We start from the raw sequence: 115,343 nt of genomic DNA, 5'->3' as shown, positions 1-115,343 counted from the left end.
GGGGAATGATGCCGGAAGATGTTCCGGTAAAGGAGCTGTACTCCGGATGTATCTGCTGCAGTCTGGCGATCGATTTCCGAAAGGGAATCCGGGAGATTGCGGAAACGTTTCGGCCGGACCGGATTGTGATTGAGCCGTCGGGAGTAGGACGGCTGTCAGATATCGTAAATGCATGTATGCAGGCAAAGGAAAAAGATGGAGTGGATCTTACGATTACGAAGCTGATTACGGTAGTTGATCTGGCAGGATTGGAAGAATATGCAGACGGGTTTGGTGCATTTTATCAGGATCAGATTAGGAATGCGGGACTTTTGCTGCTGAGTCATCTGGAGACTGTATCCCTAAAAGAGAAGAAATGTCTGATTGAAAGGATTCGGCAGATGAATCCAAAGGCAATCATATATGGCGAAGACTGGAGAGTGATGCATCCCGATGCTTTGCTGGAGCTTGTTGAGATGACGGGAGATCATGAGAGGAACAGAAAAGTGGGCATGATTCTTCCAAGGTCTGAAAAACAGGTGTTTTCCAGCATTTCTATACAGGGTACCAGGGCAATATCCGAATCGGATCTTATGAGGATCTTGCGGGAATTAAAGGCAGAACGTTATGGAAAGGTGATACGGGCAAAAGGAATCATTGAAGACACAGACGGAAGAAGGATGCATTTTGATTATACGCCGTCAGCGGTATCGATTAAGGAGATGGATACTGCGGCCGGAGATAAGAAGGATACAGTTGCCGTCGTGATTGGATGTGAATTGAAAGAACAGGCAATCCGAACGTTATTTTTATAAAAAAGGAGGTTGAGAGAAGAGAATGGGAGAAATCAAAGATTTTTATTGTACCTATGGAAATTCCGTCGGAATCAGTGAAGAGGTGACGAAAGGGTTGGAACTAACATTCCCGGAGGCATATCTGCACTGTGATTCCATGGTGAGACTTTCAAAGGCTTTGAAGGAGCATGACGGTGCATCGTTTTGTGAATTGCCGTTCTGCCATACGGTTGAGGCGGAAGCTATGGGAGGAATCATCAATTATGGAAATGCGGTGACCGGTCCACGGGCAAAAGAATATATCTGCACTTCCGTGGAAGAGCTTCTGGAACTTCCGGAGATGGACTTTTCAAAGGGAAGGATTCACGAGGTACTGCTGGCATGTAAGGAACTGAGAAATCAGGGAGAGCATGTGGTTCTTCAGGTGTCAGGTCCGTTTACGATCCTGAATGTGTTGATTGATGCAAAATATGTATTTAAGGGATGGCGCAAAAAACCGGAAGTTATGAAGGAAGTTTTCTGGAAACTGGGAGATCAGATCTTAAGATTCATGGAAGAAGCAAAGAAGTATGATGTGGATCTGATCAGTTATGCAGATTCTTCCGGCGGCGTAAGTATTCTGGGACCGAAGATGGCAGAACAGGTGGTCAGTGAGTTTACGTATGAATTTCTGAAGAAGGTGGAAATACTTGCTGATGATAAGACATTGATGTTATTATGTCCTAAGACAACATTTGCGCTTTTGGGAACGGAAAAGGCGGAACTTAAGGACAGAAAGCTTTCCGGACCGATGAGCTATGGAGAAGGCTGTATCGAGATGATCGGAAAGGCAAAGTTTGCGGGCCAGATGTGTATCAAAAATGTAGGATATCAATTAGAAAACGGTCTTTTTAAAGAAGTGAAATTAAAATAAAGAGTGGGAGGCAGGAACATGAGCTCAAAAGAGGAATTATTAAAGAAATTATCAGACGGCGTTGTGGAGATGGAAGAAGATGATGTGGCAGAAGCTGCACAGGAATATCTGGATGCAGGTTATCCTGCATTTGACGGCATTATGGAGGGTCTGGTAGACGGTATGAACCGCGCCAGTCAGCTGTATGAGGAAGAAGAATATTTTGTAACGGATGTTCTTCTCTGCTCTGATGCGATGTATGCAGGACTTGACATTCTGCGTCCTTATCTTCCGGAGGTGGCAAACGATGATAAGATCACGGGAGTGATCGGAGTTGTGGAAGGAGATACACACGATATTGGTAAGAATCTGGTCAAGATCATGCTGGAAACAGCAGGATTCAATATGATCGATCTTGGAAGAGATGTGCCTCTTCAGCAGTTTGTAGATACAGCAAAAGAACAGAATGCTGACTTTGTGTGTATGTCAACTCTGATGACGACCACAATGGGAGGTATGGAGACGGTCATTCATCTTCTTGAAGAAGCGGGTATTCGCAACAAAGTAAAGGTTATGATCGGCGGAGGCCCGATCTCTCAGAAGTTTGCGGACAAGATCGGTGCGGACGGATATTCACAGAATGCTGTTGAAGCTGTAAAACTTGCGAAAAGATTATTAAATATTGCATAGGAGAAGGATATGTTAACACCAAAAGAGAGACTGAAACTGATCATGGAAGGAAAGAAGGCAGACCGTCCGGCATGTATTTGTCCGGGAGGCATGATGAATATGGTGACTGCCGAATTGATGGATGAGGTACAGGTCTATCTTCCGGAGGCGCATACCGATGCGCGAAAGATGGCAGATCTCGCGAAAGCGGTATATGAAAAGGGCTGTTTTGAGAATTATGGGGTTCCGTTCTGTATGACGGTAGAGGCAGAAGAAATGGGAGCCAGGGTTGATATGGGATCAAAGGTATATGAACCGCATGTGATAGAGTATGTGATAGACTCTGTAGGTGAGTTTCATAAGCTGACCCCGGTTGATGTCACAAAGGGACGTGCGAAAGTTGTGCTGGATGCGATCCGGATATTGAAGGAAGAGACGACAGGCGTGCCGATCGTAGGCAATCTGACCGGACCGATCAGTACTGCCAGTTCCGTTATGGAACCGGTGATCTTCTATAAGGAGCTTCGTAAAAAGAATAAAGAAGCACATGAATATATGGCATTTATCACCGATCAGCTGATCACGTTCGGACGTGCACAGATAGAGGCGGGAGCCGATGTGATCGCAATCTCTGATCCAAGCGGAACCGGAGAGATCCTGGGACCGAAGTTCTTTGAAGAATTTGCAGTGACTTATATTAACCGACTGCTGGATGCTCTGCAGGCGGAAAAGATGGGAACGATCGTACATATCTGTGGACAGATGCGACCGGTCTATCGTGAGGTAAACGAACTTCACAGCAATGTACTGAGCTTTGATTCGGTGGTTCCGATGAAAGAGGCAAGAGAGCACTTAAATGACAGAGTGCTGATGGGCAATGTCAGTACCTATGCACTGGAATTTGGAGATCCGGCGCGCGTTAAGATGTTAACCAGAAGCTGTCAGAAACATGGTTCTGATATTCTGTCCCCGGCCTGTGGTCTGGGAATGAAGTCTCCGCTTGTGAATGTGCAGTCTATTTTGGAGTGCCTGAAAGAGGAGGCATAAGGGATGGCAGAGATAAGAATACGACAGACCGGCCAGGTGATCCGCTGCGAGGCGGGAGCAGGTCTTTTGAATACACTTCTGGATGCCGGTGTGTTTGTGGACAATCCGTGCAGTGGAAAAGGAATCTGTGGAAAATGCAAGGTAAGGATTCTGTCCGGAGAAGTATCGGCCATGTCTGAGACGGAAGAAAAGTTACTGAAGCCGGAGGAAATTCGTACAGGAATCAGACTTTCCTGTCTGACAGAAGTAATGGGGGATATTACCGTGGAACTTCTTCAGAAAGAAAGAAAGCATGAAGTACTGACGAAGGGATATATGCCGGCGTTTGAGAAAGATCCGTATGATGGCGGATATGGAATTGTGATCGATATCGGTACGACGACTGTGGTGACTGCACTGATCGATCTTGCTTCCGGAAAAGAACTTGCCAATGCTTCTATGATCAACGCACAGAAGCACTATGGTCTGGATGTACTGACCAGGATCACATATGAGTATGAGCACCCGGAAAGTGGAATTCAGGAGCTTCAGGCGGCAATTGTCCATTCCATCAATGCAATGATTGGAGAAGCCTGTATGGAAGCTTCTGTGGACCGAAATGCGATTCGTGAGATCGATGTAGCGGCAAACTGCACCATGATGCACATGCTGCTTGGTGTGGATGCGAGATCCATCGGGAAATCGCCATATCGCCCCAAGTTCACAGAAGCACAGAAGCTTCTGGCAGTGGATATCGGGATCGAAGCGGCAGCAGATACCAGACTGTACTGTCTTCCACAGGTGTCAGCTTATATTGGTGCGGATATTGTGGCGGGAGCATACGTGTGTGAACTTCAAAAAGAAAAGGGAAATGTTCTGTTTATTGACATTGGAACCAATGGAGAGATCGTGCTTGCAAGCCAGGGAAGACTGCTCTGCTGCTCCTGTGCTGCGGGGCCGGCACTGGAAGGTATGAATATCAGCTCCGGTATGCGGGCAGCAGAAGGAGCGATCGAGGATGTCCGGATCACAGAACAGGGCATTGAGCTTAAGACGATTGGAGAGCAGGAACCGGCAGGAATCTGCGGAAGTGGAATTCTGGCAGTGGTAAAGGAGCTTCTGCGTACCGGAATCGTAAAAAAGACGGGTGTATTTGTAAAAAAGGAAAAGCTGGAAGAAGATGATTATCGGTATCCCTATATTCGCCTGAACGGGACGAAGCGGGAATTCATCCTGCATGAGAATCCGGAACTTCTGGTCACACAGGGGGATGTACGCCAGGTACAGCTTGCAAAAGGAGCGATTCTTTCCGGCTTCGTTGCCCTGTTAAATAAAGCGGGAATCCGGATGGAGGATCTGGATAAAGTTATGATCGCGGGGCAGTTTGGTGCACATCTTCCGGCAGAATCTCTGGTCGGCACCGGAATCCTTCCGGAGGAAGTGGGAGATAAGCTGATATATGTGGGAAATTCTTCCAAGACGGGTGCATATATGTCCCTGATGTCTGCAACTGTGAAGAAAGAAGTGGAAGAACTGGCATGCCGGATGGAATATATGGAACTGGCTGAAACTGAGAATTATGAAAGAATCTTTACGGAGAGTATGATCTTTCCAACATTTTAATTAAATATGGAAATAACATGTGTTCGGGCATATATGCACGAGAACGGAGGTGCCTATGGAATACGATGAACTGAAACGACTGATGAGTGAGCAGAAAGATGAGATGACGGCGGCAGAGCGAATCAAAGCCTACAATGCCGGAGAAGAAGTAGATTATCAGCCTTATACGCTTCAGGCTCCGGATCCGGCGATGGCAGACATCTTTGGATTCACAACTACACAATTTGCGAAAGACTTTGAAGTAAAAAGCGAGGTCATTCGAAGGAGAAAGGAAGAGTTCGGGCTGGATAGTTTTAACGTGGGGCTTGGACTTAAGACGATCGGAGGTGCGCTGGGATCAAAACTGCGGGCTCCGGAACACGGAATTGATTATGTGGAGGAGCATATTCTGAAGGATTATGCGGATTTTGACAGGCTTGAAGTCACAGATCCGTATAAAAATCCGGTGCTTGCACCGATCCTGGAAAGCGCAAAACGTCTGAAAGACCGTTTTCCGGATGTCAGCATGACGACCAGCGTTGCAGGACCGATCTCGACAGCGATTGCGGTACGACCGGTGGAAATGGTGCTGAAGGATACCAGAAAAAATCCCGAGATGCTGCATAAGCTTCTGGATCTGACCGTAGAGTGTTCCCTGCGGTGGTTTGACGCATTTTATCATGAATTCGGACCGGTTGGAACGAATTTTTCAGATCCGGTCACCTGTATGGATGTGATCAGCAAAAAGCAGTTTGATGAATTCTCTCTTCCATACATTAAGAAACTGATCGATGGAACGGAAAAAATCATGGGTTCCAGACCGGGAGCGCATATCTGCGGCAAGACCAGTCCGATCTGGAGTGATCTTGCGGATGCAGGACTGTTTTCCTTCAGCATTGATAACTGTGAGGATCTTGCGGTGGCAAAAGCAGCGGTCGGAGACCGGATGCGGATCGCAGGAAATGTTCCTCCGGTTGACGTTATGAAAGAAGGAACCATAGACGAAGTCATTGAAGCATGTAAAGAATGTATGATGAGATGTGCGGACAATCCGGCAGGATATATTCTGAATACCGGGTGCCAGCTGCCGATCGGAACGCCGAAAGCGAATGTAGAGGCATTTATCTATGCGGCGAGAAAGTATGGAAAAGGAGCAAAGCTGGGACAGATACCGAAAGGATTGCGGGAGTATATGTAATTATTGTAAACATTATTACTAATAGAAAGTCGGAGGCAGAGACTGAAAGCTGGTTTCTGCCTTTGATAGTTCTATATATAAATGATTTCTTACTGAATAGATATGAAAATAGTAAGATGGAAGCAAGAAAAAACAGGCGGTAGATTGTATGAAGATAGAAAGACCGAAGGCAGATCAAATGACGCCGCAGGAAAGAAAAAAAGCGATTGAAAAGGGGGATGCCGTTGATCGTGTGCCGGTCGTTCCTTTTATGGGAGAACTGAAATGTTATCTGAGTGGAATCAGTATCCGGGATTTCTGGCATGATCCGAAGAAGATTGCAGATGCAGAGATTGTGGCATTTAACAGATATGGCTATGACAGAATTGTGATCGGGCCTAATACACGGGGAATTACGGAAGCGTTGGGAGGCAGTTTTGTGTATCCGGAGAATGGATTGCCGTATGCGGATGTACCGTATTTGCAGAATTATAATCGGTTGTCTGACATGGAGCCTGCAGAAGCCGGGAAAAATCCGAGAATTCAGATGTTTTTTCAAGTAGCAGATCTTTTAGGAGAGGAAGCTATGGAGATGGTTCCGATCGAAGCAAGCATTGGCGGTCCGTTTACGATAGCGTCGAATCTGCGCGGAGTGGAGCGCCTTTTGAGAGACTGCAGAAAATATCCGGAAGAGGTTCAAAGACTATTGCGACTGATTACGGATACCCAAAGGAGCTGTATTGATGAGGCTGCATCCCGTGGACTAGGAATTGCGATGGCAGATCCGGTAGCCAATCCGGCATTAATCGGACCTAAGATGTATGAAAAGTTTATATTTCCATATACAAAGGAACTGACGGATTACGCACTGAAAAAAACCGGAAAAAAAGTATCTCTTCATATGTGCGGAAGTACCTACAGTATCTGGAAGTATATATGCCAGTATGAATTAAATGAGATCAGCCTGGATAACATCATTGATATGAACCGGGCAGTGGAAGAACTGGGGAATTATGTTCCGATTGCCGGCAATGTAGATCCTGTGGAGGTCGTTATGAACGGAACAAAAGAGGAGATTACCAGTGCAGTCTGGAATTGTATCGAGATCGGAAAAAGATCGAAGAAGGGATATACATTGGCTACGGGCTGCGATATTCCCGAGCTGGCAAGACCGGAACAGGTGGACTATTTTATGGAAGCTGTTCGAAACTATCGATGATTATGAACTTAAGAAGTGTGATATGGGAGGAAATGATGAGAAAACAGAGCGAAATCAAATATGAAATGAAATTATTAAGTTCCCTGGTAAAAGTTTTTCAGGATGAGACTCCGGTATATCGTCCGGAATGTCAGGTGTTAAGTGCGCTGTGGGGAGAGACTGTGTCCTTTCAGGCGGCATATACAGGTGACTTTTTCATGCGGGAAAGACTGGAAGTCAGGGTCGTATCTCCGATTGCAGATCATGTGCGCGTCAGAACCGTAGAGCAGGTGCCGGTCGGAAGGGCGACGAACGGAATCGTGGATGATAATTATCTGAAAACAACGTCAGGACTGTACCCGGATCTTTTGAGAGATCCAAAAGACGGGAAAGTGATCGTATGCTCGAATCAGTGGAGAAGTCTCTGGATCGATGTGGAAGTGACGGAAGAGATACCTGCCGGTGAGTATGAGATAGAGATTCAGCTGGTGAAAGAAGAAAAAACAGTATGTTCTGCAGTGCAGAAGCTTACTGTGTATGGGGTTACCCTTCCAAAGCAGGAGATTATGCATACGGAATGGATGCATGCAGATTGCCTGGCAGATTATTACCATGTTGAGGTGTTTTCTGAGGAGCACTGGAAACTTCTGGAGAATTATTTTACGGAAAGTGTAAAACGTGGTTGTAACATGATGCTTACGCCGCTTTTTACATCCCCGCTGGATACGGCTGTCGGTCTGGAACGTACGACAACTCAGCTGATTGAAGTGGAAGTAAAAGATGGGGAGTATATTTTTGGATTTGAACAGATGAAGCGCTGGATTGATCTGTGTAAAAAATGTGGAATCGAGTATTTTGAAATGTCACATCTGTTCTCCCAGTGGGGAGCAAAGTGTGCTCCAAAAGTGGTTGCAATGGTGGATGGAAAAGAAGAAAAGATCTTTGGCTGGCATACTCCGGCAGTAGGCGAATATACCAGATTTCTCCAGAGCTTTCTGCCGCAGCTGATTGAGAAACTGAAAGAGTGGCAGATTGCGGATGTAACGTATTTTCATATATCAGATGAGCCAAGAGAGGAACATCTGGAAAGCTTTCGTGCTGCAAAAGAATCTCTGGGGCATATGCTGGATGGTTTCCATACATTTGATGCGTTGTCCAGTTATGAATTCTATCGTCATGGATTAATTGACAAGCCAATCCCTGGCAACAATGAGATTGAAGAATTCCTGGAACATGGTCTGACAGAGATGTGGACGTATTATTGTACCGGACAGTTTTATGAAGTGAGCAACCGCTTTATGTCCATGCCGTCTGCAAGAAATCGAATCTATGGAATTCAACTGTATAAATATGACATTATCGGTATTCTGCATTGGGGATATAACTTCTATAACAGTCAGTTTTCCATTGAACACATCAATCCGTATGAAGTGACGGATGCAGGAAATGCTTTCCCGGCAGGAGATCCGTTTATTGTATATCCGGGAGCAGACGGATACCCGGAAGAATCTATCCGAATGATGGTGCATTATGAGGCTCTTACGGATCTTCGGGCATTAAAGCTTCTGGAATCTCTGACCAGCAAGGAATACGTCATGGAACTGATCGAAGGGGATCTGGCGGAACCGATCACTTTTAAGAAATATCCGAAATCAGATATGTATCTGATCACACTTCGCAATAAGGTGAACCGGGAAATTGCAAAGAGAGTACCGGACAGTAAATCATAATCAGTTGCGGTAACAAGGAGGAAGCATAATGGAGACGAAGATAACTCCTGCAATCTGCGGCCTGTGCGGCGGGTCATGTCTGGTGGATCTGCACCTGCAGGACGGGAAAATCGTAAAAGTGGAAGGCAATAAGACACTGCCCTTTTCTGATGGGCGTCTCTGCGTCAAGGGGGCTGCTCTGAAGCAGGCTACCTACAGCCCAGAACGGCTTCTCTATCCCATGAAGCGTGTCGGAAAACGTGGAGAAGGAAAGTTCGAACGAATCAGCTGGGAAGAGGCGCTTGATGCCATTGCTGAGAATATGAAAAAGACAAAAGAGCAACATGGTGCCAGATCCGCAATGGTGTATGTGGGACATCCCAAGTGGTTTCGTCCGTATCTTACGGATTTTGCCAATCATTACGGAACCCCGAATGTAGGATCGGAATCCAGTACCTGTGCGTATGCGTTGATGCTGGCGTGCAAGTGCTGTTTTGGATCGAATGTGTTCATGCCGCAGCCGGATCTCAGACGCTGCAAAACGCTGATGGTGTGGGGCGTGAATCCCCTTTACAGCAACTCAGTCAAAGGCGGGAAAGGGTTCTTAAGTGCGGCCAGCCAGGGGAAACATATTATCGTAGTAGATCCAAGATGTACGCCGACGACGGAACATGCTGAGATTCATCTGCGTCCGGTTCCGGGTACAGACGGAGCACTGGCGCTCGGCATGGCAAGGGTCATGATTACAGAGGATCTGTATGACAGAGAATACGTTGAAAAATATACATATGGTTTTGATTCATATAAAGAATATGTGATGGAGTTTACACCGGAAAAAGTGGAACAGATCACGGGTGTTCCGGCAGAGGATATGGAAAAAGCGGCGCGTCTGTTTGCATCGGAAGGACCGGGAGCGATCATGACGTCTGCGTCCCCGATCGTACATAATATTAACGGTGTGCAGAACGCCCGGGCAATTGAGCTGTTAAATGCATTGACCGGTAATTATGGAATGCCGGGAGGCGTGATGGCTCCGGGACCGGGACGTCCGCGTCTTTCGGGAACATTTATGAATGACTGGCTGGAGAGGGTAGATCCGGATCAGGACTTAAGTCATGAACAGTTTCCGGCATGGAGAAAATGCATATATTATGAGACACAGGTGACGCGTATTGCTGACTATTTGCAGGGAAAAGGAGAATACCCGATTCACACACTTCTGGCATTCGGTATGAATCATCATATGTGGCCGCGGCCGGATCGGATCGAGGAAGCACTTGAGAGTGTGGATTTCTTTGCAAATGTAGATATGTATATGAATGATACCTGCAGGTATGCGGATATTCTTCTTCCGGCTGCCACATCTCTGGAGCGGGCACAGGTGGAGATCCTGGGGCCTGACACACTGTATTATCAGCCGGAGGCAATCACTCCGATGGGAGAAGTGAAAAATGATATTGAGATTTTACTGGAGCTGAGTGAGCGACTGGGATTTTCTCTGGGAAATCCTGCCGTACACAGCTATGAAGAATATCTGGAATCTATTCTTGCACCAACGCAGATTACGCTTTCGGAGTTGAAAGCACATCCGGAAGGGATGGCGCCGAAAACTCCTGCAAAGATCCGAACGACAGAAGAAATTCTGAATGTGAAGACTCCGAGCGGAAAGATTGAATTTGTTTCGCAGGTTCTGAATTCTTGTCGGAAACCTGGACATGAGGGGCTTCCGGTCTATCGAGACTTCCGGGAGGAACTTCCGATGGATGAATACCCATTGATCCTTGCGACCGGCAGCCGCAAACCGCAGCTGTTTCATTCCAGAACATACAGACTTCCGTGGCTTGCGAACCTGGAAGAAGCACCGGTGATTGATATTCATCCGGAAGATGCCAAGAGGCTTTTGCTGGATAATGGGGAAGAAGTCATCTTGAAGACGCCGGTTGGTGCTATGGAGCTTCCGATAAATATCGATTCTTCCTGCCTTCCGGGTGTTGTGAACGTGTATCACGGAGCCGGAAAGAAGGATATTAATTATCTGGTGGATGACAGGTATCTGGATCCGATCTCCGGATTTCCGGGATATAAGTCTTATTGCTGCAGGATAGAGAAGAAGGTGAAGGAATATGAGTAGGGTGAAATGTAATCCGGAACTTTGCTCCGGATGTCTTGCGTGTGTAGTGGCATGTATAGATCAGCATTATCCTGAGACAGAAGAACATGCGGTATCCGCAAGAATTTATGAAAAAAGAACTTCCGGACGAACCGGACTTGTCAGTTACATTACCAGAAGCTGCCTCCACTGCGAGCATGCGAAATGCATGGAAGCCTGCAGGGTGGGAGCATTGGAAAGAGATGACAGAGGATTTGTAATTCCCATCCGGGAAAAATGTATCGGCTGCCGGGCCTGCGAGAGAGCCTGCCCATATGATGTGCCGCGTTTTGATGCGGAAGGGAAACTGGTCAAATGCGATGGCTGTTCTGAAAGAACAGGAAGAGGAGAAGAACCGGCGTGTGTAAGGATCTGTAATACGGGAGCATTATCGCTGGAATAAGATGAAAAAATGACAGAAATTAAATGTTTTAAATTAGATGAAATTATTGCATATCTGAACAAAGAAAAAACGGATAAAGCAGATAAACTGAGGTTTCAAAGAGAAGGATTCCGGTGTCTGGGAGCGGGGGAACGAGGAATGGGTGGTCTGTCACGTACGGCAAAATTCATTCCGGAATCGATACATATTTTGCTTGCACCGTTAGCCTGTATGCGACACTGTGATTTTGATCTGAAACTGAACGGGTATACGCAAGGAGTATACAGTCTTTTTTTGTCAGAAAAGGAGATTGTAAGTGGGAGTGTTGCGGACGTTTTATGGAAATGTATCCAGGAGCTGCTGGAAAAACTTAATCCTCAGCCGAAAGTGATTACGATTACAGTTACCTGTATTGATGGACTGATACATTCTGATTATACAGCCATCCGAAAGAGACTCATGAAGCAATATGGAATCCGCTTTGGTGTGGTGGAGATGTTCCCGATTCTTGCGGATAATAAGATCAAACATACGGATCTCTTTCCGGAGATGGTATACAGTCTGATTCAGGCAGATCCGCATCAGCCAAAGAAAAAGATTGTGAACCTGTTGGGACATGTGGAAATAGTTGATCCGAATACGGATTTTTATCAGGTTCTTCAAAAGGCAGGATACGAGGTTCGTGAAATCAGGCAATGTAAGACCCTTGATGAATTTGATGAGATGGGAGAGGCTTGCCTGAATATCGTGCTAAGCGCTTTTCATCTGCGAGCTGCAAAAATGATGGAAAAAAAGTATCATGTTCCATACTTTTTCTGGAATGAATCTATGGATCCAGATACGATCAGGCATAATTATGAAGAGTTAGAACGAAGACTTCATTGTACGCTGGAGACAGATGGGTTTTATCAGGCTGCAAAAAAGAAAGCAGAAAAAGTAAAAAAAATCGCAGGAGAAAAAACCTTTGCGATTGGTCAGAGACTGGATTACATACCGGTGAAAGCGGCCTGTGAGTTAACAGCGATTGGGCTGAATGTGAAATATGTATTTACAGATCAGATTCAAAGATCTGACATGGAGTATTACATATGGTTACAGCAACACAGCCCACGGACACATGTGTATCTGGCGCCTGATATCAGTATGAGAAAATTTATATCTCAACCGGAGCCGGTGGATGTGTTGATCAATGGAAGTATGATGCTAATGAAAAATGTAAAAGAATTAATGACGATTGAACTTCCGGAAGAACCATATGATTTTCAAACTTTTCTGCAGGTAATGGAGAAATTTGAAGAACAATTGCTGCAGAAACATCCACGGGAAAGCGAACAGGATAAAGAAGAAACAGATCCTGCAGGATCCATATTCGCAAGAGCATGGAAACCTTATCCGGAGGAGGTATAGATATGGCAAGGTTATTTCAAAAAACAGGTTCTTTTGCAGGAGATTATTCCGGTGCGGCTGGGGTTCTTCAGGAGATGGATGGTATGTTGATATTCTGTGATGCAGGAGCATGCATGGGTGGTTTCCTGTTTGGGGAAGATCCAAAAGGCGGCAATGAAGAGCGAAGAATTTTTTCGGCATCATTACGAGAGAAACAGATTGTTATGGGAATTGATAAAAAGCTGAAAAAAGACGCGATTCGAACATATCATGAAACTGGTGGATCGTTTGTAGGACTGATAGGAACTCCTGTAGCAGCTGTCACAGGGTTGGACCTTGAAGGACTTGGAAAAGAAATATGCAGGGGAATTTATAAACAGGGGTTTACGGACAACATTCTCCCTTCCATGGGGGTAGATACGAATGGATGGGAAACATATGATGCAGGGCAGGAAAAGGCGTATCTGGCGTTGGCAAAGATGTTGATCCGGAAAGAGGAAGATAACATCAGTGATGTAAATATTATTGGGGCGACATCTATTGATATGTGGGATTACAATCAAATGGAAGATTGTGTGAAGCTTTTGAAAAAAGCCGGGGCAAAGAATCCGGTGGTGTGGGGAGCCCGTGGGTCTATGGGGGCGATCGCCGGTGCGGCAGGAGCGAAGATGAATCTTGCGGTATCTGTGTCAGCAGTGAAAGTTGTAAAGCAATTGCATGAAAATTATGGAACGCCCTATATGATTGGTTATCCGTTCGGAGAGAAAGATACTGTCCGATGGACAGAACAGGTGAGAAATATTCTTTCTGGAAAGGAACTGGGAAATGTGGCATTTTATTCTGAAGAATCCGGAAAGAATAAGAGTGGAAAAAGCGCGTTCATTATAGGAGAACAAATGACTTCCTGTGCGATGCGAAGCCTGTTAAGAAAAGAATTTGATTATGATCAGGTAGATGTGGCTTCTTTTTTTAAGATGGACAGGATGCTTATGAAGGGAAATGACTTCTGGATGAAAGACGAAGAAGTGCTGGTGAATTTTTTAGAAGAACAGGAACAATATGATCTTGTTATCGCAGATCCATTCTGCTTTCAGTTCCTTCCGTATGTACCGAAAAAAAAGATTGCTTATCCGCATATTGCAGTATCAAGCCTTTTGTATATGGGACAAAGCGTAAATATATTTGGTGAGAAAGCCAGTATGTATTTTAAGAAAGTGTTAGAAGAATAACAGAAGAGACTGCGTAAAGCAGTCTCTTCTGTTATTCTTTCAGACCGCTGAGAGCCATGCTCTCCCGGAATTTCGATTGGAGTAACAGATAAAAGATAAAAGGCGGAAGGAAAGTGACGGTTGCACTTGCCATACTCAGACCTACATCTGTGTCATACTGTGTTTTCATCGTTGTAAGTGCAATCGGAAGTGTGCGGTGCAGATCATCAGTGGTAATGATGAGCGGCCATGTAAAGTTATTCCATGCTCCTACAAAGGTGAAGATTGCTATGGTGAGCATTGCGGATTCTACCAGAGGCAATATGACGACTCTTAAAATTTTCCATTTGGAAGCACCGTCAATTTGTGCAGATTCTACCAGCTCAATGGGGATTTCCATAATCGCATTTCGCATGATAAATACACCAAATGCGGTTGGAAGAGGCAAGATTAATGCTCGAAATGTATTTACCCAGCCGAATCCCCGGACAAGAAGATAAAGTGGCACAAGAATTGCCTGAGACGGAACCAGTAAAGTTAAAAGCAGTAAAAAGAATATTTTATCCCGTCCTTTAAATTTTAGCTTCGCAAAAGCATAACCGGCAGTACAGCTTGTGAATAAAGTTAAAAGAACACCTGCAATCGCAATAAATACACTGTTTAAAAAGTAGCGAATAAAAGTCGGATCCGAGAAAATCCTCTGGTAATGTGCAAGGGACATATCAGCAAGGTTAAAAGATATGTCATATGCATTGATCGTACTTTTAGTAGACATAAGTATCATATATAAAAATGGAAGGATGCAAACCAGGATTACAAAAATCAAAAAAATATTTATGATTATATTGTATATTTTTTTCATTTGATTCACCTCCTATATTTCCGAAGCATCACGTTTCATGAAACGTTGCTGGAATAATATGATAATCAGCAGCATCAGCATCAGTACATTAGATACAGCCATGGCATATCCGCTCTTTCCGCTTTTGAAAGTGAGCTGGTATGCATACATGACCAGAGTTGTGGTAGACATGGATGGTCCGCCGCCGGTCATGGTATAGATCAGATCAAATACTTGTACAGAGATTGTTGTTGCAAGGAATGTATTCATTACAATGGTAGGTCTTAATAAAGGCAATGTGATTTTAGTAAGCATATCCAAAGAAGTTGCTCCGTCTACTTTGGCTGCTTCATAGTAAGTGCCGGGGATGGACATCAGGGAGGAGAGGGTAATAATCATGTAGTATCCTACATCCTTCCATACAATCAGTAAAGCAACCGTGATGATTGCTGTTTTACTGCTTCCCAACAGCATGGTCGGATCTATGCCAAAAATACCAAAGATTGCTTTAACTGCAGGATTTCCGCCATTCAAAATTGCTTTCCACACAGTACCGACTACAGCACTGGAAGAAAGGTAAGGAATAAAAACGGCTGCTTTTGTGAGCTTTCCAAGCACTGTGTGCTGTCTGGAAGCAATCAGAACTGCAAATAACGTAGAGCAGATAATCTGAAGCGGCACAGAAATGACAGTAATTTTAAGCGTATTCATAATACAAAGATGTAATTTTGTATCACGAAATAATTTTTGATAGTTATAAAGTCCGTTGAATTTCGCTGGAGTAATAATATTATATTTTGTAAAACTAAAACATATCGCAATGATCAAAGATCCTGCTACAAATGTAAGCAGGATCAATGATATCGGCGCTATGTAAAGATAAGGCGTAAGAACGGACACCTTTTTCTTTTTCTTCATAGTTTCCTCGATTCTTTTATTCGTTTTCAGCGTAGTATTCACTTAATACTTCGTTACAGTATTCTGCTGATTCATCTAATGCCTCTTTGACACTCATATTTCCTTCCATGATGGACTGGATGTGTGCTGCATAGTTTTCAAGGATTTCAGTTCCGCATGGACCAGCCTGCAGTGGACGCCATTTACTGCGGTCTTCTCCAACGATTCTTTCCATTTTAGGATCACCGGTATATTCTTCGCTTACTGTAAGTGGAGCACCCGGAGCTACTTTGTGGTATTCTGTCATAAATTCAGAGCTTGTAATATATCTGATCAGATCTAACGCGAGTTCTGGATTTTCAGACGTTGTCATTACAGATAAGCAGTCTGCAGCACCAAAGGTACCATAATCAACATTCTTTAAGGATGTAACATAATCCCAGTTCTTCAGATTCGGATAGTCGCTGGCAAAGATTGTTTCATCAGCGCTGGAAGAACGGGTTACACCAAAGGCAGCTTTACCCTCTGCAAACACTGTTGCAAAAGCATCCGTTCCGGAAAGAGACATTACATTTTCCGGCATGTATGGCTGAAGGCTTTTTAAAAATTCAATTGCTTCCACACCGGCTTCATTGTTAAATGCAACTTCCTTCAGATCGTCGGTATAGATGTCGCCGCCTGCCTGCCATAACAGACTGTAAATGTAAGAGTTCAGTGCGTAAAGGTTACTCATATCACCGCTGTTAAGACCTACAGCATAGCCATACTGATCAATTACACCATCGCCGTCAGTATCCTGAGTAGCTTCTTCACAGATACGTGCAAAGTCTTCCCATGTTTCAGGTGCTGTCTCATTAAGAGAATCCAGGATATCCTGATTATAATACAGAACAAAAGGTACACCGGTTACAATCGGAACACCGTATAATCCGCCCATCATTTCGCCACGGTCAAGGAAAAGGTATTCATCATAATCTTCATCGGTAACCATATCGGTCAGATCCATAACAAGTCCGGAAGAAATATAGGTCGGGTACATTTCTACATACATATATCCGATGTCAGGAGTTTCTCCGCCTGCAACACCAGTAGACCATCTTTCTTCATAGTTTTGCCATGGAATAATTTCCATTTCAACAGTACAGTTGTTTTCTTCTTCCCATCCGGATAAAAGATTTTTAAAGTTTGTTTCTGTGTCATCATCCAATGGTGGAAGCCACATTGTGAGAGTAGTTGCCTCTGCTGAATCGGATTCTCCTCCTTCGGCGGATGAGTCCTTGCTTCCGCATCCGGCTGCGAGAGCAGAAATCATAGAAACACAGAGTAATGCGCTCAATAGTTTCTTTTTCATAAGTTGTATCCTCCTTGGTATATAAATTACGGTATAATTGTAATCCCTACATATCGAAAAAGAAAATTCATTATATTAATAAGTGAGCACTATATATAGAAAATATCTATCAAAAATCATTGGATCAGGTAGTATGCGGCAGAATATGGATTCAGAGTGAAAGTATAGAGTCCATTTTCTGCTTTTTTCGTTTTTTCCGGATATCTGTTGGTTCCGCCGTATTGTTCCATATCACTTGCAATCAGAAGCTTCAGTTCTTTGGAATCAGGTATGAGCAGGTCATAATTTTCCTGCAGCTGATCAGAAAAGTTAAATACAGCAAGAATCCGCTCCGTGGAATCTTTCCGTTCGAATGCATAGATGCAGCGCCCTTCCTGGTGGCAGTCCAGCCACCGAAAGCCATCATTTGCATAATCCAGAGAATACAGTGAAGTATGATTCAGATAGAGATGGTTCAGATCCTTTATAAAATGATGAAACGCATCATGAACCGGATAGGTCAGGATATCCCAGTCCTGTTCTCTTTTTTCATCCCATTCTCTGAGCTGACCGATCTCGTTTCCCATAAAATTCAGTTTTTTGCCCGGATGTGCATACATATACATGTAAAATGCCCGTGCCTGCGGGAATTTAATATCATAGTCCCCATACATCTTCTGAAGGATCGTAGCTTTTCCGTGAACGACTTCATCGTGAGAAAGTGGAAGCAGGAATGCATCGTTATAATAATACATCATGGAAAAGGTCAGTTTGTGGTAGTCCCGGCTTCTGTATTCCGGTCCGGTCCGGAAGTAATCCAGCGTATCATTCATCCAGCCCATATCCCATTTGTAGTCGAAGCCCAGTCCGCCTTCCTCGACCGGACGTGTCACACCCGGAAAAGAGGTGGAATCTTCTGCTGACAGGATGGCTGTCGGGTGCAGGGACTTTAATCCCCGGTTCATTTCCCGGATGAAGTCTACGGCATTGTTGTTTACTCCTCTGACCGGTTCTCCCTGCCAGTATATGATCCGGCTGATGGCATCCATACGCAGACCGTCTGCATGGTATTCACTGAGCCAGTAATTGGCGGCAGACTTAAGGAAGCTTCGCACTTCGCCGCGGGAGTGCATAAAGTTACAGCTTCCCCATTCGCTGACACCGACGTCCTGATGTGGGTATTCATAAAGAGAAGTTCCGTCATAGTTTGCAAGTGCATAATCATCTACGGCAAAATGTACCGGAACAAAATCAATGATTACACCGATGTCATTCTGATGGCAGGCATCGATGAATTCCATCAGTTCCTGTGCTGTTCCGTAACGGGAAGTGGGACTGAAGAATCCGGTATTCTGATATCCCCAGGATTCATCACAGGGATGCTCGCTCAGTGGCATGATCTCAATGTAATTGTATCCATATTCCTTCAGATACGGAATGAGGATATCGATCATCTCTGTATAGGTGTACCAGCTGTCCGGTTCATCGGAAGGTTTTCGGAAAGAGCCAAAGTGAAGTTCGTAGATGTTCAGAGGCTGATTTCTGCAGTCGGAGCGTTTCTGCAACCATTCCTGATCATGATATGTGTATGTGTTCAGATCCCGGATGATGGAGGCGCTTGCCGGCCTTAATTCCATTCCGAAGCCGTAGGGATCACAATGGTCGGTACAGGAACCATCCTGCTTATAGATCCTGTATTTATACATCATTCCGGGCCTGGCGTTTTCGACGTAGCATTCCCAGAACTGACCGCTGTAGGTCCGGTTCATTTCCCATTCCTGCCAGTGGTTGAATTCACCGATCAGAGTGATTCTGGAGGCGGCAGGAGCAAACGTGCGAAAAGTCACTCCTTTTTCTTCTACATGAGCGCCCAGATACTGATAGGCATCAAATATTTTTCCTGTATAAAACCCATAAAAATCCATCGTTTTTCTCCTTGTCTTCTTGTAAAATAAAGATAATAGACAGTAGTTGGTTTTCTGCCGTATAATTTTATTATATAGATGACAATATTATTTATCTACCAACAAAACAGACGATTGGGTGGATAAGCGACAATCTTAAAAATCTGTCGGAAAATGGATACGCTGAAAAAGGAGACGAGACATGGACTTAAGAATTGAAAAGACAGAAAAAGGGATTAAAAATGCGTTTATTGAGCTTCGTTCCAGAAAACCGCTGGAAAAGATAACGGTCAGAGAATTGTGTGAAAGTGCCAGAATTAATAAGTCGACATTTTATTCTCATTACAGAGATATCTATGATCTGTCTGATACGCTGGAGGAGGAAGTGGTGGCTTCGATCACAAACAGTGTCTCACATCCGGAATATATCGTGGATAATCTGGAAGCATTTTCCAGAGAGCTTTTAATGGCATATTTGTCGCAGACGTCTCTTACAACGATTCTCTTTTCCGGAAATCAGCGGAGCCATTTTGCAGATCGCATTGAAGAAAGTATTAAGAAACTGATCTATGAGAAGTATCCGGAGTTTGAAACCGATGAGATTATGAATATTACGATCAGTTTCTGTATTCAGGGAGGGTATCATGCATTTCAGAGAAACCGGGAGGTGGATAATGATATGCTTGTGACGGCAATCGGGAAGATGACTGCATTGATGAGCCAGTGCATTGAAAGTCGTATGAGCACAAAACAGGAGTGACAGAACCTTCGGAATGATTACAAAAGAAAATAGAGATTGACAAAACGAACAGGTGTTCTTATAATGAAAAAAGAACACCTGTTCGTTTTTGGGATTGGGGGATGCAGGAATGAGAATTCAGGAAACAAAGTCAGTTTATGATAAATTACAGATTCTTACGGATGCTGCAAAGTATGATGTGGCATGTACATCCAGTGGAACTTCCAGAAAAGGTGATGGCACAGGGATGGGGAGCTGTGAACAGTCCGGTATTTGTCACAGTTTCTCGGCAGACGGAAGATGTATCTCTCTTCTGAAGATTCTGTTCACGAATGAATGTATTTATGACTGTAAGTATTGTGTGAATCGAAGAAGCAATGATGTAGAAAGGACTTCGTTTACGCCGGATGAAGTATGTACACTTACCATGGAATTTTATCGCAGAAATTATATCGAAGGCCTGTTTTTAAGCTCCGGTATCTTAAAAAGTCCGGACTACACCATGGAGCTTCTGTATGCAACACTCTGGAAGCTTCGGAAGGAATGCAATTTCCAGGGATATATTCATGTAAAGGCAATTCCGGGGGCCAGTCAGGACCTGATTCAGAAGATCGGATTTCTTGCTGACAGAATGAGCGTGAATCTGGAACTTCCGACTGCAGAGAGTCTCAGACTTCTGGCTCCACATAAAACGAGAAAGAATATACTGACACCCATGAGGCTCGTTCAGAACCGTGCATCAGAGAACCGACAGGAGATTCAGCTGTACCGGAACGCACCAAGATTTGTTCCCGCCGGTCAGAGCACTCAGATGATCATCGGCGCGACACCGGAGACGGATTATCAGATCATTCGCGTGGCAGAATCGCTGTATCAGAAGTTCGAACTGAAGCGAGTGTTCTACTCAGCGTTTGTACCGGTCAATGAAGATGTCTGCCTCCCGGCCAGGACAGGGGAAGGGCCTCCCCTTTTACGGGAACACAGGCTATATCAGGCGGACTGGCTGCTGCGATATTACCATTTTCAGGCAGAAGAGCTTTTGTCGGAAGAGGATCCGAATTTTAATGTATTGTTTGACCCGAAGTGTAACTGGGCGTTGAAGCATCTGGAACAGTTTCCGGTCGAAGTCAACCGCGATGACTATAAGATGCTGCTTCGGGTTCCGGGAATCGGCTACAAGTCTGCAGGCAGGATCGTGAGGGCAAGAAAGCTTGGGACTCTTGATTTTGCGGATCTCAAGAAGTTCGGCGTTGTACTGAAGCGTGCACTTTACTTTATTACCTGTAACGGGAAGATGATGTATCCTACAAAGATGGAGGAAGATTATATATCCAGAAATCTGCTGAATACAGGGGAAAGACTGCCGGATTCTGTCACGCAGGCAGGGTACCGGCAACTATCATTGTTTGATGATGTGAGATTCGGAGGTGGGTTCAGATGAAGACCATATATATATGCAGTGATACGATCACCGGAATTTTCTCCGGGATCTATGATGCATGGAAGGCGGGAAAGACCGAGCAGGATTGTGGGATTACATTTCTTGGGGCGGTAGAGCAGGAGTTGTTCTGTGATTATGTGGAGGTGGAGGAATCCGAACGTAAGGCACAGGCGGTAGAGCGGCTGATCCGAAAGCATATGGGAATGCATGCTTACTGGGATATCTTCCATGCAGTGCTGTCTCCGGACCGGGACAAAGGGAATGCAGTTCTGGGAACCATGATGGCGGCAAGAAAGCTTCCGGACGGGAGAAAGATCATGGATCATCTGAGTCATCCAATGGTAGAAAAAGTATTTGAGCTGAGCAGAACCGTAGCTGGAGAGGCGCACCTACTGAAAGGATTTCTCAGATTTCAGGAGCTGGAAAGTGGAATTCTGTATGCACAGATCACTCCCAAAGCACAGGTATTAAGCTGTCTGGCTCCACATTTTGAAGACCGGCTTCCGAATGAGAACTGGATGATCCACGATAAAAGTCATCGGATGTTTGCAGTACATGAAGCGGGAAAGCACTGGGTACTGGTGCTGGATGAATATTGGAACGAAGACAGATTACTTCCGGTATCGGAAAAGGAAAAAGAGTATACGAAATTGTGGAAAAATTTTTGTCAGACCATTGCGATTCAGTCGTGGATGAATCCAAGGTGTCAGATGCAGCATCTTCCGCTTCGTTTCCGGCCGAATATGACGGAATTTCAGTAATCTTCCGATGTACGGATGTGAACTGCAACAATCATGTGCAGATATTCGTCTGCTGTGCTATAATGTTTCCAGAAATCAAGGCGGGAGGAGAGCGGAATGGATCTGGGACAGCCATTGGTCAGGATATCCGTGCGTAATCTGGTGGAGTTTATACTGCGAAGCGGAGATATTGATAACCGTGCCGGGGGTGCTGAGAAAGAAGCCATGCAGCAGGGTGGCCGGATACATCGAAAAATTCAGAAATCCATGGGATCTGACTATCACGCAGAGGTAGTGTTAAAATATGAGATTCCCTGTAAGGAATTCATTTTGTCTCTGGAGGGGCGTGCCGACGGGATCATTGAGACTCCGACGGGAGTTGTCATTGATGAGATCAAAGGGGTATTTAAAGAACTGGAAAAAATTACAGAGCCTGTACCGGTTCATCAGGCGCAGGCAATGTGTTATGCATATATCTGGGCCAGTCAGAAGAAGCTGGATGAGATAGGAGTCCAGATGACATACTGTAATCTGGATACGGAGGACATCAAAAGATTTCAGAGTGTCTATACGTATCAGGAACTGGAGAGGTGGTTCCTGGAGCTGATCGGAAAGTATGAAAAATGGGCAAGATATCAGATCCGGTGGAGAAAGACAAGGAACACATCTATCAAGGACGTTGAGTTTCCGTTTTCCTATCGGGACGGGCAGAAGGATCTGGTGACTTCTGTTTATCGGACGATACTGAGAAAGAAGAAGCTGTTTATTCAGGCGCCTACGGGTGTGGGAAAGACGATGGCGACCGTGTTCCCTGCGGTAAAGGCAGTCGGAGAAGAGCTGGGAGAGAAGATCTTCTATCTGACGGCCAAGACGATTACCAGAACGGTCGCATGGCAGGCGTTCGAGACGTTGAGAGAGCAGGCGCTTCGAATGAAGGTGATCGTGCTGACGGCGAAGGAAAAGATATGCCTGTGTGAGGAAACGAACTGTAATCCGGAGGCCTGTCCATATGCAAAAGGGCATTATGACCGGGTGAATGATGCGGTATATGAGCTGATGACAATGACAGATGCGATCAGCAGAGAGATGATTGAGATGCAGGCTCGAAAGTGGATGGTGTGTCCGTTTGAACTGAGTCTGGATGTATCTTTGTGGGTGGATGCAGTGATCTGTGATTATAATTATGTGTTTGATCCGAATGCACATCTGAGGCGCTTTTTCGGTGAAGGGACGAAAGGTGAGTACCTGTTCCTGATCGATGAGGCACATAACCTGGTGGAACGCGGAAGAGAGATGTACAGTGCGCAGATATACAAGGAAGACTTCCTGAAAGTAAAACGCCTGGTCAGATATGAAGATGGAAAACTGACAGGAAGACTGGAAGAATGTAATAAGCAGCTGCTGGCTCTGAAGAGAGAATGTGATGGCTGTCAGGTTCACAACAGTGTATCACATGTCTATCTGAAGCTGTTGTCTCTGATGACAGAGATGGAGCGCTATCTGGAAGAATGCCGGAATGAAGAAATTCGAAAAGAAGTGCTGGATCTGTATTTTCAGGTCCGGATGTTTGTATACGTTTACGAAAGGCTGGATGAGAATTACCTGATCTATTCTGAACTGGAAGAAGATGGAAGGTTCAAGCTCAGATTGTTTTGTGTAAATCCGGCGAATTGTCTCCAGGAATATCTGGACAGAGGAAACAGTACGATCTATTTTTCGGCTACGCTTCTTCCGATTCATTATTACAAAAAGCTTCTCAGTACATCCGGAGATGATTATGCGATCTATGCAGAATCTCCGTTTGATACCGGAAAGCGAAAGCTTTTTCTTGGAACGGATGTAAGTACAAAGTACACAAGAAGAGGTGAAGAGATGTATCGTAGATATGCACAGTATCTGATCCGGATCGCACAGATCAAGGTCGGCAATTACATTGCTTTTTTTCCTTCGTATCGGTTCATGGAGGAAGTGTATGATGCATTTGCCGATATGCAGGATGAAGGACAGGAAATAGATGCTGTCATGCAGTCGCAGTATATGTCGGAGGAGGCAAGAGAGATCTTTCTGGAGAATTTCGAAGAAGTCAGAGAACACAGTCTGATGGGATTCTGTGTTATGGGAGGGATTTTTTCGGAAGGAATTGATCTGGCGGAAGATAAACTGATCGGGGCAGTGATCGTTGGAACCGGGCTGCCGCAGGTCTGCAGAGAGAGGGAACTTCTGAAGAATTACTTTGACGGACAGGGGCTTCGGGGATTTGATTATGCCTATCTTTATCCCGGGATGAATAAAGTCCTGCAGTCCGCAGGAAGAGTGATCCGTACGGACGAGGACAGGGGCGTGATATTGCTTTTAGATGAACGTTTTCGAGATACAAGATACCAGGAAACATTTCCGAGGGAATGGAAAGAGTATTCCCTGTGTACGGTGGAAACAATAGAAGCAGCGGCAGAGGATTTCTGGAAACAATGGGAATCATTCCCGCAATCTCACTAAAAATAATTCAAAAATTCTCTGGCAGCATTGGAAACGGGTACCTTTCCGTTGTATGCAACGGCCAGTTCACGGGAGGGAAGTTCTTCTTCTGTCTGTACGATAAACAGATTTCCAGAGCTGTGTGGCACGCAGTAATCCGGAACAAAAGCGATTCCAAGCCCGATACTGGCAAGATCGATCAGCAGGTCATTGCTGCTGAGCTCGATTTCAGGAACCAGATCCAGCTGATGCTGCTGGAACAGAGAATGCAGAAATTCACTGGTTGTACTTTTTTTGTCCAGCATCAGGATAGGATAGTTTAAAAGCTCTTTCAAAGACAGCTTTTTCCCTTTCAGATCGGAAAAAGCTTCATTGGCAATGAATACATCATGAAATTCCTTGATCTTTTTTACATGTGAAATGTTCCCGAGAGAAGCATTCGGTGCATTTACTACAATGAGATCTACCTGATCCGTTTCCAGAAGCTCTGCACACCGGATGGATGTTGCATTGGTCACCTTAATGTGCGCGCCTGGAAAATCCCGGTGGAAACGCTCCAGATAAGGAACCAGAAAATAGCGGCAGATCGTATCGCTTGCACCGATATGGAGCTGTCCGCCACGGGTACCGTTATCCAGAAGCTGTGCCTCCCCGCGTTTGATCAAATTCATAGCGGGTTCGATATGCCGAAGCAGAATCTCACCTTCGGCAGTCAGTCGGACTTTCTTGGTACTCCTGATAAAGAGCGTCTGATTCAGTTTTTTTTCCAGAGTCTTCACGGACTGACTGACGGCAGACTGGGAGATGAAGAGCTGTTTGGATGCTTCTGAAAAACTTAAGGTTGATGCTACATAATAGAACACTTTGTATAATTCGTAATTAATATCCATTCGAAGTCCTCCTGAAAAATCTACTTTCCAGTATATATGAAAAAACGATGAATTACAACGAGGATTGTGGTAGAATAGATGCGGAGGATTGTGGTAGAATAGATGCGGAGGATTTATAACTATGAAAAAAAGAGATTATGGTTTGGCTGTGATTGCAATGATGTGTGTGATTCTGGCAGGATTGATCTTCAGCTTCTGGTTTGCAATCTATGGAGACGGTGAGTACCGTTTTTATGAAAAAGAGTATCGGAAATATTCTGTGACGGATGCGCTGGATATGGAGATGGAAGATGTGATGGATGTCACAGATCACATGATGGATTATCTGATCGGCAAAGAAGAAGAACTTTCGGTGATTACTCTGGTTGAGGGAGAGACACAGGATTTTTTCAATGAACAGGACAGACTGCACATGGCAGATGTCAAAAATCTGTTTCTTGGAGGTGTCAAGGTCGGATGGATCTGCCTGTTGACAGGGGTTGTGCTTCTGGGAATTCTGATCTGGAAAAAGATGGACTGGAAGCGGCTGTTTTTAAAAGCCTATTCGATGGCTCTTGGAGTCTGGGCGCTGATTCTGGCGTTTCTGGGGATTGCGTTTGCCATTGATTTTACCAGATGTTTTACGATCTTTCACCAGATCTTTTTTACAAACGATCTGTGGATATTTGATCCTGATACGGATTACATGATCCGTATGCTTCCGGAGGGATTTTTCTCAGATATGGTGATTCGGATCGTGACGACATTTATTGTTTTGCTGATTCTGTTGTGGGGAATGTTTTTTGTTCTGAAGAGACTGGGAAAAGAAAAGAGAACTGATAAGTAGTTCTTATAAGAAGATTAAGATATATTAATTTTATTAATAAAAATAAATGTGTTAAAATGAAACCAGTAGATCGTATATTACATTTAATGGAGGATGACTTATGAGTAATGTAAGAAGAGTGTACGTGGAGAAAAAAGAAGGATTTGGGGTGCAGGCTGCGGATCTGAAGCATGAGGTAAGGAGTTATCTCGGAATTAAAGATGTAGCCGGTGTGCGTGTACTGATTCGTTATGATGTGGAAAATATTTCTGATGAGACATTTGAAAAAGCATGCAATGGTATATTTTCCGAACCGCCGGTAGACACACTGTATCAGGAAGAATTTCCTGTATCACCGGAAAGCAGAGTCTTTTCTGTAGAATTCCTTCCGGGACAGTTTGATCAGCGTGCGGACTCTGCTGTTCAGTGTATCCAGTTTATCAAGGAAGATGAACAGCCGGTAATTAAGACGGCGATCACATATGTGATTGAAGGAAAAGATGGCGCAATCTCAGAAGAAGAATTTGAGGCGATTAAGGCTCACTGCATCAATCCGGTGGATTCCAGAGAGACTGATGAGGCAAAACCGGATACATTGATCATGAAATATGATGAGCCGGAAGATATTAAGGTATTTGACGGATTCAAGGATATGGCAGAAGAAGATCTGAAGGCATTGTATGGCTCACTTGGTCTGGCTATGACATTTAAGGATTTTCTTCATATTCAGAATTATTTTAAGACAGAAGAAGACAGAGATCCGTCCATGACAGAGATTCGTGTTCTTGACACTTACTGGTCAGATCACTGTCGTCATACAACATTCTCTACAGAGCTTACAGATGTAACATTCGGAGAAGGTGATTATAAAGCCCCGATCGAAGAGACATACAGACAGTATATCCATGACCACAGTGAGATCTTTAAAGGAAGAGAAGACAAATTTGTCTGCCTGATGGATCTTGCACTGATGGCTATGCGTAAACTGAAAAAAGAAGGAAAATTACAGGATCAGGAAGAATCTGATGAGATCAATGCATGTAGTATTGTTGTTCCGATCAAGGTTGACGGTGTGGAAGAAGAGTGGCTTGTAAACTTCAAAAATGAGACACATAATCATCCGACAGAGATTGAGCCATTTGGTGGAGCGGCTACCTGCCTTGGCGGTGCGATCCGTGACCCGTTGTCAGGACGTACTTATGTATATCAGGCAATGCGTGTAACCGGTGCTGCAGATCCGACTGTATCTGTAAAAGATACAATGAAAGGAAAGCTTCCGCAGAAGAAGCTGGTTCGGGAAGCGGCACATGGATACAGCTCTTACGGTAACCAGATCGGTCTCGCAACCGGAGCAGTTAAGGAGATCTATCATCCGAATTACGTAGCAAAGCGTATGGAGATCGGTGCCGTTCTGGGAGCAGCGCCGAGACGCGCAGTGATCCGTGAAACATCGGATCCGGGAGATATCATTATTCTGCTTGGCGGCCGTACCGGCCGTGACGGCTGTGGCGGAGCTACCGGTTCTTCCAAAGTACACACAGAGGAATCTATCGAGACCTGTGGAGCAGAGGTCCAGAAGGGAAATCCTCCGACAGAACGTAAGATTCAGCGTCTGTTCCGCAGAGAAGAAGTAAGTAAGCTGATCAAAAAATGTAACGACTTTGGTGCAGGTGGTGTATCTGTCGCAATCGGTGAGCTGGCAGACGGACTCAGAGTAGACCTTGATAAAGTGCCGAAGAAATATGCAGGTCTTGACGGAACGGAGATTGCAATCTCCGAATCTCAGGAGCGTATGGCTGTTGTTGTAGATCCAAAGGATGTAGAAGAATTCATGGGATATGCAGCAGAAGAGAATCTGGAGGCAACAAAAGTTGCAGTAGTAACTGAAGAACCGAGACTGGTTCTGTCCTGGAGAGGAAAAGAGATTGTGAATCTGTCCAGAGCATTTCTGGATACGAACGGAGCACATCAGGAGACGACGGTTGCAGTGGATATTCCGAATCGCAAGAACAGCATTCTTATAAGAGAAGAAGTCGGTGATGTGAAAGAAAAATGGATGGAGACTCTGAAAGATCTGAATGTATGCTCCCAGAAGGGACTTGTTGAGATGTTTGACGGTTCGATCGGAGCAGCATCTGTATTCATGCCGCATGGCGGAAAATATCAGATGACAGAGACACAGTCTATGGTTGCAAAACTTCCGGTATTAACGGGAGACTGCGATACGGTTACGATGATGAGTTATGGATTTGATCCATATCTGTCTACATGGAGTCCGTATCATGGAGCAATCTATGCAGTAACAGAATCGATAGCTAAGATTGTGGCGACCGGTGGAGACTATAGCAAGATCCGCTTTACGTTCCAGGAATACTTCCGCCGCATGACAGAAGATCCGCACAGATGGAGTCAGCCGTTTGCAGCACTTTTAGGTGCATACAGTGCGCAGCTCGGATATGGACTTCCGTCCATCGGTGGGAAAGACAGTATGTCAGGAACATTTGAGGATATTGATGTTCCTCCGACACTGGTATCCTTTGCTGTTGATATCGCAACCGAAAAGGATATTATTACGCCGGAGCTTAAGAAGGCAGGCGATAAATTAGTATGGCTTCGTATTGAGACGGATGAGTATGATGTTCCTGTATATGATAAAGTTATGGAACAGTATGGAAAATTTGCAGAAGACGTACACAGTGGAAAGATTGTTTCTGCATATGCGCTTGACAGACATGGTATTGCAGCGGCTGTCAGCAAGATGGCATTTGGTAACGGAATGGGTGTGAAGATCGAACACAATGTGGATGCAAGAGACCTGTTTGCACCTGCGTTTGGTGATATCATTGCAGAAGTTCCGGCTGAAAAGATATCTGATCTTACAATTACTTACACAGTTATCGGTGAAGTAACGGAAGATGCAGCAATCTCTTATGGCGATATGAAGATTGCACTTGCAGATGCAGTTTCAGCATGGGAAGAGCCACTGGAGAGGGTATTCCCGACAAACTCCGGAGCAGAAGGTCAGGAGGAAAAGGTGGAGACTGGTTTATATAATACTTCAGATATCCATATCTGCAGTCATAAGATCGCTCAGCCGACGGTATTTATTCCGGTATTCCCGGGAACAAACTGTGAATATGACAGTGCGAGAGCTTTTGAAAGAGCAGGCGCAAAGGTGATCACAAAAGTATTCAGAAATATGAGTGCTGCAGACATCATTGATTCTGTGGATGTATTTGAAAAAGCGATCAGCCAGTCCCAGATCATCATGTTCCCAGGCGGATTCAGCGCCGGTGATGAGCCGGATGGTTCCGCGAAGTTCTTTGCAACTGCATTCCAGAATGCAAAGATGAAAGAAGCAGTAGAGAAGCTTCTGAATGAACGTGACGGACTGGTACTTGGTGTATGTAATGGTTTCCAGGCACTTATCAAGCTTGGTCTTGTTCCTGGCGGTGAGATCACCGGACAGACGGCAGATTCTCCGACTCTGACTTACAATACGATCGGACGCCATATCTCCAAAATGGTTTACACGAAAGTAGTAACCAACAAGTCTCCATGGCTTCAGCAGGCAGAACTTGGCGGTGTATATACGAATCCGGCATCCCACGGAGAAGGTCGCTTCGTTGCAAGTAAAGAGTGGCTGGATAAGCTGTTTGCAAATGGACAGGTTGCAACACAGTACTGTGACCCGGATGGAAATATTACAATGAATGAAGAGTGGAATGTAAACGGTTCTTACTGTGCAATCGAGGGAATCACAAGCCCGGATGGACGTGTGTTTGGAAAGATGGCACATTCTGAAAGACGTGCGCGCTCTGTGGCAATGAACATCTACGGGGAACAGGATCTGAAGATCTTTGAATCCGGTGTTGCATATTTTAAGTAAAATGCAATTTGGAGTGCGATCTGTTTCAAAAAATGTGACAAAAGATAGACGAATCTATTGAAATAAATACATTTTTAATGCATTCGAATTGCATAATGAAGGATTCGATGAATAAAAATGCAAAAAACAAGATAAAATTTTGACAAACGTCTTGCGTTCCGGGGAGTTATCTCTTACAATAGTAATGGACAAAGACGTTGAGAAAAACGGGTGGACTTTTGTCTGCCCGTTCTTTTTCACATACCTGATTGGAAAACCGTCTTTCAGCGTCGGGCCATTCGCGAAAGATGGAGGAGGTGATATCAAAAAGACAGGATATCTGAGGTGTGCAGCGGCTTTGAAGGAAAGTATTAGGAGGTATATAGTTATGTCATATGTTGATGAAGTGCTGGAAAAGGTGGTTGCAAAGAATCCGGCTGAACCGGAATTCCACCAGGCAGTCAAAGAAGTATTGGAATCATTGAGAGTAGTGGTAGAGGCTAATGAAGAAAAATTTAGAAGAGATGCTCTTCTTGAGAGACTCGTAGAGCCGGAAAGACAGATCAAGTTCCGTGTACCATGGGTAGACGACAAAGGACAGGTTCATGTAAATACGGGCTATCGTGTACAGTTCAACAGCGCAATCGGACCATATAAGGGAGGATTACGTCTTCATCCATCCGTAAATCTTGGAATCATTAAATTCCTGGGATTTGAGCAGATCTTCAAGAATTCTCTGACAGGTCTTCCGATTGGCGGAGGAAAAGGAGGTTCTGATTTTGATCCTAAGGGAAAATCAGACAGAGAGGTCATGGCATTCTGCCAGAGCTTTATGACAGAACTTAGTAAATATATTGGTGCCGATGAAGATGTTCCTGCAGGAGATATCGGTACAGGTGCAAGAGAAATCGGATATATGTTTGGACAGTATAAGCGAATCAGAGGAACATACGAGGGTGTTCTGACGGGAAAGGGACTGAGTTACGGCGGATCTCTTGCAAGAACAGAAGCTACAGGATATGGTCTTCTGTATCTGACAGAGGAACTTCTTAAGATTAACGGAAAAGACATTAATGGTATGACGGCTGTAGTTTCCGGATCTGGTAATGTTGCGATCTATGCAGTGGAAAAAGCACAGCAGCTGGGTGCGAAGGTTGTCACAGTCAGCGATTCCAACGGCTGGGTATACGATCCGGAAGGTATTGATGTAGAGGCATTAAAGGAAATCAAGGAAGTAAACCGTGCAAGATTGACAGAGTACAGGAAATACCGTCCGAATTCCGAATATCATGAAGGACGTGGCGTGTGGTCTGTAAAAGCAGATCTCGCTCTTCCTTGCGCCACACAGAATGAACTCCATCTGGAAGACGCAAAACAGCTGGTTGCAAATGGATGCGTTGCAGTATGTGAAGGTGCCAATATGCCTACCACACTGGAAGCAACCGAATATCTTCAGGCCAATGGTGTGCTCTTTGCACCTGGAAAAGCAGCCAATGCCGGAGGTGTGGCTACATCTGCCCTTGAAATGTCTCAGAACAGTGAACGCTTAAGCTGGTCATTTGAGGAAGTGGATGAAAAACTGAAAGAGATTATGGTAAATATCTGCCATAACATGGATGATGCTGCAAAACGATATGGTATGGAAGGCAACTATGTAGCCGGTGCCAATATTGCTGGATTTGAAAAAGTAGTAGATGCCATGAACGCTCAGGGAATTGTATAATATCAGATTGTAGAATTGATAATACATGGTAAGACCCCCGAAAGATCAGTTGATCTGATGGGGGTTTTACATGAAAAAAAGAAAAATGAAAGAAAAATAAAAAAATTGAAAAAAAGTGTTGACATTTGACGAGGTTTAATAGTATAATGACGAAGTCGGTTCGAGAGAAGAACCTACAAAATATGGGATCATAGCTCAGCTGGGAGAGCATCTGCCTTACAAGCAGAGGGTCATAGGTTCGAGCCCTATTGGTCCCATATATACCAAATATGGCGGGATAGCTCAGTTGGCTAGAGCACACGGTTCATACCCGTGGTGTCGCTGGTTCAAATCCAGTTCCCGCTACTGAAGAGAGAATCACAAAAGTGGTTCTCTTTTTTTCTGTAAAAGTAAGGGAAATCTTTTGATGATTAATATATACAAATAATATAAAATCATTTATAATACAAAACATATGAAAAAAAGTGTATCGTATGCATGAAATAGATGAAAAAGGAGGATTCTATATGCCAACAAAGAATAGAATGATCATCAGAATTCTTGCAGGAGGATATCTGATGTATCTGGGATTTGATCTTTTTAAAGGAGTCCTGGAGGGAAATTCGGACAATGTCATGTTGTTTATGCTGTTCGGAATCGCTTTTATGGGAATTGGTTTGTTTCTTCTGGCAAATGCGGTTCTGGTACTTTACCGGAAGGATTATGAGGACGAGTATGAAGAAGAATCAGAAGACGACCCGGATGAGGAGAAAGTAGATAAGAACGATATAAAAGAAGTCAGTTGTGAAGATGAGAATACAAAGACAGAGGTGTGATCAATGAGAATTGGAATGGGTTATGATGTTCATCGACTGGTAGAGGACAGAGATCTGATACTGGGAGGAGTGAAAATTCCGTATGAAAAAGGCCTGCTGGGGCATTCGGATGCAGATGTGCTTCTTCATGCGATCATGGATGCTCTTCTTGGAGCAGCAGCACTTGGAGATATCGGAAAGCATTTTCCGGATACAGATTCACAGTATAAAGGGATATCCAGTATCCGGCTGCTGGAACACGTAGGACAATTGATTGAGGACAGGATGTATGTGATCGGCAATATTGATGCAACGATCATTGCACAGCGTCCGAAGATGGCACCGCATATAGAGATCATGCGTCAGAATGTTGCGAAGGCACTGCATATTGAAGTGGATCAGATCAATATTAAAGCAACTACGGAAGAAGGACTGGGATTTACCGGGAGTGGGGAAGGCATCTCTGCGCAGGCAATTGCATGTCTTGAAACCATTGCAAATTACAGTTATGCAGTCGGGCCGGGAGAAGGCGGATGTGCCGGATGCGGCGGCTGTTTGAAAAATTCATTGTAAATACAGACAGATTGACAGGTCATACAGGAGTGGTCGGATTATGAAATTAAAAAGTTTAACAGCGGAAGAAAAGAAGTTATCCAGAGCGTTGTATGAAGAAGTGTTTTCGGAAGACAGTGAAAGCTTTGTGGATTATTACTATACCGAGAAAACAGAGGATAATCAGATCTATGTAATAGAAGAAGCGGGAGAGATCAGAGCAATGCTCCATCTGAATCCATATAAGCTTCTGGTAAACGGGAGTGAAAAAGACGCCAATTATATTGTGGCTGTTGCGACACAGCAGTCTTATCGCAAGCGCGGATATATGGCAGCCCTTTTGAAAAATGCATTAAATGAGATGTATCATAACGGGGAGACATTCACGTTCTTGATGCCTGCATCTGAAAATATCTATCTTCCTTTTGATTTTCGGACGGTATACGAACAGGAACGGTCGTACTATCATAAGGAGGATATGGAAAAAGGAATTCTTATTACCACAGCTTCAGAGGAGGATTGTGAAGAACTCGCAGAATATGTATCACAATGCCTTGCAACGAGGTACCAGGTATATGCCAAAAGAGATGCTGCCTATTATAAAAGGCTGATTCATGAGTACGCCAGCGACGGAGGATGCCTGAAAGTATATCGGAAGGACGGACAGATTGTGGATGTCCGGATCGATACGGGTGAAGATGAGCCGGAGGAAAAGCCGAAGATTATGGTTCGGATTGTTGATGTCAGAAGGATGCTGATGTCTCTTCGTCTCACAAGCTTTATGGGTACCTGTTTTCAGATTACGGATCCGTTGATCGAGGAAAATAATCGCTGTGTTATGATCACGGGAACGGAGTTCTCCGGCGTGATGCTGATGGACGGAAAGCGTGAGAACAGTGAGGGTACGATTACGGTTGCAGCACTTGCGAGTCTGGTGTTCGGTGCAAAGACAGCAGATGAAATCTGTGAAGAAGACGGGGTGACCATGTCAGAAAGAATGAAAGAGGAACTGCAGAAAATGGTTCCGTTATCCCATATCTACCTGAATGAAGTCGTTTGATTTTATCTAATATGATTCTTTAGAATATCTTTAGAATTCTACCATCTCTCTCTTAAGATTTCCCCTTTATGATAAGAACATCATAACAGGGGAGGTTTTCAGAGATGCAGATTCAGATCCTTTCACAATATTTTTTACAATATGGTGCAATATTCGTATTTTTGATTGTATTGCTGGAATATATGAATCTTCCGGGATTTCCTGCGGGTGTGATCATGCCGCTTGCGGGGATCTGGGCGTCCAGAGGAGAGATCAGCTTTCTTGAAGTGCTGCTTCTGTCGGTGGCAGCCGGGATTCTGGGAAGCTGGATCCTGTATTTTCTGGGGCGGATTGGAGGGGAAGTGTTTCTTCGGTTTTATCTTCGACATTTTCCAAAGCATCGGGAAATGATTGAACGGAACATGGAGATGCTTCGGAGAAAGGGCCCGATCGGTGTGTTCATCGGAAAACTGCTTCCTATGATACGGACGTTGATCTCTATACCGGCCGGGATGATCTCGATGGGATTTGTCAGCTATACAGTCAGTTCTCTTCTTGGTGTATTCCTGTGGAATCTGGTATTTGTCGGGGCCGGTTATTATATGGGAGATGCCGTATGGAAGATATTGGGTATGTGATCAGGAGGGGATAAGATATGAAGATTGCGATGATGACCAATAATTACAAACCTTTTGTCGGAGGTGTGCCGATATCAGTGGAACGCCTGGCGCAGGGACTTCGTCTCAGGGGTCATGAAGTATGTGTGTTTGCACCGGAGTACGAAGGGTATGAGGATGATGCCGGAGAAGATATCGTAAGGTATCGTTCCTTTGCCAGGTGCATGAAAAATGGAATGGTAATTCCCAATGTGCTGGATTCTAAGATTCAGGAGGAATTTGCGTGCAGAGACTTTGACCTGATTCATACGCATCACCCGATGCTGATTGGAAATGTGGCTGTCCGGCTCAGTCAAAGGTACCAGATTCCGCTGGTGTATACCTACCATACGCGTTATGAGGAATATCTGCATTACCTGAATCCGTTTTCGAAAAAGAGGGAGAACAATGCGGAGCATTTTCTACAGAATGTGTGCAGGAGGGGGCTTCCATGTTATATGTCTGCTTATATGAGAAAATGCAGTATGATATACGCACCGTCTATGGATATGAAAGCTTTTATTGAGCGTCAGAGTGACAGTGCCATGGTTCAGATACTTCCTACCGGACTTGAAGATGCCTCCTATCAGCCGGATCAGGAACAGGCAGAGAAGATCAGGACACGTTACATCTTTTTGCGAGCGATGCATTTTTATTTGCCTCTCTTTCTGAGACACAGGGGATTGTACTGGCTGAAGCGATGGCGGCCGGACTTCCGGTAATTGCGGTAGATGCCTGTGGAGTGCACGATATTGTAAGAAATGGGAAAAACGGGTATCTCGTAGAGGAAAATGAGGATGAATTTGCGGAACAGGTATGTATGATGATGAATCACAAAGAAGGATACAGGAAGCTGAAAGACGGTGCATTACATACTGCGGATGGCTATCATATGTCCTGTATTGCCAAAAAAGCGGAGATGGATTACCGCATGATGTTGGAAAGAGAAAGGAGCAGAGAATATTATGGGTGTCAGACCGGTTGGAAAAAGGATGCTGAGTCATCACTGCCGTTTTCCAGAATCACAGTATGTTTTGATTGTTACGGAATCGTATCCTGTCACCGGCCGTCGGCGATGAAAAGATATCCGGAAGAATCCGTATGTAGTATAATAACAGAAAAAAGTCTCCCGTTGCAGAAAGGTTCGGCTTAATACAGGGAGAAAGAGAGGAATGACAGGAATGGAAATGAATCATGTTCTGGTGGTGGAAGACGATAAAGAGATCAGAGAAGGTGTAAAGATCTATCTGCGGAGTCAGGGGTATCAGGTGTACCAGGCGGCGGATGGTGTGGAAGGACTGGAAGTTATTGAAAGAGAGGAAATTCATCTGGCGATCGTGGATGTAATGATGCCAAGGATGGATGGGATTCAGATGACGATCCGGTTGCGGGAAAAGTATGATTTTCCGGTGATATTCTTATCTGCCAAATCAGAAGAGGTAGATAAGATCATGGGACTTAATATGGGAGCAGATGATTATGTAACAAAGCCATTTACTCCGATGGAGCTTCTGGCCAGGGTGAATTCCCAGCTTCGGCGTTACCGCCGGTTTATGGAACGTCTGAAAAATAACGAAAAACATGCCAATATTCATACGATCGGCGGGCTGGAGATCAATGAGGATACGATGGAAGTGACAGTGGATGGAGAAACAGTGAAACTGACACCGACAGAATATAAGATCTTACTGCTGCTGATGAAGAATCCGGGACGAATCTTTTCTGCAGAAGAGATCTATGAACGAGTGTGGAATGAACGGGCAGTAAATACGGATACGATTATGGTCCATGTGAGAAATATCCGTGAAAAAATAGAGATCGATTCAAAAAATCCAAAATATTTGAAGGTGGTGTGGGGTGTTGGATACAAAATTGAAAAACAGGCATAAACTTGCGGCAATATGGATTGCATTTACGATGATTGCCGCGACAATCATGGTGATGGCGCAGTATCACGGATGGTATCAGGAGGCGCAGAAACAGGCGGAACGTGCCAAACGGTCATCGGCTACGTCACAGAGTTTTCTGGAGCAGTTCATAGAGACTTCATACATTCTGTATAATTCAGAGAATACGGAAGAAAATGATCAGAAAGAATTAAGAAAATGGATGGGAAACTATATGCCGGAGGAACTGAATGATTTCGACTGTTTTTATCCGTATCTGGAATATCAGGTGAAGGATGAGAATGGAAAAATCATAACAAAAAGTGTTGTGGAATCCGAACAGTCTCTGTCGGAAAATAAACTGAGTTCCTATGCCATTGGAATGATTATTACATATGATGAAAATGGGACGCCTGAGGTTACCATCCGGCAGAGTGATTATAAGAAGGAGCAGACGACATATCTTCGAGAGATTCTGAATCGGTTTGACGAAAATCATGAGGAGTGGAAAGAACAACTCTCGGTTCCCCAAAATCGGACGTATCTGTTTGCTATGACAGAAGATAATATGCAGACGTATCTGGATGACTGGTATTACGAGGGAATGGATGCACCGGATCAGATGTACAGTATGATTGCAATGCTGATGGCTGTTTTGGCAATCCTGGCATGCCTTTATCCGGCGATCCCTTTCTTGCAGACCGGTAGAGAAAAGATCTTTCAGGCTCCTTTTGAGGCGGCGGCAGCTGTCTTTCTGGCAGTGACTGTCGTTGCATTCAATCAGTGCGGGTGGCTGCTCAAAAGAAGCAAGGGGATGATAGATATTCTGGATTTTGCAGTCTGGACACTTGTATTTGCGGTTACTTACTGGGCAGCATCCTGTGTGCGCCAGATCTTTGTGATGGGAGTCCGGACATATATAAGAGAACGTACATGGATCTGCCCGGTGTGGAGATACATAAAGAAGGCGGTGATATTCGTGGTCAATAAAGGAAGAGAATGGATCAGGAAAGAATATCAGGCATTTATGAGTATTGATTTCAAGGAAAAGAACAACCGGATAATCCTGAAAATAGTGTTATGGAATTTTGTGATTCTGACAGCAATCTGCTGCTTCTGGTTTTTTGGAATTATGGCACTGGTTGTGTATTCGGTTGTATTATTCCTGATTATCCGAAAGGTTTACAGAGATTTGCAGAAAAAGTATGCCGTACTGTTAAAGGCTACAGAAGAGATCGCAAAAGGCAATCTGGAAGTAGAGATCACGGAAGATCTTGGCATATTCGCACCGTTTAAAACAGAGATTGAGAAGATTCAGACAGGATTCAAAAAAGCGGTGGATGAAGAGGTAAAGAGTCAGCGCATGAAGACGGAACTGATTACGAATGTTTCACATGATCTGAAGACGCCGCTGACAGCGATTATCACATATGTGAATCTTCTGAAGGAGGAAAAGGATCCGGAAAAACAAAAGGAATATATCGATGTCCTGGATCGCAAGTCCATGCGTCTGAAGGTGCTGATCGAAGACTTGTTTGAAGTCAGCAAGGCAAGCAGCAAAAATGTGACACTGAATATCACGGATGTGGATATTGTGAATCTCTTCAAGCAGGTCAAACTGGAACTGGAGGATAAGATTACGAAAGCAGATCTCGACTTCCGGTGCAAATTCGATCCGGAGAAGATTATTGTATCGCTGGACAGTCAGAAGACATACCGCATTTTTGAAAATCTGCTGATGAACATTGTGAAGTATGCGCTGCCTCATACGAGGGTCTATGTGGATATCTGCCGGGAAGGAGAAGAAACGATAGTGCGCATGAAAAATGTTTCTGCAAAAGAGCTTGACTTTAATCCGGAGGAGATTACGGAACGTTTCGTAAGGGGAGACAGTTCCAGAAATACAGAAGGATCCGGTCTCGGCCTTGCAATCGTGAAAAGTTTTGTGGAACTTCAGAAAGGAAAGCTGAAGATTGAGACAGAGGCAGATCTGTTTAAGGTGGAGATTCGGTGGAAATAGGTTGACAAATTCTGCGTTTTCGCATAATATATAATCAATATGGCAAAGACGTAGAACGGAAAGAGTAGCAGATTATGGAGCTTTCAGAGAAAAACTGTCACCGGCTGAAAGCAGTTTTAAGCAAAGTAGCTGTGAAGTGCGTCCGGGAGTCGATCTGGTGAAAAGACTGACTGCATGTGAGTATCTGATGCGGAAGGATCATTAGCCGGATACGGGATTACACACGTTACGTGTATTGAGTGTAGAATGTTTTCGTTCGTCTTACGGGATGGTACAGAAGAGATTCTTTCATAAGAGTGGAACCGCGGATATACTTCGTCTCTTGTATTGCAGGAGACGAAGTTTTTTTACGCTATAAAAACTTATTCAGTTGAATCAAAAGGAGAGGTTGTCATGGGTATGATATCATATGTGAAAGAGGAGATTCAGGTGATCAGGGAGAGAGATCCTGCAATCAAGTCTAATATGGAGGTATTCCTGTATTCCAGTTTTAAGGCAATTCTGCATTACAGGGTTGCACATAAGCTGTATCTGAAAAAACATTATTTTTTGGCCAGATGGATCTCTCAGAGAGCAGCCAGAAAGACGGGAATCGAGATTCATCCGGGAGCAAAGATCGGAAAAGGGCTTTTTATTGATCATGGAAGTGGCGTGATCATTGGAGAGACAGCTGAGCTCGGAGACAATATTACACTGTATCAGGGAGTAACCCTTGGAGGAACCGGAAAAGAAAAGGGAAAACGTCATCCGACGCTGAAGGACAATGTTATGGTCAGTGCCGGGGCGAAGGTCCTGGGTTCATTTACCATTGGGGAGAATTCCAAGATTGGGGCCGGCAGTGTCGTTCTCAAAGAAGTGCCGCCGAACTGTACGGTTGTAGGTGTTCCGGGAAGAATTGTGAAGATGGGTGATGAGAAGATTCCGCGTCTGGATCTGGATCAGGTACATCTTCCGGATCCGATCAGCAATGATATCATGGCACTGCAGGAAGACAACCTGCGAATGCACAGACAGATCCTCGAGATGGAAAAACAGATGAAATGTAAAAACTGTAAAGAAGAGGATCATTCGAAAACATTAGAAGGAAAGGAAAAGAACGATGAAAATATTTAACACATTATCCAGACAAAAAGAAGAATTTGTACCTTTGGAAGAAGGAAAAGTTAAGATGTACGTATGCGGTCCGACTGTTTATAACTTTATCCATATCGGAAATGCAAGGCCGATGATCGTATTTGATACCGTCAGAAGATATTTTGAGTATAAAGGCTATGATGTAAATTATGTGTCTAATTTTACGGATGTAGACGATAAGATCATCAAAAAGGCGATTGAGGAAGGCGTTTCTTCTGATGAGATATCCAAGCGTTATATTGCAGAGTGCAAAAAAGATATGGATGGCATGAATATCAAGCCGGCAACCAAGAATCCTCTGGCGACAGAAGAAATCTGTGGGATGGTAGATATGATCCAGACGCTGATCGACAAGGGATATGCTTATGAGAAAAACGGTACCGTGTATTATCGTACCAGAAAGTTTAAGGATTATGGAAAGCTTTCCCATAAGAACCTGGATGATCTTCGCTCCGGTGAACGTTCTCTTCTGGTAACCGGAGAGGATGAGAAAGAGGATCCGCTGGATTTTGTACTTTGGAAGCCGAAAAAAGAAGGAGAGCCGGCATGGACTTCTCCATGGTGTGAAGGACGTCCGGGATGGCATATCGAGTGCTCTGAGATGTCAAAGAAATATCTGGGAGAGCAGATCGACATCCACGCAGGTGGGGAAGATCTGGTATTCCCACACCATGAAAATGAAATTGCTCAGAGTGAAGCAGCCAACGGCAAGGAATTTGCAAAATACTGGATGCATAATGCATTCCTGAACATTGATAACCGTAAGATGAGCAAATCTCTCGGCAACTTCCGTACGGTTCGTGAAATCAGCGAGCAGTACGATCTTCAGGTACTGAGATTCTTTATGTTGAGTGCACATTACAGAAGTCCGCTGAACTTCAGTGCCGATCTGATGGAAGCATCCAAGAATGGTCTGGAACGTATTGTCAATGCAGCTGACAACCTGAAATTCTTAATGGGTAATGCGAAAACAGAAGCCATCACGGAAGAAGAGAAAGAAGCATATGCAAAGGCAGATGAATTCGTTCAGAAGTTTGAAGCTGCGATGGACGATGACTTCAATACGGCAGATGCTGTGGCAGCAGTTTTTGATCTGGTGAAATATATCAATACAACTGTGGCAGCAGACAGTTCCAGAGAATATCTTCAGGCTATGTTTGATCTTCTGGTGAAGCTTACCGATGTTCTCGGACTGATCGTAGATAAAAAGGAAGAAATGCTGGACGAAGAGATCGAAAAACTGATCGAAGAGCGTCAGGCAGCGCGTAAGGCAAAGGATTTTGCCAGAGCGGATGCAATCAGAGATGAATTACTTGAGAAGGGTATTGTATTAAAAGATACCCGAGAAGGAGTACAATGGAAAAGAGCGTAGAGTGGCAGTTTGACACTTATATGCAGGACTTGTTTCAAATGCAGGAGGTGGATATCAGAGAATATTCACCTCTTACTTTGGCATATATCGGGGACAGCATCTATGATCTGATCATCAAATCCCTGGTGATCAATGAAGGGAATAAACAGGTACAGAAACTGCACCGAATGACCAGTTCTCTGGTACAGGCGTCTGCGCAGTCCAGAATGATGCGTACGATACAGGAACATCTGACGGAGGATGAGCATGCAGTGTATAAAAGAGGAAGAAATGCCAAAAGTATATCACCCGCCAAGAACCAGTCTATTACCGATTACCGCAGAGCGACAGGATTTGAGGCTCTGATGGGATATCTGTATCTGAAAAAAGAGTGGAAAAGAATGCTGGATCTGGTTAAAATAGGATTAGATAGTCTGGAAAGTGTATAAGGAGTCTGTATGAATAACGAAAAACATGTGAATGAAAATATGATTGAAGGGCGCAATGCCGTTCTGGAGGCATTCCGGTCGGGAAAGCCGATCGATAAGCTGTATGTACTGGACGGGTGTCAGGATGGTCCGGTACGAACGATTGTAAGAGAAGCAAGGAAGCATGATACTTTGATCCAGTTTGTGGAAAAGGAACGACTGTCACAGTTGTCCGCAACGGGAAAGAACCAGGGAGTGATTGCACTTGCGGCGGCTTATGAGTATTCAGAAGTAGAGGATATGCTGGAACTTGCCAGAGAGCGCGGGGAGGATCCATTTCTGATCCTTCTGGACAACATTGAGGATCCGCATAATCTGGGAGCGATCATCCGTACGGCAAATCTAGCAGGAGCACACGGAGTGATTATTCCGAAAAGGCGGGCTGTGGGACTTACGGCTACGGTGGCAAAGACTTCGGCAGGAGCTCTGAATTATACACCTGTGGCAAAAGTGACCAACATGACAAGGACGATGGAGGAACTGAAAGAAAAAGGCCTCTGGTTTGTCTGTGCCGATATGGGAGGCAGCTCCATGTATGATCTGAACCTGAAAGGACCGATCGGACTGGTGATCGGAAATGAAGGGGAGGGTGTCAGCAGGCTGGTAAAAGATCACTGTGATTATATTGCCAGCATTCCGATGAAAGGAGATATTGACTCTCTGAATGCATCTGTGGCAGCAGGTGTACTGGCTTATGAGATCGTCAGACAGAGATTACAGTAGAATGGGAAAGACGAATTATAATCAGATGACGGATGAGCAGCTGATCCGGATGCAAAGAAGCGGAGACAAAAAGATCATGGACTATATCATGGAGAAATATAAGTATCTGGTCCGCAAGGAGGCAAATGCCATGTATCTTCTCGGCGGAGAAAATGACGATCTGATTCAGGAAGGGATGATCGGACTGTTCAAGGCTGTGCAGGACTATGATCCAGAACAGGAGACTTCTTTTTTCAGTTTTGCCAAGCTGTGTATTACCAGACAGATGTATTCAGCGATCGAGGCTTCCAAAAGAAAGAAACACAGTCCGCTGAACAGTTATGTCTCCCTGTATGAAAAAGGAGAAGATCAGAGTTCTCTGATCGATACAGTGGAAGCTTCGAAAGAGACCAATCCGGAGGAACTGTTTGTAAGCCGGGAATTTGCAGAATTGATCGAAAGCCGTCTGGAGAAAAGTCTGAGCGATCTGGAAAACAGAGTGCTGTACCTTCATCTGCTTGGAACAGATTACCGGACGATTGCAAGACTTCTGGACCGCAGTCCAAAGACGATTGACAATGCGCTTCAGAGAATCAAGGGCAAGACAGAAAAGATATTGAAATCAGAAAATAAATAAAAGAATAAGGTTGACAAATCGACCTCTAATATTGTATATTATCAATGTTGCATATCACATATGCGTGCTGCCTTGGCTCAGTCGGTAGAGCGTCGCCTTGGTAAGGCGGAGGTCGGCGGTTCGATTCCGCTAGGCAGCTTACGGAAAACCCTTGATGATTATCAAGGGTTTTTCTTTGGTATGAAGAAAAGAGGAAAAGGATATGAAGAAGACAACAGCCATGACAGAAGGCGCTATCTGGAAAAACCTGTTGTTTTATGCAATTCCGCTGATTCTGGGGAATTTATTTCAGCAATTGTATAATACGATGGATTCGATCATTGTGGGAAATTATATTGGAAGCGAGGCTCTTGCGGCAGTTGGTTCCAGTGGATCGGTTATTAATCTTCTGATCGGATTCTGCGTGGGAGCGTCTGCAGGTGCGGGAGTCGTGATCGCACAGCTATTTGGCGCGCAGGACAGAGAAGGAGTAAGAAAAGCAGTTCATACAACACTTGCGATTGCAGTGGTGGCAGGTGCTTTTATGACGATAGCCGGAGTCCTTCTGGTTCCGGTACTTTTAAGAGTGATGGGAACACCACAGGAGGTGTTTGGACAGGCAGTTCTGTATCTTCAGATTTATTTTGGCGGTATTTTCTTTTCTGTCATCTACAATATGTCCGCGGGGATTTTGAATGCGGTAGGCAATTCCAGACGTTCACTGATCTATCTGATCATTGCGGCAGTTTCCAATATTTTACTGGATCTTCTGCTGGTTGTAGTGTTTCATATGGGAATTGTCGGAGCTGCTCTGGCAACGGATATCAGTCAGCTTTTGTCCTGCATTTTTATTCTGCGTTTTCTGATTCGCAGCAGGGAATGCTATCAGGTGAGGCTTAAGGAGATCCGGTTCTATGACCAGTTGCCGGCAAGGATTATTAAAGTCGGACTTCCGACCGGTATTCAACATGTGGTGATCTCATTTTCCAATGTAATCGTACAGTCCAGTGTGAACAGTTTTGGTGCGGATGTGATGGCGGGATTTGCGGCTTATATTAAGATTGACGGATTTAACATTCTTCCGGTTATGAGCTTCAGTACAGCAGCTACCACATTTGTCGGACAAAACACAGGAGCTGGCAGATATGACCGTGTAAAAAAAGGAATGTATGTCTCGCTGGCAATGAGCGTGATATATACGATCATAACAGGAATTCTGCTTTTGATTTTTGCACCTCAGGTGATAGGCGTATTTACGGATAACCGGGAAGTAGTGGAATATGGAGTCTATATTATGAAGTTTTTCTGTCCGTTCTACTGGTCTCTTTCGATCCTGCATGTCATGGCGGGAAGTATCCGGGGAACCGGTCATACACTTCAGCCGATGTTGATTATTCTGTTTTCCTTGTGTGTATTTCGTGTAATCTGGATTACGGTGGCGCTTCATGAGGTTCATGAATTGTTTCGACTGATGTGCGTATATCCGTTATCCTGGATTATGGGAATGATTCTGATCATTCTCTATGCATGGAAAGGAACCTGGATGACGTTAAAAAAATAAATGTAGAAAAGGAAAGAAGGAAAAAAGTATGCCGTCATTTTTAAAAGATGTGTCAAGATTTAAAGGAACAGGAGAAAAAAATGCAAATGGACAGACACTGGAGGAATTTCTGGAAGCGTATGATCCATACAGATATCGTACACCGAGCTGCACGACGGATGCGGTTATATTTGCATATACAGATCAGCTGGAGGCGTCTCTTTCGGGCCTGAAAATTCTGCTGGTGAAGAGAAAAAATCATCCAAGTATCGGATACTGGGCATTGCCGGGAGGGTTCATTAATCTGGATGAGAATCTGGATGATACGGCCAGACGGGAGCTGGAAGAAGAGACCGGGGTGAAAGGCCTCGTGATGGAGCAGATCGGGACATATGGAGATTGCGACAGGGATCCCAGAACACGTGTGATCACAACAGCATATATGGCACTGGTAGAAGAGAAACAGGTAGAGGTACAGGCGGGAGATGATGCAGCGGATGCAGCATGGTGTGATGTCCGACTGGAGTTAAAGCAGACAGAATGGACAAAGGATCGGGAGCAGGATCTCTATGTACTTCACATAGAAAATGCAGACCGTGAGCTTGACACAACGGCCGTGGTAAAACGAGATATGACGTGTGGACTGATCAGGGAAGAAAAGTATTCTGTCGAAGAGATGGGGATGCTGGCAGCAGATCATGCGGCGATCATAGTTCAGGCGCTCGTATTGCTGAAAAATCGTCTGTAGCTGGCGAAAAGGTGGAATCAACCTTGTTTCGCTATATTTTTTATGATAAGATAATGAGCATAATTGAAGTATCTACAAGGAGGAGACCTATGGGAGAAGAAACAGTTTCTAAAAATTTTATTGAACAGGAAATAGATAAGGATCTTGCAGAAGGAGTTTACAGTGAAGTATGTACCAGATTCCCGCCGGAGCCGAACGGATATCTGCATATCGGACATGCAAAGTCTATTCTTCTGAATTCAGGACTTGCAAAGAAATATAACGGTACGTTTCATCTGAGATTTGATGATACGAATCCGATGAAAGAAGATATGGAATTCGTCGAATCTATTAAGGAAGATGTAAAATGGCTTGGTGCAGACTGGAAAGAGCATCTGTATTTTGCATCCGATTACTTTGACGTCATGTATGAGTGTGCGGTCAAACTTATCAAAAAGGGAAAAGCATTTGTCTGTGATCTGACAGCTGAGGAGATCCGTGAGTATCGTGGAACATTAACGGAGCCCGGAAAGAACAGTCCGTACCGGAATCGCTCTATTGAAGAAAACTTAAGATTGTTTGAGGAGATGAAGGATGGAAAGTGCAAAGACGGGGAGAGAGTTCTTCGTGCAAAGATTGACATGGCCTCTCCGAATATCAATATGCGTGATCCGGTTATCTATCGTGTGGCGCACATGACGCATCACAATACCGGAGACAAATGGTGTATCTATCCGATGTATGATTTTGCTCATCCGATCGAGGATGCAGTGGAACATATCACACATTCCATCTGTACTTTGGAGTTTGAGGATCACAGACCACTGTATGACTGGGTGGTAAAAGAATGTGAATTTGATCCGGCACCGCGCCAGATTGAATTCTCCAAGCTGTATCTGACGAATGTGGTTACCGGAAAGAGATATATTAAGAAGCTGGTCATGGATGGTATCGTGGACGGCTGGGATGATCCGAGGCTGGTATCCATTGCGGCTCTCAGAAGAAGAGGATTTACACCGGAGTCTATTAAGATGTTCATTGAGATGTGCGGAGTATCCAAGAGCCAGAGCTCTGTAGATTATGCGATGCTGGAATACTGTATCCGGGAAGATCTGAAGCTGAAAAAGCCACGTATGATGGCAGTACTGGATCCAATCAAACTTGTGATCGATAACTATCCGGAGGGAGAAGTGGAGTATCTGGATGTGGATAATAATATGGAGAATCCGGAACTTGGTATGCGAAAAGTTCCGTTCTGTCGGGAACTTTATATTGAACGTAATGATTTTATGATCGATCCGCCGAAAAAATATTTCCGCCTTTTCCCGGGCAATGAAGTGCGTCTGATGCATGCATATTTTGTAAAATGCGAAAGTTATGAGACGGATGCTGACGGTAATGTTACAGTTGTACATTGTACCTATGATCCGGAGACAAAGTGCGGAAGCGGATTTACCGGACGTAAAGTTAAGGGGACGATTCACTGGGTAGCAGCGCCTTATGCAAAGAAGGCAGAAGTAAGACTCTATGAAAATCTCATCGATGAAGAAAAGGGCGTATACAATAAAGAAGATGGTTCTCTGAATCTGAACCCGAATTCTCTGGAAATCTTAAAAGAATGCTATGTGGAGAACAGCTTCCAGGAAGCAGGCCCGCATGACAGCTTCCAGTTTGTCAGAAATGGATATTTCTGTATTGATTCTAAGGATTCCACTCCGGAGAATCTGGTGTTTAACCGTATCGTATCACTGAAGAGTTCATTTAAACTGCCAAAATAGGCAGTGTGGATCAGCTATGAACGAACTGACGATAAATCTAAATCCTCATTCAAAAAAACCGCTGTACGAGCAGATCTATGACTATATTAAGTTGGATATTCAGAGCGGAAAGATTCCGCAGGGAGAGAAACTTCCGTCAACGAGAGCCTTGTCAAAGTATCTGGAGGTCAGTCGAAGTACGGTAGAGCTTGCTTATGAGCAGCTTTTGTCAGAGGGATATATTGAATCCGTACCTTATCGCGGCTTTTTTGTGGCACAGATCGATGAGCTGTATCATCTGCAAAAGGGACAGGACCGGATACCGATCAGGAAAAAAGATCAAAAAGTCTATCGGTATGATTTTACGCCGAATGGTGTTGATCTAAAGAGCTTTCCGTACAATGTCTGGAGAAAGCTTTCGAAAGATGTGTTGATTGATGATAAGACAGAATTATTCCGGTCCGGTGATCCACAGGGAGAGGCCGGATTCCGCAATGCAATCAGTAATTACCTGTATCAGGCCCGGGGAGTGAACTGCTCCCCGGAGCAGATCGTGATCGGGGCAGGAAGTGATTATATATTTATGCTCCTTGGAATGATCCTTGGTCCGGAACACAAAATCGCCTTTGAGGATCCCACATATAAGCAGGCATACCGGGTGGCAAACGGGATGGCCTATCAGACGGTTCCTGTATCGCTGGACAGGTATGGAATGAATGTCAGAGAGCTGGAAGAATCGGGAGCAGATATTGCCTATGTGACGCCGTCACATCAGTATCCGACCGGAATTATTATGCCGATCCGGCGGAGAATGGAGCTTTTGAAATGGTCTTATCAGAAGCCGGGAAGATATATCGTGGAAGACGATTATGACAGTGAATTCAGATATAAGGGCAAGCCGATTCCGGCACTTCAGGGTTATGATGTTCAGGATAAGGTAATCTATCTGGGAACGTTTTCAAAGTCAATCGCTCCTGCGATCCGACTCAGTTACATGGTACTTCCGTGGACACTGATGGATGCATATCGTACCAGAAGCAGTTTCGTAAATTCTACGGTTTCCAAGGTGGATCAGCAGATTGTTCAGAAGTTTATTGAGGATGGATATTATGAGAGACATCTGAATAAGACAAGAGCATTATATAAGAACCGACATGATGTGCTGATTGAGGCTCTTCGCCCGCTGGAAGATATCTGCAGTATCTCCGGAGAGCATGGAGGAGTTCATCTCCTTCTGACTTTTCATAACGGACTGTCAGAAAAGGAACTGATAGATCGGGCATTGGAAAAGGATATCCGTGTATATGGATTGTCAGATTATTGTATTGAGAAGGAGAATCAGACAGAACCGACGATTCTTCTGGGTTATGCGAACCTTGCAGAACAGGATATTAAAGATGCGGTGAAGATATTGAATCAATGCTGGAGAGCATAATTCAGCTCATAAAAAGAAAGGATTGCCGAAAATTTTTTATCATTCTTTATCTATGCAATTTTTACAAGAACGCTTCGACGCTGATGCGCTTACCTCAGCTTTTCTTGAAAAATTGCATATATCAGGCTGATAAATGGTATTTCCGGCAATCCTTTCTTATTCGTATATTATGCTTCCTCAGTCTTTTCTTCCGTCTCTTCTACAGTTGCTTCCTCGGCCTTTTCTTCCGTTTCTTCTGCGGTCATTTCCTCAGCTTCTTCCGTCTCTTCTGCAGGCACTTCTCCGGCCTCTTCTTCTGCCGTTTCATTTTCAGCAGGTTCGTCTTTTGGAGCGGTATTCAGGTTGACGTATTCGCGGTCTACCGGCTGCAGATCACTGTCAAGATCAAAGTCGTCATCTTCGAAATCATCAGAGAAGTCGTCTTCTTCACTGTTTTCTTTTTTCTTAAAATAATAGATAAGTCCTGCAATTGCACCGCCAGCAGCAGCGAGTCCTAATATTTTTTTAATCCATTTTTCCATGATCATGAACTCCTTTCGATTATTATCTCTATCATATCACATATTGTGTACTTTTTCCTATAAAAATAAAATAAAATATCTGTAAGTTGAGAAGAAAATGAAAGTGTGGTACACTGTACAATATATTCGAAGTTGAGAAAGGATTGAAAGAAGGAGAAGGAATTGAAGAAAGAAAGTGAAACGAAACGAACGGCAAAGAAAGGATTGTTCAAGATCGTATTTAGTAGAGCGGGGATTTTTGTACTCCTGATATTACTGCAAATAGGAGTATTGGTAAATGTAACGATCTCTCTGCAGGAATACGCAACTTATATCTATGGCGCGCTGACCATTCTTGGAATTGTGGTTCTGATCTACATCATTAATTCTGAAGGAAATCCGGCATTTAAGATGACGTGGATGCTGCTGGTTCTGGCATTGCCAGTGGTGGGAACTCTGTTTTATATCTACGTTCAGCTTCAGTTAGAAACGAGATATATGAAAAACCGGCACGCTGTGCTGAAAGTAGAGACAGATCTTTTTATGGAACAGGATCCGGAGATCGTAGATGCTCTGCGTGCAAGCAAATCGGCAAATGCTCAGCTGTCCTATTATCTTTCTCATCAGTTGGGATTCCCAACTTATCGCAATACAGAGATCAGATATTTCCCTTTGGGAGAGCATATGTTCAAATGTATGGTTGAGGAACTGAAAAAAGCGAGAAAATTTATTTTTATGGAATATTTTATCGTAGAAGAAGGATATATGTGGGATACGATTCTGGATATTCTGATTGAGAAAGCGCAGCAAGGTGTGGAAGTACGTTTCATGTATGATGGAATGTGCGCATTTACGCTGCTTCCGTACAATTATCCGGAGAAGCTTAAGAAGTACGATATCAAGTGCAAGATGTCGAATAAGATCCGTCCGTTTGTGTCAACCGTACAGAATAACAGAGATCACAGGAAAATCTGTGTCATTGACGGAAAGGTTGGATTTACCGGCGGTGTAAATCTTGCGGATGAGTATATTAACAGGATAAAAAGATTTGGTCACTGGAAGGATACGGCGATCATGCTTCGCGGGGACGCAGTACAGAGTCTGACAATGATCTTTCTTCAGATGTGGAATGTGGATGAGCGGGGCGTAGATACCTATGCAAGGTATCAGACCCCTAAGAGAGGGGGACTTTATCGGGAGATGGGGTATGTGATCCCGTACGCGGACAGTCCGTTTGATAATGAAAATGTGGGAGAAGAGGTGTATTTCCATATTCTGAATCATGCAAAAAAATATGTGCATATTATGACTCCCTACCTGATTCTGGATAATGAGATGCTGACAACACTGATCCGGGCAGCCAAGAGCGGAATAGAGGTCATCATAATCATGCCGCATATTCCGGATAAGTGGTATGCATTTGCAGTTGCAAAGACATACTACAAAGAACTGATACAGGGAGGTGTGCAGATCTATGAATATACGCCTGGATTCGTGCATGCAAAAGTATTTGTGTCAGATGATGACACGGCAACCGTAGGAAGCATCAATCTGGATTACCGAAGCCTGTATCTGCATTTTGAAAATGGTGTTTTCATCTATAATAATTCGGAAGTAGACAGAGTGGAAAGAGATTTCCAGCAGACTCTTGTAAGGTGTCATAAGGTGACCCTGACAGAGGTGAAAAATATGACGGCATTTACTAAAATCTCGGGTCAGGTTCTGAAACTGTTTGCTCCGCTGATGTAGCCATGAGATGTGTATATGCCAAGAGGGGATGAAAAAAGACCGAAAACAGGTGATTTATTGCAAGATATTGCAGAAACGATGTAAAATGCATTTTACATAAAAAGAAAAATATAGTATAATATGCAAGGTGGCTTTTTATGGCCGCATAAGATGAACGATGAGTTATGTTAATAACGCAGGAGGAATGGATATGGTAAAAGCAGTAGTTGGCGCCAACTGGGGCGATGAAGGAAAGGGTAAGATCACAGACATGCTTGCCCAGGAGGCGGATATCATTGTAAGATTTCAGGGAGGTGCCAATGCAGGACACACGATTATAAATGACTATGGAAAGTTTGCACTGCATACACTGCCGTCAGGTGTATTCTATAATCATACGACGAGTATTATAGGAAATGGTGTTGCGCTGGATGTTCCGGTTCTGTTTAAAGAGATTCAGTCTATCATAGATAAAGGTGTTCCGATGCCGAAGATTCTGGTATCTGACCGCGCACAGATGGTAATGTCTTATCATAAGAATTTTGATGCATATGAGGAAGAAAGACTGGGCGGAAAGTCCTTTGGCTCCACAAAGTCAGGTATTGCTCCATTTTATTCAGATAAATATGCAAAGATCGGCTTTCAGGTAAGTGAGCTTTTTGATGATGAACTGTTAAAAGAAAAAGTTGTCCGTGTTGCCGAGCAGAAGAATGTCCTGCTGGAGCATCTGTATCATAAGCCGGCAATTGATCCGGAAGAATTATATCAGGAACTGCAGGAATATAAGAAGATGGTTGAGCCATATGTATGCGACACCTCTCTTTATCTGCATAATGCAATCAAAGAAGGAAAGAATATCCTTCTGGAAGGACAGCTTGGTTCTCTGAAGGATCCGGATCACGGAATCTATCCGATGGTTACATCTTCTTCTACACTTGCAGGATACGGAGCGATCGGTGCAGGAATTCCGCCATATGAGATTCAGAAGGTTGTGACAGTATGCAAGGCTTATTCCAGTGCGGTTGGAGCCGGAGCTTTTGTTAGTGAGATTTTTGGAGAGGAAGCAGATGAACTGAGACGTCGCGGAGGCGATGGCGGAGAGTTTGGAGCAACAACGGGACGTCCGAGAAGAATGGGATGGTTTGACTGTGTTGCATCCAAGTATGGATGCAGAATGCAGGGAACAACGGATGTGGCATTTACGGTACTGGATGTACTTGGATATCTGGATGAGATTCCGGTATGTGTGGGATATGAGATTGATGGAGAAGTTACCACAGACTTCCCGACAACGCATCTTCTGGAAAAAGCAAAACCGGTTCTTAAGACTCTTCCGGGATGGAAATGTGACATCCGCGGAATTAAGAATTATGAAGATCTTCCGGAAAACTGCAGAAAATATGTAGAGTTTGTGGAAGAGCAGATCGGATATCCGATTACGATGGTTTCTAACGGACCGGGCAGAACGGATATCATCTATAGAAATGTAGAAAAATAAAAAAGTGATAACAGGAGATTGCTGCAAAATATTTGTGGCAATCTCTTCTTATTTTTATAAGAAACAATTTAGAAAATCTTCAGGGCAGAGACATAATATCGACACAAAGTATGCATATAATACAATTATGAAAAATATAATAATAAAGTCGGGAAGACAAAGGGGGATCATAAATAATAGAAACGGAGGTATTATTATGCATACAGGAGAATGGAAGACCGAAAAGAACGAAGTGATATCGATGGAAGAATATCTGGCGAAAAGAAAGAAAATAAGGGAAAAAGAAACGAGATGCATGCTGGAAGGGTCAGAACTGACCCCTCTGGAGTACTATTTTGCGTCATCTTCATCCTGGTCCTGATTCTGATGGGTCTGGCGGTAGACCAGCATATAACCATATAAAAGAACCGGAAGAATTATTGTGGAGGCAATGGATGCCCAGAGAAGATTCAGAGCATTCGGACTGCCGATCAGAGCAAAAATCAGTGTGCATGCATACATGCCAAACAGTAGAAATGCGGCAATCAGTGCCAGAATACGTTTTACATTTTTCATACGAATCATCCTTTACATCTAATCAAGACTTTAGTATATTATATAGGGAGCAATCAAAAATTGCAAATGAATATAAGCATACAAAGGAGTATAAGAATATGAGTCGTACATTATTGGAGCAGTGGCATGACATTGCATATGATGAGAAAGCGGACAGAGGACAGCTTCAGAGATTCTGGTCCACATATTTTCAGATTGAAAAAGAGATCTATGAACAGCTGCTTGCCAGTCCGGATGAGGAAGTAAAAGGAACCGTAAAGGAACTGGCTGAAAAGTATGGACAGGAAGTTCTTACTATGGTTGGATTCCTGGATGGAATCAACGACAGCCTGAAAGAAGCGAATCCGATTGAGACAATGGATGAAGATACGGTAGTAAGTCTTGCATTTGATAAAGAAAAACTGTATAAGAATATGGTGGCAGCAAAAGCAGACTGGCTGTATGAACTTCCGCAGTGGCAAGAGATTTATTCAGAAGAAGAACTGAAAAAGTTATATAAAGAACAGAAAGAGTCAGGAACGATCCGTAAAGGGAAAAAGGTCGGACGTAATGATCCGTGCCCGTGTGGATCCGGTAAAAAGTATAAGAAATGCTGTGGAAGATAGCTCTGATCTTTTTGGGAATCATCAGCATAACCTATTATGTGGTTATCTGTGCGGTTCTTAAAAAATGGGATTCTACTTTTTCAAGATTCTGGCTGATTGCAGGAATTATCTGTCTTGCCGCTACAAAAGCGGTGGATGTTGGTGGGTTTTCGTATGTCGTTAAGGTGGGAATCGCTTTCCTGGCAGGGATATTTCTGCTTACTGAAGGAATCATTGTCAGAGGGATGTTCTGCAACCGTCAGAAGGAGTGCCATTATCTGATTATTCTTGGTGCGCAGGTGAACGGCCGCAGGATTACAGATTCTTTGCAGCGCAGACTGGATTGTGCTCTGTCATATCTTTCGCGCCATCCGAAGACAAGAGTCGTTGTATCCGGAGGGCAGGGAGAGAAGGAAGAACGGACGGAAGCAGATGCGATGGAAGAATATCTGCTCTGTCATGGAATTGAGAAACATCGTATTATTCTGGAAGAACGTTCCAGAACGACAAGAGAGAATCTGCTGTACTCGATGGAGCTGATCGGGGACAGAACAGAGCCTGTGGGCATTGTTTCGAATAATTTTCATTTGTACCGTGCATGCAGTTATGCCAGGCAGCTCGGATATACAGATCCTTGTCCGGTTAAGGCAGACTGTCATCCGGTACTGTTCATGAATTACATGGTAAGGGAATGTCTGGCAGTGTGGAAGATGTGGATGATAAAATTGTTGACAAAGAATTTGACGGTGTTATAATGATAACATATGAAAACACGATGACGAGACGAGTAGGTTGGGAAAGAAACGACAGAGAGAAAGGCCACCGGCTGCAAGCCTTTTGTTTTGGAACCTTCTGAAGACTACCTCTGAGTGGCTGCAAAACAGTCCGGTGATTCCGTTACCATCAGAATGAAGTGGTTCTGACATGTACATATGTCAGTTCAAGCAGGGTGGAACCGCGAGAAAAAGTGAACTCGTCCCTTACAGCAACAGGCTGTAAGGGACTTTTTTATATCATCGGAGCTTTTCAAAGAGTCCTTTCATGCCTGTGAAAAGCAAAAGAATATTTATAGAAAAGAGAGGAAACCAATCATGAAAATTACATTAAAAGACGGATCTTTCAAAGAATATGAAGGAAGCATGTCTGTACTGGATATCGCAAAAGATATCAGTGAAGGTCTTGCAAGAGCAGCAACTGCTGCAAAGGTAAACGGTGAGATTACAGATCTCAGAACAGAGATCAGCGAGGATTGTGAACTGGAACTTCTGACATTTGATTCAGAAGATGGTAAAGGTGCATTCTGGCACACAACATCTCATATCATGGCACAGGCGATCAAACGCCTCTATCCGGAAACAAAGCTTGCAATCGGACCATCTATTGACAATGGATTCTATTATGACCTTGACAGAGAGACTCCATTTGCCGCAGAAGATCTGGAAAAGATTGAAGCAGAGATGAAGAAGATCGTAAAAGAGGCTCTTCCGATCGAGAAATTTACAAAAACGAGAGAAGAGGCAATTGCATATTTTAAAGAAAAAGATGAACCATATAAAGTAGAGCTGGTAGAAGATCTTCCGGAAGGAGAAGAAATCAGTTTTTATCAGCAGGGAGAATTTGTAGATCTGTGTGCAGGTCCGCACCTGATGTCTACCAAGACAGTAAAAGCATTTAAGCTCACAAGTCTTGCCGGTGCTTACTGGAGAGGCAGTGAGAAAAATAAAATGCTGACCAGAATCTATGGTATTTCATTCCCGAAGAAAGCAGAGCTGGAAGAATATCTGCATATGATCGAAGAGGCAAAGAAGCGTGATCACAGAAAACTGGGAAAAGAGCTTGGACTGTTCATGATGTGTGACGAAGGTCCAGGATTCCCGTTCTTCCTTCCGAAGGGAATGGTGCTTAAGAATACCCTGCTGGATTACTGGAGAGATCTGCATAAGAAGAATGGTTATGTGGAGATCTCCACACCGATCATCTTAAGCAGACATCTCTGGGAAAACTCCGGACACTGGGATCATTACAAAGATAATATGTATACAACAGTGATTGATGACGTGGATTTTGCTGTAAAACCGATGAACTGTCCGGGCGGTATGCTGGTGTACAAGTCTGAGCCGCGCTCTTATAAGGATCTTCCGCTTCGTATGGGAGAGATCGGTCTGGTACACAGACATGAAAAATCCGGTGCCCTGCATGGATTATTCCGTGTACGCTGCTTTAATCAGGATGATGCACACATCTTTATGATGCCTGAGCAGATACGTGATGAGATCAGGGGTGTTACAAAACTGATCGATGAAGTGTACAGCCTTTTCGGATTTAAATATCACGTTGAACTTTCTACTCGTCCGGAAGACAGTATGGGAAGTGATGAAGACTGGGAGATGGCTACAGAAGGTCTGAAAGGTGCTCTGGATGACATGGGACTTGAATATGTGGTAAATGAAGGAGACGGAGCATTCTACGGACCAAAGATCGATTTCCATCTGGAAGATTCCATCGGAAGAACATGGCAGTGTGGAACGATTCAGCTGGATATGCAGATGCCACAGCGTTTTGATCTTGAATATACAGGAGCGGACGGAGAAAAGCATCGTCCGATCATGATCCACAGAGTTGCGTTTGGTTCCATTGAACGTTTTATCGGTATCCTGATTGAGCACTTTGCGGGTGCGTTCCCAACCTGGCTTGCGCCGGTACAGGTAAAGGTACTTCCGATCTCTGACAAGTATATGGAGTATGGAAAGAAGGTTCTGGCAGCACTTGATCAGGCAGGAATCCGTGCCGAGATTGATGAAAGAGCTGAAAAGATCGGTTATAAGATCCGTGAGGCACAGATGAATAAGATTCCGTATATGCTGGTAGTCGGAGCAAAGGAAGAGGAGCAGGATCTGGTTTCTGTAAGAAGCCGTTTTGCAGGAGATGAAGGACAGAAATCCCTGGATGCATTTATTGCTGATATCAAAGAGGAAATTGCTTCCAAGACACAGCGTGAAACTGTAAAAGAAGATTAATTACGGATTCTGGAGCAGCTCGAATAAAAGATAAAAAATCTGGCATAATAACTTTTGAAATATGAAAACAGGAGGTAATATTATGCCAGAATTAAAATGTACCGTACAGACATGTACACATAATCAGAATTTCTATTGTAATCTGGACAGTATTGTAGTTGGAGGAAGTTCTGCAAAACGGTCCGAAGAGACTTGTTGTGACAGCTTTGAAGAACGGAAAAACGGGTCTTCATACACAGATGTGACAGGAAATGAAGCATCTTCCAGGAGCAATATTGACTGTAAAGCGACAGAATGCATGTATAATAAGGAATGTAAATGTCATGCGGGAAAGATCAGTGTAGAAGGAAGTAATGCATGTCAGTGCGAACAGACAGAATGTGCCACATTCAAGTGTGGATGTTAGAAAAAGAAAGATAAGGAAAAGAGAAGTCGCAGGACTTCTCTTTTATATTGACGCAAATTTAGAAGAAGAGTATAATTATTTTAATTGTTTGAATGAAAAGGAAGATGATAGATATGAGCAAGGATAAATCCGATGAAAATACATATTATTCGAACAGTCCCAAGATCGGACGTAAAGGACCGTCAAAGCTGCGACAGCAGTTTAACAGAGGAATGACATATTTTCTGGTGGTTCTTGTCTGTATTCTGTTCTATTTTGCAATGCTGAGGATTGAGGCAATATCTAGGGTTGTAACCATGATCATGGATGTACTGAAGCCAATTATCTATGGATGTATCATTGCCTATCTTCTGAATCCGATTGTAAAGACGGTGGACAATCTGCTGGTACCGGCTCTGGAAAAAAGGATGAACAACAAAGAACGGGTCAGATCACTTTCCAGAGGTGCCGGTATCTTTACAGCGCTGGTGCTGCTGGTCGTGTTGATTGTAGCTTTGTGTAATCTGATGATTCCGGAATTGTATTCCAGTATCCGGAATCTGATCATCACGCTTCCGGGACAGCTGAATGAACTTGTAAATCGATTCAGCAATGTGACCCTGGATGATTCAGCGATGACAACTGTTATGAAGGCAGCATTTAAGGAGGGAACAGCGACCTTTCAGAACTGGCTCAGAACAGACCTTATGGATATGGTAAATGAAGTGATGTCACAACTGACATTTGGGGTGATCAATCTGCTGAGTGAACTGGTGAATGCACTGATCGGGGTGATCGTATCCATTTATGTGCTGTACGGAAAGGAGAAGTTTGCCTGCCAGGCGAAGAAGGGTGTCTATGCACTTCTTACTTCTGAACATGCCAATATCGTACTTCATCTTGCTACGAAGACCAATGAGATATTTGGAGGGTTTATTATCGGCAAGATGATTGATTCAGCAATTATCGGAGTATTATGCTTCTTTGGTCTTTCTATTATGAATATGCCTTATACACTTCTGGTCAGCGTGATTGTAGGTGTGACGAATGTGATTCCGTTTTTTGGACCTTATATCGGTGCAGTACCGAGTGCAATTCTGATCATGTTGTCTGATCCGATCAAGGGATTATATTTTATTATCTTTGTTCTGATCCTGCAGCAGTTTGACGGAAATATTCTGGGACCAAAGATCCTTGGTAACTCTACCGGTCTGTCTGCATTCTGGGTAATTGTGGCCATTCTCCTGGGAGGAGGTCTGTTCGGATTCTTAGGTATGTTGATGGGGGTACCGACATTTGCGGTGTTGTATTACATTGTAAAACTGATTCTGGATAACCGGCTGGAAAAGAAGAAGCTTCCGGCAGATTCGGGATATTATGATACGATGAGTTATGTAGATAACAATGGAAAGTATGTTCATTTGAAGTCACAGGTCAGCTGCGATGATTATGTTCACCCGCAGCCGGGAACGGATGAAGATGAACGGGATGAAAAGAATGAAAATAATGAAGAAGAAGGGGAATAGTGATTATGCCGATCAGAGTGCAGAATGATCTTCCGGTAAAGGAAATACTTGAAAGTGAAAACATATTTGTAATGGATGAGCATAGAGCAACGCATCAGGACATCCGTCCGATCAAGATCGGGCTTTTGAATCTGATGCCACTGAAAGAGGATACAGAGCTCCAGATTCTGCGATCTTTATCGAACACGCCGCTTCAGGTGGATGTGACTTTTGTTATGGTATCAAGTCATCAGGCGAAAAACACGTCTCTCAGTCACCTGAACAAGTTTTATCAGAAATTTGAGGAAATCAGGAATCAGAAATTTGATGGATTTATTATTACAGGTGCCCCGGTGGAACAGATTCCGTTTGAAGAAGTGGATTACTGGGATGAACTTACAGAGATTATGGAGTGGACGAAGACGAATGTTACGTCAACACTTCATCTGTGCTGGGGAGCGCAGGCCGGAATCTATTATCATTATGGAATTAATAAGGTGCAGATGGATAAAAAAGTATTCGGGGTGTTCTGGCACAGGGTATTGAATCGTAAGATTCCACTCGTGAGAGGATTTGACGATGTTTTCCTGGCACCACATTCACGTCATACAGAAGTGCCTATGGATCAGATTCGTGCGGATCAGAGACTGACGGTACTTGCAGAATCAGAGGAAGCAGGACTTTTCCTTGCAATGGCAGAAGATGGACGTCAGATCTTTGTGATGGGACATCCGGAGTATGACAGAGTGACTCTGGATGGTGAGTACAAACGGGATCTGGGAAAGGGACTTCCGATAGAGATTCCGAAAAATTACTATCCGGATGATAATCCGGACAATAAACCACTGCTTACCTGGAGAGCTACAGCGAATAATCTGTATACAAACTGGCTGAATTATTATGTCTATCAGGTAACGCCTTATGATTTGATGGGAACACCTTTTTAAATCCAGAGTAACGATTAAGAAAAGGGGCATAATATATAATAGAAGTGTTGACGTACAGAATAATGTACGATATAATATGTGTACAGAAAACTGTACGTGAATAGGGGGTGCATATCGTGTTAGCGGTGAATTATACGACACTTCGTGAAAATATGAAATCTTACATGGACAAAGTTACGGATGATTATGAAACAATGATTGTTACCCGGAAGGATAATAAAAATGTGGTAATGCTTTCGGAAGAATCTTATAATAATTTGATGGAAAATGTTTATATTATGGGAAATAAAGCAAATTATGATTGGCTGATGGAATCCAAAGCACAGTTAGAGAATGGAAATATTTCAACACATCATCTTATAGAGGCAGACGCGGATGAATAAAGTATTTACTGAAAACGGTTGGAAAGATTATGTATACTGGCAGACGGAAGACAGAAAAACACTGAAAAAGATAAATATTCTTATAGAAGATATTTGTAGAAATGGGAATGAAGGAATCGGAAAGCCTGAAGTGTTATCTGGAAATTTATCTGGATTCTGGAGTAGACGGATTAATGACAAAGACCGATTGATCTATAAGATTGATGAAAATAATGTATATATCTTAGCATGCAGATATCATTATGGGGACAAGTAAAATATAAAAGCACCAACGGAAGAAAAGAATAAACTTCCGAAGGTGCTGTTTTTTTGTTCTGATGGATATCTGATATTATGATTTACTTGAATTATGTTATAGTATGATATATACTTATAACATATATGTGGATGGTCCGCTTGCGCGGACATTCAACAAGGCGGAGGGATAAAAATGAACAGCCTATACGCATCGCGGCTTGTAAGTCAAGTAATATGGCCGGATTTTACTGCACATTTTAAAAGTCATACGACAGAGGCATCTTACCGGACTGATATATCAGAGATCATGGAGTATTTTCATAAAGATTTTCTTGAAATTGAAAAGTATGAGATACAGGAATATTTTTACTTTCTGAAACATAAGGTAGAACAGAAAGAGATAAGACCCGCAACAATGTCAAAAAAGTTTCGGGAGCTTCATTCTTTTGCTGAGTATGTGTGTGAAAATCGCGAAAAATACAAAGTGAAAGAGGAATATCAGGATGAGTACTCCCCATATCTTCGGCAATTATCGAAGCAGGAAAAATATGCTAGGACAGTTCCGGTTGTGCATATGGATAAACTTTTAAAAGCAGCGGAAGATAATCTTATGGAGTACTGTGTTCTGACTTTTCTTCTTCGCATGGGTCTTACATCTACAGAAGTAATGCAACTGAAAATGGAAGATCTGGCATGGTATGCGAACGGAATGTATGCATTAGTTCAGGGAAGAAAAAGATTATGCTATATTCCGGAAGATGTGTGCAGAATTTTGGAAAGATATTTGGAAGAGCGAAATCCGGATGAAAAAATCAGATCTCAGACCTATCTGTTTTGCAACAGAAGGGGAAATCCATTGAATCCGATGTATATCAGCCGCATGATGCGAAGATATGAAGAGAAAGCAGGAATCCCGCATTATAGCGCTCAGAGTGTGCGAAACAGCTGTGCAGTTACATTATTTGCATATGGAGCATCTGAAGATCAGGTTGCAGATCGGATGGGAACAACGAAAATACAGATAAAAAGATATAAAAATCTCGCATATCAGGATCAGCTGCAGCAACATGCCGAGCAACTTGTAAAGCTCAGAGTGGAACCGCCATCTGAGCGATAAAGGAAATGCTTTGGAGAAAGTGCCGGATACATCTGTTTGAAAAGAAAGACTTGCATAATCATACATCTCTATGATAAAATATTCGTAAATTACATGTAATGAAGATAAGAAAAAAACTCCAAGGATGGAACTCCCGGGAGTTTTTTGTGTTTAAAAATAGTCTGAAAATTCCAACATAATGTCAAGTTATTTATTTAACGAGCAAATATGTGAAGAATAGTGTTGCGAAAATGGTTATAATAACGAAATATATGTTTAATTAATAACAATTATTGAAATATTCAATATATTAAGGTACAATCTAATTAGGTGATACATTAAGAGAGTACCGACAGCAGCTGCCGATACTCTTTTGTATTATTATAGCCATTGAAACAAAAAGTGCATGTACAAAGCAAAGAAAAAAAGAGAAAAGGGGGAATAGTATGCTGGAAGCTATTAATTCTGTAGTAAATGCTATTAACGGTGTTGTATGGGGATGGCCGATGATCATCCTGTTACTGGGAACACATGTATTTCTGACATTACGGACCGGGTTCATTCAAAGGTATACCATTACAAAAGGTATCAAGTTGTCTGTTACCAAGGATCCGGAAGCAGAGGGTGAAGTATCACAGTTTGGAGCCCTGGCGACTGCTCTTGCGGCAACGATCGGAACTGGTAACATCGTTGGTGTAGGTACGGCGATTGCTCTTGGAGGACCCGGAGCTGTATTGTGGTGCTGGCTGACAGGTGTATTCGGTATTGCTACGAAGTATGCAGAGTCTTATATTGCTGTAAAGTACAGAGTTAAGACAGAAGACGGCCGTATGCAGGGCGGTGCAATGTATGCGCTGGAAAGAGGGCTGAATATGAAATGGCTTGGAATGTTGTTCGCACTTTTTGCAGGACTCGCATCCTTTGGTATTGGATGTGCCACACAGGTTAATTCCATCGCAGAAGTATGTAAGACCAACTTCAATATTCCGCCGGTAGCCGTTGGTATCGTGATTGCAGTTCTTACGGCAGTCGTTATCTTTGGTGGAATTAAGTCAATTGCAGGTGTATGCGAGAAACTGGTTCCATTTATGGCGGCATTCTATGTAATCGGATGTATTATCATTTTAGGTATGAATTATGATTACATCCTTCCTGCTATTGGCGTTATCTGTAAACTGGCATTTACACCGGGCGCAGCAGCAGGTGGTCTTGTAGGAGCAGGTATTACAATGGCAATCCGGTTTGGCGTTGCAAGAGGACTGTTTTCTAATGAGTCAGGTCTTGGTTCTGCTCCAATCGCAGCAGCAGCAGCACAGACAAGAAATCCGGTTCGTCAGGCGCTGGTATCTTCTACCGGAACATTCTGGGATACGGTTGTTGTATGTCTGATGACAGGTCTTGTACTTGTAACTACGATTATGAAAAATCCTTCTATCAATGCAGATTCTGTGGATAACGGAGGACAGCTGACATCACTTGCATTTGGACAGATTCCGGTGATCGGGCCTATCATTCTGACACTTGGTATTATCTGTTTTGCATATTCTACCGTTCTTGGATGGGCATATTACGGAGAGCGTTGTATTGAATACGTATTGGGCAAGAAGGGATTGATTCCATATCGTATTCTGTATGTCATCGTTGCCGCGATTGCACCGATCGTAGCGCTGGATCTTGTATGGCTGATCGCAGATACTCTGAATGCTTTGATGGCTATTCCGAACCTTGTGGCAGTATTGCTTCTGTCAAATCAGATGGTACAGGATACAAAGAAGTATATCAATGATCTGGATGCAAAGGATGATACACCGATTCCGATCATTAAAGATTAATAATGACCAAAAAATAGTAACTTTGGATTGACAAATGCACTTTGTTGAAGTAAAGTAGTTATCATAAAAAGAATACATAAACCGTTGAGAAAGAAGAGTAGCTTACAGTGTGACATATCAGAGAGCAGCAGGTGGTGGGAGTGCTGTATGAGATCGGTAAGTGAATGGCCTTTCGAGGGCAGCTGGAAATCCGTATTAACAGGAAAGTATAGTATGTCGGGAACCGAACCCGTTATCAATCAGGAGTGTATGTTAGTACATGAGGAAAGTGGACGATTCGTCAATTTGAGTGGTACCGCGATAATTTATGATATAATTACCGCCTCAAACCTGTAGGTTTGGGGCGGTCTTTTATTTACGCGTACAATGAGCTAAAGTCTGTGCTCATCTCAACTTTCTCTCCTAACAGGTGGATGCTGGCTTATGCATTCCACAACATCAAATAGTTTAACAAAGAAAAGGAGAACGAAACAATGAAAAAAAGAGTAGTAGCAGGATTATTAACAGTAGCAATGGCAGTGGCAATGATGTCTGGATGTGGAAAATCTCAGGATACGGCAAGTGAAACAGCAGAGGAATCTTACACATTGGGAATTATTCAGTTTGCAGAACACGGTTCTCTGGATAACTGCCGGGAAGGATTCTTAAATGGCCTGGAGTCAGAAGGAATTGTAGAAGGTGAAAATCTGACGGTAGAATATAAGAATGCAACTGCTGATATGGGAAATGCAAAGCAGATCTCAGATGGTTTTGTATCTGATAAAGTGGATATGATCTGCGCGATTGCGACACCGACTGCACAAAGTGCATATAATGCAGCTATGAATGAAGGTATTCCGGTTATCTATACAGCAGTTACCGATCCTATTGCTGCAGAACTTGCAGGAAAAGATGGAAAGCCGGTTGGAGAAGTGACAGGTACTTCTGATAAGCTTCCTGTAGAAGAGCAGTTAAAAATGATCCGTGCAATGCTTCCGGATGCAAAGAAACTGGGAATCATGTATACAACAAGTGAAGCAAACTCTGTATCCGCAATAAAGGAGTATGAGGAACTGGTAGAAAAATATGGTTTTGAGCTGGTAGAAAAAGGAATCACATCTACAGCAGATGTAGCTCTTGCAGCAGATGACCTGGTAAGCCAGGTAGACTGTATCACAAACCTGACAGATAATACGGTGGTTGCATCTCTTCCAACAATTCTGGAAAAGGCAAATGAAAAGAATGTTCCTGTATTTGGAAGCGAAATTGAACAGGTAAAAATCGGATGTCTTGCAGCAGAAGGAATTGATTATCTCGCTCTCGGTGAACAGACTGGTAAGATGGCAGCACAGGTTTTAAAAGGTGCAAAGAAAGCATCAGAAATAGATTTTGAAACGATTACAACACCGGGCTTTTATGTAAACTTAAAGGTTGCAGAAAATCTTGGAATTACAGTTCCGGATGAACTGGCAGAGACAGCAGTGGAAAGCTTCAGCGAGATTACTGCAGAATAAATAGTATGTTTTGGGAGGCGCCTCATGAGTTTTATCATATCCATATTAGAGCAGGGACTGATCTATGGGATTCTTGCACTTGGTATATATATCACATATAAGATTCTGGATTTTCCGGATCTTACAGTCGATGGAAGTTTCCCGCTGGGGGCAGCGATTACAGCTGCCCTTATCACGCGTGGAATCAACCCGTACCTGACATTGCTTCTGGCATTCTTGTCAGGTGTTCTGGCAGGAATCTGTACCGGACTGATTCATATCAAATGTAAAGTCAGAGATCTGTTATCAGGAATTATCATGATGACGGCATTATGGACCATCAATCTCTACATCGCAGGAACGTCGAATGTTCCGTTGTTTTCACAGAAAACGATTTTTCATAATGACCTGCTGGATCAGATCGTACCGGAGGTATTGTCTCCATATATTACGTTGATTATTATATTGATTCTTGCTATGATATGTAAGGTATTACTTGATCTGTATCTTCAGACAAAGTCAGGATACCTTCTCAGAGCAGTCGGAGATAATGATACACTGGTTGTATCCCTTGCAAAGGATCAGGGCAATGTAAAGATCCTTGGTCTTGCGATTGCAAACGGACTGGTATCTCTGGCCGGGTGTATATTTGCGCAGGAGGAGAGGGTATTTGAAATCTCCATGGGTACCGGAGCTATGGTAATCGGGCTGGCGAGTGTAATTATAGGAACCAGCATTTTCAAAAAGTTTTCTGTCTTAAAAACGACATCTGCAGTTTTGATCGGGTCTGTGATCTATAAGGCATGTGTGGCGATTGCGCTTCGTAACTTTGAACCACAGGCAATGAAGCTGATCACTGCAGTGTTATTCCTGATCATTTTGATCATCAGCATGGAAAGAAAGACGAAGGTGAATAAGAATGCTTGAATTAAGAGGAATCCATAAGTATTATAATCCGGGCACTGTCAACGAGATGTGTCTGTTTCAGGACTTCAATCTGACAATTGAAAAGGGAGACTTTATGGCAGTTGTCGGAAGTAACGGTTCCGGAAAAACTTCCATGCTCAATATCATCTGCGGAAGCATTCCGATAGAGCAGGGACAGATACTGATTGGCGGAGAAGATATTACAAAACAAAAAGAATATAAGAGAAATACGAGAATTGGCCGGGTATACCAGAATCCGGCTATGGGAACGTGTCCGTCCATGACGATTCTGGAAAATATGTCTCTTGCTGACAATAAAGGAAAGACGTTTGGGCTTGGAAGAGGTACAAACAAAGCAAGGATCGATTACTATCGTGATCAGCTCAGACAACTGAATCTCGGACTGGAGGATAAGCTGAATGTAAAAGTAGGATCTCTGTCCGGAGGTCAGCGCCAGGCGATGGCTCTTCTCATGTCAACGATGACTCCGATTGAATTTTTGATTCTTGATGAACATACAGCGGCCCTGGATCCCAAAACTGCGGAGCTGATTATGGAGCTGACAGATCGGATCGTAAAAGAAAAGCAGCTTACGACGATCATGGTAACTCATAATCTGCGGTATGCGATTGAATACGGAAATCGTCTTGTCATGATGCATCAGGGAGAAGTAATACTCGATAAAAAAGGAGAAGAAAAGGCACAGATCGTAGTTGATGATGTACTTAAGCTGTTCAATGAGATCAGTATAGAGTGTGGCAATTAACGGGCTCTGTGTGTATGGAGAAAGGAAACAGCAAGATGGCAAAAAGAATTGCACAGTTCTATAAAGTCAGTTATGATCAGTTTAAAAAAGGGTATACTGATGCATTTGGAGAGGCGGAAGAAAAGGAGATAGAAGCAGTTTATCAGAGTATCAGGCTTCCAATGAGAGCAACGTCAGGATCTGCAGGATATGATTTCTATGCACCGGTAAAGATCGTTCTGGCTCCTAAAATGACAGCGAAGATTCCTACAGGAATACGGGTGAAGATGGAAGAAAACTGGGTGCTTCAGTGTTATCCGAGAAGCGGGCTCGGATTTAAATATCGCCTGCAGCTGAATAATACGGTTGGAATCATTGACAGCGATTATTATTATTCGGATAATGAGGGACACATATTTGCCAAGATTACCAATGATACCAATGAAGATAAGACAATAGAAATTGAGGCCGGCACAGGATTCATGCAGGGAATTTTCATGGAATATGGAATTACGATGGATGATGAAGCGACCGGTATCAGGAATGGCGGATTTGGAAGTACGACAGGAAAGTAAATCATAATATAGACAGATGTATAATAATGAGTATTCTGGACATCCTATATCCCAGAAAAAGAAGAAGGTGGGATGAATGATGGAAGGTCACAGGACACGCGAACAGTTGAATAAGAAGATAGCTGCCTCACGGGAGGAAAACGCCGCATATATGAATCAGGTGCTCCCGTTGAAGGACAGTTTTGATATGATACAGAGAGACATTGTGATTGGAGGCAGAATGTCTTCTTTTTATTTTATTGATGGTTTTACAAAAGATGAGACGATGCTCAAGATCATGGATTCATTGATGAAAGTAACCAAAGAAGATATGCCGCCGGATGCAACGCGTTTTTCAAGAGAATGCGTTCCATATGTTGAAGTAGATGTTCTGGGGAATTTTGATCAGGTGATGAAGAATGTATTATCCGGTGTAACATGTGTGTTTATTGACGGATATGAGGCGTGTATTGCGATTGACTGCAGAACTTATCCTGCTAGAAGCGTGGAGGAGCCGGATAAAGATAAGGCACTTCGTGGTTCCAGAGATGGATTTGTGGAGACGATTGTATTTAATACAGCGCTGATGAGAAGGCGGATTCGTGATCCTCATCTTGTGATGGAGATGACAGAAGTGGGAGACAGCTCCCGTACAGACGTGGCAATCTGCTATATGAGTGATCGTGTGGATCAGGAGCTTCTGAAAAATGTATCCAACCGGATTCAGGCAATTCAAACGGATGATCTGAGGATGAATCAGCAGAGCCTGGCAGAGTGCCTTTTTAAGCGGAAATGGTACAATCCGTTTCCCAAATTCAAGTTTACAGAACGGCCGGATACGGCTGCAGCCTGTCTTCTGGAAGGAAAAGTTGTCATTCTGGTGGATAATTCTCCGTCCGCAATGATATTGCCGACTTCGATCTATGATATGATTGAAGAAGCAAATGATTATTATTTCCCGACTCTGACCAGCGTGTATCTTAAGGTTTCCAGAGGACTTATCAATCTGATGACAATCTTCCTGACACCGGTATTTCTGCTTTTTATGCAGAACCTGAACTGGCTTCCACAGGTGTTTGCTTTTGTTGCGGTAAAAGATACGGTCAACATTCCTCTGATCTGGCAGCTTCTCCTTCTGGAAGTTGCGATAGATGGCCTTCGACTGGCAGCACTGAATACACCAAGTATGTTAAGTACACCGCTCAGTGTCATTGCGGGTCTGGTAATGGGAGAATTTTCGGTGGCTTCCGGCTGGTTCAACAGCGAAGTTATGCTTTATATGGCATTTGTGGCGGTGGCCAATTACACACAGCCGAATTTTGAACTTGGCTATGCATTGAAATTCATGCGTCTGGAGCTTCTGATACTTACGGCACTGTTTGACTGGATTGGATTTGCTGCCGGAAGTATTCTGATCATATGCAGCATTTGTTTTAATAAAACACTGTCTGGCAGAAGTTATCTGAATGTCAAGTTAAATTAGTGCAGAAACTGCAGAAGTTTATATTGCGTTGGACAATATAGGAACAGTGTGCTAAAATACAACGTTGAGAAATAATTTGTAAAAGAGGGATTGTAATATGATGAAAGGAAACAAAGATGAACGGCTTGGGACTGCACCTCTTGGAAAGCTGATGGTTTCCCTTGCAATGCCGGCGGTTGCGGCTCAGCTTATTAATCTGCTATATAATATTGTGGACAGGATCTACATTGGACATATTCATGGATACGGGGATGTAGCGCTGACAGGAGTTGGCGTTACATTTCCTATTATTTTGATGATATCAGCATTCAGTGCTTTTGCCGGGATGGGAGGTGCTCCACTTGCTTCTATACAGCTTGGGAAAAAACATCCGGATAAAGCGGAGGAGATTCTGGGAAATTCCGCCGGACTGCTGATATTGTTTTCTATTATTCTGACGATTGGATTTTCTGTTTTTAAAACGCCGATTTTATATGCATTTGGTGCGAGTGATACGACGATTACATATGCAAGGGATTATATCGGAATCTACCTTCTTGGCACGGTTTTTGTACAGTTTGCACTCGGACTGAATTCATTTATCAGCGGGCAGGGAGAGGCGAAGATTGCGATGCTGTCTGTCCTGATCGGCGCTGTGGTGAATATCTGCCTGGATCCGGTGCTGATATTTGTGATGGATATGGGAGTAAAGGGAGCGGCGCTTGCAACGATCATATCACAGGCAGTCAGCGCTGTCTGGGTGGTCCGTTTTCTTGTGTCGGAAAAGAGTGTTATGCGCCTGAAAGTTCAGAATCTTCGATTGCAAAAAGATGTGGTGAAGCTTATTGCCGGACTTGGTATCTCTCCGTTTATTATGCAGAGTACGGAAAGCTTCGTGACAATTACATTGAATTCCGGGCTTCAGCAGTACGGTGGGGATCTCTACGTAGGAACGATGTCGATTATGATGAGTATCATGCAGTTGATCATTATACCGATTCAGGGGATTACACAGGGAGTACAGCCGATCATCAGTTATAATTATGGTGCGGGAAAGAAAGACAGAGTGAAAGGTACCATCTGGCGTCTGATTCTGAGCTGTCTTTTGGGTACGCTGATTCTTGCAGGAATTGCTATTTTGAAGCCACATGTATATGCAATGATATTTACGAATAATAAAAAACTTGTGGAATTGACATGTACTTATATGCCTGTATATTTTCTTGTGATTTCCATTTTTGGAATACAGTCGGCATGTCAGACTGTATTTCTGGCTCTTGGCCAGGCAAAGGTATCTTTATTCATCGCGCTGCTTCGGAAAGTGTTTCTGTTGATACCACTTGCGATCATACTTCCGAAATATATGGGAGTTTTGGGAATCTATATTGCGGAACCGATTGCGGATTTTATATCCGTGACCACGACAGGAATATTGTTCGCAGTTACAATGAAAAAGGTTTTGCGTAATATGTAATGAGATGATAAGATAAGAGGGCACAAGGAGGAAAAGAGAATGAATGATTATGTGATTACGATTAACAGTACGGCTGACCTGCCGATAGATTGGATCCGGGAGAATCACATTCCGGTGATTCCATTGAGTTTTACGATGGAAGGAAAGACATACCGGGACATGTTTGACATGTCTTCCAAAGAATTTTACGGAAGGTTAAGAGCCGGCGAGATGTCAGTTACGTCTCAGGTGAATCCGGAAGCAGCGATGGAGATTCTGGAACCGATTCTGAAGGAAGGAAAGGATGTTCTGCATCTTGCTTTTTCTTCCGGTCTGAGCGGTACATATAACAGCATGCGAATTGCTGCGGAGGAACTTCGGGAAAAGTATCCGGAGAGAAAAATTATGGTAGTTGATACATTATGTGCAAGCCTTGGAGAGGGTATGATCGATTATAAAGCGTTGGAGCTCCAAAAAGAGGGAAAGACCATGGAAGAGGTTGCACAGTGGGTGGAAGATCATAAACTGAAAGTCTGCCATTTCTTTATGGTGGATGATCTGAATCATCTGCAGAAAGGCGGAAGAATCTCAAAGACTTCTGCGGTGCTGGGATCAATGGTAAAGATCAAACCAATCATCTATCTCGATAACGAAGGAAAGCTTGAAGTGATCCGTAAGGAAAGAGGAAGGAAAAAGGCGATCGGCAGGCTTGTAGATATGGCAATGGAAGCCTCAGAAGGTGTTGAGAATGACATTGTAATGATTCCTCATGGAGACTGTCTGGAAGATGCAGAGTATCTTGCAGATCTGGTGAGAGAAAAGATGGGAGTAGAAAAGTTCATCATCAATAATGTCGGAACGGTAATCGGCGGTCACACTGGTCCGGGAATTCTGGCAGTTGTATGTATGGGCAATCACAGATAAAACCATTAAAAGTGTAATGGCAGTATGAAAAAGCATCATTTCACAAATGGATGGAATATGTAAAAGATGACAGTCAGTGTGGGAATCTGATTGTCATCTTTTTTGTGTAATATTGTATTAATCCAGCAGATATTCTCTGGCGTATTTGATAAATATCTTCATGGCCGGAGACATCGTTTTTACAGAAGAAACGGCCATTCCAAGATCCCGGTGACAGGCGGGCGTAAGCGGACGCTTTTCAAAGTTGCCGCTCAGTCCCCGAAGAACAAGAGATGGAAGAATGGTGATTCCAAGGTTATGCTCTACCATGGATATTACGGTGAAATCATTGCTGGTTGTATATTTTATGTCCGGACGTACATCTGCTTCTTTCAGGATCCGGCGTACATCGTTGCCGTATGTGTAGTCGGAGACAACGAAAGGAACATCCTGATACCATTCGATGGGAATGACGTCATATTGGGAAAATGGATGACCTTTTGGAAAAACAGCATACATGGGATCATTGAACACGTGAATGAATTCATAGGTTTTATTCAAGTGGTAGCTGGTAAATCCTATATCTACTTTATGATTCTCCAGCCAGTCAGCCAGCTCGGCTTCTCCTCCTTCCATAATATCAAAGAGAATCTCAGGATATTCTTTCTGGAATTCCTGTATAATCTCAGGGATCCAGTGGATCGAGCAGCTTACGTAAGTGCCGATTTTTAAAGTTCCTTTTTTGGCGCCTTTTAAGAAGGATATCTCCTGATTCAGACACTCATCTGCCGACAGAAGATTACGGATGGCAGGAAGCAGTTCTTCACCTGCAGCAGTGAGAGATACCCCGTGGTGTCCTTTATGGAAGAGAGGAAATCCGACTTCCTGTTCTACGGATTTCATCATCTGTGTGATACCTGACTGGGTATAACCGAGTTCTTCACCCGCTCTTGTAAAATTTCCGTGATCAACAACTGAGAGAAATATTTTCCATTTACGTAAATCCATGATGTAAGCTCCTTTATAAAGCATTTAAAGTAGTTACTTTTATATTACAGTTTCTTTTTTGTAAAAACAAGTTGTGTCTGAAAAAAAGAAACGATATAATGAAGGAAAATTTAAGGGAAGTGATAAATATGGAAAAAAAGCTTGTGATTGACAGGAATATGAAAGAACACTGGCCGGCTGTGCGGGTGGGATGCCTGCAATATAAGGTTACAGTTGAAAAAAAGAATGAAGAGATGTGGAAATATTTGAAGAAAGAGATATATAAAAGGACGAAAGATGCGATCTTTGATTACGGCGTCAATGAGATACCGAACATTAAAGAATCACGGGCAGCATATAAAGCGTTTGGAAAAGATCCAAGCAGATATCGCGTGTCTTCGGAAGCGTTGATCCGCAGGATCGGTCAGGGAAAGGGACTGTATGAGGTGAATACAGTTGTAGATGTGAATAATCTGATCTCTGTTGAATCCGGATTTTCTGTAGGTTCATACGATATCGCGCATATCGGAGATGAGCTGGTATTTCGTATCGGGGAAGAAGGAGAGACATATAAGGGAATCGGAAAAGAAGAAATTAAAATCGATCATCTTCCGGTTCTTGCGGATGAAAAGGGGGCGATCGGCAGCTCTACCAGTGATTCTGAGAGGGCAATGATAACTGAGGATGCAAAAGAGGTGCTTACGCTTATCTATTCTTTTTCGGAGAATCAGGATCTGGAAAAGGCGCTGATATCCGGCAAACAATATCTGGAGAAATACGCACTGGCAAAAGATGTAAAAAGCTGGATCGTAGAATAAAGAAAACAGGAACCGCTGCAAAATATACGTCTGTATTTTGCAGCGGTTCCTGTTTTGGGATAGATGAATTATTGTATTTTTAGATTGTAAATAATCCAAGTGCGCTTGCGATGGAGCTTGCAAGAATCAGTACCAGGAAGATCGGAGCAATCCATTTGATTACAACAGTAAACATCTTTTCTGCTCCGAATTTTGCACCGCCTTCTTTTACTTCGTCTGCAACTGTCTTTGGCTTCAGGATGAATCCAACAAAGATACAGGTGAAGAATGCAACGATCGGCATCAATACACTGTTACTTACAAAGTCCATAATATCCAGAACGGACATACCCATCCAGCTGATGAAACTCAGAGGACCGAATCCGAGGGAAGACGGAATACCCATAATCAATGCAAGAACAAAGACAAAGATACAGGTTCCACGGCGCTGCCAGTGGAGTTTGTCCATAAAGATGGAAACGATGGTCTCCATCAGGGAGATTGCGGATGTAAGTGCGGCAAAAAATACAAGAATGAAGAACAATGTTCCCACGACTCCGCCAAACTTCATGCTGTTAAATACTTTCGGAAGTGTCATAAACATCAGACCGGGACCGGCACTTAACTGACTGCGGTCGCCACCGGAAAAAGCAAATACGGCAGGAATGATCATAAGACCTGCAAGAAATGCAACACCGGTATCAAAGATCTCGATCTGACGGACAGAACTTTCAAGATTATTGTCTTTCTTCATATAAGAACCATATGTAATCATAATACCCATAGCAAGAGACATGGAGTAGAACAGCTGTCCCATAGCAGCAAGGATCGTCTTGGCGGAAACGTCTGCCATATGTGGTTTCAGATAATAAGCAAGTCCATCCATTGCACCATCTATGGTAAGACCATAGACTGCGACAAATAAGGTTAAGACTACCAGGAGCGGCATCAGGATCTTACTTACTTTTTCAATTCCCTTCTCAACACCGAATAATACGATGATGGCTGTGGCTCCAAGGAATAGTGCAAACCATCCAAGCGGTTCAAAGGCACCACTGATGAATGACGGAAAATAGTCATCTGCAGCAGATGTAGTCATGTTGCCGCTGATAAAAACTGCAAAATACTTCAATACCCATCCTCCGATAACAGAATAATATGGGAAGATGATAATTGGGACCGCGGATGCAAGAATTCCCAGAAATCCGAACCGCTTATCCAGTGACTGGAAAGCGCCGATGGCACTGAGTCCTGTTTTGCGTCCGATAGCAATCTCGGCAATCATAAGGCTGAAACCAAATGTGACTGCAAGAATCAGATAAATCAGTAAAAACGTTCCTCCGCCATATTTTGCTGCAAGATATGGAAATCTCCAGATGTTGCCAAGTCCGACAGCGGATCCGGCAGCGGCCAGAACAAATCCGAGCTTGTTGGTAAAATTACTTCTTTCTTGTTGCATGTGAAAAAAACCTCCTCAATTGATAATACGAACATTCCTCAAATAAATTGCTCTATGGAGTTGATTATGCCATGAAACAGAGTTTTTTTCAAGGAAAATTATAGACAACAATGAAACAAAGTAGTAAAATAATATAGTATATATGCATCTGAACAGGAACTGTAAAAGAATAAAAAAACAGATTGACAAACGTATTCAGATGTGTTAAATTAATAGATGCGTAAGGCAAAAAATAAAGTAGAGTATCCACTCTCACCATAGCACAATCGGGTGACTACTGGTTTGATATTGCACATAGAGATCTTTTGCAGGTCGTTTTATGGAAATATGTAAGTGGATAGTCTCAAAACTATTCACTTATTTTTTTATGATGGGGGTGCACAACAATTAGCGAATTAATGATTAACGGGCAGATTAGAGACAAAGAGATAAGAGTGATTGGAGAGAATGGAGATCAGCTGGGAATTATGTCTCCGAAAGAGGCAATGAAGCTTGCTCAGGAAGCAGATCTTGATCTTGTAAAGATAGCTCCGAAGGCTCAGCCGCCTGTCTGCAAGATTATTGACTACGGAAAGTACAGATATGAGCTTGCAAGAAAGGAGAAAGAGGCAAAGAAAAAGCAGAAGACCGTTGAAGTAAAAGAAGTGCGTCTTTCACCCAATATCGAGGCAAATGATCTGAATACGAAAGTGAATAATGCGAAAAAGTTTATTACAAAAGGAAATAAAGTAAAAGTAACTCTGCGTTTCCGCGGACGTGAGATGGCACATATGCAGCAGAGCAAGCATATTCTTGATGATTTCGCAAAGATGCTTGAGGATGTGGCTGTCGTTGAAAAGCCGGCAAAACTGGAAGGCAGAAGTATGAGCATGGTTTTAACTGAAAAACGTTAAAAATATATTACAAATTTAAGGAGGAACTTATCATGCCAAAAATTAAAACAAATAGAGCAGCTGCAAAGCGCTTCAAAAAGACAGGTACAGGAAAATTAAAAAGAAATAAAGCTTATAAGAGCCATATCTTAACTAAGAAATCTACAAAGAGAAAAAGAAATCTTAGAAAATCAACCATCGCTGATGCAACTAATGTAAAGAACATGAAGAAAGTATTACCATATCTCTAAGATAAGGTTCAGTAAATGAAGGAGGATATAAGACATGGCAAGAATTAAAGGCGGTTTAAACGCTAAAAAGAGACATAATAGAACATTAAAGTTAGCAAAGGGATACAGAGGAGCACGTTCTAAACAGTACAGAGTTGCAAAACAGTCTGTTATGAGAGCTCTTACATCTTCTTATGCAGGAAGAAAGCAGCGTAAACGTCAGATGCGTCAGTTATGGATTGCACGTATCAATGCTGCAGCAAGAATGAATGGACTTTCTTACAGCAAGTTCATGCATGGATTAAAGCTTGCAAATATCGATATCAACAGAAAGATGCTTGCAGAGATGGCAGTAAACGATGCAGAAGGATTTGCAGCGCTTGCTGAGACAGCTAAGGCTAAATTAGCTTAATTGTTTCCTGAAAGATATTAGAAGAGGATTGTTGAAAAATAGAGAGTATATCTTTATTTTACAGCAATCCTTTTTTGTTGTTTCCATTTTCATTTAAATGTAATTATGATACAATCAATTTATCTGTAGCATAAAAGGTATAACGGAAGGATAAGACAACAAGATGGTGAATCAGGATTGGGAAAAACTGGGCGAGACGATTCGAAATACAGTGCAGGATGCGATTGATTCTCAGAATTTTGAACAGTTGAATCAGACAATTACAAATACAATAAACAGCGCAGTGGATGGCTTTACCCAGGGAATGAAAACAGCCGGAAAACAGTGGACGCGGTCATGCGGGGAACAGCCGGTTGCTCAGAAATGCCAGATGAAGCCGAAGACACAGCTGTACCGGAAAACTGTCTCTTTGAAAGTGTGGGGATATGTGTCCATGATCACGGGAGGACTTCTGGGTCTGTCGTTTCTGCTGATGCTGGCAGTGATGATCATACATACTCTTTTAGCAGGGGTCGGCAATATATACAGTAGTATTCTGCTCCTTGCAGGTTTTATGGTCATCAGTGTGACAGGGGGAATCATTGCAGGAAAGGGCTTTTCAAGTATTGACAGGGCCAGCCGTTTTGAGGAATATGTTCGGAAGATCGGATGCAGGGAGTATTGCAATATCAGAGAACTTGCGGACGGAATCGGGAAAAAAAGTAAATATGTGGTAAAAGACCTGGAGTATATGATAAAGAAAGGGTGGTTCCGGGAGGGACATCTGGATGCAGACAAGGCATGCCTTATTGTTTCGGATGAGATGTATGACCAGTATACGAGACTTCGAAAGGAACGCATGCAGGCGGAACGAGAAGAAGAAGAACAGCGGATCAGAACACAAAAGCAGCAGAAGGCACAGGAGCAGGAAAGGCAAAAAGAGAAGATGGAATACGAGAAACTCGCTCCACAGATCCGGCAGGTGCTGGAAGAGGGCGATGCATATATTCGTAAAATACATGAATGTAATGACGCGATCCCGGGAGAAGAGATATCAGCAAAGATTTCCCATATGGAACTGCTGGTAGACAGGATCTTTGACAGAATCGAGCAGAGTCCGGAGTCGGTAAAGGATATCCGGAGACTGATGGAATATTATCTTCCGACGACTGTGAGGCTGTTAGAGGCGTATCAGGAACTGGATTCACAGCCTGTAAACGGCGAGAATATCCGTTCGTCCAAAGCAGAGATCGAAGCGACGCTGGATACGTTAAATCTGGCATTCGAAAAATTGCTGGATGATCTGTTTCAGGATACAGCATGGGATGTATCTTCCGATATATCTGTGCTGCGTACCATGCTGGCACAGGAAGGTCTGACTGAAAATGAATGGGGAAAATAGAGGAGAGAAGATTATGAATGATGAATTAAAGGAATTTGATGAATCCATGCTGTCTGAAAAAGAGAGACAGACGGTCGATGAATTTGCCCGCCAGATCGATCTGACTAATTCTACGGTGATTCTGCAGTATGGAGCCGGAACTCAGATGAAGATGGCAGATTTTTCTGAAAAGGCTCTGGAAAATGTAAGAACCAAAGATCTGGGAGAGGTCGGAGAGCTGCTTTCCGGTGTTGTGAAAGAATTGAAGAGTTTTGATGAGGAGGAAGAGAAAGGATTCTTCGGAATTTTTAAAAAATCATCAAACAGGCTTCAGAGTATGAAAGCGAAATACGCAAAGGCAGAAACCAATATCGATGAGATCTGTAAGATGCTGGAAAAACAGCAGGTACAGCTTTTAAAAGATATTGCGCTGCTGGACAAGATGTATGAACTGAATCTGACTTATTTTAAGGAATTGTCCATGTATATTCTGGCAGGGAAAAAGAAGCTTTATGAGATAAGAACAGAAGAGATTCCAAAACTTCTTGAAAAAGCCCGCCAGACCGGCCTTGCGGAAGATGCACAGGCTGCAAAGGATCTGGACGGCATGTGCAATCGTTTTGAGAAGAAGATTCATGATCTGGAACTGACCAGAACCGTTTCTCTGCAGACTGCCCCGCAGATCCGGCTGGTGCAGAGTAATGATACCCTTATGGTGGAAAAGATACAGTCTACAGTGGTGAATACCATCCCTCTCTGGAAGAGTCAGATCGTACTGGCTCTTGGAGTAGAGCATTCCGCACAGGCTGCCGAGGCGCAGCGTCAGGTGACTGACATGACCAACGAACTGTTGATGAAAAATGCGCAGAAGCTGCAGATGGCTACAGTAGATACTGCGAAAGAATCTGAACGGGGAGTGGTCGAGATCGAGACTTTGAAGCATACAAATGAGACATTGATCACAACCTTTGACGAGGTCATGAAGATTCAGCAGGAGGGACGTCAAAAACGGGCAGAAGCTGAGAAAGAGATGCTTCGTCTTGAGGAAGAATTGAAGAGAAAGCTCCTGCAAATTCAGAATTAAAACTTGACAATGATAATTCACTGTGGTAAAGTGTTATCAAACCGATGAGGAAGAGTAAGTACTTATGGATATTTGCTTCACAGAGAGTTGCAGACGGTGGGATTGCAGCAGGTCAAAGCTATAGGGAATGGACTTCCGAGGGCAAACTGAAATGTAGACCATGCAGAACAGAGTAAGTAAGCCGGAGAGGGTACTCCGTTAACAAAGTCCGCGTATGGCAGTACGCATGAGAGGGTATATGAACAGGATGATATACCAAGCCGGGTGGCACCGCAGGAGTTGATAATATTACTCTTGTCCCTGCAATAGTGATTGTATGGGATAAGGGTATTTTTTATTTATGGAAAAATGAATCTATAATAAAAAATCCCATGTCCCGAGAGTTTTCAATGAAAGGAGATCAAAATAATGAAAGATCAGAAAGACAAAAACATTCCTTATAAGATTTACCTCGAAGAGAACGAGATGCCAAAGGCATGGTATAATGTACGTGCAGATATGAAGAATAAGCCTGCACCGCTTTTGAATCCGGGAACATTAGAGCCGATGACAGCACAGGAACTGTCCGGAGTATTTTGTGAAGAGCTTGTTCAGCAGGAATTGAATAACGATGACAGATATATTGCTATCCCACAGGAAATTCAGGACTTTTATAAGATGTATCGTCCGGCACCGCTCGTAAGAGCATATTGTCTGGAAGAAAAATTACAGACACCTGCAAAGATTTATTACAAATTTGAAGGAAATAATACCAGTGGAAGTCATAAATTGAATTCAGCGATCGCACAGGCTTATTATGCAAAGAAGCAGGGACTGAAGGGTGTGACGACAGAAACGGGAGCCGGACAGTGGGGAACTGCACTTTCCATGGCATGTTCTTATCTGGATCTGGACTGTAAAGTGTTTATGGTGAAGTGTTCCTATGAACAGAAGCCATTCAGACGTGAAGTAATGCGAACATATGGAGCAAGCGTGACACCGTCACCTTCGACAGAGACTGAGATTGGAAAGAAGATTCTGGCAGAACATCCGGGTACAACCGGAAGTCTGGGATGTGCGATCTCGGAAGCGGTAGAGGTAGCGACCAGTACGGAAGGGTACAGATATGTTCTGGGAAGTGTATTAAATCAGGTATTACTTCACCAGTCTGTGATAGGTGCGGAAGCAAAAGCAGCAATGGATAAGTATGGAATCAAGCCGGATATCATTATCGGATGTGCAGGCGGTGGATCAAACCTCGGCGGACTGATCTCTCCGTTTATGGGAGAAAAACTGAGAGGAGAAGCAGATTATCAGTTTATCGCGGTAGAGCCGGCATCTTGTCCGAGTCTTACCAGAGGCGTATATGCATATGATTTCTGCGATACCGGTATGGTATGCCCGCTGGCTAAGATGTATACACTTGGAAGTGGGTTTATTCCGTCACCGAACCACGCAGGAGGTCTCCGGTATCATGGTATGAGTTCTATACTGTCACAGTTATATGCTGATGGATATATGGAGGCAAGAAGTGTGGAACAGACGGAAGTGTTTAAAGCGGCAGAGCAGTTTGCAAGAGTGGAAGGCATTCTTCCGGCGCCGGAAAGCAGTCATGCGATCAAGGTGGCAATTGATGAGGCTATGAAATGTAAAGAGACTGGAGAAGAGAAGACGATTCTGTTTGGTCTGACAGGTACCGGATATTTTGATATGGTTGCTTATGAAAAGTTCCATAATGGTGAGATGAAAGATTACATTCCGACAGATGCAGATCTGAAGGTCGGATTTGACGGAATTCCGAGATTTCCGGGGAATATGGAATAAATTATGAAGAAAAAGAGGCAATAGCCTCTTTTTCCATATGGAGAGGAGTATCTTATGAATGTATTGATAGTAGTTGATATGCAGAATGATTTTATCGATGGAGCACTGGGAACAAAAGAAGCAGTATCGATCGTACCAAAGGTTGTGGAAAAGATAAAAACTTTCGATGGAAGAGTGATGTATACCCGGGATACACATGGGGAAAATTATATGGATACACAGGAGGGAAGAAATCTTCCGGTAAAACATTGTATCCGGGGATCTGCAGGATGGGAAATACATCCGGAGATTGACGCACTTCGAAAAGAAGAACCGATTGATAAACCGACATTTGGGAGCAGATACCTGGGAGCATTACTGTGTGCATATGATGAAGATCTGAGAAAGCAGGGGAAGACGGGAGTAGAGTCGGTTACTCTGATCGGTCTGTGTACGGATATCTGTGTGATCTCTAACGCAATGCTCGTAAAAGCGTTTCTTCCGGAGGTGCCTGTCATGGTAGATGCGTCCTGTTGTGCCGGTGTCACGCCGCAGAGTCATGAGAATGCGTTGAATGCGATGGAAATATGTCAGATTCAGGTGCTGAACCGATAAATATCCCGTGCAGATCAGAGACTGGAGAACTGCACGGGACCGGTCCGGTAAATTCTGAGATTATTCCGGATAGATGAGCTGCTTTTCTGTGATGTGTTCCAGGACTTCGTCCAGATATTTGCGTGCAAGATATCTTGCCATCGGGAGGTTCATGTCGAGGTAATTGCCACAGTCTTTTGGGCTTGCACCAGGCACTTCATCGTCAAATTCAGCGATGAAAGTGAACATTTCAATCATAAGCGGTACAATATCTCTGGATTCATAAGATCCGGAAAGAAGCAGATAGAACCCGGTGCGGCACCCCATTGGTCCGAAGTAGATCGTTTTGTCGGCATAATCTTTATGATTGCGTAAAAATGTCGCTGCAAGATGTTCAATCGTGTGTACTTCTGCAGTATTCATAACGGGTTCATCATTAGGACTGGTCATACGCAGATCGAAAGTGGTGATCGGGTGTCCTTCCACGTAGTCAACGCGGGATACATAGACTCCCGGCACCAGACGCAGGTGGTCTATTGTAAAGCTTGTAATTTTTTCCATATTGATACACTCCTTTTTCTATTCCTGAACAATATAGTATTGTGGATGAATTGTAATTAATTATAGCATTTTTAAATTAAAATTACTATAAAAACACAGGAAGGTGTGCTATACTAACAGGGTACGTTTTAAGGAGGAGCAATATGAAGCTATATATTGTAAGACATGGAGAAACTGACTGGAATAAAAGCAGAAGAATTCAGGGACAGGTGGATATTCCTCTGAATGAATTCGGAAAAAGTCTGGCTAGAAAGACAGCAAAAGGACTGCAGAATGTCAGATTTGATTACTGTATATCAAGTCCTCTGTGCAGAGCAAGAGAAACTGCCAGATTGATACTGGAAGGAAGAGACGTTCCGATCTTAGAAGACGATAGGATCATGGAGATGGCATTTGGGGATTATGAAGGAAAAAGCCTCGAAAAATCCAGATGTGAGCTCCCGGATGAATTCCAGAAGTTTTTTACTGATCCGGAAAACTTTGTGCCGGCAAATGGAGGAGAGTCTTTTGCGGATCTGAAGAAGAGAACCGGTGAATTTCTGGGGGATCTTATTCACAAAAAAGAGTTTGAACAATGCAATATTCTGATTGCAACTCATGGTGCGGCCCTGGCGGGTATGCTTAATAATATAAAACACCTGTCGCTGAAGGAGTACTGGGGACAGGGAGTACATAAGAACTGTGCGGTGACCGAGGTACAGGTGACAGGCAATGATATGAAAATATTATCAGAAAATGTCGTATATTATGATGATGAAGTGGAAGACTGGGATGCACAGGTCCGTTAATTCAATGGTATGCAGAACGCATCATAGACTGAAGGAGGAGATTAAAAATGATAAATGATAAAAAAGTATTATTCAGTGGTATGCAGGCAACAGGTAATCTGACTCTGGGTAATTACCTCGGAGCTTTAAAGAACTGGGTTAAACTCAGTGATGAGTATGAATGTTTTTACAGTGTTGTAGACATGCATTCCATCACGGTGAGACAGGATCCGGCTACTCTGAGAAAAAGAGCCAGAGCTTTACTCACTCTGTATATTGCAGCCGGACTGGATCCGGAGAAAAACTGTATTTATTACCAGTCTCATGTGTCCGGACATGCAGAACTTGCATGGATCCTCAATTGCTTTACTTATATGGGAGAACTGAACCGTATGACACAGTTCAAAGATAAGTCAGCCAAGCATGCAGATAATATCAATGCAGGACTTTTTACCTATCCGGTACTGATGGCGGCAGATATTCTGTTATATCAGGCAGATGTTGTTCCGGTAGGAATTGATCAGATGCAGCACCTGGAGCTCACCAGAGATATTGCGGAGAGATTTAATAATATTTATGGAAATGTCTTTACGATCCCGGAAGCCTATGTGGGAAAAGTGGGGGCAAAGATCATGAGTCTTCAGGATCCAACGAAAAAAATGTCCAAATCTGATGAAAATCCGAATGCAAGTATCTATCTTATGGATGATCCGGATACGATTCTCAGAAAGTGTAAACGTGCAGTGACCGATTCTGAAGCACAGATTCTGTATCGGGATGAACAGCCGGGAGTTAAGAATCTGATTGATATCTACAGTGCATGTACCGGAAAAACGCCGGAAGATGTAGTGAAAGAATTTGACGGAAAAGGTTATGGTGACTTTAAGATGGCTGTCGGTGAGGCTGTTGTATCTGTTCTGAAACCGCTGCAGGATGAAGTGGCGAGACTGGAAAAGGATAAAGCTTATATTGACGGAATCATTAAGAACAATGCAGAGAAGGCGAATTATTATGCAACAAAGACCTTGCGTAAGGTGCAGAAAAAAGTAGGTTTCCCGGAGAAAATCCGTTAGTAGTGGAATAGGAGGTGCGCCCATGGGAATTGAAAATGCCGGTCAGCAGAAATATGCGGAATTTGTCAGTGAACGTGCAAAGAAATTACAGACTGGAATGATCGTGTGGGGAAGCTTATTGTGTCTGGCACTGATCTGTTTATTTTCCAATGTTGCCATGGCCGCTGTGTTTGCCGCAATGGGAATATTTCTGGCTGTGACAAACATAAAAGCACAGAAGCAATTTAAAGAGAAGCTTTCCGGTGTGGATGATCAGGAGGAATTTTTTCGACAGCTTGCCGCAGGGGATGCGCTTGAACTTCCGGATGAACACATCATAGTTGCAAGAGATTATGTTCTTGGGTTTCGGACGGATATCTTTATCTACCAGTTGAATGATATGGAAAAGATAGAGGTGGGAAAACAGGCAGATGTAAAAAAGGTGCTCTTCCTTACTGACAAGAATGGAAAACGTCATGAAATCATATCCTGTACCAAAGGAGACGGACGACAGGAAGATTTTGATAAAGTATATGGAGTGCTTCATGAACGTATGAAGCGCTGATGATGAAAACTGCCGCAGCATGTGGTGCGCTGTTATAGACGCTACATGCTGCGGCAGTTTTTTTAATTATCTTCTTCCTGAACGGTGTAGGTCTGTCTCTTTCTGGCCATCTCATCGCTTTCAAGATATTCGTCATAAGTAGTGATCTTGTCGATCAGTTTTCCGCCGGGAACAATTTCCATGATTCGGTTAGCGGTTGTCTGTACAATCTGGTGATCCCTGGAGGAGAAGAGAAGAACACCCGGGAATTTGATCATCCCGTTATTGAGTGCAGTAATACTTTCCATATCCAGATGGTTGGTAGGCTCATCAAGAATCAGAACATTGGCACCGCTGATCATCATCTTGGATAACAGACAGCGTACTTTTTCTCCACCGGAAAGCACACTGACTTTTTTGACACCATCATCACCGGAGAAAAGCATACGACCGAGGAAACCTCTTACATAAGTGACATCTTTTTCTTCGGAATACTGTGTGAGCCATTCTACAATGGTATAGTCGTTGTTGAATTCATTTCCACTGTCTAACGGGAAGTAAGCCTGGGATGTCGTGATTCCCCATTTATAAGTACCTTCATCCGGTTCCATCTCACCGGCAAGAATCTGGAATAATGTGGTTTTTGCAAGTTCATTGCTGCCCACAAAGGCAACCTTGTCATCGTGGTTCAGTGTAAAGGAAAGATTGTCCAGCACTTTTTCACCATCAATCGTCTTGCTCAGTCCTTCAACAGTCAATACCTCATTGCCGATTTCGCGGTTTGGACGAAAGTCAATATACGGATATTTACGGCTGGACGGCTGAATATCATCCAGCTGGATCTTCTCCAGCGCACGTTTTCTGGAGGTCGCCTGCTTGGATTTGGAAGCGTTGGCACTGAATCTGGAGATAAACTCCTGAAGTTCTTTGATCTTTTCTTCCTTCTTTTTATTTGCTTCTTTCATCTGACGGATGAGAAGCTGGCTGGATTCATACCAGAAGTCATAATTTCCGGCGTATAGTTTGATCTTACCATAATCAATATCGGCAATCTGTGTGCAGACTTTATTCAGAAAATAACGGTCATGGGATACAACGATGACTGTATTGTTAAAGTTGATCAGGAATTCTTCCAGCCATGCAATGGCATCCAGATCCAGGTGGTTGGTAGGCTCATCCAGAAGCAGAATATCCGGATTACCGAACAGTGCCTGGGCAAGAAGTACCTTTACTTTTTCCGGACCATTCAGGGTTCCCATGATGTCATAGTGCATCTCAGTCGGGATTCCCAGACCATTTAAAAGAGAAGCGGCATCTGACTCGGCTTCCCAGCCATTCATGGCTGCGAATTCAGCCTCGAGTTCACTGGCTTTCATACCGTCTTCGTCCGTGAAGTCTTCTTTTGCGTATAATACTTCTTTTTCTTTCATGATCTCGTAGAGACGTGCATTTCCCATCATGACGGTATCCAGAACCGGATACTCGTCGTATTTGAAATGATCCTGCTGCAGGAAAGACAGACGTTCTCCCGGAGTGATGATCACTTCTCCTTTCGAAGGCTCCAGCTGTCCGGACAGAATCTTGAGAAAAGTGGATTTGCCGGCACCGTTGGCACCAATCAGTCCATAGCAGTTTCCTTCTGTGAATTTGATATTTACATCTTCAAACAGGGCTTTTTTACCAACCCGCAATGTTACGTTACTTGTACTGATCATAGTGGTTGTATACTCCTTATTGATTTTTAAGTTATATATTGTGAGGGAATACATGAGAGATTCCCGGGAGAGTCCCAAACGACGCTACCCTGCATATAGTATCAAATATATAAGAAAATAGCAAGGTGAACTTCCTCTTTTACAACCATGAAAACAGGTATATAATTACAGAAAAGAGTACCCGGTAATAAAGGAGAAGAGGTAGAGGCAATGAAGAATAATATGAAGGAACAGAAGGTTACGGAAAAGGAATCTGGGTTCTGTATTCGCAAGGGAATCGAAAATATGGATCCAAAGCGTGTTGTCGAGCTCTTAAGAACAACAGAATGGGCAAAGGACAGAAGCGAGGAACGAATTCTGGACGCAATGAAATATTCCGTTCCGTATGGTGTATTTGATTCGAACGGGTATATGGTCGGATATGCAAGAGTGATGACGGATACAGTAACGACATACTACCTGATGGATGTGGTGGTTGACGAAAGGTATCGTAAAAAAGGACTGGGACGTGTGCTGATGGATGCGGTGACCGCGGATTATGGACATCTTTATGGAATTCTGCACACGGAGTCAGCGGACTGGCTGTATCGCAAATATGGGTTTGAGGATACCGGAAACAGTACGGATAAGGTGATGGAAAGACCTGGAAATACTGGTGTCTGAGAAGTCTGACAGGGATTGTTGCAAAATACTTTGCAACAATCCCTGTTTATAGATCTTCGAGATTGAGATCCCTTGGTGTATCCATATGGTTCAGTGTGATCTCGTAAATATGTTCTGTATCGCCGCGTTTCATCGCGTTCAGAATTGCCAGGTGTTCATCATAAGTGTTCTGCATTCTGCCCTCGTGTGACAGTGATAATACAGCAAGCTTCTTCATGCGGTACATGAAGGTCGCAAAAATGGACACGAATTGTTCGTTATTAAGATATTGTACAATCTTAGTATGAAACTGAAAATCATACTCGGAAAATTCTTCAATAGACTGTGTAGTCTCCAGAATTCTTTTTAAATTCTCCATGATCAGATCTAATTCCAGAAATAATTTCTTAGCATTCATGGTATCTGCCTGTTTGCTGATCTGAAACGTACAGTAGGTTTCCAGTGCAGAACGAACCTGAAATGTCTCGTCTACATCTTTTTTTGTCAGCTGATGAAGCGTGAATCCCTTGCTTGGAATAATGTCAATATAACCTTCCTGTGCCAGTCTGTGGATGGCGTCACGGAAAGGGGTCCGGGAAATTCCCAGTTCTTTTGCCAATTTTGTTTCAGAATAGATCTTCTGATAAGAAAGCTTATTGGTCATGATCAGACTTTGGAGATGCTGATATGCCTGTTCGTTTAATGGTATCATAGTAGCTCCTTCGGTTACGTGTTATGAGAAAATGATCAGGGGTGATAAATATATTTTTAACAAAAACCCTGCGTTTTTCGCTTTTTAAATTCTATTGATATCATACAACAATACAGAAAAAGGGTCAATAGCAATGAGAAAGCGAGGAAAAAGGGGAATTGTACATATTGTTAAAAACGTGACGAAAAAGAAAAAAGAAATATAGTAATTTTGAACAAAAAAAGAATGAAAAAACTGTAAAAAAGGGAGAAAGATAAATAGCATCTTGACCGGTATACCGGTATGCTGTAGTATGAAATCAGAAACAAAAAGGAACGGATTGTTTCAAAAACAAACAATGAAAATGTTCAAAGAAAGGAAGTATGAAGTATGAAGGTAGGATTTATTGGACTGGGTATCATGGGAAGACCGATGGCTAAGAATCTCTTAAAGGCAGGTGTTGAACTGCTGGTATCAGACCTGAACAAAGAGGCAGTGGCAGATGTTGTTGCAGCAGGCGCAAAGGAAGCTACCTATGCGGAGATTGGAGAAGCATGTGAAAGAATCATCATCATGGTTCCGAGTGGAGCAATCTCCAAATCAATTTTATTTGATGAAGGAGGAGTTGCATCTACGGTCAAAGCCGGAAGCGTTGTATGTGATATGAGTTCTGTTACTCCGGTTGAGTCAAAAGAGTGTTATGAAGGACTGAAAAAATTGGGTGTCGGTTTTGTAGACGCACCGGTTTCCGGTGGTGAGCCAGGTGCGATCAATGGAACACTGGCGATTATGGCAGGTGGAGAGCAGAAGGATTTTGATGCAATGAAAGAATATTTTGATATTCTGGGATCTTCTGCATTACTGATCGGTGAGTCCGGAAGTGGAAGTGTTACAAAGCTTGCAAACCAGGTAATCGTTAATAACACGATTGCAGTTGTGTCAGAAGCATTTGTACTTGCAGTGAAGGCCGGAGCTGATCCGCAGAAAGTATACGAAGCAATCCGTGGCGGACTTGCAGGAAGTGCAGTTCTGGATGCAAAGATTCCAATGATCGTTGAGCGTAATTTCAAACCGGGCGGACCGATCCGTATCAATCACAAAGATATTAAGAACGTTGTAAATACTGCACATTCTCTTGATGTTCCGATTCCGTATACTGCTCAATTGTATGAAATCCTTCAGACACTGAAGATCCATGGACATATGAATGATGACCACGGCGGAATCGTACAGTATTTTGAAAAGCTTGCTGATGTTGAAGTAAAGAAAGTTGATTAATATTACGTTTCCAAGGAGGATGACAAGATGGCATTAAATGCAGAAGTACTGACTTCATATAAGAAAATCGACGAGGCATATATTGATGAACTGCTGCAGAAAGAGATTGCAGCGAATAACAAAAAGATCGTTGTTCTGGATGATGATCCGACCGGCGTACAGACAGTACATGATATCACAGTCTATACCAATTGGGAAAAGGATACCATTCGTCAGGGCTTTGAAGAAGCAAACAACCTGTTCTATGTTCTGACAAATTCCAGAGGATTTACGGTAGAACAGACAACAAAAGCGCACAATGAGATTGCAGCTGTTGTAGATGAGGTCGCAAAAGAAACCGGAAAAGAATATATCTTTATCAGCCGGAGTGACAGTACTCTCCGTGGACATTATCCGCTGGAAACAAAGATCCTGAAAGATAATTATGAAAAGAATACACAGAAGACAATCGACGGTGAGATTCTGTGTCCGTTTTTTAAAGAAGGCGGAAGATTTACGATCGATAATGTTCATTATGTAAAGTACGGTGAGGAGCTGGTTCCTGCAAATGAAACAGAATTTGCAAAGGATAAGACATTCGGATATTCAGCAGCAACTATGCCGGAGTATGTAGAAGAGAAGACAAAGGGAGAATACAAAGCTTCTGATGTTACCTGCATCTCACTGGAAGATATTCACAATATGGATATCGATAAGATTGAAGCTGCATTGATGGAAGTGAAGGATTTTAACAAGATTATTGTGAATGCGGTGGATTATGCAGATATCAAGGTATTTTGCGTCGCTTTATACCGTGCTATGGCAAAAGGTAAAGTATTCATGTTCCGTACAGCTGCGGCAATCGTAAAGGTAATGGGAGGCGTGACTGATCAGCCGCTTCTTACCAGAGAACAGATGGTAGTAAAAGAGACAACAAACGGTGGAATCGTCGTAGTTGGATCACATACAGATAAGACAACAAAACAGGTGGAAGAACTTAAGAAGTTAACTGACATTGAGTTTATTGAGCTGAATGCAACACTGGTGAAGGATGATGCTGCATTTGAGGCCGAGGTACAGAGATGCCTTGACCTGGAAGAGGAATGCATCAAGGCTGGAAAGACGGTTTGCTGCTTCACAACACGTGCTTTGATTACTGCTGATACAGGCGATAAAGAGGATGAGCTGAGACTTTCTGTAAAAATCTCAGATGCAGTTCAGTCGTTAGTTGGAAGACTGAGTATTACACCGAGCTTTGTAATTGCAAAGGGAGGTATCACTTCCAGTGATGTGGGAACAAAGGCTCTTGCAGTTAAAAAAGCGAATGTACTTGGTCAGATCAAACCGGGAATTCCTGTATGGCAGACCGGCGAAGAAAGCAAATTTCCACTGACACCGTATGTAATCTTCCCGGGTAATGTTGGAGAGATTACGACTCTTCGTGAGGCGGTAGAAGTTCTTATGAACAAATAATTGTTTATATTAAACAAAAACAAACATTTCTGTTGTGCGATTAGCTGAAAAGATTGATAAAATTTAGATTTAATTGACAAAAAGTTACAAAAGAAGTAAGATATAAACATAAACGAACAAAAATAAATGCTAGAATGTGTTTACAAGAAAGGAGTCTGATTATGCCACAATGTGTTGTAATTGCAGATGACCTGACCGGAGCAAATGCTACCGGAGTACTTCTGAAAAAAATGAATTATAAAGCATACACGGTTATGAATACGGAGCGGATAGAATTATCAACACTCGCAGACTGCGATTGTGTATTATATCCGACAGACAGCAGAGGAGTGGCTTCGGAGATTGCTTATAATCGGGTATATAATGTATGTGAGCTTTTGAAAAGTGATGAGGTAAAAGTGTACTCCAAACGAATTGACAGTACACTGAGAGGAAATCTTGGAAGTGAGACGGATGCCATGCTGGACTGCCTTGGAGAAGAGTATGTTGCCATTGTGGCACCGTGCTTCCCATCTTCCGGAAGAATCGTTGCCGGTGGATATATGCTGGTGAATGGACTTCCGCTCCATAAGACAGATATTGCGATCGATCCAAAGACTCCGGTTAAGATATCGGAAGCAGGAGTATTGTTTGAGCAGCAGAGCAAGTATCAGGTTTCTACTATATTAATGAAGGATCTGATGCATGGAAAGCACTATCTTGCAGATCTGATGAAGAAATGCGTGGAAGAAGGAAGCCGGATCATTACGCTGGACTGTGTGACACAGGAAGATCTGGATCTGATCGCAGATGCAGTCATTACGAGCAAGATGAAAGTGGTAGCTGTTGACCCGGGAGTCTTTACTGCAACGTTATCAAGAAAGCTGATTACTCCGACGCAAAAGAAGCAGAAGAATAAGATCCTGGCCGTAGTAGGAAGCGTGAATCCGAACACGACTGCTCAGATGGAAGAATTGTGGCTGTCTCAGAGAACACATAATGAGTTCGTACATACCAGAGAGTTACTGGAAAGTGATGAAAGACGGGAACAGGAGATTGCACGGGTTGTAAAATCTATTCTGGATGAGTGTGACCGGAATATCGTGTCAACGGTAACGGGTGATGGTATCTATCCGGAAAACCGGATTGACTTTAAACCATATATGGAGAGATATCAGTGCTCCATGGATGATGTGACCGGTATCATTAATCACGCATTTGCGGAGATTACCTATCGGATATTTAAAGCAGAACCGACGTTCCTGGGACTTTACACAAGCGGTGGTGACATTACAGTTGCCGTGTGTCAGAGATTTCAGACAGCAGGACTGGATCTGAAGGATGAGGTGCTTCCGCTTGCGGCTTACGGACAATTTCTGAAGGGAGAATTTGAGGGCATTCACATTATCACTAAGGGCGGAAGCCAGGGTGGAAGAGATGCAATCAACAGATGTATTACCTATCTGAAAGAAAAATTGTATATCTAAATATTTATCAATGAAAGGATGAGACATTATGGCAAAATCATTAATCGCAGTACCAATCGGAGATCCGGCAGGAGTCGGACCGGAAATTGTTGCAAAATCAATTGCTTCCAGAGAAGTATTTGAGGCAGCAAATTGTATCATTATCGGGGACAAGACCATCATGGAGAATGCAATTAAGATTGTAGGTGCTGATCTTACGGTTCATGTAATCGGTGAACCGGAAGAAGGAGACTTCCGTGAGGGTGTATTGAATCTGATTGACTTAGGCAATGTTGACATGGCCAGATTTGAATTTGGCAAGGTCAATGGCATGTGCGGCAAGGCAGCATATGAATATATTGCAAAAAGTATTGAGCTTGCAAATGATGGCAAGGTTGATGCTGTTGCTACAACACCTATCAATAAAGAGTCTTTGCGTGCGGGAAATATTAATTTCATCGGACATACGGAGATATTTGGTGCTCTTACAGGAACAGAAGACCCACTGACCATGTTTGAGACCAACGGAATGAGAGTATTTTTCTTAACCAGACATGTATCTTTGAGAGAAATGCTTGATATGATTACGAAGGACCGTATCATTGATTACGTAAAACGATGTACAGAGGCTCTGAAGAAACTGGGAGTAACAGAAGGAACGATGGCAATTGCCGGACTGAATCCTCATAGCGGAGAACATGGACTGTTCGGATGGGAAGAGGTCAATGAGATTATGCCGGCAATTGAAGAATTAAAGGCAGAGGGATATGATGTTGCAGGACCGATTGGAGCGGATTCTGTATTCCATCAGGCTGCACTCGGCAGATATAACAGTGTATTGTCTTTATATCATGATCAGGGACATATTGCTACAAAGACACTTGATTTTGAAAAGACGATAGCAATCACGAATGGCATGCCGATTCTGCGTACTTCTGTTGACCATGGAACTGCATTTGATATCGCAGGCAAAGGTATTGTAAGCGCTGTCAGCATGATTGAAGCGATCCTTCTTGCAGCGAAATACGCACCAAACTTTACGAAATAAAATTTTTGGAGTAAGAGGAGGTCTAGTTATGGTAAATGGACTTAGTGGGGAAAGAATGTTACTTGGTCTTGCAATTGGTATTGTAGTCCTGATATTCTTGGTGTTAAAAACGAAAGTACAGGCGTTCCTTGCGTTGATCATCTGTACTGTTATCGTTGGTGTGATCGGTGGAATGCCGCTGATTAACACAACAATTGAAGTGGATGGCGTTCAGAAGACGTTCGGTATTGTAAACTCTATTACTTCCGGATTTGGAGGAACGCTTGGAAGTATCGGTATCATCATCGGATTCGGTGTTATGATGGGCCAGATTTTTGAGGTTACCGGAGCTGCAAAGAGAATGGCACATACATTCCTGAAGCTTTTTGGTAAAAAGAGAGAAGAGGAAGCTCTGGCATTGACAGGTTTCATCGTATCTATTCCGATTTTCTGTGATTCCGGATTCGTAGTACTTGCTCCGATCGCAAAAGCGATCTCAAAAGCAACAAAGAAGTCTGTAATCGGACTTGGTGTAGCACTTGCGGCAGGTCTTGTTATTACTCACTCTCTGGTACCACCTACACCGGGACCGTTAGGTGTGTGCGGTATCTTTGGAATCGATGTTGGTAAATTCATTCTTCTGACAATTGTTCTTGCACTTCCAATGGCAATCGCATGTATTGCATACGCAAGATTATTCCTGTCAAAGAAGTATTATCGTATACCAAATGACGAAGGTGAAATCGTAGAAGCTCCTTATCAGGAGCCGGATTATGAAGGCGCTTTTGCTATGGATATGACTGGCATTCCTGGAGCATTGGAGTCATTTATGCCTCTGATCGTGCCGATTATCCTGATTCTGATCAATACAGTTGCATCTGCTCTTGGAAAAACAACCGGCGCTATGGAGATTCTGGTATTCCTCGGACAGCCGATTATCGCAGTAGGTCTTGGATTGCTGGTAGCTATCTTTACACTTGGAAGAAAGCTTGACAGACATGAAGCACTTTCAGAGATGGAAAAAGGTATGATGTCTGCAGGTATCATCATGCTGGTAACTGGTGGTGGTGGAGCTCTTGGACAGATCATCAAAGATTCCGGTCTTGGAAACTTTATGGCACAAGGACTTGCTCAGACAGCAATTCCAATCGTTGTTCTTCCATTACTGATCTCTACAGCAATGAGATTTATCCAGGGTTCCGGTACAGTTGCTATGACAACAGCAGCAAGTATCTCTGCACCTATCATCATTGCAGCAGGCGCAAATCCGCTGCTTGGAGCAGTTGCATGTTGTGTAGGCTCTCTGTTCTTTGGATACTTCAACGACAGCTATTTCTGGGTTGTTAACCGTACACTTGGTGTAAGTGAGGCAAAAGATCAGCTTACAATCTGGTCTGTAACTTCAACGGTTGCATGGGCAGTCGGCGTTGTAGAAGTTCTGATACTTAACATCTTTATGTAATATCACATTGCAGCGGCAGAAGGGTCGGGATCCGCTGTGTGCTTGATAAAAGCAGCAGAAAATCAGGTGGTTTTCTGCTGCTTTTTAAAATTATGTATTTGCGGACGGAGGTTCTTGTGATATAGTTATTTTATTCTATAAAGTAAGAGGTGAAAGATATGCTGGCGGCGGAAAGACAGGCCATGATCGTAGATATCATCCGGAAAAACGGAAGTGTACAGGTAGATGAGCTTGCAAAAGAACTGAATGTAAGTACTATGACGATTCGCCGTGATCTTTTAAAACTTCAAAATGATAATAAGCTGGAAAGGTGTCATGGAGGAGCGGTTGCAAAACAGGAGATCACGTATGCGGATAAGCAGACAAGTCATATGGATGGAAAAAAGAAGATCGCTCTGGCATGTGCAAAATATGTATCAGAGAAAGATACAGTGTTTCTGGATGCGGGAACTACGACGTATGAGATTGCGAAGCTGGTCATGAATATTCCGGGTGTTCTGATTGTTACAGATGATCTGGAAATTGCGCGGCTGGTGAAGGACAGTTCGGCAGAGTTATGTATCTGCGGAGGTACCGTGCAGAAGTCAACGGGAAGTATGTTTGGCAGATATGCAACACAGATGCTTGCAGATTTTAAGTTTGATGTCGGCTTTTTTGGGGCAGCAACAATTAATGATGACTTTGAGGTGATGACACCGACTGCCGAAAAGATGTGGTTAAAGAGAGAAACACCGAAACAGTGCGGAGAATCTTACCTTGTGGCAGATGAATCCAAATTTGGAAAACAGGCCATGACACGGATCAATCATCTGGGAGATTTTACAGCAGTTGTAACGGATAAGAAATTCAGCGTACAGGAGATGAGGAAGCTTGAAAGACTGCATGCAAAAATTATAGAAGTAAAATAAAAGAAAATGCAGAAGGGATTGTCGCGACAATCCCTTCGAATTTTAATAAGAGATTTCCTGAAGGTACAGACCCTTGGGATCGCATGGCGCGCTGGCATTTTTCGTTCCGGAGAAAATAGCGGGGATATCTTCCTTTGGGCGTGTTCCAAGACCAATGTCCAACAGTGTTCCGACAATCAGACGTGCCATATTATGCAGAAAGTCATCTGCACGGATCAGGATCTGCATCTCTTCAATGTCTCCGTATACTTCGATTTCGTAGATCTCCCGTTCTGTCGATTTGGTTTTTTTGGCAGTAGAAAAATTGCGGAAATCATGTTTTCCGACAAGTTCAGCTGCCGCCTGCTGCATGAGATGTTTATCCGGAATCTTATAGCAGTGGAAGGTATATTTGCGGTCGAATACACTTGGAACATCATCGATTGTCATACGGTACACATAAGTTTTGGATGATGTGTTGAGCTGTGCATGAAAGCGTTCCGGAACTTCTTCCACGTCAATGATTGCAATGTCCATGGGAAGGTAGCGGTTCAGATAATGCTTAATTTCCTGAATGTCCATATCTGATTCTGTTTTAAAATTTGCAATCTGTGCATATGCGTGTACCCCGACTTCTGTTCGACATCCACAGTACAGGTCGATCGAATATTCATCCGTCATTTTCCGAAGTACTTCTGTAATCTTGTTTGATATCGTATTGCCGGATTCGTCTTTTCCAAGACGCGTCCATCCCTGATAACGACTGCCGTCGTATTCTATTGTTAATTTAATGTTTCTCATGTGCGATTCTCCTTTTGCGAGATATATATCGATAATAAATCATTTTTTATCCTAAATTACAAATAGTATAGCAAATCTTGTGTTATAATAAAAGAGTTTCGAAAAGAAAAGATCAGAATGGGGTTGAATCAATGGAGATAAAATCAAAAAAAGTAGCTGACTCGGTTGTCGAGACCGTGCATATCGTAAGACCGAATCATTTGAATTCTGCGGGACGACTGTTTGGTGGAATCCTGATGCAGTGGATTGATGAAGTGGCAGGTCTTGTCGGAAAAAGACATACACATTGCAATGTGATCACTGCCTCTGTGGATAATCTTCGATTTTTAAAAGGGGCATATCAAAAAGATGTGATTGTGATTATTGGCAAGATCACGTACGTTGGGAATACTTCTATGGAAGTCAAGGTGGATACCTATGTGGAATCTCTGGATGGGATCCGTACACCGATTAACCGTGCATTCTTTACCATGGTGGCACTGGATGAAAATGACAGGCCAACGCCGGTTCCGGGACTGGAACTGGAGACGGAATGGGAGAGGGAAGAATGGAACAGAGCCAAAAAAAGAAGAGAGATTCGTATGATGCGTAAGGAAGAAGGGTTTTAAACACCCTTCTTCATGTATGTTGTGATCATATTGACCATCTGCTCAATGTGGTCTTGTTCTTCCCGGGATTTTCCTTCTTTCAGTATAGAAATAATCAGGGATACTTCTTCCGGTGAAAACTGAATTCCTCTTTTGTTTGCATTGGTTATCAGTGCCATCATCACAGGAGCAAGAGCTGCTCCGCTTTTTCCTGCAGTCTGCGCGGCGGCTGTCTGGATGAGCTTAAGCTTTACCGGATCTATGTTTTTCATTGCCGGATGATTCATCCATTCATTCATGTGTCATACCTCCTTTCTTTTTGTCCGAATTGGACATGTTCATATCTGTATCAAACATTTGGCTGTACATATCAAACATCTCCTGCTGTTCAGGGGTCAGTATGTTTTTTATAAAATCCATGGGATTCATGTCCTGACCGGAAGAGGAATCCGACATCGTCTGCATGCTCTGTAATATTTCCATCATATGCATCATGTTTTCTGCCTGTTCCATCATGGTCTGCTCTTTTTCGTTCAGATAAGGCTTCAGGTCAGCCATCATATCTCTGGATGTGGAATGAGAGGGGAATCCGTGAAAATATTCAATAGTATAACGAAGCTCCCCGAATTTGATATAAATTGCAAGGAAACGCTGCATGGATACAGGAGTATATGGAAGAAACAGTTTTATAGAATACAGAGCGTCAGGGACAGTCAGAAGATCAAAGGGCGTCATAGGTCTGGGCGTTTTGTGATCCATAGATACTCCAATAGATGTAACGTTATAAAATATATATGATCTGGGAATGTGATTTATGAAAACCGGAAAAACTAATTACGGATACATTCATATAATATAAGGAAGAGAAAAAAGGAGTTCCGGGATATGAGCAGAAAATTAATTATCGATGGAAATGCCGTGTATGAGCTGGATGAAAATTGTATGCTGAAAAAAAGAATTGATACGGAAGAGCGTCAGGAGATAGTCAGAAAAAGAGACGGAAAAGAATCTGAGAGAGAAGCAGGAAAAAGGACGGAGTAAATGCTCCGTCCCTTTTTGTATAAGCATTCATTAGCATCCATGATTGCATCCGCCACAGCAGAAGAGAAGCAGGATGATGATCCACAGGCAGTTGTCGTTGCATCCGCCTTCACGTCCCCAGCCGTTTCCACATCCGCCACAGCAGAAGAGAAGCAGGATGATCCACAGGCAGCTGTTATTGCCCCAGTTGTTGCCCCAGTTATTACATCTGCAGTCTCTGTCAAATCTGTCGTCAGAATCACAGCCGCATCCACAATTTGTAGCACTTAAATCACTCATTTTGAAATCCTCCGTTAATGATGTTTACAGTACATAATATGCTGCAGAGGCGGATGTGTGAAAACAGGATTAATATTTTAACAGTCGTTTTAAAGAGTGCTGGAAATGATGTGTTTCTTTCTGGAGCTTCAATCGGTCAATTCCGGACATGCTCTTTTTTATGTATTCATCGTACTGGGTCAGCAGATAGTCGATCGTGACATTGCGATTCTTGTACCAGGTGAAAAGTAGCCAGTTCATAATGTCGGGATGCCAGTATCGTTCCGGAATAGAAGCCTGTCTCAATAACAGAATGTGCTTGAGAGCATGTGTGGATAGCTGTGTAAGGCGGCTGGTACGCTCTTTGGCTTTGAATATGAGGTCACTCTCCAGAATGATGTCATAAAGAGCATTTGCCGCTTTCCAGTAAACAACAAATCCCGAATCGCCATTTTCTTCTGTTTCATCCATATTATGCAGGTCGAACGTCTGCATAACTGCTTTGTGTCCTGCATTTTCACGGTCGTATTTTGCACGCTTTTTGGGATTGGACAGAACCCGGTAGGCTTCCAGAATCTGCTGCATCTGTTCCGTTGTGTCAATTCCGTTTTTCATATTGACATCAGGATGATACTTTTTTGCAAGCTGATTTTTGGCTGCGGTAATCTCAGCCGGAGATGCCTTTTCTGATACCCCCAGTATCTCGTAATAATTTATACTCTCCATAATATCCTCCCCTTATAATAGAGACAGTACTATCTTACGACAAAACACACTGGAAATCAATTTCATTTTCTGCATATTCTGATAAAAAGGATCTGGAGTATATTATGGACAGAGTGAAAGAGAAGATTCATTACTGGTGTGAGGATACGAAAAAAAAGGGTATTGACGGGAAAAGAGTATGTACTGCAATTCTGGATACCGGATTATCGAATCATCCGGATCTGAAAGGAAGAGTCCTGGAATTTCGGGATATGGTCAATGAAAGGGCAGGTATGTATGATGACAGTGGACACGGAACACATGTGGCGGGAATTCTTGCGGGCAATGGGAAACTGTCACACGGGAAATATGCGGGAATTGCACCGGAATCATATCTTGTAGCTGTGAAAGTATTGAATCAAAAAGGTGAAGGATGTATGGAGTATATTGAAAAAGGAATTCACTGGATATATAAAGAGAGAAACAGACTTCACATTAAAGTTGTCAACATTTCTGTAGGAGCAAAAGAGAATCTTGGAAAGAAGCAGACAGAGCATCTGATTGATGCGGTTGAGATGCTTTGGGATACCGGAATGGTGGTTGTAGTATCGGCAGGAAATTATGGACCGGGAGCAGGGACGGTTGCAGTACCGGGAACCAGCAGAAAAGTAATTACTGTGGGAGCGGTCAATGACAGAAATTCTCAAAAAAACTGTTCCGGGGAAGGCCCGACGGGACAGTGTGTTGTAAAGCCGGATATTGTTGCACCGGGATACGGTATTGTCTCACTGAACAGCCGGTGGATGCAGCAAGGGGTGTCTTATGTGGAGAAAAGCGGAAGTTCTATGGCAACTCCGGTTGTGGCTGGTGCCATGGTTCTGTTGTGCAGTAAGTATCCGGATATGAGTAATGTGGAGGGAAAACTGAGGCTGAGAGAAAGAAGTGATATCACAGGAGAGAAAGAAATGGTGCAGGGCTGGGGAATGCTGAATATAGAAAAACTGTTGAAATAAAGAGGAACGTAAGAATTTTTAAAGGTGTAAAGAAAAAATACTTGACACCTGTGGGGATTTGGTATATGATATCACAGGTGAAAGAAATGAATGAAATATTAGAACAGGCTTTGCTGTATGATTTCTACGGAGAACTTCTTACAGATCACCAAAAAGAAGTGTATGAACAGTTTATACTGGAGGATCTTTCTCTGGGAGAGATTGCAAAAGAGGAAGGGATCAGCCGTCAGGGTGTTCACGATCTGATTAAACGGTGTTCGCAGTCCCTGAGAGGATATGAAGAAAAGCTTCATCTGGTGGAGAAGTTTGTAGCGATCAAAGAAAAAGTAAAGAAAATTGATGAGTTGCTGGATGGATATGAGGAGCGGCCGACGGAAGAACTGATAGCCGATATCCGAAAAATATCTGATGCAATTATAGAGGAGTTATAGAATGGCATTTGACAGCTTGACAGAAAAACTTCAGAATGTATTTAAAAACCTCAGAAGTAAGGGACGTCTGACAGAAGATGATGTGAAAGAGGCACTCAAAGAGATCAAAAGAGCGCTTCTCGCAGCAGATGTTAACTTTAAAGTCGTGAAAGATTTTATCAAAAATGTCCAGGAGAGAGCAATCGGCCAGGATGTAATGAATGGTCTGAATCCGGGACAGATGGTGATCAAGATCGTGAACGAAGAGCTTGTGAAGCTCATGGGATCTGAGACTACCGAGATCAAGCTTCAGCCCGGAAGTGCAATTACTGTTATTATGATGGCAGGTCTTCAGGGAGCAGGTAAGACAACAACTACCGCAAAACTGGCGGGAAAATATAAATTAAAAGGCAAGAAGCCGCTTCTGGTTGCATGTGATGTGTACCGGCCGGCAGCGATTAAACAGCTGCAGGTGAATGGTGAAAAACAGGGTGTGGAAGTTTTTTCCATGGGAGAGAATCACAAACCCGCCAATATTGCGAAAGCAGCAGTTGAACATGCACAGAAGAATGGCAACAACATTGTAATTCTGGATACGGCCGGACGTCTTCATATAGATGAGGATATGATGGCAGAGCTTCAGGAGATTAAAGATTCGGTAATCGTACATCAGTCAATTCTTGTCATCGATGCGATGACAGGTCAGGATGCAGTCAATGTAGCAAAAGAATTTAATGAAAAAGTCGGCATTGACGGTGTAATCGTGACAAAGCTGGATGGCGATACACGAGGCGGTGCGGCGCTGTCTGTAAAGGCAGTTACCGGAAAACCGATTCTGTATGTCGGTATGGGAGAAAAGCTTTCGGATCTGGAACAGTTTTATCCGGATCGTATGGCATCCAGAATCCTTGGTATGGGTGATGTGCTTTCTCTGATCGAAAAAGCAGAAGCTGAGATCGATGAAGAAAAAGCGAAGCAGATGACCCAGAAGCTTAAGAAAAATCAGTTTGATTTTGATGACTATCTGGAAAGCATCAGACAGATGAAGAGTATGGGCGGTCTTGGAAATGTGATGAGCATGCTCCCCGGAATGGGCATGGGAGGCATGGGCAAGATGAAAGGGCTGGATGAAGAACAGACAGCTCAGGCAGAGAAAAAGATGGCCCGAATGGAAGCAATGATCTATTCCATGACACCAAAGGAAAGAAGCAATCCGGATATTCTGAACCCATCCAGAAAACATAGAATTGCAAAGGGTGCCGGTGTGGACATCAGCGAAGTAAATCGTATGGTGAAGCAATTTGGCGAAATGAAAAAGATGATGAAGATGATGGGAAAAGGCGGTAAGAGAAACAAATTCCGTTTGCCGTTCTAACTATGGTATATCGCGCAAGACGCGTTATATAGATAAATGAAAAAAATAAACATATTTATGGAGGTAATGTAACATGGCAGTAAAAATGAGATTAAGAAGAATGGGACAGAAGAAGGCTCCTTTCTATAGAATCATCGTAGCAGATTCCAGATCACCAAGAGATGGAAAGTTCATCGCTGAGGTTGGAACTTATGATCCGAACTGTGATCCTAGTGCAATCAGCGTTGATGAGGAAGCTGCAAGAAAATGGTTGGCAAATGGAGCACAGCCGACAGAGGCAGTTGCTAAGATCTTGAAAGCAGCAGGCATTGAAAAATAATCATGCCACTGGAGGTGTGAATCTATGAAAGAGTTAGTAGAAGTCATTGCGAAAGCATTAGTTGACGACCCGAACAGCGTTGTGATCAACGAACGGGTAGAAAAGAAAACGACAATTCTGGAGGTACACGTTGCTGATTCCGATATGGGAAAAGTAATCGGAAAACAGGGACGCATCGCAAAAGCAATCCGTTCTGTCGTAAAAGCAGCTGCTGCAAAAGAAGATAAAAAAGTAGTAGTTGATATTATGGATTAACAGGTTACAGATATCAGCTGTAATGAATTGAGGTATCCGGGGACAGGTCCGTTTTTGGTCTGTCCCTTATCTATATCACGATATATGAAGGAGAAAATATGGAAGAATTGTTACAGGTTGGCGTGATTACATCCACGCATGGAGTACGCGGAGAAGTAAAAGTATATCCGACCACGGACGATGCCACACGATTTAAACAGTTAAAGCATGTCCTTCTTGATACGGGAAAAGAAACCTTGCCTTTGGAAATACAGGGAGTGAAGTTTTTTAAACAGTTTGTGATCCTCAAGTTTAAAGGCATTGATAATATAAATGACATTGAAAAATATAAGAGATGTCCGATTCTGGTAGAACGCTGTGATGCAGTTGAACTGGAGGAGGATGAATATTTTATTGCTGATATGATTGGCATGGCTGTGGAGACAGAGGAAGGTAAAGAATTTGGTACATTAAAAGACGTAATAGAGACGGGTGCCAATGATGTCTATGTGATCGACAGCATTGAGCATGGAGAAGTTCTGGTTCCGGCTATCAAAGAATGTATTCTGAATGTAAATATTGAGGAATGCAGAATGAAGATTCACCTGATGGATGGACTTGTATAGAAGAGGGCAGATTATGAATTTTTATATTATGACTTTGTTTCCGGAGATGGTGATGGATGGACTGAATACCAGTATTATCGGGAGAGCGGTCAATAACGGACTGCTTTCGATCGAAGCAATTAATATCCGGGATTATGCATTTAACAAACATAACAGTGTGGATGATTATCCATATGGCGGCGGGGCAGGAATGCTGATGCAGGCGGAACCGGTGTATCAGTGTTATAAAGCGCTGAGTGAGAAGATTACAGAGCATGCGAAGGAAAAGAACGAGGAAGAAACTGTGAAAAAGCCGCGGGTAATCTATCTCTCACCGCAGGGAAAGACATTTAACCAGGGGATGGCAGAGGAATTTGCCAAAGAAGAGGATCTGGTGTTCTTATGTGGACATTATGAAGGTATTGATGAGCGTGTACTGGAAGAAATAGTGACGGATTATGTGTCTATCGGTGATTATGTGCTGACAGGCGGAGAGCTTCCTGCGATGATCATGGTGGATTGTATTTCACGGCTTGTGCCGGGAGTACTTCATAATGATGTGTCTGCAGAATTTGAAAGTTTTCAGGATAACCTGCTGGAATATCCACAGTATTCCAGACCGGAAGTATGGCATGAGAAACGAGTGCCGGAGGTGTTGATGTCCGGACACCATGCCAATATTGAAAAGTGGCGAAGAGAGCAGTCGGTCATACGTACAGCAAAGAATCGACCTGATCTGCTGGAAAAAGCAGAACTGACACCACAGGAGAAAAAAATGGTGGAAGATTTGTCGGAATAAAAGGATTGCAGGGTAGAGTCTGAAAGTTGAGGAAAATAGGTCTGCTGCAAAATATTAGTGACAGACCTATTATAAAAAATGATGGATGACTTTGAAATCAAAACTAAAATCAGGTTTTAAAATACATTTACAGAATGAGAAACTTGTGATAATTTATTAATATACAGATGCGTTTCTTGCATCTGAAAATTGTTCTAAGCCTTTACGGCATCTTTATATCGAAGCTTCGAATCGAAGAATTACCTGACAAAATGTAAAAATTAAAAGGAGAATGTTTATGAAAGAACTGTACAATGGGAGTCAGAGGTGTGATGATGACTTACGATCCATTTTTCAAACATATATTTGATGTAGAAAAACATCCGGAAAGGTTATCGGATTTTGTGAGTTGCATTGTGAAGAAGAAATTACAAGTAAAGCACGTACTTCCCAATGAACATAGAAGAATATCTGAAAAAGGTTCCCTGTTAGTTATGGATATATTGGCTGAAACAGAAAGTGGAGAACTTGTGAATGTAGAAATTCAGAAAATAGGTTATCTGTTTCCCGGACAACGTGCTTCCTGTTATGCTGCCGATATGATTATGCGTCAATATGAACGGGAAAAAAGCAACCGTGGAGAAAAGTTTACTTATAAAGATATGAAAAAGGTATATACAATAGTAATTATAGAAAAGAGTGGAAAAGAATTCAAAAAACATCCGAATCATTATGTTCATGGTGGCACATGGAAATTTTCTACAGGTTTGGAATTAGATATGCTGGAAGAATTTTATTATGTTCCGCTTGATATTTTCTTTGATATAGAAGATAATAAAATAGAAGAAACAAAAATGAGTGAACTTGCAGCATGGTTGTATTTTATAGGATCGGATCAGTTAAGGCATATCCAGAAGGTTGTAGAAAGATATCCGAAGTTTGAGGAGATGTATCGGGAAATTGTTCGTTTTCGATACCATCCTGAGGAGGCGATAGGGATGTTTTCAGAGGCGTTGAAAGTATTGGATGAAAATACAGTGACTTATATGGTAGAAGAGATGAAGCAGGAGCTGGAAGAAAAAGATAAAAAGCTGGAAGAAAAAGATAAAAAGCTGGAAGAAAAAGACATAAAATTGTTAGAGAAAGAAAGAGCATTAGAAGAAAGCAGACATGAGATTGAGAGATTAAAAGAACTTTTACAAGCTGAAAAATAAGTTGCAGAAAAACCTTGCAAATAGATGACGAATATGATAAACTATAGCATGTTGTGAAGAAAATAGATGGTCCTCTGGTACGAATTGTATTAAGAACATCCAAGTAAACAAGGAGGTCACACATCATGAACGATATCATTAAGAACATCGAAGCAGAGCAGTTAAAAGAACAGGCTCCGGAGTTCCGCGTTGGCGATACTGTAAGAGTATACGGAAAGATCAAAGAAGGAAACCGTGAAAGAGTTCAGGTTTTCGAAGGAACAGTCCTTAAGAGACAGGGCGGCGGAGCAAGAGAAACATTTACAGTTAGAAAGAATTCTAACGGAATCGGCGTTGAAAAGACATGGCCGCTGCATTCTCCAAACGTAGAGAAGGTTGAAGTAGTAAGAAGAGGTAAAGTAAGAAGAGCTAAACTGAACTACTTAAGAGACCGCGTTGGTAAGAAAGCAAAAGTAAAAGAATTAGTAAGATAGTAAAATTGTAAACAAAGAAGGAAAAAGGACAACTACATAATGTAATTGTCCTTTTCTGATATAAGGGGAATCTATGAGACACAGACGAAAGGAACTGGATTTCAACAGGAAAAGGCGGAAAGTCAATGCATATAACAGGCGTCGTCGAAAAGGAATTGGGAAGATCAAAAGACCGAGAAAAAAGTTTCATCTGAATCTGGAATATCTGGCGGTTGTCGGAAGATGGATATTTAAAATTGCAGTTACCTGTCTTCTGGCATTTGTTGCAGTGTGGTATTTTGGACAGAGTGTCAGTACAGTGGGGGATTCCATGAGTCCGGTGCTCAGTAATGCAGATGTAGTGCTGACGAATCGGATTCTGTATAATGCTTCTTCTCCCAGGAGAGGAGATATCATCGTCTTTAAGCCAAAGGGCAATGAAAATGCGCATTATTATATTAAAAGAATTATCGGTCTTCCGGGAGAGACGGTGGAGATCATAGAGAACAATGTATATATAGACGGTGAAAAACTGGAAGAAGATTACGCAACATCAGAAATGGGAGATGTCGGAATTGCGGATGAAAAGATAGAACTTGCCGGTGACGAGTATTTTGTGCTCGGGGATAACCGTGAGAGCAGTGAGGACAGCAGAAATGCAGATATCGGCAACGTTAAGCGGGAATATATATACGGAAAAGCGTGGTTTGTAGTATCCCCGAGAAAACATTTTGGATTCATAAAGTAAGGAGTAATAATTATGCATTTTCAATGGTACCCGGGTCATATGACCAAGGCAAAACGTATGATGCAGGAGAATATTAAGCTGATTGATCTGGTAATAGAACTTGTGGATGCGAGAGTGCCAGTGAGCAGCAGAAACCCGGACATCGATGAAATTGGGAAAAATAAAGCGAGACTGATCCTGCTGAATAAAGCGGATCTTGCAGAAGACAGATGGAATGATGCATGGATGGAGTATTTTCGTGAAAAAGGATTTTCTGTGGTAAAAGTGAATTCCAAAAAAGGCGGAGGAGTGAAATCCATTCACAGTGTGATTCAGGAAGCGTGTAAAGAAAAGATTGAGAGAGACAGAAAACGTGGGATTTTAAACAGACCGGTTCGCGCTATGGTTGTTGGTATTCCGAATGTGGGCAAATCTACATTTATTAATGCACTGGCTGGAAAAAGCTGTGCAAAAACAGGAAACAAGCCGGGCGTCACGAAGGGAAAGCAATGGATACGCCTGAATAAAAACGTAGAACTTCTGGATACGCCAGGAATCCTGTGGCCGAAATTTGAGGATCAGAGCGTTGGATTGAAACTGGCATTTATCGGCTCGATCAAGGACGAAATCCTGCAGACGGAAGAACTCGCCGCAGAGTTGATCAAGTTCATGAATCAATTTTATCCGGGAGTGCTGGAAGAAAAATATAATGTCACTTCTGAAGAAGATGCATATGTGATGCTACGAGCGATCGCAGACAGCAGGCATTGTCTTCTGAAAGGGAATGAGATTGATACAGAGAAAGCAGCAGCATTACTTCTGGATGATTTCCGTGGCGGACGCCTCGGGAGACTGACACTGGAATATCCACAGGAAGTGTGCTAGAATCGGGGGAGAAAGATTCATAAAGGGGATAATTATATGACAGAACATACAGAAAAAGAACAAGAAGAAAGAAGCATCTTACGCGAACTGGGTGGATGGATCGTGTATATCCTGATCATTATCGGCCTGACTTATCTGATCATTACATTTGTCGGTCAGAGAACCAGAGTGAGTGGGTCTTCGATGGAGACAACACTCAGTGATGGAGACAACCTGATCGTTGAAAAGATTTCCTATCGTTTTCGTGATCCAAAGCGCTATGATATCATAGTATTTCCTTATAAATATGAGAAAAATACATATTATATCAAGAGGATCATCGGTCTTCCGGGAGAAACGGTGCAGATTATCGACGGATATGTATATATTAATGGCGAACAGCTGACCAGCGATGTCTATGGTGCAGAAGTGATAGAGAATCCACAGACGGCGGCAGAACCTATAACGCTAGGAGAAGAAGAATACTTTGTGCTGGGCGATAACCGGAATCACAGTCAGGACAGTCGGGATCCCAGTGTCGGAGTTCTGAAAAAGGAAGATCTGATCGGAAGAGCCTGGGTGCGCATCTATCCTTTTGATGAGATGGGAGTGATCCGCCATGAATAAGAGGGAAGAGGAAAGGCTGCGAAAGCAGCAGGAAAAGCTGGAGAAGGAAATTGCACGTACAGAGGCAATGAGCGTGTATGAAAGGGAATACAGTCATTATGCCACTATATGTGGAATAGATGAAGTGGGCAGGGGACCGCTTGCAGGGCCGGTTGTGGCAGGAGCGGTGATCCTGCCCAAAGACATTCCGATCCTGTATCTGAATGACTCCAAAAAATTGTCAGAGAAAAAGAGAGAAGCTTTATACGACGAGATTATGGAGCATGCAGTGGCAACGGGAATTGGAATTGTCGCTCCTGCGAGAATTGATGAGATCAATATCCTGCAGGCAACCTATGAGGCTATGCGTATGGCCATTGAGAATCTGAAGGTCAGACCGGATCTGCTCTTAAATGATGCAGTGACGATCCCGGAGGTGGATATTCCTCAGGTGCCGATCATCAAAGGAGATGCCAAGAGTGTGTCCATCGCGGCGGCGAGTATCATCGCAAAGGTTACCAGGGATCGGATGATGGTGGAATATGATCAGATCATTCCGGGGTATGACTTTGCGAGCAATAAAGGGTATGGAACCAAGGCTCATATTGCGGGTCTGAAAGAGCACGGGCCTTCGCCGATCCACAGAAGGACATTTATTAAGAACTTTATATAAAACTGTACAGACAACTGAAGGAGTGTGTGCATGACTGCACGTCGATGTAATAAGCGCAGTATAGGTGCTGAATATGAGAAGAGAGCTGGAGATTATCTGAAAACACTTGGATATGAGATTCTGGAATATAACTATCGATGCAAGATGGGAGAAGTCGATATCGTAGCGAGAGATGGTGAATATCTGGTATTCTGTGAGGTGAAGTATCGTACAGATGAACGGAAAGGACATCCGGCAGAGGCAGTCGGATTCGGGAAGCAGAAAGTACTGTCAAAGTGTGCACTGGCATATCTTATGATGCATGGGCTGGCGGACGTGGCGTGCAGATTTGATGTGATCAGCATTGAAGGGGATAAGTTCACACTTTATCAGAATGCATTTGACTATATCGGATAAGGAGATGTGTGATGAGTCTGGGATTGATCTATAAAAACAATGAACATATATTGGATGAAAAGGAAGAAAACGGAGTTCCCTTCCTTTCGTATCCAATGCTGGAAAAAACGGGAGTTGTATATCATGGCTTTTCCACCAGACTTGGCGGAGTCAGTAAGGGACCGTGTGCAACGATGAATATCAGTACGACCAGAGGAGATGATCCGCAGGCGGTTGCTGAGAACTGCAGAAGAATTGCGGCGGCGATCGGAGTGCGGGCAGAAGATCTGACATATACACACCAGACGCATACGACTAATGTGGCTGTGGTAAAGGAACAGGATCGCGGGAGACGGTTCATGGAAACAGATGGACTGGTAACGGACGTACCGGGAATCTGCCTGGTCACATTCTATGCGGATTGTGTTCCGTTGTATTTTGTGGATCCGGTGAAAAAAGTGATTGGCCTGAGCCATTCCGGATGGAGAGGAACGGTTCATAAGATGGGCAAGGTAACGGTAGAGACAATGAGCCGTGAGTATGGTACAGATCCGAAAGATATCTATGCGGCAATCGGGCCGTCCATCTGTCAGGATTGTTATGAGGTCAGTGAAGATGTGATTGATGAATTTCGGCAATATTTTGAACAGAAGCTCTGGCCGGAATTATTTTACCGAAAAGAAAATGGAAAGTATCAACTGAATCTGTGGAAGGCCAATGAAGCAGTGCTGACTGAAGCGGGGATCCCGAAGAAGCAGATTGCTGTGACGAATGTCTGCACACACTGTAACCCGGAGATTCTGTTTTCACACCGGGCGACCGGTAATAAAAGAGGAAATTTGAGTGCATTTCTGGCTTTAAAAGAGGAATAAAAGCGAGCGACAGAAAAATGATAAGACTTGAAAAGAGGAGAAAGCTGATATGGATACAACAAGCGTAGAGGAAATGACGCAGGAAACAACAGAAGAAATTAACGCTTTTTTGCAGTATTTTCATAATAATACAGGAAACCTGATCGGATTCGGCCTAAAAGTAGTATATGCGATTATCATCTTTATCATCGGACGTTATCTGATCAAATGGGTGAGAAAGATTGTGAAATCTGCTTTTGCCCGCTCCAGTGCGGATGCAGGCGTTGCCACATTCGTAGACTCATTGCTGAAGTTTGGTCTATATGCGATCCTGATCTTCACAATCGCAACGAAGTTTGGAGTGGATACGGCCTCCGTAGCCGCAATCATAGCATCAGCCGGCGTTGCAGTGGGTCTGGCATTGCAGGGAAGCCTGTCAAACTTTGCCGGCGGTGTTCTGATTCTGATGCTGAAGCCGTTTGTAGTCGGGGATTATATTATAGAAGACAATCATAAAAATGAAGGAACCGTAAAAGAGATACAGCTCTTTTACACGAAGCTTACCACGATTGACAATAAGACGGTTATTATACCGAATGGCATGTTGACGAACAACAGTCTGACCAATGTCACAGAGAAGGATGAACGATGCCTGGAACTGAAGTTCGGAATCTCTTATGATTCAGATCTGCGCAAAGCGAAAGAAGTGGCAAGGCGTCTGCTTGATCAGGAGGACCGGATCATGAAAGACAAAGATATACGGATTTTTGTGGATGAGCTTGCAGCAAGTTCCGTCGTGATCGGAATGCGTGCCTGGGTAAGTACAGAAGAATACTGGAACGTAAAGTGGAAGCTGCAGGAAGAGATCAAGCTTGCCATGGATGCGGAAGGAATTGAGATTCCATATCAGAAGCTGGATGTTCATGTAAAAGAAAACCGTGTAAAGCCTTAATCATTTACAAGGCTTTACACGGTAGCCTGAAAGCAATAAAAATAAAATTTCTATTGACAAAATATATTGGTACGCGTATACTTTAACACGTACGGAAAAAAGTACATACATTTCATGCTGGAATAGCTCAGTCGGTAGAGCACTTCACTCGTAATGAAGGGGTCGTCGGTTCAAGTCCGATTTCCAGCTTAAGCACAATCCCGGAACAAGGGGTTGTGTTTTTTTGTGTTACGATATATTAATAATATTTATGTTGGATTTTTGAAAATTTTACAGAACTGTGATAGTTAGAATGTAATTTTTACGATATAATACGATATATGTAGATTGTCGGATTATCAGAAGGCAAGTATTTGCCAGGTAATATTGCGTAATATCAGGAAGGAACAGTGATCAGAAGAATGAAACAGGGAATAAACAGAAAGGAAATTGAGAAAGAATCAAAACAGGAGATCGAACAGATTGCCGTTGATATGGAAAATGAAAAGTATGAACTCAGATATCAGTATGTGGTTGGAATTCTCGAAGCGAAGATTAATATCATCAACGAGCAGCTGTCACGGGAATATCATCGTGAGATTATCCGGGATGTTAACAGCAGGTTGAAAAAACCGGACAGTATTCATGCCAAGCTTGTGCGTAAAGGGTACGAGAGAAACTTTGCCACCGCAAAGAAGAAGTTGAATGATCTGATTGGAATACGAATCGTCTGCCTGTTTCAGGATGACATATACAGAATTGCAGAAATGCTGGAAAAACAGCAGGATCTGGAGATCATTAAGGTGAAGGACTATATTGAAAAACCGAAAAAGAATGGCTATATGAGTCTTCATCTGATTGTTGATCTGCCAATCTATCTGGGGGATAAAAAAGAGACGAAGAGAGCAGAGATTCAGATCCGTACAACAGCAATGGATTTCTGGTCGGTGCTCGATTACCAGATGATATATAAAAAGGATGTAAAAGGAGCAGAAGAAGCGGCAAAAGAGCTGAAGGGATATTCGGAGGAAATAGCTGCTCTTGACAGAAAGATGGTAAAGCTCAGGGAGAAGATTGCAAGGATATAGTATATATAGAAAGATTCGGCAAGTTGCGTGTATTTTTTTAAAAATACGAAAAATGACTGCAGGGACAGCAGAGATGCTTTGAACTGCAGTTTTTTTATTGCCAAATACAGGAAAAAGGAAGTTTGTATTAGCGATATATTTATAGAATATATTTCGGAGGTTTTGAAGAAAATCTCACAAATAACATGGGAATTGTATATGAATAACAATTAATGCTAACAAATGGAAGTTAAAAATATGAAATAAATGTGTGAAAAATATATAAAATATGGTATAATAATACAAATTAGGGCTGATTATTAATAGAGGATAGAGAAATTAAGGAAAAGGAGGTGCCGGGATGAGTTCTTCATTAACAAATCACACAAAAAATGCTCTCCAGAAACAGAAGAGGAAGAAAAGGTGGCAGAAAGTATTAAGCGTTCTAGCTGCAGTTGTTGTGTTTGTAACGACATATATGTTGATCCTTCCGGCAATAACACTGGAAAATAATGTAGTCTGCGGAAAGGAAGAACATACACATACAGAGGATTGCTATACAATAAAACCAGAAACAAAGGAACTTACCTGTACATTAGAATCCTTGGAACTCCACAAACATACGAGTGCTTGTTATGATGCAGAGAAAAATCTGATTTGTGGAATTGCAGATTATGTAGTGCATACACATGATGAGAATTGTTATGATGAAACTGGAAAACTTATCTGTGTATTGGCTGAGATTAAAGAACATCAGCATACAGATTCTTGCTATAGTGATGGAGAGTTGATTTGTGCCGAGCAAGAGGTTGCTCTTCATGAACATACGGCTGCATGTTATGATGAAACTGGTATTTTGATTTGTGGAATGCTTGAAACAAAAGAACATCAGCATACAGATGATTGTTTTAATACGACATTGGAAATAAAAGAATTAGTCTGCAAAAAAGAAGAACATCAGCATACGGAACAATGCTATGAAACAGAAGAAAAGAAGGTAGAAGGACAATCTGGTGAAACAGAAGATATTATACAAGAAAGTTCATTGCCAGTTGCAGAAGTTAATGCAGTAGAACGTTCGTACTCATTAATGTCAGGACGTTCGATTTCTGCTCTTCCAGAGAATCTTGGAGAGGATTTTGAACAATATATTACAGAAGTAACAGTTCAGAAGATTGTGAATGGTAACTGGACAGAGTCTACAGAGTTTAAGAACGGAGATCAAGTTCGTGTTACGCTAAATTATTCAATTCCGGCAGGAATTATTACAAGTACTTCTAAAACAATTCATTACCAACTCCCTGCTGGCGTGCTTCCTAATGAAAGCTTATCGGGACGTGTTTACTGGCAAGGTAAAGATGTTGGAGATTATTATATTGATGAGAGTGGAATGATTGTTATTATATTTGATGATTCGTTTGCTGAGGGTGGAGAAGCAATTGACGGTGATATTTATTTTGAAGGTACTGTTAGTTCCGACAATACAGGAGAAGATAAAGAAATCCAATTTGGCGGAGATGGAGGAACGATTATTATCAAGAAAGACGAGGAAGAACAACAGGCAGGCGATATTAATATAGATAAACAATCAACGATTAGCGAAGATAGAAATTCGATTACGTATAAGGTTACAATCGGAACAACCAATGGTACAGGAAAAGAAGTAAAATTTGAAGATTGGTTGACGAATGGTACTTTTAATAGTGATTCAATTGTAATTGAGAAAATAGATGCATCAGGTAATAGCTCTTCAATAACAGGAGTAACTCCGGTCATTGAAGCTAGCAATAATCAGCAACATTTGGTGATAGATGCATTGCAGGAATTGCAGAGCAATGAAACATATGTAATTACATATACAGTTACACCAGGAACCGCAGACAGTGATGGAAAGTTGTATGTTACAAATTATGCGTGTGCGAATGGTGCAAGTAAATGGAATGAAACAAAAGTGTCTGAAAAAGTAATAACAAAAAGTGGTTATTATGATGAAGATGCTGAAAAAATAACATGGACGGTTACGATTAATCCTGGAGGACAAAATCTGAATGGATATACATTGTCGGATACATTGGATGGAAATGAGCTAACCAATAAAACCGCAATATTAAAGAACGAAACAACTGGTACTTCAACGGAAATCTCTTTACCATATGTATTCAGTGAAGATACCACAGATGTATATTCATATACGATTGTTTATGAAACGGAAGTTTCTCATGATAGCAATACAGTGAATAATAGTGTCGAATTAAGTAACGGGACAGACCAGTCTTACTCAACTGGAAGTAATGTCGGAATAACTAAACGAGATTGGGGATTAAACAAAAGTAAAATAAGCGAGGAAAAAGATTCTGACGGAAATCAGAAATACAAATGGCAAACTAACATTACACTTCCAAATCAAAGTATTTCTAGTTTAGAGTCATTTGTTTATACAGACATGATACTTGGGGATGATGGACAGCAAAATGAAGATGTTCATTATGGAACAGTTGATGATATTTCAAACTTGATTTCGGAGACATTAACACTCCAGTATGTAGAATCAGGAGAGCAAAAGACTGTTTCATTTAAAAGTAATACAAACGAATTTGAAAAGTACTTTAAGTACGAAATAAAATTCTATAACACAACTGGATCAGAGGTTAGTGGTGAAAGCAGTAAAGTAACATCTTTTAAGATTACATTCATTCCTCAGAAAGACAACATAGAAGGAATTGTAGGAAAAACGATTTATTTTAATTATCCTACTACTGGGGTAACATCAAATGTTGCAGAAGGAACAACAATTACATTAAAAAATGTGGGAGAGATACCAAACCATAGTACGGAAGCATCTGTAAATTATACAAACCCACAGAGACTTCAAAAGGCAAGTTCAGGGACAGGATTTATGAATCCTCCAACGGAATTTGTATATGTAGGAAATGATTCTACTTGGAATGGTTTTAAGTCAGACGGTTCGTCTGTAGAACTTGATTCAGGTGATAGCGGAATGCTTTATTACCGACTAATAATAAGACCTGATAGTAATGATAGTGACATTGTTTTACAAGATATGTTGCCAGAAGGGGTTCACTATGTTGAGGAGAGCGGATATGCATTGTATTGCAGTGTTAATGATTCGGGTTTAACGGCAATATGGCCATCGGAAGGCGGACACGATCTAACAGTTGAAGATAATAAACCGACTTTTACTCAGCAAGATCACTTATTAACGATTAAACTTCCGGCTGGATTTAAAACAAATTGGCCGATTGCTATATTTTATGCAGTATCTATTGACAATGGAGCGATTCAAGGAGGAGAAATCAAGGATTTTGTAAATTCGGTTAGTTGGGGAGAAAGAAGTGCGTCAACTACAACAACAGTAACAAAAGAAAAAGAGATTGTGGCGAAGGTAGGAGAGCAACTTTCAACTACTGATGAAAGTGGAAATGTGGTTTGGCTGGATGAGGTTGAATACAATGTGGTGATTAATCCGACAAAGGATAATTTAGATATTAATAGCGATACTTTAACGTTGTATGATACATTGACATATTCTAATCTGGATGGGATATATCTGGATTTGTCAAATGTTCAACTTTATACATATGATCTAAATAATGCGGAAAATAATTATAAGGGAGAATTGATTGATTCGTCACGTTATCAGGTGGCTTATAATAATGTAGAAAGCGGAAAACAAGTGTTGACTGTTAAGCTTCCAGATGAATTAGCATGTGTGTTAACATACCGATATACTTATGATAAGGGATCAAGTGCTGTTGGAAGTATTCAAATAAATAATGAGGTGAATCTGGCAGGGAAAAGTAGCAAGGTTGAAAATCTTGAGTTGAAAGATAATATATCTGGAGCACATGTTAACAAAACGAAAATAAAAATATATAAAGTGGATAGCGAAGATTATTCAAAATTACTTCAGGGTGCGGAATTCCAGCTTTTAAGTTATCATAAACAAGGGGAAGAAGGATTTGAAAATGCTCCAGGATGGAAACCGCATACTCCTAATTTAGTGACGGATGAGAATGGGGAGTTTGTATTAGAAGCAGACAGTAGTGCAACTGCAGGTGAAGTGCTTCGAGAAAATACACTTTATAAATTGAAAGAAATAAGTGCTCCTAAAGGATATATTAAAACGGATAAAGAGTATTATTTTGTTTGGTTAAATGATAAGCAGACGTTAGAAACATTGTGGTGGTCTCTTAATGGTGAGACAAGGACTGAAATTGGAGTTATGAATAATATTCAAGTACTTGGTAAAAATGGTGGAAATATCTATATACCAAATGAATATACCAGTATTGGAGTACAAAAAGTATGGCTTGACCAGAATGGAGTGGCAATTGATCCGGGAATCGATGAAATTCAAGTCCAGTTGATGCAAAATACAAAAGTTTCAGATGGATACCATGTTAAAATCCAGTTTAGCTCTGCATATGGTAAAGAAATTAATATATGTGTAAAAAAAGGTACAAGCATTAAATTGACGGTTGAACAGCCTACGTGGTCAGTTGGGCAAGAGAATCAGTGGTATGTAACTAAGAATAATGAAAGGTTTGAAAAGAAGAGTGAGATTGTAAAAGGGTGCCCTACAATAGAAACAAATGAAATTGTAGAAGACAATTGTACATTGATGGTATATGGTTATTTAGAGACAAACACTCCTGTTACAGTTGACTTCACTGACCCTGATTATATAGTTGGTGAATATGAAAAAGTGGGAGAACCCATACGATTAAATGATGAGAACCAATGGACATATGTGTGGGAAAACTTGCAGAAGCAGAATGAATCTGGGGAGGGGTTGTATTATTCGGTTGAAGAAATTACTGCAGTAAATGGGTATCTTACATCTTATACAAACAATAATGGAATTCAAGATGGAGAAATCGTAATCACAAACACAAAGGAAGAAAAAACAGATTTTACACTTCCAGAAACCGGTGGCTCCGGCACAATTAAATATATCATGGGAGGAATCCTGCTGATGCTGGCTTCTGCCCTTCTGTATATAAAACAACATTTAAAGGAGGGAAGAAGAAGGCATATCCGAAGATTATAATGGTCTCATAAATTAAGACACTTTTTCGGACAGATTTTAATGAATCTGATATACTAAAATCAGTATGAAAGAGAGGATTCATTATCATGTCCAGACAGAGAAGAAATTTTAGTGCCAAATTTAAATCAGACCTTGTAATTGAGTTGCTTAAGGGCGAGAAAGATCTTAATACCCTGGCAACTGAAAATAACATCCAGCCCAACCTGCTCCGCAACTGGAAAAAAGAATTCCTGAACAATGCTTCTGTTGTGTTCGACGACAAGCGCGAGGAAAATCTCAGAGAAAAACTTTCCGAAGAACGCAAAGAAAAAGCGGAGTATGCCAAAAAGGTTGGTCAGTTAACTATGCAGGTTGACTGGCTCAAAAAAAAATCTGAAGAAGTTTGCGGACCTGACTACGAGAGTAAGTTTAGTCCAAAGCCTTTTGACGACTAAGGAAATCCCGGTTTCTGTTGGAGCCAGGCTGCTTGATATCAATCGCACAAGCATTTATTACAAGGGTACACCTGTATCAGAAGAAGAACTGGCCTGCAAAGAGATTATTGATCATCTTCATACGGATAATCCTACCTGGGGTGCAAGACAAATGTCTGCACAACTGAAAGCCCGTGGCTATCATGTTGGCCGTCGCAAAGCAAGGCGCTACATGAATGAAATGGATATTTATCCGATCTATCCAAAGATGAACCTTTCCAAACGGATGCAACAGGCTAAGGTATGCCCTTATCTTCTTCGTAATGCAGTCATAAACAAGCCGAATCAGGCTTGGTCTGTTGACATTACATATATTCCAATCAAGCGCGGATTTCTGTATCTGACTGCCGTAATCGATTGGTATAGCCGTTGTATTGTCGGCTGGGAGGTCGATGATACACTTGATACCAGAATGGTCATCAACGCCCTGAAAAAGGCGGAAAAAGTCCCGCAACTACTGGTAAGACCATAGTTCACATAGTAGCTGGAGGGTCGGCTGTTATGTTGCC

Annotated in this window: 113 protein-coding genes, 4 tRNA genes and 2 other annotated features (1 of these 119 only partly in view); of the genes, 100 read left to right on the top strand and 17 right to left on the bottom strand. The window is 42.8% G+C overall.

Going from position 1 to position 115,343, the window contains the following annotated elements:
• From ABE547_RS06295 to ABE547_RS06240, 12 genes are all read left to right on the top strand, one after another.
• Positions 1-794: the 3' portion of a GTP-binding protein gene (locus ABE547_RS06295; protein ID WP_347377963.1), read on the top strand. Its footprint begins 169 nt before the window's first position; only the last 794 of its 963 coding nucleotides appear in the window; the start codon falls outside the window, past its left edge; the stop codon is at positions 792-794.
• Between the two features lie 22 nt (positions 795-816).
• Complete coding sequence (locus ABE547_RS06290) at positions 817-1,686, top strand: uroporphyrinogen decarboxylase family protein (RefSeq protein WP_347377962.1); 870 nt, start codon at positions 817-819, stop codon at positions 1,684-1,686.
• A gap of 18 nt (positions 1,687-1,704) precedes the next feature.
• Positions 1,705-2,355 (top strand): corrinoid protein, encoded by a 651-nt coding sequence (locus ABE547_RS06285; RefSeq protein WP_235250377.1) that lies wholly within the window; start codon positions 1,705-1,707, stop codon positions 2,353-2,355.
• A 9-nt stretch (positions 2,356-2,364) separates the two neighbouring features.
• On the top strand, positions 2,365-3,381 hold the full coding sequence (locus tag ABE547_RS06280; RefSeq protein ID WP_347377961.1) for a uroporphyrinogen decarboxylase family protein: 1,017 nt from the start codon (positions 2,365-2,367) through the stop codon (positions 3,379-3,381).
• A gap of 3 nt (positions 3,382-3,384) precedes the next feature.
• Positions 3,385-4,983, top strand: a complete 1,599-nt coding sequence (locus ABE547_RS06275) for an ASKHA domain-containing protein (RefSeq protein WP_347377960.1) — start codon at positions 3,385-3,387, stop codon at positions 4,981-4,983.
• A 55-nt stretch (positions 4,984-5,038) separates the two neighbouring features.
• Positions 5,039-6,160 (top strand): uroporphyrinogen decarboxylase family protein, encoded by a 1,122-nt coding sequence (locus tag ABE547_RS06270; RefSeq protein ID WP_347377959.1) that lies wholly within the window; start codon positions 5,039-5,041, stop codon positions 6,158-6,160.
• Positions 6,161-6,308: 148 nt separating this feature from the next.
• A complete protein-coding gene (locus ABE547_RS06265) occupies positions 6,309-7,358 on the top strand; it encodes a uroporphyrinogen decarboxylase family protein (protein WP_347377958.1) in 1,050 nt (349 codons plus the stop codon).
• A 35-nt stretch (positions 7,359-7,393) separates the two neighbouring features.
• Positions 7,394-9,067 carry a DUF4091 domain-containing protein gene (locus tag ABE547_RS06260; protein WP_347377957.1) on the top strand — a complete coding sequence of 558 codons (1,674 nt, stop codon included), beginning with the start codon at positions 7,394-7,396 and terminating at the stop codon, positions 9,065-9,067.
• Between the two features lie 28 nt (positions 9,068-9,095).
• Positions 9,096-11,177 (top strand): molybdopterin-dependent oxidoreductase, encoded by a 2,082-nt coding sequence (locus ABE547_RS06255; protein WP_347377956.1) that lies wholly within the window; start codon positions 9,096-9,098, stop codon positions 11,175-11,177.
• Positions 11,170-11,598 (top strand): 4Fe-4S dicluster domain-containing protein, encoded by a 429-nt coding sequence (locus tag ABE547_RS06250; protein WP_347377955.1) that lies wholly within the window; start codon positions 11,170-11,172, stop codon positions 11,596-11,598. The genes ABE547_RS06255 and ABE547_RS06250 overlap by 8 nt, the downstream gene beginning before the upstream one ends.
• Positions 11,599-11,607: 9 nt before the next feature.
• The gene (locus ABE547_RS06245; RefSeq protein ID WP_347377954.1) at positions 11,608-12,984 is read left to right on the top strand and encodes a nitrogenase component 1; all 1,377 of its coding nucleotides are present in this window, start codon (positions 11,608-11,610) and stop codon (positions 12,982-12,984) included.
• A gap of 2 nt (positions 12,985-12,986) precedes the next feature.
• Complete coding sequence (locus ABE547_RS06240) at positions 12,987-14,192, top strand: nitrogenase component 1 (protein WP_347377953.1); 1,206 nt, start codon at positions 12,987-12,989, stop codon at positions 14,190-14,192.
• Positions 14,193-14,223: 31 nt separating this feature from the next.
• Here the strand turns inward: ABE547_RS06240 and ABE547_RS06235 are convergent, their stop codons facing one another.
• The 4 genes from ABE547_RS06235 to glgB form a co-directional block, all read right to left on the bottom strand.
• Positions 14,224-15,033: a carbohydrate ABC transporter permease gene (locus ABE547_RS06235; protein WP_347377952.1), complete on the bottom strand. Its 810-nt coding sequence runs from the start codon at positions 15,031-15,033 to the stop codon at positions 14,224-14,226.
• Positions 15,034-15,045: 12 nt separating this feature from the next.
• Positions 15,046-15,930, bottom strand: coding sequence for a sugar ABC transporter permease (locus ABE547_RS06230; protein ID WP_347377951.1), 885 nt, complete (start codon positions 15,928-15,930; stop codon positions 15,046-15,048).
• Between the two features lie 16 nt (positions 15,931-15,946).
• Entirely contained in the window at positions 15,947-17,260 is a 1,314-nt protein-coding gene (locus ABE547_RS06225) for a sugar ABC transporter substrate-binding protein (RefSeq protein WP_347377950.1), read from the bottom strand.
• A 116-nt stretch (positions 17,261-17,376) separates the two neighbouring features.
• Positions 17,377-19,164: a 1,4-alpha-glucan branching protein GlgB gene (gene glgB, locus ABE547_RS06220; RefSeq protein WP_347377949.1), complete on the bottom strand. Its 1,788-nt coding sequence runs from the start codon at positions 19,162-19,164 to the stop codon at positions 17,377-17,379.
• Positions 19,165-19,345: 181 nt separating this feature from the next.
• On the opposite strand from glgB, the gene ABE547_RS06215 reads away from it, so the two are divergent.
• From ABE547_RS06215 to ABE547_RS06200, 4 genes are all read left to right on the top strand, one after another.
• Positions 19,346-19,903 carry a TetR/AcrR family transcriptional regulator gene (locus ABE547_RS06215; protein WP_347377948.1) on the top strand — a complete coding sequence of 186 codons (558 nt, stop codon included), beginning with the start codon at positions 19,346-19,348 and terminating at the stop codon, positions 19,901-19,903.
• Between the two features lie 109 nt (positions 19,904-20,012).
• Positions 20,013-21,323: a putative DNA modification/repair radical SAM protein gene (locus ABE547_RS06210; RefSeq protein WP_347377947.1), complete on the top strand. Its 1,311-nt coding sequence runs from the start codon at positions 20,013-20,015 to the stop codon at positions 21,321-21,323.
• Positions 21,320-22,084 (top strand): TIGR03915 family putative DNA repair protein, encoded by a 765-nt coding sequence (locus tag ABE547_RS06205; RefSeq protein WP_347377946.1) that lies wholly within the window; start codon positions 21,320-21,322, stop codon positions 22,082-22,084. The genes ABE547_RS06210 and ABE547_RS06205 overlap by 4 nt, the downstream gene beginning before the upstream one ends.
• A gap of 96 nt (positions 22,085-22,180) precedes the next feature.
• Positions 22,181-24,559 carry an ATP-dependent DNA helicase gene (locus ABE547_RS06200; protein WP_347377945.1) on the top strand — a complete coding sequence of 793 codons (2,379 nt, stop codon included), beginning with the start codon at positions 22,181-22,183 and terminating at the stop codon, positions 24,557-24,559.
• On the opposite strand, the gene ABE547_RS06195 is transcribed toward ABE547_RS06200, so the two are convergent.
• Positions 24,556-25,428, bottom strand: coding sequence for a LysR family transcriptional regulator (locus tag ABE547_RS06195; RefSeq protein WP_347377944.1), 873 nt, complete (start codon positions 25,426-25,428; stop codon positions 24,556-24,558). The two genes, ABE547_RS06200 and ABE547_RS06195, sit on opposite strands and share 4 nt — an antisense overlap.
• A 121-nt stretch (positions 25,429-25,549) precedes the next feature.
• Between ABE547_RS06195 and ABE547_RS06190 the strand changes: the two genes are divergently transcribed.
• The 23 genes from ABE547_RS06190 (at position 25,550) to ABE547_RS06080 (ending at position 48,521) form a co-directional block, all read left to right on the top strand.
• Positions 25,550-26,254, top strand: a complete 705-nt coding sequence (locus tag ABE547_RS06190) for a TIGR01906 family membrane protein (RefSeq protein WP_347377943.1) — start codon at positions 25,550-25,552, stop codon at positions 26,252-26,254.
• A 100-nt stretch (positions 26,255-26,354) separates the two neighbouring features.
• Positions 26,355-30,122, top strand: coding sequence for a phosphoribosylformylglycinamidine synthase (locus ABE547_RS06185; RefSeq protein ID WP_347377942.1), 3,768 nt, complete (start codon positions 26,355-26,357; stop codon positions 30,120-30,122).
• Positions 30,123-30,489: 367 nt separating this feature from the next.
• Positions 30,490-31,824 (top strand): NADP-specific glutamate dehydrogenase, encoded by a 1,335-nt coding sequence (gdhA, locus tag ABE547_RS06180; protein ID WP_347377941.1) that lies wholly within the window; start codon positions 30,490-30,492, stop codon positions 31,822-31,824.
• A 184-nt stretch (positions 31,825-32,008) separates the two neighbouring features.
• A tRNA-Val gene (locus ABE547_RS06175) sits at positions 32,009-32,081 on the top strand.
• Positions 32,082-32,095: 14 nt separating this feature from the next.
• Positions 32,096-32,169 (top strand) — tRNA-Met (locus tag ABE547_RS06170).
• 161 nt (positions 32,170-32,330) lie between these two features.
• Positions 32,331-32,639, top strand: a complete 309-nt coding sequence (locus ABE547_RS06165) for a hypothetical protein (protein ID WP_347377940.1) — start codon at positions 32,331-32,333, stop codon at positions 32,637-32,639.
• A gap of 3 nt (positions 32,640-32,642) precedes the next feature.
• Entirely contained in the window at positions 32,643-33,191 is a 549-nt protein-coding gene (gene ispF / locus ABE547_RS06160) for a 2-C-methyl-D-erythritol 2,4-cyclodiphosphate synthase (protein WP_347377939.1), read from the top strand.
• A 40-nt stretch (positions 33,192-33,231) separates the two neighbouring features.
• Positions 33,232-34,230, top strand: coding sequence for a GNAT family N-acetyltransferase (locus tag ABE547_RS06155; RefSeq protein ID WP_347377938.1), 999 nt, complete (start codon positions 33,232-33,234; stop codon positions 34,228-34,230).
• Positions 34,231-34,334: 104 nt separating this feature from the next.
• Entirely contained in the window at positions 34,335-34,847 is a 513-nt protein-coding gene (locus ABE547_RS06150; RefSeq protein ID WP_347377937.1) for a DedA family protein, read from the top strand.
• Positions 34,848-34,864: 17 nt separating this feature from the next.
• Positions 34,865-35,587 (top strand): glycosyltransferase, encoded by a 723-nt coding sequence (locus ABE547_RS06145; RefSeq protein WP_347377936.1) that lies wholly within the window; start codon positions 34,865-34,867, stop codon positions 35,585-35,587.
• On the top strand, positions 35,548-36,018 hold the full coding sequence (locus ABE547_RS06140; RefSeq protein WP_347378026.1) for a glycosyltransferase: 471 nt from the start codon (positions 35,548-35,550) through the stop codon (positions 36,016-36,018). Before ABE547_RS06145 ends, ABE547_RS06140 begins: the two co-directional genes overlap by 40 nt.
• 28 nt (positions 36,019-36,046) lie before the next feature.
• Positions 36,047-36,754: a response regulator transcription factor gene (locus ABE547_RS06135; RefSeq protein WP_347378025.1), complete on the top strand. Its 708-nt coding sequence runs from the start codon at positions 36,047-36,049 to the stop codon at positions 36,752-36,754.
• Positions 36,723-38,771 carry a sensor histidine kinase gene (locus ABE547_RS06130; protein ID WP_347377935.1) on the top strand — a complete coding sequence of 683 codons (2,049 nt, stop codon included), beginning with the start codon at positions 36,723-36,725 and terminating at the stop codon, positions 38,769-38,771. The genes ABE547_RS06135 and ABE547_RS06130 overlap by 32 nt, the downstream gene beginning before the upstream one ends.
• Before the next feature lie 42 nt (positions 38,772-38,813).
• Positions 38,814-39,097, top strand: a binding site (T-box leader).
• 67 nt (positions 39,098-39,164) lie between these two features.
• Positions 39,165-39,884 carry a serine O-acetyltransferase EpsC gene (gene epsC, locus ABE547_RS06125; RefSeq protein WP_347377934.1) on the top strand — a complete coding sequence of 240 codons (720 nt, stop codon included), beginning with the start codon at positions 39,165-39,167 and terminating at the stop codon, positions 39,882-39,884.
• Positions 39,871-41,277, top strand: coding sequence for a cysteine--tRNA ligase (cysS, locus tag ABE547_RS06120; protein ID WP_347377933.1), 1,407 nt, complete (start codon positions 39,871-39,873; stop codon positions 41,275-41,277). Before epsC ends, cysS begins: the two co-directional genes overlap by 14 nt.
• Positions 41,262-41,705 (top strand): ribonuclease III domain-containing protein, encoded by a 444-nt coding sequence (locus tag ABE547_RS06115; protein WP_235249343.1) that lies wholly within the window; start codon positions 41,262-41,264, stop codon positions 41,703-41,705. The genes cysS and ABE547_RS06115 overlap by 16 nt, the downstream gene beginning before the upstream one ends.
• Before the next feature lie 9 nt (positions 41,706-41,714).
• The gene (gene rlmB / locus ABE547_RS06110) at positions 41,715-42,467 is read left to right on the top strand and encodes a 23S rRNA (guanosine(2251)-2'-O)-methyltransferase RlmB (protein ID WP_347377932.1); all 753 of its coding nucleotides are present in this window, start codon (positions 41,715-41,717) and stop codon (positions 42,465-42,467) included.
• Entirely contained in the window at positions 42,439-43,083 is a 645-nt protein-coding gene (gene sigH / locus ABE547_RS06105; RefSeq protein WP_347377931.1) for an RNA polymerase sporulation sigma factor SigH, read from the top strand. Before rlmB ends, sigH begins: the two co-directional genes overlap by 29 nt.
• Positions 43,084-43,149: 66 nt before the next feature.
• Positions 43,150-43,222, top strand: a tRNA-Thr gene (locus ABE547_RS06100).
• A 63-nt stretch (positions 43,223-43,285) separates the two neighbouring features.
• Complete coding sequence (locus ABE547_RS06095) at positions 43,286-44,623, top strand: MATE family efflux transporter (RefSeq protein WP_347377930.1); 1,338 nt, start codon at positions 43,286-43,288, stop codon at positions 44,621-44,623.
• A gap of 28 nt (positions 44,624-44,651) precedes the next feature.
• Positions 44,652-45,350: an NUDIX hydrolase gene (locus ABE547_RS06090; RefSeq protein WP_347377929.1), complete on the top strand. Its 699-nt coding sequence runs from the start codon at positions 44,652-44,654 to the stop codon at positions 45,348-45,350.
• Between the two features lie 89 nt (positions 45,351-45,439).
• Positions 45,440-47,107: a glutamine--tRNA ligase/YqeY domain fusion protein gene (locus ABE547_RS06085; RefSeq protein ID WP_347377928.1), complete on the top strand. Its 1,668-nt coding sequence runs from the start codon at positions 45,440-45,442 to the stop codon at positions 47,105-47,107.
• 16 nt (positions 47,108-47,123) lie between these two features.
• A complete protein-coding gene (locus ABE547_RS06080; protein ID WP_347377927.1) occupies positions 47,124-48,521 on the top strand; it encodes a PLP-dependent aminotransferase family protein in 1,398 nt (465 codons plus the stop codon).
• Positions 48,522-48,688: 167 nt separating this feature from the next.
• On the opposite strand, the gene ABE547_RS06075 is transcribed toward ABE547_RS06080, so the two are convergent.
• Entirely contained in the window at positions 48,689-49,042 is a 354-nt protein-coding gene (locus tag ABE547_RS06075) for a hypothetical protein (RefSeq protein ID WP_347377926.1), read from the bottom strand.
• Between the two features lie 162 nt (positions 49,043-49,204).
• On the opposite strand from ABE547_RS06075, the gene cls reads away from it, so the two are divergent.
• The 3 genes from cls to ABE547_RS06060 all read left to right on the top strand — a co-directional run bounded on the left by cls (position 49,205) and on the right by ABE547_RS06060 (position 52,608).
• Positions 49,205-50,770: a cardiolipin synthase gene (gene cls / locus ABE547_RS06070; protein ID WP_347377925.1), complete on the top strand. Its 1,566-nt coding sequence runs from the start codon at positions 49,205-49,207 to the stop codon at positions 50,768-50,770.
• A gap of 190 nt (positions 50,771-50,960) precedes the next feature.
• Positions 50,961-52,247 (top strand): adenylosuccinate synthase, encoded by a 1,287-nt coding sequence (locus ABE547_RS06065; RefSeq protein WP_347377924.1) that lies wholly within the window; start codon positions 50,961-50,963, stop codon positions 52,245-52,247.
• 196 nt (positions 52,248-52,443) lie between these two features.
• A complete protein-coding gene (locus ABE547_RS06060) occupies positions 52,444-52,608 on the top strand; it encodes a hypothetical protein (RefSeq protein WP_347377923.1) in 165 nt (54 codons plus the stop codon).
• Here ABE547_RS06060 and ABE547_RS06055 read toward each other — a convergent pair.
• Positions 52,578-52,802, bottom strand: coding sequence for a hypothetical protein (locus tag ABE547_RS06055; RefSeq protein ID WP_347377922.1), 225 nt, complete (start codon positions 52,800-52,802; stop codon positions 52,578-52,580). The two genes, ABE547_RS06060 and ABE547_RS06055, sit on opposite strands and share 31 nt — an antisense overlap.
• Before the next feature lie 98 nt (positions 52,803-52,900).
• Between ABE547_RS06055 and ABE547_RS06050 the strand changes: the two genes are divergently transcribed.
• The 17 genes from ABE547_RS06050 to ABE547_RS05970 all read left to right on the top strand — a co-directional run bounded on the left by ABE547_RS06050 (position 52,901) and on the right by ABE547_RS05970 (position 70,325).
• On the top strand, positions 52,901-53,407 hold the full coding sequence (locus ABE547_RS06050) for an SEC-C metal-binding domain-containing protein (protein ID WP_235250850.1): 507 nt from the start codon (positions 52,901-52,903) through the stop codon (positions 53,405-53,407).
• Positions 53,392-54,141, top strand: a complete 750-nt coding sequence (locus ABE547_RS06045) for a YdcF family protein (protein WP_347377921.1) — start codon at positions 53,392-53,394, stop codon at positions 54,139-54,141. Before ABE547_RS06050 ends, ABE547_RS06045 begins: the two co-directional genes overlap by 16 nt.
• 336 nt (positions 54,142-54,477) lie before the next feature.
• On the top strand, positions 54,478-56,403 hold the full coding sequence (thrS, locus tag ABE547_RS06040; RefSeq protein WP_347377920.1) for a threonine--tRNA ligase: 1,926 nt from the start codon (positions 54,478-54,480) through the stop codon (positions 56,401-56,403).
• 82 nt (positions 56,404-56,485) lie between these two features.
• Positions 56,486-56,809: a DUF1540 domain-containing protein gene (locus tag ABE547_RS06035; protein WP_347377919.1), complete on the top strand. Its 324-nt coding sequence runs from the start codon at positions 56,486-56,488 to the stop codon at positions 56,807-56,809.
• A 113-nt stretch (positions 56,810-56,922) separates the two neighbouring features.
• The gene (locus ABE547_RS06030; RefSeq protein ID WP_347377918.1) at positions 56,923-58,314 is read left to right on the top strand and encodes an AI-2E family transporter; all 1,392 of its coding nucleotides are present in this window, start codon (positions 56,923-56,925) and stop codon (positions 58,312-58,314) included.
• Positions 58,315-58,319: 5 nt separating this feature from the next.
• A complete protein-coding gene (gene metA, locus ABE547_RS06025) occupies positions 58,320-59,240 on the top strand; it encodes a homoserine O-succinyltransferase (RefSeq protein ID WP_347377917.1) in 921 nt (306 codons plus the stop codon).
• Between the two features lie 116 nt (positions 59,241-59,356).
• Positions 59,357-59,623 (top strand): type II toxin-antitoxin system Phd/YefM family antitoxin, encoded by a 267-nt coding sequence (locus tag ABE547_RS06020; RefSeq protein ID WP_347377916.1) that lies wholly within the window; start codon positions 59,357-59,359, stop codon positions 59,621-59,623.
• A complete protein-coding gene (locus tag ABE547_RS06015; protein WP_347377915.1) occupies positions 59,616-59,879 on the top strand; it encodes a Txe/YoeB family addiction module toxin in 264 nt (87 codons plus the stop codon). The genes ABE547_RS06020 and ABE547_RS06015 overlap by 8 nt, the downstream gene beginning before the upstream one ends.
• 174 nt (positions 59,880-60,053) lie before the next feature.
• Positions 60,054-60,977: a site-specific integrase gene (locus tag ABE547_RS06010; RefSeq protein ID WP_347377914.1), complete on the top strand. Its 924-nt coding sequence runs from the start codon at positions 60,054-60,056 to the stop codon at positions 60,975-60,977.
• A 425-nt stretch (positions 60,978-61,402) separates the two neighbouring features.
• The gene (locus tag ABE547_RS06005) at positions 61,403-62,788 is read left to right on the top strand and encodes a sodium:alanine symporter family protein (protein ID WP_347377913.1); all 1,386 of its coding nucleotides are present in this window, start codon (positions 61,403-61,405) and stop codon (positions 62,786-62,788) included.
• A 75-nt stretch (positions 62,789-62,863) separates the two neighbouring features.
• Positions 62,864-63,118 (top strand) — a binding site (T-box leader).
• Positions 63,119-63,261: 143 nt separating this feature from the next.
• Positions 63,262-64,281 carry an ABC transporter substrate-binding protein gene (locus tag ABE547_RS06000; RefSeq protein ID WP_347377912.1) on the top strand — a complete coding sequence of 340 codons (1,020 nt, stop codon included), beginning with the start codon at positions 63,262-63,264 and terminating at the stop codon, positions 64,279-64,281.
• Between the two features lie 24 nt (positions 64,282-64,305).
• A complete protein-coding gene (locus ABE547_RS05995) occupies positions 64,306-65,187 on the top strand; it encodes an ABC transporter permease (RefSeq protein ID WP_347377911.1) in 882 nt (293 codons plus the stop codon).
• Positions 65,180-65,953, top strand: a complete 774-nt coding sequence (locus tag ABE547_RS05990; protein WP_347377910.1) for an ATP-binding cassette domain-containing protein — start codon at positions 65,180-65,182, stop codon at positions 65,951-65,953. Before ABE547_RS05995 ends, ABE547_RS05990 begins: the two co-directional genes overlap by 8 nt.
• Positions 65,954-65,988: 35 nt before the next feature.
• Entirely contained in the window at positions 65,989-66,507 is a 519-nt protein-coding gene (locus tag ABE547_RS05985; RefSeq protein WP_347377909.1) for a deoxyuridine 5'-triphosphate nucleotidohydrolase, read from the top strand.
• A 76-nt stretch (positions 66,508-66,583) separates the two neighbouring features.
• Positions 66,584-67,969 carry a spore germination protein gene (locus ABE547_RS05980; RefSeq protein ID WP_347377908.1) on the top strand — a complete coding sequence of 462 codons (1,386 nt, stop codon included), beginning with the start codon at positions 66,584-66,586 and terminating at the stop codon, positions 67,967-67,969.
• A 100-nt stretch (positions 67,970-68,069) separates the two neighbouring features.
• On the top strand, positions 68,070-69,422 hold the full coding sequence (locus tag ABE547_RS05975; protein ID WP_347378024.1) for an MATE family efflux transporter: 1,353 nt from the start codon (positions 68,070-68,072) through the stop codon (positions 69,420-69,422).
• Positions 69,423-69,461: 39 nt separating this feature from the next.
• Positions 69,462-70,325 carry a DegV family protein gene (locus tag ABE547_RS05970; RefSeq protein ID WP_347377907.1) on the top strand — a complete coding sequence of 288 codons (864 nt, stop codon included), beginning with the start codon at positions 69,462-69,464 and terminating at the stop codon, positions 70,323-70,325.
• 117 nt (positions 70,326-70,442) lie between these two features.
• Here the strand turns inward: ABE547_RS05970 and ABE547_RS05965 are convergent, their stop codons facing one another.
• A complete protein-coding gene (locus ABE547_RS05965; RefSeq protein WP_347377906.1) occupies positions 70,443-71,312 on the bottom strand; it encodes a LysR family transcriptional regulator in 870 nt (289 codons plus the stop codon).
• A 128-nt stretch (positions 71,313-71,440) separates the two neighbouring features.
• Between ABE547_RS05965 and ABE547_RS05960 the strand changes: the two genes are divergently transcribed.
• Entirely contained in the window at positions 71,441-72,109 is a 669-nt protein-coding gene (locus ABE547_RS05960) for a phenylalanine--tRNA ligase beta subunit-related protein (RefSeq protein WP_347377905.1), read from the top strand.
• Between the two features lie 79 nt (positions 72,110-72,188).
• Here ABE547_RS05960 and ABE547_RS05955 read toward each other — a convergent pair whose 3' ends face one another.
• Positions 72,189-73,547, bottom strand: coding sequence for a sodium-dependent transporter (locus ABE547_RS05955; protein ID WP_347377904.1), 1,359 nt, complete (start codon positions 73,545-73,547; stop codon positions 72,189-72,191).
• Positions 73,548-73,945: 398 nt separating this feature from the next.
• Here ABE547_RS05955 and infC point away from each other — a divergent pair, with 398 nt between their 5' ends.
• The 7 genes from infC to ABE547_RS05920 all read left to right on the top strand — a co-directional run bounded on the left by infC (position 73,946) and on the right by ABE547_RS05920 (position 79,902).
• Complete coding sequence (gene infC, locus ABE547_RS05950) at positions 73,946-74,440, top strand: translation initiation factor IF-3 (protein WP_347377903.1); 495 nt, start codon at positions 73,946-73,948, stop codon at positions 74,438-74,440.
• A 32-nt stretch (positions 74,441-74,472) separates the two neighbouring features.
• Positions 74,473-74,670, top strand: coding sequence for a 50S ribosomal protein L35 (gene rpmI / locus ABE547_RS05945; RefSeq protein ID WP_347377902.1), 198 nt, complete (start codon positions 74,473-74,475; stop codon positions 74,668-74,670).
• Between the two features lie 34 nt (positions 74,671-74,704).
• A complete protein-coding gene (gene rplT / locus ABE547_RS05940; RefSeq protein WP_347377901.1) occupies positions 74,705-75,061 on the top strand; it encodes a 50S ribosomal protein L20 in 357 nt (118 codons plus the stop codon).
• Between the two features lie 163 nt (positions 75,062-75,224).
• Positions 75,225-76,442 carry a 5-bromo-4-chloroindolyl phosphate hydrolysis family protein gene (locus tag ABE547_RS05935; RefSeq protein WP_347377900.1) on the top strand — a complete coding sequence of 406 codons (1,218 nt, stop codon included), beginning with the start codon at positions 75,225-75,227 and terminating at the stop codon, positions 76,440-76,442.
• Between the two features lie 13 nt (positions 76,443-76,455).
• Positions 76,456-77,505 (top strand): toxic anion resistance protein, encoded by a 1,050-nt coding sequence (locus ABE547_RS05930; protein WP_347377899.1) that lies wholly within the window; start codon positions 76,456-76,458, stop codon positions 77,503-77,505.
• A gap of 408 nt (positions 77,506-77,913) precedes the next feature.
• A complete protein-coding gene (locus tag ABE547_RS05925) occupies positions 77,914-79,308 on the top strand; it encodes a TrpB-like pyridoxal phosphate-dependent enzyme (RefSeq protein ID WP_347377898.1) in 1,395 nt (464 codons plus the stop codon).
• A 54-nt stretch (positions 79,309-79,362) separates the two neighbouring features.
• Entirely contained in the window at positions 79,363-79,902 is a 540-nt protein-coding gene (locus tag ABE547_RS05920) for an isochorismatase family cysteine hydrolase (RefSeq protein ID WP_347377897.1), read from the top strand.
• 60 nt (positions 79,903-79,962) lie between these two features.
• Here the strand turns inward: ABE547_RS05920 and ABE547_RS05915 are convergent, their stop codons facing one another.
• Positions 79,963-80,442 (bottom strand): S-ribosylhomocysteine lyase, encoded by a 480-nt coding sequence (locus tag ABE547_RS05915; protein WP_347377896.1) that lies wholly within the window; start codon positions 80,440-80,442, stop codon positions 79,963-79,965.
• A gap of 143 nt (positions 80,443-80,585) precedes the next feature.
• Between ABE547_RS05915 and ABE547_RS05910 the strand changes: the two genes are divergently transcribed.
• From ABE547_RS05910 to ABE547_RS05900, 3 genes are read left to right on the top strand one after another with little or no spacing between them, the layout of a single operon-like run.
• Positions 80,586-81,230: a histidine phosphatase family protein gene (locus ABE547_RS05910; RefSeq protein WP_347377895.1), complete on the top strand. Its 645-nt coding sequence runs from the start codon at positions 80,586-80,588 to the stop codon at positions 81,228-81,230.
• 47 nt (positions 81,231-81,277) lie between these two features.
• The gene (gene trpS / locus ABE547_RS05905; protein ID WP_347377894.1) at positions 81,278-82,282 is read left to right on the top strand and encodes a tryptophan--tRNA ligase; all 1,005 of its coding nucleotides are present in this window, start codon (positions 81,278-81,280) and stop codon (positions 82,280-82,282) included.
• A 22-nt stretch (positions 82,283-82,304) separates the two neighbouring features.
• Entirely contained in the window at positions 82,305-82,826 is a 522-nt protein-coding gene (locus ABE547_RS05900) for a hypothetical protein (RefSeq protein WP_347377893.1), read from the top strand.
• 62 nt (positions 82,827-82,888) lie between these two features.
• Here ABE547_RS05900 and ABE547_RS05895 read toward each other — a convergent pair whose 3' ends face one another.
• The gene (locus ABE547_RS05895; protein ID WP_347377892.1) at positions 82,889-84,520 is read right to left on the bottom strand and encodes an ATP-binding cassette domain-containing protein; all 1,632 of its coding nucleotides are present in this window, start codon (positions 84,518-84,520) and stop codon (positions 82,889-82,891) included.
• Between the two features lie 210 nt (positions 84,521-84,730).
• On the opposite strand from ABE547_RS05895, the gene ABE547_RS05890 reads away from it, so the two are divergent.
• On the top strand, positions 84,731-85,183 hold the full coding sequence (locus ABE547_RS05890) for a GNAT family N-acetyltransferase (protein ID WP_347377891.1): 453 nt from the start codon (positions 84,731-84,733) through the stop codon (positions 85,181-85,183).
• A gap of 46 nt (positions 85,184-85,229) precedes the next feature.
• On the opposite strand, the gene ABE547_RS05885 is transcribed toward ABE547_RS05890, so the two are convergent.
• Positions 85,230-85,874, bottom strand: a complete 645-nt coding sequence (locus tag ABE547_RS05885) for a GntR family transcriptional regulator (protein ID WP_347377890.1) — start codon at positions 85,872-85,874, stop codon at positions 85,230-85,232.
• A 369-nt stretch (positions 85,875-86,243) separates the two neighbouring features.
• Between ABE547_RS05885 and garR the strand changes: the two genes are divergently transcribed.
• From garR to ABE547_RS05855, 6 genes are all read left to right on the top strand, one after another.
• Positions 86,244-87,131 carry a 2-hydroxy-3-oxopropionate reductase gene (gene garR / locus ABE547_RS05880; protein ID WP_347377889.1) on the top strand — a complete coding sequence of 296 codons (888 nt, stop codon included), beginning with the start codon at positions 86,244-86,246 and terminating at the stop codon, positions 87,129-87,131.
• A gap of 27 nt (positions 87,132-87,158) precedes the next feature.
• On the top strand, positions 87,159-88,583 hold the full coding sequence (locus ABE547_RS05875; RefSeq protein ID WP_347377888.1) for a four-carbon acid sugar kinase family protein: 1,425 nt from the start codon (positions 87,159-87,161) through the stop codon (positions 88,581-88,583).
• Between the two features lie 161 nt (positions 88,584-88,744).
• Complete coding sequence (locus ABE547_RS05870) at positions 88,745-90,049, top strand: four-carbon acid sugar kinase family protein (RefSeq protein ID WP_347377887.1); 1,305 nt, start codon at positions 88,745-88,747, stop codon at positions 90,047-90,049.
• 28 nt (positions 90,050-90,077) lie between these two features.
• A complete protein-coding gene (gene pdxA, locus ABE547_RS05865) occupies positions 90,078-91,076 on the top strand; it encodes a 4-hydroxythreonine-4-phosphate dehydrogenase PdxA (RefSeq protein WP_347377886.1) in 999 nt (332 codons plus the stop codon).
• A 28-nt stretch (positions 91,077-91,104) separates the two neighbouring features.
• Positions 91,105-92,517, top strand: a complete 1,413-nt coding sequence (locus ABE547_RS05860) for a gluconate:H+ symporter (protein WP_347377885.1) — start codon at positions 91,105-91,107, stop codon at positions 92,515-92,517.
• A gap of 158 nt (positions 92,518-92,675) precedes the next feature.
• Entirely contained in the window at positions 92,676-93,425 is a 750-nt protein-coding gene (locus tag ABE547_RS05855) for a DeoR/GlpR family DNA-binding transcription regulator (RefSeq protein ID WP_347377884.1), read from the top strand.
• A gap of 42 nt (positions 93,426-93,467) precedes the next feature.
• Here the strand turns inward: ABE547_RS05855 and truA are convergent, their stop codons facing one another.
• Positions 93,468-94,205, bottom strand: coding sequence for a tRNA pseudouridine(38-40) synthase TruA (gene truA / locus ABE547_RS05850; RefSeq protein ID WP_347377883.1), 738 nt, complete (start codon positions 94,203-94,205; stop codon positions 93,468-93,470).
• A gap of 131 nt (positions 94,206-94,336) precedes the next feature.
• Between truA and ABE547_RS05845 the strand changes: the two genes are divergently transcribed.
• Positions 94,337-94,813 carry an acyl-CoA thioesterase gene (locus ABE547_RS05845; protein WP_347377882.1) on the top strand — a complete coding sequence of 159 codons (477 nt, stop codon included), beginning with the start codon at positions 94,337-94,339 and terminating at the stop codon, positions 94,811-94,813.
• Here the strand turns inward: ABE547_RS05845 and ABE547_RS05840 are convergent.
• Both ABE547_RS05840 and ABE547_RS05835 read right to left on the bottom strand, forming a co-directional pair.
• On the bottom strand, positions 94,810-95,091 hold the full coding sequence (locus ABE547_RS05840; RefSeq protein ID WP_347377881.1) for a hypothetical protein: 282 nt from the start codon (positions 95,089-95,091) through the stop codon (positions 94,810-94,812). The two genes, ABE547_RS05845 and ABE547_RS05840, sit on opposite strands and share 4 nt — an antisense overlap.
• Positions 95,084-95,551 (bottom strand): hypothetical protein, encoded by a 468-nt coding sequence (locus tag ABE547_RS05835; RefSeq protein WP_347377880.1) that lies wholly within the window; start codon positions 95,549-95,551, stop codon positions 95,084-95,086. The genes ABE547_RS05840 and ABE547_RS05835 overlap by 8 nt, the downstream gene beginning before the upstream one ends.
• A 126-nt stretch (positions 95,552-95,677) precedes the next feature.
• Here ABE547_RS05835 and ABE547_RS05830 point away from each other — a divergent pair, with 126 nt between their 5' ends.
• Positions 95,678-95,833, top strand: coding sequence for a hypothetical protein (locus ABE547_RS05830; RefSeq protein WP_347377879.1), 156 nt, complete (start codon positions 95,678-95,680; stop codon positions 95,831-95,833).
• Between the two features lie 30 nt (positions 95,834-95,863).
• Here ABE547_RS05830 and ABE547_RS05825 read toward each other — a convergent pair whose 3' ends face one another.
• On the bottom strand, positions 95,864-96,112 hold the full coding sequence (locus tag ABE547_RS05825) for a chorion class high-cysteine HCB protein 13 (protein ID WP_347377878.1): 249 nt from the start codon (positions 96,110-96,112) through the stop codon (positions 95,864-95,866).
• A gap of 69 nt (positions 96,113-96,181) precedes the next feature.
• A complete protein-coding gene (locus ABE547_RS05820) occupies positions 96,182-96,817 on the bottom strand; it encodes a DnaJ domain-containing protein (RefSeq protein WP_347377877.1) in 636 nt (211 codons plus the stop codon).
• 104 nt (positions 96,818-96,921) lie between these two features.
• On the opposite strand from ABE547_RS05820, the gene ABE547_RS05815 reads away from it, so the two are divergent.
• The 21 genes from ABE547_RS05815 (at position 96,922) to ABE547_RS05715 (ending at position 115,306) form a co-directional block, all read left to right on the top strand.
• Positions 96,922-97,809 (top strand): S8 family peptidase, encoded by an 888-nt coding sequence (locus ABE547_RS05815; RefSeq protein WP_347377876.1) that lies wholly within the window; start codon positions 96,922-96,924, stop codon positions 97,807-97,809.
• Between the two features lie 86 nt (positions 97,810-97,895).
• On the top strand, positions 97,896-98,240 hold the full coding sequence (gene ylxM / locus ABE547_RS05810; protein ID WP_347377875.1) for a YlxM family DNA-binding protein: 345 nt from the start codon (positions 97,896-97,898) through the stop codon (positions 98,238-98,240).
• 1 nt (position 98,241) lies between these two features.
• A complete protein-coding gene (ffh, locus tag ABE547_RS05805) occupies positions 98,242-99,594 on the top strand; it encodes a signal recognition particle protein (protein WP_347377874.1) in 1,353 nt (450 codons plus the stop codon).
• Between the two features lie 73 nt (positions 99,595-99,667).
• Positions 99,668-99,913 carry a 30S ribosomal protein S16 gene (gene rpsP / locus ABE547_RS05800; protein ID WP_347377873.1) on the top strand — a complete coding sequence of 82 codons (246 nt, stop codon included), beginning with the start codon at positions 99,668-99,670 and terminating at the stop codon, positions 99,911-99,913.
• A gap of 24 nt (positions 99,914-99,937) precedes the next feature.
• Complete coding sequence (locus ABE547_RS05795) at positions 99,938-100,168, top strand: KH domain-containing protein (RefSeq protein ID WP_347377872.1); 231 nt, start codon at positions 99,938-99,940, stop codon at positions 100,166-100,168.
• Positions 100,169-100,266: 98 nt separating this feature from the next.
• Positions 100,267-100,773 carry a ribosome maturation factor RimM gene (gene rimM, locus ABE547_RS05790; RefSeq protein ID WP_347377871.1) on the top strand — a complete coding sequence of 169 codons (507 nt, stop codon included), beginning with the start codon at positions 100,267-100,269 and terminating at the stop codon, positions 100,771-100,773.
• A gap of 13 nt (positions 100,774-100,786) precedes the next feature.
• Complete coding sequence (gene trmD, locus ABE547_RS05785; RefSeq protein WP_347377870.1) at positions 100,787-101,551, top strand: tRNA (guanosine(37)-N1)-methyltransferase TrmD; 765 nt, start codon at positions 100,787-100,789, stop codon at positions 101,549-101,551.
• A gap of 293 nt (positions 101,552-101,844) precedes the next feature.
• Entirely contained in the window at positions 101,845-102,744 is a 900-nt protein-coding gene (locus tag ABE547_RS05780; protein ID WP_347377869.1) for a PD-(D/E)XK nuclease family transposase, read from the top strand.
• Between the two features lie 125 nt (positions 102,745-102,869).
• Positions 102,870-103,217 carry a 50S ribosomal protein L19 gene (gene rplS / locus ABE547_RS05775; protein WP_347377868.1) on the top strand — a complete coding sequence of 116 codons (348 nt, stop codon included), beginning with the start codon at positions 102,870-102,872 and terminating at the stop codon, positions 103,215-103,217.
• 73 nt (positions 103,218-103,290) lie between these two features.
• On the top strand, positions 103,291-103,944 hold the full coding sequence (gene lepB / locus ABE547_RS05770) for a signal peptidase I (RefSeq protein WP_347377867.1): 654 nt from the start codon (positions 103,291-103,293) through the stop codon (positions 103,942-103,944).
• A gap of 12 nt (positions 103,945-103,956) precedes the next feature.
• Positions 103,957-104,808: a ribosome biogenesis GTPase YlqF gene (gene ylqF, locus ABE547_RS05765; protein ID WP_347377866.1), complete on the top strand. Its 852-nt coding sequence runs from the start codon at positions 103,957-103,959 to the stop codon at positions 104,806-104,808.
• A gap of 36 nt (positions 104,809-104,844) precedes the next feature.
• The gene (lepB, locus tag ABE547_RS05760) at positions 104,845-105,414 is read left to right on the top strand and encodes a signal peptidase I (RefSeq protein WP_235249752.1); all 570 of its coding nucleotides are present in this window, start codon (positions 104,845-104,847) and stop codon (positions 105,412-105,414) included.
• On the top strand, positions 105,407-106,066 hold the full coding sequence (locus tag ABE547_RS05755; protein WP_347377865.1) for a ribonuclease HII: 660 nt from the start codon (positions 105,407-105,409) through the stop codon (positions 106,064-106,066). The genes lepB (ABE547_RS05760) and ABE547_RS05755 overlap by 8 nt, the downstream gene beginning before the upstream one ends.
• A gap of 30 nt (positions 106,067-106,096) precedes the next feature.
• Positions 106,097-106,462 (top strand): YraN family protein, encoded by a 366-nt coding sequence (locus ABE547_RS05750; protein ID WP_347377864.1) that lies wholly within the window; start codon positions 106,097-106,099, stop codon positions 106,460-106,462.
• An 11-nt stretch (positions 106,463-106,473) separates the two neighbouring features.
• Positions 106,474-107,313: a peptidoglycan editing factor PgeF gene (pgeF, locus tag ABE547_RS05745; RefSeq protein ID WP_347377863.1), complete on the top strand. Its 840-nt coding sequence runs from the start codon at positions 106,474-106,476 to the stop codon at positions 107,311-107,313.
• 49 nt (positions 107,314-107,362) lie between these two features.
• Positions 107,363-108,244, top strand: a complete 882-nt coding sequence (locus tag ABE547_RS05740) for a mechanosensitive ion channel domain-containing protein (protein ID WP_235249756.1) — start codon at positions 107,363-107,365, stop codon at positions 108,242-108,244.
• A 116-nt stretch (positions 108,245-108,360) separates the two neighbouring features.
• Positions 108,361-108,433: transfer RNA gene (locus tag ABE547_RS05735), tRNA-Thr, on the top strand.
• Between the two features lie 200 nt (positions 108,434-108,633).
• Positions 108,634-109,311, top strand: a complete 678-nt coding sequence (locus ABE547_RS05730; protein ID WP_347377862.1) for a hypothetical protein — start codon at positions 108,634-108,636, stop codon at positions 109,309-109,311.
• A 340-nt stretch (positions 109,312-109,651) separates the two neighbouring features.
• Complete coding sequence (locus tag ABE547_RS05725; RefSeq protein WP_347377861.1) at positions 109,652-114,361, top strand: Cna B-type domain-containing protein; 4,710 nt, start codon at positions 109,652-109,654, stop codon at positions 114,359-114,361.
• Positions 114,362-114,447: 86 nt separating this feature from the next.
• The gene (locus ABE547_RS05720) at positions 114,448-114,795 is read left to right on the top strand and encodes a transposase (protein ID WP_291236975.1); all 348 of its coding nucleotides are present in this window, start codon (positions 114,448-114,450) and stop codon (positions 114,793-114,795) included.
• Entirely contained in the window at positions 114,785-115,306 is a 522-nt protein-coding gene (locus tag ABE547_RS05715) for a DDE-type integrase/transposase/recombinase (RefSeq protein ID WP_347377860.1), read from the top strand. Before ABE547_RS05720 ends, ABE547_RS05715 begins: the two co-directional genes overlap by 11 nt.
• Positions 115,307-115,343: the final 37 nt, after the last annotated feature.

The sequence above is a fragment of the Dorea sp. YH-dor226 genome, from assembly GCF_039832105.1.
Taxonomy (GTDB): domain Bacteria; phylum Bacillota; class Clostridia; order Lachnospirales; family Lachnospiraceae; genus Dorea_A.
The sequence above is the reverse complement of the archived record's forward strand: the minus strand, read 5'-3'. Positions and strand labels throughout refer to the sequence as shown.

What these genes read in the sequence shown, in the direction of transcription:
- trpS (WP_347377894.1), top strand. Translation starts at nt 81,278, where the DNA reads ATGATAAATGATAAAAAAGTATTATTCAGTGGTATGCAGGCAACAGGT.
- ABE547_RS05995 (WP_347377911.1), top strand. Translation starts at nt 64,306, where the DNA reads ATGAGTTTTATCATATCCATATTAGAGCAGGGACTGATCTATGGGATT.
- lepB (WP_235249752.1), top strand. Translation starts at nt 104,845, where the DNA reads ATGACAGAACATACAGAAAAAGAACAAGAAGAAAGAAGCATCTTACGC.
- ABE547_RS06210 (WP_347377947.1), top strand. Translation starts at nt 20,013, where the DNA reads ATGAGAATTCAGGAAACAAAGTCAGTTTATGATAAATTACAGATTCTT.
- ABE547_RS06290 (WP_347377962.1), top strand. Translation starts at nt 817, where the DNA reads ATGGGAGAAATCAAAGATTTTTATTGTACCTATGGAAATTCCGTCGGA.
- ABE547_RS05830 (WP_347377879.1), top strand. Translation starts at nt 95,678, where the DNA reads ATGAGCAGAAAATTAATTATCGATGGAAATGCCGTGTATGAGCTGGAT.
- metA (WP_347377917.1), top strand. Translation starts at nt 58,320, where the DNA reads ATGCCGATCAGAGTGCAGAATGATCTTCCGGTAAAGGAAATACTTGAA.
- ABE547_RS05895 (WP_347377892.1), bottom strand. Translation starts at nt 84,520, where the DNA reads ATGATCAGTACAAGTAACGTAACATTGCGGGTTGGTAAAAAAGCCCTG.
- ABE547_RS05915 (WP_347377896.1), bottom strand. Translation starts at nt 80,442, where the DNA reads ATGGAAAAAATTACAAGCTTTACAATAGACCACCTGCGTCTGGTGCCG.
- ABE547_RS05990 (WP_347377910.1), top strand. Translation starts at nt 65,180, where the DNA reads ATGCTTGAATTAAGAGGAATCCATAAGTATTATAATCCGGGCACTGTC.
- ABE547_RS05955 (WP_347377904.1), bottom strand. Translation starts at nt 73,547, where the DNA reads ATGCAACAAGAAAGAAGTAATTTTACCAACAAGCTCGGATTTGTTCTG.
- ABE547_RS06200 (WP_347377945.1), top strand. Translation starts at nt 22,181, where the DNA reads ATGGATCTGGGACAGCCATTGGTCAGGATATCCGTGCGTAATCTGGTG.
- rplT (WP_347377901.1), top strand. Translation starts at nt 74,705, where the DNA reads ATGGCAAGAATTAAAGGCGGTTTAAACGCTAAAAAGAGACATAATAGA.
- ABE547_RS06150 (WP_347377937.1), top strand. Translation starts at nt 34,335, where the DNA reads ATGCAGATTCAGATCCTTTCACAATATTTTTTACAATATGGTGCAATA.
- ABE547_RS06060 (WP_347377923.1), top strand. Translation starts at nt 52,444, where the DNA reads ATGCATACAGGAGAATGGAAGACCGAAAAGAACGAAGTGATATCGATG.
- ABE547_RS05935 (WP_347377900.1), top strand. Translation starts at nt 75,225, where the DNA reads ATGGTGAATCAGGATTGGGAAAAACTGGGCGAGACGATTCGAAATACA.
- ABE547_RS05985 (WP_347377909.1), top strand. Translation starts at nt 65,989, where the DNA reads ATGGCAAAAAGAATTGCACAGTTCTATAAAGTCAGTTATGATCAGTTT.
- pgeF (WP_347377863.1), top strand. Translation starts at nt 106,474, where the DNA reads ATGAGTCTGGGATTGATCTATAAAAACAATGAACATATATTGGATGAA.
- ABE547_RS06265 (WP_347377958.1), top strand. Translation starts at nt 6,309, where the DNA reads ATGAAGATAGAAAGACCGAAGGCAGATCAAATGACGCCGCAGGAAAGA.
- ABE547_RS05885 (WP_347377890.1), bottom strand. Translation starts at nt 85,874, where the DNA reads ATGATACCATTAAACGAACAGGCATATCAGCATCTCCAAAGTCTGATC.
- ABE547_RS06235 (WP_347377952.1), bottom strand. Translation starts at nt 15,033, where the DNA reads ATGAAAAAAATATACAATATAATCATAAATATTTTTTTGATTTTTGTA.
- ABE547_RS06225 (WP_347377950.1), bottom strand. Translation starts at nt 17,260, where the DNA reads ATGAAAAAGAAACTATTGAGCGCATTACTCTGTGTTTCTATGATTTCT.
- sigH (WP_347377931.1), top strand. Translation starts at nt 42,439, where the DNA reads ATGAGATCGTCAGACAGAGATTACAGTAGAATGGGAAAGACGAATTAT.
- ABE547_RS05975 (WP_347378024.1), top strand. Translation starts at nt 68,070, where the DNA reads ATGAAAGGAAACAAAGATGAACGGCTTGGGACTGCACCTCTTGGAAAG.
- epsC (WP_347377934.1), top strand. Translation starts at nt 39,165, where the DNA reads ATGGGTATGATATCATATGTGAAAGAGGAGATTCAGGTGATCAGGGAG.
- ABE547_RS06255 (WP_347377956.1), top strand. Translation starts at nt 9,096, where the DNA reads ATGGAGACGAAGATAACTCCTGCAATCTGCGGCCTGTGCGGCGGGTCA.
- ABE547_RS05925 (WP_347377898.1), top strand. Translation starts at nt 77,914, where the DNA reads ATGAAAGATCAGAAAGACAAAAACATTCCTTATAAGATTTACCTCGAA.
- ABE547_RS05820 (WP_347377877.1), bottom strand. Translation starts at nt 96,817, where the DNA reads ATGGAGAGTATAAATTATTACGAGATACTGGGGGTATCAGAAAAGGCA.
- glgB (WP_347377949.1), bottom strand. Translation starts at nt 19,164, where the DNA reads ATGGATTTTTATGGGTTTTATACAGGAAAAATATTTGATGCCTATCAG.
- ABE547_RS05725 (WP_347377861.1), top strand. Translation starts at nt 109,652, where the DNA reads ATGAGTTCTTCATTAACAAATCACACAAAAAATGCTCTCCAGAAACAG.
- rplS (WP_347377868.1), top strand. Translation starts at nt 102,870, where the DNA reads ATGAACGATATCATTAAGAACATCGAAGCAGAGCAGTTAAAAGAACAG.
- ABE547_RS06065 (WP_347377924.1), top strand. Translation starts at nt 50,961, where the DNA reads ATGGTAAAAGCAGTAGTTGGCGCCAACTGGGGCGATGAAGGAAAGGGT.
- ABE547_RS06075 (WP_347377926.1), bottom strand. Translation starts at nt 49,042, where the DNA reads ATGGAAAAATGGATTAAAAAAATATTAGGACTCGCTGCTGCTGGCGGT.
- ABE547_RS06215 (WP_347377948.1), top strand. Translation starts at nt 19,346, where the DNA reads ATGGACTTAAGAATTGAAAAGACAGAAAAAGGGATTAAAAATGCGTTT.
- ABE547_RS06005 (WP_347377913.1), top strand. Translation starts at nt 61,403, where the DNA reads ATGCTGGAAGCTATTAATTCTGTAGTAAATGCTATTAACGGTGTTGTA.
- truA (WP_347377883.1), bottom strand. Translation starts at nt 94,205, where the DNA reads ATGAGAAACATTAAATTAACAATAGAATACGACGGCAGTCGTTATCAG.
- ABE547_RS06230 (WP_347377951.1), bottom strand. Translation starts at nt 15,930, where the DNA reads ATGAAGAAAAAGAAAAAGGTGTCCGTTCTTACGCCTTATCTTTACATA.
- ABE547_RS05855 (WP_347377884.1), top strand. Translation starts at nt 92,676, where the DNA reads ATGCTGGCGGCGGAAAGACAGGCCATGATCGTAGATATCATCCGGAAA.
- ABE547_RS05860 (WP_347377885.1), top strand. Translation starts at nt 91,105, where the DNA reads ATGGTAAATGGACTTAGTGGGGAAAGAATGTTACTTGGTCTTGCAATT.
- ABE547_RS05870 (WP_347377887.1), top strand. Translation starts at nt 88,745, where the DNA reads ATGCCACAATGTGTTGTAATTGCAGATGACCTGACCGGAGCAAATGCT.
- ylxM (WP_347377875.1), top strand. Translation starts at nt 97,896, where the DNA reads ATGAATGAAATATTAGAACAGGCTTTGCTGTATGATTTCTACGGAGAA.
- ABE547_RS05825 (WP_347377878.1), bottom strand. Translation starts at nt 96,112, where the DNA reads ATGAGTGATTTAAGTGCTACAAATTGTGGATGCGGCTGTGATTCTGAC.
- ABE547_RS06045 (WP_347377921.1), top strand. Translation starts at nt 53,392, where the DNA reads ATGCTGTGGAAGATAGCTCTGATCTTTTTGGGAATCATCAGCATAACC.
- ABE547_RS06095 (WP_347377930.1), top strand. Translation starts at nt 43,286, where the DNA reads ATGAAGAAGACAACAGCCATGACAGAAGGCGCTATCTGGAAAAACCTG.
- ABE547_RS05795 (WP_347377872.1), top strand. Translation starts at nt 99,938, where the DNA reads ATGAAAGAGTTAGTAGAAGTCATTGCGAAAGCATTAGTTGACGACCCG.
- ABE547_RS06145 (WP_347377936.1), top strand. Translation starts at nt 34,865, where the DNA reads ATGAAGATTGCGATGATGACCAATAATTACAAACCTTTTGTCGGAGGT.
- ylqF (WP_347377866.1), top strand. Translation starts at nt 103,957, where the DNA reads ATGCATTTTCAATGGTACCCGGGTCATATGACCAAGGCAAAACGTATG.
- ABE547_RS05780 (WP_347377869.1), top strand. Translation starts at nt 101,845, where the DNA reads ATGGGAGTCAGAGGTGTGATGATGACTTACGATCCATTTTTCAAACAT.
- thrS (WP_347377920.1), top strand. Translation starts at nt 54,478, where the DNA reads ATGAAAATTACATTAAAAGACGGATCTTTCAAAGAATATGAAGGAAGC.
- ABE547_RS05980 (WP_347377908.1), top strand. Translation starts at nt 66,584, where the DNA reads ATGATGGAAGGTCACAGGACACGCGAACAGTTGAATAAGAAGATAGCT.
- ABE547_RS05900 (WP_347377893.1), top strand. Translation starts at nt 82,305, where the DNA reads ATGGGAATTGAAAATGCCGGTCAGCAGAAATATGCGGAATTTGTCAGT.
- ABE547_RS05965 (WP_347377906.1), bottom strand. Translation starts at nt 71,312, where the DNA reads ATGGATTTACGTAAATGGAAAATATTTCTCTCAGTTGTTGATCACGGA.
- ABE547_RS06275 (WP_347377960.1), top strand. Translation starts at nt 3,385, where the DNA reads ATGGCAGAGATAAGAATACGACAGACCGGCCAGGTGATCCGCTGCGAG.
- ABE547_RS06030 (WP_347377918.1), top strand. Translation starts at nt 56,923, where the DNA reads ATGAGCAAGGATAAATCCGATGAAAATACATATTATTCGAACAGTCCC.
- ABE547_RS06190 (WP_347377943.1), top strand. Translation starts at nt 25,550, where the DNA reads ATGAAAAAAAGAGATTATGGTTTGGCTGTGATTGCAATGATGTGTGTG.
- trmD (WP_347377870.1), top strand. Translation starts at nt 100,787, where the DNA reads ATGAATTTTTATATTATGACTTTGTTTCCGGAGATGGTGATGGATGGA.
- ABE547_RS05930 (WP_347377899.1), top strand. Translation starts at nt 76,456, where the DNA reads ATGAATGATGAATTAAAGGAATTTGATGAATCCATGCTGTCTGAAAAA.
- ABE547_RS05750 (WP_347377864.1), top strand. Translation starts at nt 106,097, where the DNA reads ATGACTGCACGTCGATGTAATAAGCGCAGTATAGGTGCTGAATATGAG.
- ABE547_RS05815 (WP_347377876.1), top strand. Translation starts at nt 96,922, where the DNA reads ATGGACAGAGTGAAAGAGAAGATTCATTACTGGTGTGAGGATACGAAA.
- ABE547_RS06165 (WP_347377940.1), top strand. Translation starts at nt 32,331, where the DNA reads ATGCCAACAAAGAATAGAATGATCATCAGAATTCTTGCAGGAGGATAT.
- ABE547_RS06280 (WP_347377961.1), top strand. Translation starts at nt 2,365, where the DNA reads ATGTTAACACCAAAAGAGAGACTGAAACTGATCATGGAAGGAAAGAAG.
- ABE547_RS06185 (WP_347377942.1), top strand. Translation starts at nt 26,355, where the DNA reads ATGAGTAATGTAAGAAGAGTGTACGTGGAGAAAAAAGAAGGATTTGGG.
- ABE547_RS05910 (WP_347377895.1), top strand. Translation starts at nt 80,586, where the DNA reads ATGAAGCTATATATTGTAAGACATGGAGAAACTGACTGGAATAAAAGC.
- ABE547_RS06240 (WP_347377953.1), top strand. Translation starts at nt 12,987, where the DNA reads ATGGCAAGGTTATTTCAAAAAACAGGTTCTTTTGCAGGAGATTATTCC.
- ABE547_RS05970 (WP_347377907.1), top strand. Translation starts at nt 69,462, where the DNA reads ATGAATGATTATGTGATTACGATTAACAGTACGGCTGACCTGCCGATA.
- ABE547_RS06055 (WP_347377922.1), bottom strand. Translation starts at nt 52,802, where the DNA reads ATGAAAAATGTAAAACGTATTCTGGCACTGATTGCCGCATTTCTACTG.
- ispF (WP_347377939.1), top strand. Translation starts at nt 32,643, where the DNA reads ATGAGAATTGGAATGGGTTATGATGTTCATCGACTGGTAGAGGACAGA.
- ABE547_RS06250 (WP_347377955.1), top strand. Translation starts at nt 11,170, where the DNA reads ATGAGTAGGGTGAAATGTAATCCGGAACTTTGCTCCGGATGTCTTGCG.
- pdxA (WP_347377886.1), top strand. Translation starts at nt 90,078, where the DNA reads ATGGCAAAATCATTAATCGCAGTACCAATCGGAGATCCGGCAGGAGTC.
- lepB (WP_347377867.1), top strand. Translation starts at nt 103,291, where the DNA reads ATGAGACACAGACGAAAGGAACTGGATTTCAACAGGAAAAGGCGGAAA.
- ABE547_RS05720 (WP_291236975.1), top strand. Translation starts at nt 114,448, where the DNA reads ATGTCCAGACAGAGAAGAAATTTTAGTGCCAAATTTAAATCAGACCTT.
- ABE547_RS06155 (WP_347377938.1), top strand. Translation starts at nt 33,232, where the DNA reads ATGAAATTAAAAAGTTTAACAGCGGAAGAAAAGAAGTTATCCAGAGCG.
- ABE547_RS06085 (WP_347377928.1), top strand. Translation starts at nt 45,440, where the DNA reads ATGGGAGAAGAAACAGTTTCTAAAAATTTTATTGAACAGGAAATAGAT.
- ABE547_RS05740 (WP_235249756.1), top strand. Translation starts at nt 107,363, where the DNA reads ATGGATACAACAAGCGTAGAGGAAATGACGCAGGAAACAACAGAAGAA.
- ABE547_RS06080 (WP_347377927.1), top strand. Translation starts at nt 47,124, where the DNA reads ATGAACGAACTGACGATAAATCTAAATCCTCATTCAAAAAAACCGCTG.
- ABE547_RS05755 (WP_347377865.1), top strand. Translation starts at nt 105,407, where the DNA reads ATGAATAAGAGGGAAGAGGAAAGGCTGCGAAAGCAGCAGGAAAAGCTG.
- gdhA (WP_347377941.1), top strand. Translation starts at nt 30,490, where the DNA reads ATGTCATATGTTGATGAAGTGCTGGAAAAGGTGGTTGCAAAGAATCCG.
- ABE547_RS05960 (WP_347377905.1), top strand. Translation starts at nt 71,441, where the DNA reads ATGGAAAAAAAGCTTGTGATTGACAGGAATATGAAAGAACACTGGCCG.
- ABE547_RS06010 (WP_347377914.1), top strand. Translation starts at nt 60,054, where the DNA reads ATGAACAGCCTATACGCATCGCGGCTTGTAAGTCAAGTAATATGGCCG.
- ABE547_RS05875 (WP_347377888.1), top strand. Translation starts at nt 87,159, where the DNA reads ATGGCATTAAATGCAGAAGTACTGACTTCATATAAGAAAATCGACGAG.
- ABE547_RS06135 (WP_347378025.1), top strand. Translation starts at nt 36,047, where the DNA reads ATGGAAATGAATCATGTTCTGGTGGTGGAAGACGATAAAGAGATCAGA.
- rpmI (WP_347377902.1), top strand. Translation starts at nt 74,473, where the DNA reads ATGCCAAAAATTAAAACAAATAGAGCAGCTGCAAAGCGCTTCAAAAAG.
- ABE547_RS06260 (WP_347377957.1), top strand. Translation starts at nt 7,394, where the DNA reads ATGAGAAAACAGAGCGAAATCAAATATGAAATGAAATTATTAAGTTCC.
- garR (WP_347377889.1), top strand. Translation starts at nt 86,244, where the DNA reads ATGAAGGTAGGATTTATTGGACTGGGTATCATGGGAAGACCGATGGCT.
- ffh (WP_347377874.1), top strand. Translation starts at nt 98,242, where the DNA reads ATGGCATTTGACAGCTTGACAGAAAAACTTCAGAATGTATTTAAAAAC.
- rimM (WP_347377871.1), top strand. Translation starts at nt 100,267, where the DNA reads ATGGAAGAATTGTTACAGGTTGGCGTGATTACATCCACGCATGGAGTA.
- ABE547_RS06000 (WP_347377912.1), top strand. Translation starts at nt 63,262, where the DNA reads ATGAAAAAAAGAGTAGTAGCAGGATTATTAACAGTAGCAATGGCAGTG.
- ABE547_RS05890 (WP_347377891.1), top strand. Translation starts at nt 84,731, where the DNA reads ATGAAGAATAATATGAAGGAACAGAAGGTTACGGAAAAGGAATCTGGG.
- ABE547_RS06090 (WP_347377929.1), top strand. Translation starts at nt 44,652, where the DNA reads ATGCCGTCATTTTTAAAAGATGTGTCAAGATTTAAAGGAACAGGAGAA.
- cysS (WP_347377933.1), top strand. Translation starts at nt 39,871, where the DNA reads ATGAAAATATTTAACACATTATCCAGACAAAAAGAAGAATTTGTACCT.
- ABE547_RS06115 (WP_235249343.1), top strand. Translation starts at nt 41,262, where the DNA reads ATGGAAAAGAGCGTAGAGTGGCAGTTTGACACTTATATGCAGGACTTG.
- ABE547_RS06285 (WP_235250377.1), top strand. Translation starts at nt 1,705, where the DNA reads ATGAGCTCAAAAGAGGAATTATTAAAGAAATTATCAGACGGCGTTGTG.
- ABE547_RS06270 (WP_347377959.1), top strand. Translation starts at nt 5,039, where the DNA reads ATGGAATACGATGAACTGAAACGACTGATGAGTGAGCAGAAAGATGAG.
- ABE547_RS06050 (WP_235250850.1), top strand. Translation starts at nt 52,901, where the DNA reads ATGAGTCGTACATTATTGGAGCAGTGGCATGACATTGCATATGATGAG.
- ABE547_RS05920 (WP_347377897.1), top strand. Translation starts at nt 79,363, where the DNA reads ATGAATGTATTGATAGTAGTTGATATGCAGAATGATTTTATCGATGGA.
- rlmB (WP_347377932.1), top strand. Translation starts at nt 41,715, where the DNA reads ATGAATAACGAAAAACATGTGAATGAAAATATGATTGAAGGGCGCAAT.
- ABE547_RS06035 (WP_347377919.1), top strand. Translation starts at nt 56,486, where the DNA reads ATGCCAGAATTAAAATGTACCGTACAGACATGTACACATAATCAGAAT.
- rpsP (WP_347377873.1), top strand. Translation starts at nt 99,668, where the DNA reads ATGGCAGTAAAAATGAGATTAAGAAGAATGGGACAGAAGAAGGCTCCT.
- ABE547_RS06245 (WP_347377954.1), top strand. Translation starts at nt 11,608, where the DNA reads ATGACAGAAATTAAATGTTTTAAATTAGATGAAATTATTGCATATCTG.
- infC (WP_347377903.1), top strand. Translation starts at nt 73,946, where the DNA reads ATGATTAACGGGCAGATTAGAGACAAAGAGATAAGAGTGATTGGAGAG.
- ABE547_RS06015 (WP_347377915.1), top strand. Translation starts at nt 59,616, where the DNA reads ATGAATAAAGTATTTACTGAAAACGGTTGGAAAGATTATGTATACTGG.
- ABE547_RS05845 (WP_347377882.1), top strand. Translation starts at nt 94,337, where the DNA reads ATGGAGATAAAATCAAAAAAAGTAGCTGACTCGGTTGTCGAGACCGTG.
- ABE547_RS06205 (WP_347377946.1), top strand. Translation starts at nt 21,320, where the DNA reads ATGAAGACCATATATATATGCAGTGATACGATCACCGGAATTTTCTCC.
- ABE547_RS06195 (WP_347377944.1), bottom strand. Translation starts at nt 25,428, where the DNA reads ATGGATATTAATTACGAATTATACAAAGTGTTCTATTATGTAGCATCA.
- ABE547_RS05835 (WP_347377880.1), bottom strand. Translation starts at nt 95,551, where the DNA reads ATGGATCACAAAACGCCCAGACCTATGACGCCCTTTGATCTTCTGACT.
- ABE547_RS05840 (WP_347377881.1), bottom strand. Translation starts at nt 95,091, where the DNA reads ATGAATGAATGGATGAATCATCCGGCAATGAAAAACATAGATCCGGTA.